Consider the following 115343-nt stretch of genomic DNA (forward strand, 5'->3'; position numbering starts at 1 on the left):
ATTATTGCTGGTGCCAAAAAAGTAATTCTCTCCGCACCATCAGAAGTTGACACCATAAAAACGGTGGTACTCGGTGTAAATGACTTTATACTTGACGGTACGGAAACTATTATTTCAAATGCCAGCTGCACGACGAATAATGCCGCACCAATGATTAAAGTAATCAGTGAACTTTGCGGTATAGAACAAGCGTATATCACCACGATTCACTCTTACACGACGGACCAAAGTTTACATGATCAACCGCACAAAGACTTACGCAGGGCACGCGGTGCAAGTCAGTCCATTGTTCCTACAACCACTGGAGCGGCAAAAGCATTGACGAAAATATTTCCGAAATTTGAAGGAAAAATCGGCGGTTGCGGTATTCGTGTTCCCGTGCCTGATGGATCCTTGACTGATATTACTTTTAATGTGAAACGTGCCGTTACCATAAATGAAATAAACGCGGCTTTTAAATCGGCAGCACAAACTACTTTAAAAGGCATTTTAGATTACACTGAAGACCCTATTGTTTCCGTTGATGTAATTGGCAATAAAAATTCATGTATATTTGATGCACAACTTACTTCTGTTATCGATAAAATGGTAAAAGTGGTGGGATGGTACGACAATGAGATAGGATATTCCTCACGAATAATTGATTTAATTCTTTTGACTAATATGAAAAACAAGTAATAAAAAAATCGGCTACGAATGAAATATTTTTTCGTTTATGTACTTTTTTTAAACACGCTACTGTTCGCTCAACCCAATGAGAAAACAGATAGCACCGCTTATTACAGCAGCTTGAGCAACTCATACGTTCAAGATAATGATTATAAAAATGCTTTACTAAATACGCAGAAGGCAATACTATATTCAGAAAAAAATAAAAACATCAAGGACCAAGCCTATCAAAATTTTTATCTTGGAAAACTTTACATTGATTTAAGAAAATATAACGATGCAGTTGAATCGTTATTAAAAAGCTCTGAATTATATGCCAACTTAGACCCTAGCTCAGATCAAGCTAACATGTATTACCATCTTGGCTTGAGCTTTATGGCAACAGCAAATTTTGACAGAGCCATACTTTACTTCAATAAGGCAAAATCAATTTACACCACATTAAATATTCCCGACACTGCTGAATTATTTACGCTTCAAACGGGACTTATTTACAAATCAAAAAATAAATTAGATTTAGCATTATCTGTTTTTAAGACTATCATTGCAAAACCTGACAGTCCTAATTTATCAAATACTAAAGCAGAAGCCTTGTACCAAACAGGAAGAATTGAAGCGTTTAAAAGCAGGAATAATTTAGCTTTAAATTATCTAAATAAAGCATTAGACCTCAATAGTAAAACTGAGAATCTGGAACAAAAATCTAATATTTTGCTTGCCTTGAGTACTGTATATGAAAAAATGTTAGATAAAAATAATGCCTATTTATACTTGAAACAGCATCTTAATCTAAAGGAACGAATTGCCATTTTAAACAATAAGAGACTTGGTATTGATGACTATACAAATTTTAAAGAATCCGAACGGTTAAAAGAAATTGTACAAACCAATGATGAAAACATAGAGCAGGCAAAAGCAAGTAAGTTTTCTAAACTGATTAGTATTCTGGCTGTAGCGTTGGTTTCAATTTTATCCCTGTTGAGTTTGTCTTTGTATAAAAACAATATCATCCGCAATCAGTCAAATTTATTGCTAAAAGAAAAAAATAAAGAATTAGAAATTGCGAAAGAAAAAGCAGAAAAAGCATCAAAAGCCAGGTCTGAATTTCTTTCGACAGTAAGTCATGAACTTCGTACACCGCTTAATGCCATCAACGGAATTACCCACTTATTATTGAAAGAAAAACCTAAGAAAACTCAAATGGATTATTTATCATCATTAAAGTTCTCAGGTGATTATTTAACAAAATTCATTAATGAAATTTTAGAAATAAACAAAATAGAATCGCACAATGCTGAAATAGAATTTACAAGTTTTAATCTAAAACAACTTTTGACAGACATCCAAAATTCCTTAAAAGAATTGGCTTTAATAAACAACAATAATTTCACACTCAAAATAGACCATGCTATTCCTGACTATTTGATTGGAGACCCTACAAAACTATCGCAGATCGTAATGAATCTGATTAATAATGCCTTGAAATTTACTAAAAATGGGGATGTGAAGGTACTTGCCAAGCTCGCAAATTTAGTAGATAAAAATGCGACATTGTATTTTGAAATAACAGATACCGGAATTGGGATACCCCCAGATAAATTAGTCAGTGTTTTTGACAGCTTTTCTCAAGGTTCTACAGAAGTCAATCGCAAATATGGCGGCACAGGTTTAGGCTTGACGATCGTAAAAAAATTAATTACAATTCTTGGAGGACAAATAAAACTAACAAGTACTGTAGGCCTAGGCTCGACATTTTCATTTGAATTGGCATTTAAAACAAGTGAAAAAACTTTACTTGTGGAAAAAACTTCAAAAATAGATTACGATTCTAAATTGTTAAACAAAAAAATCCTGTTAGTGGAGGACAATAGAATCAATCAAATGATTATCATGAAAATGCTTCTCAATAAACAAATAATTTGTGAAGTAATTGATAATGGTGAAGATGCTATTGAATTAGTACGAAAAAACAAATTTGATCTCGTTCTTATGGACGTTCATTTACCCGGCATCAACGGAACTATTGCTACAGAACTGATTCGAACATTCGATACAACCACCCCTATTATTGCGCTTACCGCAATATCATTAGATGAAAATCGCGAAATGTTATTATCCTTTGGCATGAACGATGTTATTACTAAACCGTTCATACCAGAAGAATTTTACACCGTGATTGCAGGATATATTTAAAACTAATACTTTAAAATCAATTCTCTAATAAGGCTTCGCACTTTTGGTTCGGCTTCTTTAGCAGCTTCTAAAACTTCGTCATGAGAAATGGTTCCAATACTTTCTTCGTTACCCATATCAGTAATTACTGAAATACCAAATGTTTCCAAGTTCATATGACGTGCCACAATTACTTCAGGAACGGTTGACATTCCCACACAATCCGCGCCCAAAATTTTTACCATTCTGTATTCGGCCAAAGTTTCAAAAGTTGGTCCTTGTAGACCCAAATAAATTCCTTCATGAACTTCTATATTAAGCTCCTTTGCTAATTCAGTGACTTTTGCAATCATTTTTCGAGAATATGGTTCACTCATATTTACAAAACGAGGTCCAAAACGTTCGTCATTTTTTCCACGCAAGGGATGTTCAGGGGTCATATTAATATGATCCGTAATCATTACGACAGACCCTACTTTGTAACTTGGATTCACTCCGCCTGATGCATTAGAAACCACCAGTTTTTCAACACCCAAAAACTTCATTACCCGCACGGGGAAAGTAACTTCTGTCATTGAATAACCTTCATAATAATGAAAACGTCCTTGCATGGCAACTACTTTCTTCTCGCCTATTGTTCCAAAAACCAATGCACCTTTGTGCCCTTGCACTGTTGACACCGGAAAATTTGGAATTTCATTGTACGGCAAAGTAAATTTTACCTGCACTTCATCCGTAAAACTTCCTAATCCCGAACCTAAAATCACGCCATATTCTGGCTTAAAATCAATTCTTTCCTTAATATAACTTATTGTTTGTTGTACTTTTTCCCACATAATTTAAAATTGTTTTGTCAAAATTTTCACTTCTTGAAACGAAAGAACTTTGTATTGGTAAATAAAAAAGTTGTTCGTCTGGCAAACTTCCGTTTAAACGCACATAATCTTTTTCGGTAGTGATAATAATGTTGTTTTGAGCTACGTTTTTGATTTCTAAAATGTCTTTTTCTGTAAAATTGTGATGGTCCGGAAAAGACAAACACACATCATTGGTATCTTGTAAATAGGCGAAAAACGGTTCTGGCTTTGCAATTCCTGCCACCAATACTTTAGCAGCAACTTGAATTTCATTTAGATTTATTTTTCGGTTCTCACCATAAATAAATTCTTCGTAAGCTATAAAAGTAAAGTACAATTCTTGATTTGCAGTAACTTTTAACCTCTTTTTAATCTTATTTTGTTCGTCGAGCGGAAGATTAAAAGGACACTTAGTCACAACAATTACATCAGCTCTCTTTGTTCCACTTCGGCTTTCGCGTAAATTTCCGGTTGGCAGCATAAAATCATCCGAATATAAATCGCCGTAGGACGTGAGTAAAATGTAAAGTCCTGCCTTAACTTTCCGATGTTGAAAAGCGTCGTCCAGCAAAATCACTTCTGGCTTTTTAGGAAGAGCTCGTAATTGTTCTATTCCGTTTTTTCTGTCGGCATCAACCGCAACCTGTATTGAAGGAAATTTTTGAAAAAATTGAAAGGGTTCGTCTCCCAGAATTTTTGCATTTGTGCCTGCTTGCGCCAAAACAAAACCTGTAGATTGTCTTTTGTATCCACGGCTTAAAGTGGCGATTTTATATTTATCCGAAAGCAAGCGAATCAAATATTCGATTTGGGGCGTTTTTCCAGTTCCGCCAACGCTAAGATTTCCGACAGCAATAACAGGCAAGTCAAAAGAGTATGATTTTAAAACTCCTGCATCGAAAAGAAAATTGCGCATTCTTGTTATGGTACCATATAACATGGCAAACGGAAACAACAATTTTCGCAGTAAATTCATTTTACGAAAGTAGAATAAATTATCTTTGAAATAAAAATCTAACACATATTTCACCAGTTTTCACAAATTAAAAATAACTATGATTGTTTGTGTAAAATAAAATTTGTGTAAATCTGTAAAATCTGTGTCAAAAACATGAAAATTAAAGAAATAATTTCTGTACTCGAAGAAATGGCGCCACTCGCCTATGCCGAAGATTTTGACAACGTCGGATTATTGGTTGGCGATCAGGAAATAAAAGCTACCGGAATTTTGGTTTGCCATGATGCTTTAGAAAATATAATTGATGAAGCGATTTCAAAAAACTGCAATATGGTAGTTTGTTTTCATCCCATATTATTTTCTGGTTTAAAAAAAATAACGGGAAAAAACTATGTAGAAAAAGCCGTTATCAAAGCCATAAAAAATGACATTGCAATTTATGCCGTTCACACCGCTTTAGACAATCATCAGGAAGGCGTGAATAAAATATTCAGTGACGCACTGGGTTTGGTAAATACCAAAATCCTGATTCCGAAGCAACATTTCATTCGGAAATTAGTGACCTACACCATTGCTGAAAATGCGGAAGAAGTACGGAATGCTTTATTTGATGCTGGCGCAGGCAATATTGGCAACTATGAAAACTGCAGTTTTAATTCAAAAGGAATTGGAACTTACATGGGAAATGAGCATAGCAATCCTCAGGTTGGAGAGCGATTTGAGTTTGTGCAGGGGGATGAAATCAAAATCGAAGTCACTTTCGAAAAACATTTGGAAAATAAAATCCTGAAAGCATTATTTAAAAGTCACGCGTACGAAGAAGTCGCGTATGAAGTATATGCACTGCAAAACCAACATCAAAATATTGGCATGGGAATGATTGGCGAATTGAAAAATCCCATGAATGAAAAAGAGTTTCTGCATTTCGCAAAAGAAAAAATGCAGTGTGGCGGAATTCGACATTCCAGCTTTACTGGCAAAGAAATTAAAAAAGTGGCCGTTCTTGGCGGAGCTGGAAGTTTTGCGATAAAAAATGCAATTCAAGCCGGAGCTGATGCCTATTTAACTGCCGATTTAAAATACCATCAGTTTTATGAAGCCGAAAACAAGTTACTTTTGGCCGATATTGGACATTTTGAGAGCGAACGGTATACAAAAAATTATATTGTAGAGTATCTTCGAAAAAAAATCCTTAATTTTGCAGTTATTTTATCAGAAGAAAATTCAAATCCAGTTAAGTACTTATAGAATATGGCGAATACGAAAGAATTAAGTGTTGAAGACAAGTTAAGAGCAATTTACGATTTACAACTTATTGACTCTAGAATTGACGAAATCAGAAACGTAAGAGGAGAACTTCCTTTAGAGGTAGAAGATTTAGAAGATGAAGTGGCTGGTTTAAGCACACGTTCAGAAAAATTGAAAGGAGAACTTGAAGTTATCGAGGATCTAATCAAATCAAAAAAGAATGCAATTGATGAGCACAAAGAAGCTATCAAAAAATATACTAAGCAACAAGAAACTGTTCGCAACAACAGAGAATTTAATTCGTTGACTAAAGAAATTGAATTTCAAGAATTAGAAATTCAATTATCAGAAAAACAAATTAAAGAAATGAAAGCTTCTATCGAACACAAGAAAGAAGTAATTTCAAGTTCTAAAGAAAGATTAGAAGCAAAATCAAATCACTTAAAGCACAAAAAATCAGAGTTAGACGCTATCATGTCTGAAACTGCTAAAGAAGAAGCATTCTTGTCTGAGAAATCAGCAGAATTTCAAGCTTTAATTGAAGAAAGATTATTGAAGGCTTACACAAGAATCAGAAGTAGTGTTCGTAACGGATTAGCAGTAGTTTCCATCGAAAGAGGGGCATCTGCAGGATCGTTCTTCACTATTCCTCCACAGACACAAGTAGAAATTGCTTCCAGAAAGAAAATCATTACTGATGAGCACTCCGGGAGAATATTAGTCGACAGTTCTTTGGCCGACGAAGAAAAAGAGAAAATGGAACAATTATTTTCTAAATTCTAATTACATTTAAGTCCCGATACACATCGGGACTTTTTTATTATGAAGAAATTGCTTTTTTTTATATTCACTAAATCTATTGGTTTATACATTAACATGTTAAGTTTTGTATTTCCAAAAAAAGCATCGCAACTGGCGTATGGATTTTTTAGTGAACCCCGAGAAGGGAAATTATCAAAGGACAAACTTCCGGAAATTCTGCAAGAAGCACAGTCCGAAATGTTCCAACTTCAAGAAGATTCCTTTCATACCTATACTTGGAAAGGGAATGATACAGTAATTCTTTTGGTGCATGGCTGGGAAAGTAACGCTTCTCGCTGGGAAAATTTACTCCCATATCTCAAAAAATCAGGAAGCACCATCATTGCCATCGACGGACCGGCTCACGGCCTATCCAGCGGAAAAGAATTCAATATTCCTCAATATGCCGAATTTATTCACGTTGCTGTGCAAAAATTCAAACCACAATATCTTATCGGACATTCCATAGGCGGAAAAACCTGTTTGTATTATCAATCCGTTTATCAAAATGATGCTTTAAAAAAAATGGTAATACTAGGAGCTCCAAGTGATTTCAAAATCATCCTCAACAACTATATAACGTTATTAAGCTTGAATAATAAAATTTCAAAGTCTTTAGAAGCGCATTATCTTACTAATTTCAAACTTAGCCTGGAACAGTTTTCCGGTAAAATATTCGCTTCAAAATTAAATATAAAAGGATTAATTGCCCATGACATTGACGACTCTGTAGTTTTATTTGAAGAAGCAAAAAAAATTGCAGGAGCTTGGAAAAACGTCGTTTTTATTGAGACTAAAGGCCTAGGCCATAGCATGCACGATGATGAGCTGTATAAAAAAGTGTCTCGTTTTTTATTTGAAGAAAAATAAACTTCTTAAATTTTTAGACTTCTTAGATGACAGGAACTTGTGATTTAAATCAAAGAATATTTTACATATTCCATTTAAACTAAGCTTTCACACAATCCAAAAATCTAAGAAGTCTAAAATCTAACAAACAAATTCATTACTTTTGCAGTATGGAAGAAAATCTAAAACGCCTCAACAAATTTATAGGAGAAACTGGGTATTGCTCCCGCCGCGAAGCCGATAAAATCGTTGAAGAAGGTCGTGTAACCATCAATGGAATCGTTCCGGAATTAGGTACGAAAGTTTCTTCAGATGATGAAGTGCGTATTGACGGTAAACTAATCCGTGAGAAAAATGAAAAACCCGTTTATCTTGCTTTTTACAAACCTGTCGGAATTGAATGTACCACAAATTTAGATGTTCGCAATAATATTGTAGATTATATCAATTATCCAAAACGTATTTTTCCAATTGGAAGATTGGATAAAGCCAGTGAAGGATTAATTTTCATGACCAATGACGGTGACATTGTTAATAAAATATTACGAGCCAGGAATAATCACGAAAAAGAATATACTGTTACTGTAAACAAACCCATCACTGATCGTTTTATTGAAAGAATGGGAAATGGAATTCCAATTTTGGACACCATTACCCGAAATTGTAAAGTGGAACAAATCAGTAAATTCACTTTCAAAATCATTCTGACACAAGGTCTAAATCGCCAAATCCGTAGAATGACAGAATATTTAGGGTATGATGTTACGGCACTTAAACGCATCCGAATTATCAATATTTCGCTTGACATTCCTGTTGGTCGTTATCGTGATTTAACAGATGCCGAAATTAAAGAATTAAACGAACTGATTGAGCCTTCAAGTAAAACTGAAGAAGCGAGTCTACCAAAAGCAGAACCTGCAAAACGAAAAACTGAATTTATCAAAAGAGATGATCCCAGGTTTAAAGGACGAGGTGATTATTAAAAAATACAAATCCCATTCAGAAACGAATGGGATTTGTGTTTTTATTTACTAGGTAAAAATTTATAATACAAAGTTTTTGATAAAAAGGACCTTGATTGCATTCGAATAATCTCCTTCTCTCTTGAAATTTCAATGTACTGTCCATCTAATTTATTTTGTAAAAAATAGTCTCTACGCACTTCATCATTAAAGTTCAATCCGGATAAAAAGGTAGATTCAACTCCTTTGTTAACTGAAATATTGTATTGAGTAATTATATTTCCCCAATTCACAAAACTGCATAAAAGAATCGTTCCGTAGAAATACCAAATCATTTGATTGAAAAGATAGGCATTGGTTTTTTGATTTATGATTTTTAAAAAAGCAAAAACCAATCCAACAATCGCTAAAATCAAGAAAGCATAAACACCTAACCTTTTATAAGTCAATCCGAAAAACGAAACGTATTCTGAGTTTTTGATAATAGTACTAAGGATTAAAACTCCATTTAGCAGAATCCAAATCTTAGCAAATTTTTTAATATTTTTAGCTTTTTCATCAAAATTAAACCCTCCTTTAAAATAGAATAAAATAACACCAACCGCCATTATGATTGAAAAAATAACGGCAGTTACTCTTTCGTGTGTATCAGAACTTAAGTTAGATTTTTTGACCACTTCAAAAAACTGTTCGTAATTATATGTTGCGATGAAAATTAAAAGCAACGCATTTAAAAGAAACAACGTAATCTCGCCACTTCTTCTTTCAAAATCAATATCCAGAAACGAAAATGAATTTTTATTTTGCATTTTTACTTCTTCTTTAAAATTATTGTCTAGTAAATCATTCTTTTCATAACAAACCATAGGAATCCAATAATTCCAGAAATTGAACGAAATAAAAAATCCTAAAGCGATCAGCACAAATGCTTGCCACGTATCAATATCTAAATAATAACCAGTAAACAAAGACGAAAAATGATCGCTTCCAAAAGAATATACGATTAAAAACAGCCCAAGAAATACGACTGGAATAATAAAATACGCAAGCAGTTTTTTAGCAAAACCGTTATTAACTTTTCGCTTAGGAAAATATTGACTGAATATCAAAATACGACCTAACGAAGCGATTCCGTTGATCAACACCAAAGGCAGAGCCTGTAATAATTTAAGTTTTGGTTCCTGAGTTTTGAATTGTAAAAAGATTACCGACAAAGCCATGGCAAAAAACGACGGAAAATCACCATACCAGGCAAACGCAAAGCAAGACAGTACCGATGTAACCACTAAAATCAAATGTAATCTACGAGTAAATTTCTCATGAAAGAAATAACATATCAAGGCAGTTTGTAGCATCCCAAAAATGGCCCAATTGAGTCCCAAATCCTCGTTGTAAAAAAGCAGTGTAAAAACCAAACTGCTGCCCAAAATAAAATGTAGTTTTTTCATAGTTAAAAATTTAAAAGTACTTTGTATTTCAAAGTACAAAGTTAAAAAAAAGGATTATTTAGATTTGATTAATTTTTCAAGACTATTTAAGTGGGAAACAAAAGCAGCTCTGCCCATGTTGGTAACGCGATACGAAGTTTTTGGTTTTTTACCAACAAACTCTTTTTTAACTTCAATATATCCAGATTTATCCAAAGCCGAAGAATGACTCGCTAAGTTACCATCAGTGATATTCAATAAAGATTTCATTTCGGTAAAATCAATCCAGTCATTTACCATCAAAACAGACATAATGCCTAATCTGACCCGACTTTCGAAATCTTTATTTAATTTGTCAATGATTCCCATTTCTATTTGTATTTTTTGAACACAATTATTCCGTACAGGATGTGTAAAATTCCAAATCCTATTGCCCAAAAAACAAGACCAAAACCAAGATAAAAAAGGGAAATGCATCCTAAAACAATTTCAAATGCACCCAAATATCTAATGTCCGAAAAAGTATATTTCCCAGCATTAATAAGTGCTAAACCATAAAACAATAAAGTAACAGGAGCAATCAGAGCAAATAACTGGTGGTATAAGAGTGCCATACAAAATACACCTCCAACCAACAAAGGAATCGCTAGAATAAGTAACATTTTTTTTGTTGCATTAGTCCAAACCGGTAAATCAAACTTTTTACTTTTTCTCAAAGTAAAAAATATACCGGATCCCAGTGCTAAGATCAAAACTGCGAAAGCAATAAAAACTAATTCGATTATTAAATCATAGCTGTATATCTTTTGTGCACCATCAAAATATTCAATACCATTATTTTTAAATAATTGATAAGTATAAATTGACCCGGCTAATGCAAATAAGCCAGCGAATACTCCTGAAAGGCCACTTAACGAAATAAATCTGGAAGAGCGCTCCATCATGGAACGAATATGCGATAAATCTTCTTGAAGTTTTTGACTCATAAATAAAGTACTTTGAATTACAAAGTTACTACTTATTTCCTAATATCAAAATAAAAACTTATTTAATTTTATAAAATGAAACTCTCTTCTATTTAAAGAAAAAGATTCGTTTTCTCAAATTCTATTTAGAGCCTTATTCCCAACCCCTTTGAATCTCGCCAATAGTAAAAACCCAGTCGTAAATTGTTTGCATGATAAAAAGGGTAGCAAATCCTAAGCAAAGTATTTTTATGTCCCTGTTTGTAATTTTCATTTTTATAATATTTAATTATTTGTTTAAACATATAAATTAATTAAACCCGAAAATGTAAAGTAGAACAAATCAGTAAATTCACTTTCAAAATTATTCTGACACAAGGTCTAAACCGTCAAATCCGTAGAATGACAGAATATTTGAGGTACGATGTTACGGCACTTAAACGCATCCGAATTATCAATATTTCGCTTGACATTCCTGTTGGTCGTTATCGCGATTTAACAGATGCCGAAATCAAAGAATTAAACGAACTCATCGAGCCTTCAAGCAAAACTGAAGAAGCAAGTTTGCCAAAAACGGAAGTATCAAAACGAAAAACTGAATTTATCAAAAAAGATGATCCCAGGTTTAAAGGACGAGGTGATTATTAAGTGGGCATAAAATCAAAAGGCATTATTACTTTAGTTTCTTTTGCGATTTCATAAAAGTTTTTAGCTGTTGTAAATCTGATATTATCGTGTGTTACTTTAAATCCTCCAAATATGTCAGAACCTTTTATATTCAATAGACGTTTTTGAATTCGTTTTCTGTTGAAATATATCATTTTCTCGTGGAATATAATCCTGCAATAATGAAGGTTCGCGGGAACCTACAGATTGAGAATTTTCGTTTTCTACTGAAGGACTTCGGGACGCTGTTGTAAATATTTCATGTGATTTCATATTAATATAATTTAATATTTTTCATCACTTGACAACAAAGAGTAAAACACAAATAAAATTGACGGTATGTACTAAAACTGTATTGAAAAACAATCTGCAGCATTTTTTTACCAAAAATAAATAGAATTGAAATACGTGAAGTTGGGTGTTTACACGGCTTATTTCAATAAAGAAAAGTTACTGAGTACTAATGGAATAAAGCTGTAAAAACTTAACGTATGTACAACAAAGTAATAACAAAATCTTAACAGCAAAACAACTGCTGAAGTGTGACCTTTGCAATGTAATAAACTGGTTATTTATTATTTTGGTTTTGGTTAGTTAAAGAATTGCCTGCATGTAAATGCAGGCTTTTTTTATTTAGCTGTGCTAATAAAGGAAAGGACGGCATCATTAAAAGCATTAGGTTGCTCCACATTTACTACATGTCCACATTTTTCGATTACAAAGAGTTCGGACGATTTATAATGATTCTCTACAACTTTACGAACTGATGGCAAAAACATATAATCTTCTTCGCCCATCACATAAAGAGTAGGAATATTCAATTCAACCTGACGAAACCATTTCAATACCGGATTTATTTCGGCAGTGAGTTTAAACCATTTTATAAATTCCTTTTGATATAATTTTTTGGCCTCGTTAATAAAAAGCAAGCGCGATTGTTTGTGACTTTTTTTGGGCATAATCACAAAAGCAAAAAACTTATACAAAACGAGGTAAGGCAAAACGTATTTAAACATATTTCCCAAACGCATCAATACCTGGGAACGGAAATTCATCTTTAGGATTGCACCTCCCAAAATCATGCTTTGTACCCTTTCTGGGTACATTTCTGCCAACTGTCTGATGAGTATGGTACCCAAAGAAATTCCAACAAAATGTGATTTTTTGATTTTAATAAAGTCTAAAACTTCCAAAATATCATTGGCCAAAGCCGAAAAAGTATATTTCTGTTTGAAAGCTGTTTTTAAAGTAGGTTTTGATTCTCCGTGACCTCGCAAATCTAACAACAATACATTATACTGTTTTTTGAAATCGCGAATTTGCTTGAACCAGATAGAAGAACTTCCTCCGGCACCATGAACAAAAGTTACCCACTGGTCGGTGTTTTTATTTTCGTAAATGGTATAATTAATCACGTGTTTTTTTTGTAAAAATATAACTTTAATTTTAAATCTCAATCTTAACAAAAAATAATGCCAATTTAAAGATTGTATGCCGTAAATTTGCAAAAAATTATACCCATGAAAGGATTACTGATAGAAAAAGATGAAATCGAAAAGTTAAAAAGAGAATACCAAATACTCTCCGAACAAAATTTCAACGTCGAAAAGACTACAGTAAAGTTAATCGTGACAACAGAAAAATTGATTTTAGACGAATGCGAATTATAATTTTTGATGCATTTTTTTAAAATAATCAAAAGCTTTTAGCAATCGGCTTCCATACCAAGAAAACATTTCGCCATCTACAAATACAGTTTTTGCGTGGTGCGTGAAACGACCTATCTCAAAAGCATCTTCTTCCTTAAAAGGATACGGCTCTGACGATAGGAAAACCAAATCAGGATCACCTTGCAAGCGCATTTTTTTGAGTTCAATTTCGGGATAACGTCCCGAAGTCTCGGAATTGTCAGCATAAATGTTTTGAAAGTGGTTTAGTTTTAATAATTCCGTGATAAAATTATCCGAACCTGCGACCATAAAAGGGTTTTTCCAAATGAAGTATGCTACTTTTTGTTCCGGTTTATCTTTGATGAAGTTTTTAAAATCGCTCAAGGCAAAAGCCAATTTGTCGTTCCATTTCTGGGCTTCTGTTCTGCAATTAAAAAGCTGACCAAAGTCGGTTATCATTTGAAAATTATCTTCAATAGTAATGATATTTGTCACCCAAACAGGACAAATTTTTCGCAATTCTTCCACAATTTCAGCGGTGTTTTCCTCTTTATTACAAATGATAATATCCGGTTGCAGCAATCTGATTTTTTCGTAATGTACTTTTTTGGTTCCGCCAACAATTTTCTTCGTTGATATAAAATGATACGGATGCACACAAAATTTTGTAATTCCTATAATTCGGTCTTCTAAACCTAAATCATAAAGCAATTCCGTTTGTGAAGGAACCAGTGAAAGGATGCGTTTTGGCGACGTTTCAAAAGAATGTGTTATTCCGATTTGATCTATTAAAGTTTTCATAGTATTATTTCACAAAGATTGAGACGAACATGCAGATATTCACTGACTTTTTTTGAAAAAAATTTACAAATCTTGATAAATAAATCTGTGTTAACTTATGAAATCTGCGTCTAACTGAATTCGTACCAATTCGTGTTTATTTTTATTGAACTGTGTTTAATATTGCTGCCATTTCCTGTTGCATCTTTAACGCCTCTATTCTTGCTTTTTCGGCAAAATCAATTCCGTTTGAGGCATAAATAATTGCTCGGGAGGAATTGATCAGCAATCCAATATTCTCGTTCATTCCGTATTTACAAACTTCCGAGAGGCTACCTCCTTGCGCGCCAACTCCCGGAACTAACAAGAAACTGTCAGGGACAATTTTGCGGATTTCAGTGAAATATTCCGCTTTGGTAGCGCCTACGACGTACATCAGGTTTTCGCTGTTTTTCCACGTTTTAGAAGTTTCTAATACTTTTTTATACAGTTCTTTTCCACCTGAAGTATCGGAAACGTTTAAAGTCTGAAAATCAAATGCACCTTCATTTGAAGTCAAAGCCAACATAATCGTATGTTTATTTTTGAAAGCTAAAAAGGGTTCAACCGAATCTTTCCCCATGTAAGGCGCAACCGTAACGCTGTCGAAATTCAAATCTTCGAAAAAAGCTTTGGCATACATTGATGACGTATTTCCAATGTCACCTCGTTTCGCATCTGCGATCGTAAAAATACCCGGATAGGTTGAGTTGATGTATTCAATTGTTTTTTGCAACGACATCCATCCTTTAATTCCGTTAGCTTCATAGAAAGCGGTATTGGGTTTGTAGGATATTGTCAAATCATGCGTGGCATCAATTATCGCTCGATTAAACTCGAAAATCGGGTCTTCTAAATCTAATAAATGCCTCGGAATTTTGTTTAAATCAACGTCTAAACCAATGCATAGGAACGATTTTTTCTGTTGAATTTGTTGGATAAGTTGTTGCGTTGTCATTTTTATATAGTTGTGCGGCAAAATTACAAACATAGAATCAAAATCAGTTACAATCCTGTAATAAAATTCGAATTTATATGGTGAAATCAAATTATAGAATTACGGTACTTAAAAAATTGCAATGACAGAAAACAGAGATTAATTTAGATTCAAAAAGAGCGTTATTAACAGAAATTGATAAAAGCAAAAACCGAGTTTAAAATTAAGATGTAACCTGCTAAATAAGTAATAATAACAGGTGAAATTCCGAGGAAATTCAAACAAAAAAACATTTAAAGCGTATACGAACTGTTAAAAAAATTGTAAAATTAACGATTGTTGAGCATTTAAAATTTTATTGAAGTGCCAAATCATAATTTTTTTTTATTTTTAAAATCTTAATAATGAAAACCTAAACCTTACGTAATTAATTAAAACTTGGGTAAAAGTCGCTAATCGCTCCGTTTTAAATTCGAAAAAAAGTTTTTAAGAATGATTCAAAAATGAATTTAAAAGCAAGCTTTTTATATCTTTACTATTAAACAAAAGTCTTTATGAAAGTATATTTAAAATTTGATTATGCTCAACTGACAAAAAAAATTGTTCAGGAAAAATTATCCGAATTGGGGTATAAATTTAATATTATCGGGTTTGGTGAGTTTAATTTTTTAGAAAAAATACCTTCTGGGAAATTGGATGAAATCACAGCTATTTTCAAAGAATATGGAATAGAAATCGTTGAAAATCAAAAAAGAGTATTAGTTCAAAAAATAAAAGACGCTATTGTTGAAATGGTAAATAGCGACAAACCTTTGAACATAAAAAGCTCCGTGTACATTGCGGATAAGTTAAATCTCAGTTACGCGTATTTGTCTAATGTTTTTTCAGAAGTTACGTACACTTCTATTGAAAATTTTATTATTATTCAAAAAATAGAATTATCCAAACAATTAATGATCAGCACACCACTTAATTTAACTGAAATTTCCATTCAGTTGAATTATTCGAGCGTAGCACATTTGAGCACACAATTTAAGCATACGACCGGAATGACGCCTTCCGCTTTTCAACGAATCATTTCGAAAAGAAGGGAATTATCTAACAAAAACAACAGCTAAAACACATTTATATGAATACTGAATTTATAAATATTTGCCTTGCGGACGATGACGAAGATGACAGACTGTTTTTTACAGATGCCTTTGATGAATTAAAAATAAATACAAAAGTGAGTACTTTTAATGATGGTGTCGCGCTGATGAATTATCTAAATAATGAGGATTCTGTTTTGCCCAGCGTATTATTTTTAGATTTAAACATGCCAAAAAAGAATGGCGTAGAATGTTTATTGGAAATCAAAAAAAATGAAAAACTAAGTGATATAGCCATTGCGATTTATTCGACCTCATCATCGGAAGAACATATTGAAGAAACCTTTATAAATGGCGCCAATATTTACATTAAAAAACCAAATGATTTTGAGGATTTAAAAAAAATACTTGCAGAAGTTGTGACCATAAATTGGCAATACCACACATCCGGCTTAAACAAAGACAATTTTTTAATGCGAATGTAAAATGAGATATACTCAACTTCAGAAGTCACCTGTTTTTTTAAAAATTATTTTTGTTATTTCGGTCGCGATTATATTTTTTATTGGAGGCATTACTTTTAAGCACATTACGGTTCTAAAAAAATCGTCCGCTTGGGTGAGCAACAGTCATGAGGTGAATGCTGAACTTGAACGTTTAATTTCCTATATAAAAGATGCCGAAACCGGACAAAGAGGATACATTTTGAGTAGTGATAAAAGCTTTCTGGAACCATATTATAAATCAAAGATTTTAGTAAGAAAATCGTTTAAAAGAGTTTCCAAACTAACGGCAAATAGCAGAACACAACAAAGCAATTTAAAAAAGCTGTTGTTTTTCATTAACAAAAGACAAAATTATCTTTCAAAATCTCTCTATCTAAAGGAACAGGGGATTTACGATCAAGAAATTCTTAAAAACAACTTAATTATCGGTAAACAAACAATGGATTCTATTCGCATCAAAATAGAAGACATGATGATTACCCAACACAGACTTTTAAAAAACAGACAACAGGAGTATGAATCGACTATGAATTATACTCCGCTGCTCATTTATTTAACGCTAATTGTAACCTTGGTTTTAATTACGATTGCTTTCATAAAAATGAACAGGGATTTAGTATTGTTGAAAAATACAATCAATACGTTATCTGTTGCTAATGAAGCCAATAATCTCGCAGAAATAGTTGGTGGTTGTGGAAGTTGGCAGTTAAATTTTGAAACGAATACCTATACTTTCTCTGACAATGAATATCGGTTATTGGGGTGCGAGCCGCAATCTTTTGAAGCGAGTTTAGAGGTGTTTTTAAACTTTATTCATCCTGAGGATTTAGAATTTGTAATCGAAAAGACCAAAAGCATTCATACCCAAAATGATCTTGCTCCTTTCACGTACAGAATTATTAAAAAAGATGACAAAATAAGATATTTCAGAACGGTAGGACGAATTGTCACAATTGCTTCCGGCGACAAAACTTTTATAGGCACCACAAGCGATGTTACGGAAGAAGTGCAGGCGCAAAACCTTATTGAAGAGCGGAACAGGGAATTAGAAAACAATAACAAAGAATTAACTGCTTTCAATTACATTGCGAGTCATGATTTACAAGAACCATTGCGAAAAATTGAAACTTTCCTTTCGCGACTAGTGATTAAAGATTACAGCAATTTATCAAAATCCGGACAGCAATACGTGTCTAGCATTCAATCCTCTGCCAACAGAATGCGGGTTCTTATTCATGATTTATTGCAATTTTCGAGAACTAATAAAGGTGAAAAAGTTTTTAAAGAAGTTGATTTGAATGTTTTACTTGAAAATGCAAAGCAGGAATTAGCTCAAATTATGGAAGATAAAAAAGCAATTGTAGAAAGTAATGAATTACCAACCTTGAACGTAATTCCATTTCAAATTCAGCAGTTGTTTATCAATTTAATAAGCAATTCTTTGAAATACAGCAAAGCCAAAACTGCTCCAATCATCAAAATTAATGCTTCGATAATCACTCACAACGAAGAAGACCTGCTGCCGAATAGCAACTCTAAATATTACAAAATTAGTATTGAAGACAACGGAATTGGTTTTGAGCAGGAATATGCCAAAAAGATTTTCATCCTCTTTAATAGACTTCACAACAAAAACGAGTACGAGGGAACCGGAATTGGTCTCGCTATTTGCAAAAAAATAGTAGAAAACCACAAAGGATTTATTGTTGCGAAAGGAATTCCTGATGAAGGCGCAACGTTTATCATTTATCTGCCGGCGTAATTTAAAAGACAATCTATACTTTATTTTACAATTAATGTTAGTCTCTTTCTGGAGGCACTCGCTTTTACAGTGAGGACTGTTTTTGCAAAAAAATAGTATTGGTTAACCTATTGGTTACAACTACTTAAAATTAAAAGTTCCAAAAAAATTTAAAACAAACGCTTCGATAAATAGAAAATTAAGATTCAAACGGCCCAAATTCTTGAGTCATAAAGCTGTGCTTTACTGTAATAAAGTAAAACTTCTTAAGTGAAATTCATAAAAACTATATTTTATGTGTTATTCAAATTCGCTTCATTTGCAAGGTTATTTAAAAAAAATAGACAAACCGTAACCTTTTTTGACGGTCATTTTTTATCCAAAGTTTTACAAGCCCATATTTAAATTCTGTAATAAAATTCGAAATTGATGTAACGCCCAATCAGCAGAGGCATTGCATCTTTGTAAAACTAAAATAACAATCTAAAAAGTATTCAGAATGAAAAATTTAAAAAAAGTATCAGCGGTTGTTTTATTAACTGCAGCATTAACAAATTTAATTCAAGAACAAAAAAGCAGTCTTCTATAGATTTAAAAGATGGTCTCAACACCTCTAACTTGTATACTAAAGATGTTGATGATGAAAATCTACCGATGGGTTTAATTTAGGATTGTTTGCGGAATCGCCTATAACTTCCAGCTTGGCTTTGCAACCAGAGGCAAGTTTTACGACTAAAGGAACCGAATTACAATACGACAATGCTTTTGCGCAAGGAACAGGGAAATTCAGGCTGAACTATCTTGAAGTTTCTTTGTTATTAAAAGCAAATCTAACAGACAATTTCAACGTTCACTTCGTTCTGTATGCCGCTTTTCTGGTAGATTCCAAAATTACAAATGAATCTTTAAACGGCTCCCACAACACAAAAGACAATATCGATGAAGATGATTTAAATAAGTTTGATCATGGTTTAGCCGCTGGAATTGCATTTGATTTTGACAGTTTTGGAATAGGCGCCAGATACAATTACGGTTTAAACAAGGTGGGAAAACAAAGAACAGTTATTGGACAAACCTTTACTTTTCCAGATTCTAAAAACAGCGTATGGAGTGTGTACGAAGCGATAAAATTTTAATGAAATAAGTACATCATGTCAAATTTAATTAATGCAGTCGCGGTGGTGCTTGTAATTATTTAAACGTTGGGATTTTTCATTTAGAGCGTAGGAAGCATCATTGCTGTTTTTTGGCAATAGCATTAATAGCCATTACACCGCGAATGATAAGTGGATATAAATTCAAATTTTTAAAAAAAAAAATCATGAAAAATAACAATTTAGCATCAGGAATACTTGGCGGTTTAGCAATAGGAACGGTTCTAGGAATACTATTTGCCCCGGCAAAAGGGTGCGAAACCAGAAAAAAAATTACTGATAAAAGCAGTGATGTAGCAAATTCGCTAAAAGATTCTTCCGGAAAATGGACTGAAAAAATCGCCCAAACTATCAATCATCTCAAAAAGGATTCCGAACAATTGCTTGGAAATGCTTCAGACATCTTAAAAGAAGAAATCGCAAATACGGATAATTTAAAAAGTATTAATAAGCACACAATTTAAGTCCAAAGTCGTTTCAAACGAACTTTTTACAACACTGAAAACTTATTTATTTTATTTCAAAAATTGATTTAAACACTGTATTATGAAAAACACATTCAATATTAAAACGGTTATTACCACGTTAGCTATAATTTTAGGAATAGCAACCACTACCGCGCAAGAAGCAAAAAATTACAATCAGGGATTTCGTCTTGGATTTGGAATCAACGGTGGACTTCCACTGGATAATCCATACGATTTCAATTTGGGTGCCGATGCCAGACTTCAATATGATTTGTCCAAAAAATATTCCGTAACATTTACCACAGGATTCAGCAATATGTTTGCATCTGGCGATACTAATGATTTGGGTTACATCCCTGCAAAAGCCGGTTTCAAAGCATTTGTACTCAAAGACCAGTTGTATCTGATGGGAGAAGTAGGTGCGGCTTTTGCAGTGACAAACGGATACAACGACACCTCTTTGTTGTTAAGCCCAGCCATTGGATATGCTACGGATAAAATCGACATCAGTTTGCGATACGAGCATTTCAATGACTTTCCGGTGATTAAAAACAACGTTGTCAAAGAGGGTTTAGGACAAATTTCACTGCGATTGGCATACGGTTTCAAACTATAACTTAAACCCAAAATGAAAAATTCAATACCACTATTAGGATTTTTTTTACTGACGATTTTCTTTACTTCGTGTAAAACTGAAACCGAAAAAAAGGCTGAAATAGTTACCGATAATTACGTTCGTTTTGTTGATTCTGTTACGCACAAAACTACTGCTGATGCGGCAGCGAATTGGTCCAATATTGAAAAGTATTTCGAAAAACAATCCAATGAACTCAATTGTACGATTGACAATTTAGATGATACTTCGGCTTTTGACGCCAAAATTGATTCAGCGACCGCTAAATACGAAACTTTCAGAAATTCGATTCTGCAGCAAAAAGAAGTAATTAAAGCAGTACATATTTCAGCAAAATAAATTTGGTTACTTATTGGTATAAAAAAACCAGCGAAAAATTATTTTTCGCTGGTTTTTTGTATTTAAAAGTATCTTGATTGCTTAGTAAACCTCGCTGGCTTCTTTCAGTTTTTCCATGTTGTTGACTAAAGCCAACTCATCAACAATTTTCTGAATGTCACCATTCATGATATTTCCCAAATCGTACAACGTCAATCCCACACGGTGATCCGTTACACGACCTTGCGCGTAATTATACGTACGTATTTTTGCCGAACGGTCACCAGAACTTACTTGAGACGTACGCGTTGTAGCATCTTCGGCTTGTTTTTTGGCTAATTCCTGTTCGTACAAACGGGAACGCAAAACACCAAATGCCTTGTCTTTATTCTTGTGTTGCGATTTTTGATCCTGACATTGCGCCACTAATCCTGTTGGAATGTGCGTTAAACGAACCGCTGATTTGGTTGTATTTACCGATTGTCCACCTGGTCCTGACGAACAGAAGAAATCCACACGAACATCATTCATATCAATCTGCACGTCAAATTCCTCTGCTTCCGGCAATACCATAACAGTCGCCGCCGAAGTGTGAACACGTCCTTGCGTTTCCGTTTGCGGTACACGCTGCACACGGTGAACACCCGCTTCAAACTTCAAGGTTCCGTAAACATCTTCACCGGTAACTTCAAAAATCACCTCTTTGAAACCACCCGAAGTTCCTTCATTCATATCCACCACAGATGTTCTCCAACCTCTGTTTTCACAGTATTTCGTGTACATACGGAACAAATCCCCGGCAAAAATACTCGCTTCATCCCCACCCGTTCCGGCACGAATTTCTACCATCACATTTTTCGCATCTTCGGGATCTTTTGGAATCAACATAAATTTGATTTCTTCCTCCAGTTCCGGCAATCTATCCTTGGCTTCTTCCAGTTGCATTTTGGCCATTTCGGTCATATCTGCATCACTGTTATCGGCAATTATTTCGTTTGCTTCTTCGATATTTGCCATCAAAATAACATATTCATCGCGCTTTTCAGCCAAAGCTTTTAAACTTTTGTACTCTTGATTCAATTGCACATAACGCTTCTGATCCGAGATTACATCCGGCTGAATAATCAAATCCGAAATCTCATCGAAACGTTGCTTTACTATTTGAAGTCTATCTAACATTTTCTTATTCCTTTATTTAGGCTGCAAAATTACGAAAAAAGTATTCAGTTTGCAAGGTTCACAATTGAGATTGTCATAGCGAATTATGAGGAACGAATTGTGTGACAATTATGAGCTATTTCCCGCTATTCACTTTATCTTTTTCTGGCAAAAAAAGACAGAAAAACGATGCCAGTTCAAACAAAGTTTTTTGAATCCAATTAAAATAAAAGTGAAGTGAAGTACTCAGGGCTATAAATTGTGCTAAAAAATTACGACGGGGGCGGTTTCCCGTAACATTGCTAAAAAAAAGAAGTTACTTTTAAAAAGAGATTTAAACTTGATATATTTTATCAGTATTTTCGGTAGAAATTTATATATTTGAAAATAAATATATTCTGATCACTATCAGATGTATCTCTTTAAGTTTGGGATGACAGGTCTTATTTTATCAGACCTATAAACCAGTTGGCAGTAATTTTACCCAAATGACGGAAAATCAACATATATTTAAATATAAAGAACCTTGAAATATTATGCAAAAATTAGACTTTGTAAAAAACCTTGAAATTATAATCGAAAATTTAAAATCAGTAGAGATACTACATCATTTTGAGACTGGTTTTGATAATCCAAATCAAGCTTATAAATATGACAGCATAATTCCATTATTGTTTTCTTCAAAAAGCAACTATGAGAAAATAAAAAATGAAGATAATATTTTTAAAATTCTAGAAATATTCAACTGTGAAGAAATGTATTCTGACTGGAATTTAACGGCCTTAACAAGAAGTCTAACTCATTCACAAGCAGGAAGTGTCTTTGGACATGCAAATAATTTATCTCTATATAATTTTCATAACACATTAGTAAAAACATATAAATTATCTAAAGAATTATTGCTAAATGATCTATTAAATGAAACATATGAAGAATCGTTAGAAGAAGGTGTAAATATTTTTCAAATTGTAATTGAAGAAGAGTCTTTAGAAACTTTTAAATATATAAAAATATTAACTTGTTTAACAGAACTTATTGAGACAATAAATAAAATAAATAAAGCTGAAAGTCAAAAATCTGAAATTATCTTATTAGATAGTGGTAGCGATACCAACATAGGAATAAAAACAGGAATTGAAACTGCTAAATCATTATTCTTAATTTTCAAAGAAGTTTGGGATTTCGCAACCAATCATAGACAATATAAAAATGAGCAAAATAATAAAGCACTACTTGAGAGCTTATCAATAAGAGCAGAAATACTAAAAAAAGTTGAAGAAGGAATTATTAGTGAATCTGAAGGAACCGAATATGTTCATCTAATAAAAACAAGAACTGATGACTTAATTGGTATGAAAGTTATGCCTAAATTAATAGTAATAGAAAATAATAAGATTGAAAATAAAAAATTGCTTAAAGAAATGCAAGGAATAAGATTATTATCAAACGGAGAATAAAAACTACTGCCAACCGACATTTTGAGCTAGCTGGAATTTAGTGGAATTACCATTTCGCATCAAGTTTGTCGTTAAACCGAAAATTAAGCGGTTACGAACTTCCAGCCATCTCAAAGTGGCAAAACGTTAGACGACATTTAACCTAAAAACCACACAGACAATAGCAAATCAAATTATGCAATATATTAAACTACTATCCTTACATTTCATAGTTCTATTACTTTTGACAAATATTGTTTTTGCTCAAACGAAACAAATAAAACAAATTGACTCTTTAATGAAATGGTCAAATCAGATTGGAATTTTTAACGGAAATGTACTTGTTTCAAAAAATAATAAAATAATATATAACGCATCATTTGGATTTACAGATGCCACTAAAACTAATAAATTAACCACTGACTACAGATTTAATATTGGTTCAATAACAAAGGAATTCAGTGCGGTTGCTTTAATGCAGTTAAAAGAACAAGGTAAACTGCAACTGAATGATAAGGTTTCTAAATTTATTCCCGAATTACCAAAATGGGCAAATGAAGTTGAAATTAAAGATTTATTACAATACACAAGTGGAATACCTAATGTAAATTGGAAAAGTATTAAAAATGACAAAGATCTTTATGATGGTTTAATACTCATTGACACCCTTGATTTTAAGTCTGGTACAGATTACGATTATAATAACAACAATATATTTTTAAGACAATTTATTGTTGAACGATTAACCAAAATGCCTTTTAAAGCATATGCAGAAAAATTCATTTTCAAGCCTTGTAAAATGGATTCGGCTGAATTGACTCCTTTAAAAGGCGAAGAAAATATAGCCAAAGGATTTAATAATAATTTAGTTCCAGACAAAACAGATTTACCAATAACAGGAGGAACTTACTTGACAACTATTGATTTATTAAAATGGACAAATTGTCTTCACAATGATAAAGTAGTTAGTAAAAAATCACTTTATGAAATAGGACAACAATTTAATTTGCCAGAAACTCAATCAGCATTGGGGCAAGCAAAATTTAAAAACGAAAATTTAATAGAGCATTTACACGATGGAAGAGCTGGAAATCATGAAGCTATTTTAGTTTCAGATATTGATGAAAAGTTTACGATTATTCTATTAGATAATAATTATAATGGAAAAGTTTTTGAAATTTCAGATGCGATTATAGCAATTTTGAAAAACCAAAGATATAACATTCCGAACAAAATAATTAAAAAATAACCCGATCGCTCTGATATGCATAATGGTTAGCGCAGTTTTGCAAACTGTGCCCACAACGGAAGCAAATAAAATAATAGACAAACTGCATGGGATTGCTTCGTTCCTCGCAATGACTCAAACAAAGTGCTCGGAAAGAAACCCGATCACTTCGATGTCTAAAATCATTGCCGTATTTTTGCAAACTGTTTACACAACGAGCAGCAAATAAACCCGATCGCTCGGATATCCACAATCATTAGCGCAGTTTTTGCAAACTATGCTCATAACGAGAATCAACTAAAATAATAGTCTAACTTTGTGGCAATGCTTCGTTCCACGCAATTCCTTAATTCAATCGCCCACAAATAAAACCAACTAAAATGAAAAAGATCCTTATTATATTTTCAATATTTACATTATTTATTTCTTGTAAAGAAACAACTAGCAAAAAAGCGGCCGAAGTTAAAAATCAACAAGTTGACAGCACAGCAAATCAAGTGATCGAAGTAGCTGCGTTCAAAGGGCAACAAGTTACTGGAGTCACACTTACTGATGCCGGGCGTATTTTTGTAAACTTTCCGAGATGGAGAAAAGGAGTTGATGATTCCGTCGTGGAAATAACTAATACTACCGTTCAAGAAAGCTATCCGGATGAAAACTGGAATTCTTGGGAGATTGGACAGCCAGTTGTGGCCAATAAATTTGTTGGAGTGCAATCAGTAGTTGCCTTTGAAAACCAATTGTATGTTTTAGACACCAGAAGTCAATTATTCGAAAATGTACTGGATGCGCCTCGTCTTTTTGTTTTTGATCTAACAACTGATAAATTAATTAAAACCTATGTTCTAGATAAAAACAGCTACCACCCTGATTCTTATATCAACGATCTTAGGATAGATAAAAAAACTCAAAAAATCTATCTTACTGATTCTGGAAACTCTGGTATTGTCATTATAGACATTAAATCCGGTCGTTCTAGAAGAGTTTTAGACAATCATAAATCAACAACTGCTGAACAAGGCTTTTTAACATTTGGAGACAAAAAATGGGAAAATACCATTCATTCTGATGGAATAGCACTAGACACTGAAAACGACCGACTTTATTTTCATGCCCTTACAGGATACAGCCTCTATTCAATTGCAACCAATATGCTTAACTCTGAAGATGAAAAAAGCATTGAAGAAAGCGTTCGATTTGAGGCAAAAACCGCCGCACCTGACGGCATGCTATTTGACGACAACGGCAATTTATATTTTGCCGATTTAGAAAATAATAAAATCCAGTATCGAAAACCAGATGGCAGTATTCACACTTTGGTAGAAGGTGATAAAATAAAATGGGCAGATACATTTAGTATCTACAACAACTACTTGTATTTTACTAACTCAAGAATAAATGAGGTTACAGCTGATATTTCAAATTTGACTTTTACTTTAAACAAAATAAAATTAGCCAAATAGTAAAAAAAGTTTCTTAACAAATCCAGCATTTGTACCGAATACAAAGTTTACTGATTTGAAAAAATCGTTTATAGTTTCAATATATGAGATAGAATGGGTTTGATTTTTCGGACCCATTTTTTTTACCCAGATCGCTCGGGTATCCGCAGTAGTTAGCACAGTTTTGCAAACTGTGCCCACAACGAGAAGCAAATAAAATAATAGACAAATTGGATGGGATTGCTTCGTTCAGTACAATGAATTAAACCGATTAATCAACAGCAATTTTTCAATATAGCGGGGTTTGGGTTTAATTTGAAATTGGTTTTGTACTTGCAAAGTCAGTGTTTAATCGAAAGTTTCGGCTCCATCACTCCGCCACATCGCCAAGCTGTGAAACGTTTTAGCCAATTCTAACGACGACACAACAATGACAAACATTTTACATAAATAGTATGACAAAAGTTTTAATTACTGGGGCGACAGGAAATGTTGGGACAGAAGTGATAAAGTCATTGCAAAAAATTGACCATCAGCTTGAAATTTATGCTGGATTTAGAAACTTATATGAAGACAGACTTAAATTATCCAATTACAAGGTAAATTTTTCTCTGTTTGACTTTACCGATGTTGAGACATACAAAACCGCTTTGGACGGCTGTGAAATCCTTTTTTTATTAAGACCGCCACAAATTTCAGAAGTAGAAAAATATTTTAAACCTCTCGTTGACACTTGTAAAAAAAACGGAGTTAAACATATTGTATTCTTATCAGTTCAGGGCGTTGAGAAAAGTAAAATGATACCCCACCACAAAATTGAGAAACTAATTGTTGACAGCAAAATACCATACACGTTCCTACGACCTGCTTATTTTATGCAAAACTTTACTACTACTTTGCATGACGACTTAGTGAATAAAAAAAGAATTTATCTACCTGCTGGTAACGCAAAATTTACGCTAGTTGACGTTCGTGACATTGGTGCAGTTTCTGCAACTATCTTGACAAACATATCGAAGCATATCAATAAATCGTATGAATTAACATGTAAAGTAAAGTTGACGTTTTTGGAAATGGCAAGAATATTAAGTGACATTTTAGGAATTGAAATTCAATATATATCGCCAAACCTCATAAGTTTCTTCCTGACAAAAAGAAAAGAAAAAACACCAACGATGTTTATTCTTGTGATGATTATGCTTCACTATTTCCCAAGATTTCAAAAAGAACCTGAGACTACGAACTGGGTCGAGAAAATCACCAACAGACAACCAACAACATTTGAACAATTTATAAATGACAATAAAAAAGCACTTACCGAATGACAATAAGCTCCCGATCGCTCAGATATCCACAGTCGTTAACGAAGTTTTGCAAACTGTGCCCACAACGAGAAGCAAATAAAATAATAGACCAGCTGAATGGGATGCTTTTGGACTTAAACGTGATATTACCGAAAGCGGAAAAATAGCGTTCGAAGCGCTTCAGGCCGAAATATATGATAGTATTCCAGTGGATTTGCGAATGTCTGTAAAAAGTGGATTTGAAGTTACAAAATATATTGTTAAAACAATAAAATCAAGAATTCTTGTTATTGCCTTAACTGCTGATTTTACTTAAGTGGGTTTGAAAAAATACAAATCAAAAGCAATAAAAAATTGTATTTCAAAACCTGTTGATGAAACACCATTGTATGGCAAGATTATTGGCCTTTTACATAAAGTACAAGTGGTAAAATAAATTTAATTTTTTGGTATCAAAAAATAAATAAGGAAATGTAGTAATTAGTTATTTTAGGAAAACTAAGCTTACAATAATTACCACTATTTAACCCTATTGTAAACTACTCATTTATAGTACATGTTGGTAATTTTTAGTTAGCACAAAATACTATGATATCTAAAAAACTTTCCAAAACGACAATCTTATAACTAAATACTACAATTTCATAACTTATTCTATAGTAATATCTTTACATTTATCGAGTGTCAAATAAGTCACAAAGTAAATAAATAGTTATGAAATTAAAAAACACACTATCTACCCTCGCTATGTTATCGGTAGTATTTTTGACCAGTTGTACTAATGATAATGTTGAGAATTCAACTTCTAATTCCTCTGCTGTTGCAAAATCAGATGGTTCAACTTCTACTATATTTGCGGTAAATGAAACTTATAACATACCAACAAAAATTGGTTCACAGAAACCAGTAAATCTTGGCATTGCAGGAGATTTTGCAATTTTATCAAAAACAGGAATTACAAATGTGTATAAATCAGCTATTACGGGTGATATTGGTTCAAGTCCAATAACTGGTGCTGCAGTATTGGTTAGATGTACAGAAGTAGTAGGAACAATATACACCGTTGATGCTGCCGGTCCGCTTCCGTGTAGTGTACCTAATGCTACAAGATTAACAGTTGCTGTTGGAGATATGCAAACCGCTTATACTGATGCAGCAGGACGAATTAACCCTAATTTTCTGAATTTAGGTGCCGGAAATATTGGCGGAAAGACGCTGACACCTGGCTTGTATAAATGGACAACTGCGCTTACTATTCCAACGGATATAACTCTTTCTGGTAATTCAACTGATGTTTTTATTTTCCAAGTAGCAGGTACTCTGAAATTGAGTTCAGCAGTTAGAATGACATTAACAGGAGGAGTACAAGCCAAAAATATTTTTTGGGTAGTTTCCGATGCCGTAACATGTGGAACAACTAGTCATTTTGAAGGAAATATATTAGGAATGACCGGGATCAATTTACAGACTCATGCAACAATAAATGGAAGATTGTTAGCACAAACTGCAGTAACACTGCAAATGAATGACGTAACTAAGCCATAATAATTGTAAGAAATAAAAATAAAAAAAATAGGCTACCCGATTTCGAAAGCCACTGAAAAATATCGCTTTTTTTTGATTAGCGTCATTTTTCAGACAATAAAAAAACGCTTATAACAGGATTTTAAACATCCTTTATAAGCGTTTTTCTTTTTATAACTATTTTTTATTACAAGTTGTATGAGTCTTTTTTTGACTTCTTTAGGTGCATTTTGCATAATGCGGGTGTAGATTGCATTTCTTACATTAGTTTCAGTATTCTTTTTTAGTTGACTGCGAAAATTGCTATTGCTCCCTGCATTTACATAATGGTGAGACCATACGATCTTGCTCCATCATTACCATGTACATTTTTTAACCCGATCGCTCTGGTATCCACAATTGTTAGCGCAGTTTTACAAACTGTGCCCACAACGAAAAGCAAATAAAATAATAGACGAACTGGATGGAATTGCTTCGTTTTTCGCGATGACTTAATCCAATTGCTCACAAATAAACGCAAAAGCAACAAAAAAATACTAACACATTAAACAAACCAAACCAATGAAATTACTACTTACCACTTTACTTTTAATATTCAACCTGACAGTATTCGCGCAATCGAATGCATTTGCTGGCGATTACAATCGCACCTTTAACAAAGAAGCAGATCATTTAATTGAATACAAATTAACCTTAAATCAAGATGGAACATTCCTATTTCATTCCTATTCTAAAATTAAAAACGGAGTTCCACCTGAAGTAAATAGATATGGAAAAGGAAAATGGACTGCGAAAGACAATGTGATTACTTTTTCTTCGAACAAACAAGAAGACTTTGATGTAAAAAATACGTTGGATTTCAATAAATCCAAGGCGAGATTTGTAACTAAAAATCCCAGAGATAAGAGTGACCGAATCATCAAGACCAGACTTACTTTTGTTGAGTCAGAAATTCCGTGGATACAAAGACTGGATGTTTTCAAAATATAACTACGGATTATAACTTTGGTGTATAATTCCATTTCTTGGCGTTCACCACAAAAATGATAAAGTAAAAGAACTGATAAACTGAATGCGATTACTTCGTTCCTCGAAATAATTTCTCTAGTTTAACGCAAGCTTCCCGCTCATGAAAATAAACGGATTTAAATACATTATTGATTGAAATTCGGTTTAGCGGGACGTTCGCGCGAATCTTTACTAAAAAAATATTTCTTTCGTTATTATAAAAATAAAACGTAGTTGATAGCCCTGATGGAAGCAGCATCTCCCGATTTAGAAAAACAAGGCTTTTTCAGCCGTAGATTTTATTAATCGGGAATACAGCGGACAGCAGGACGGTTCGTTATTGAAAACACCATTCGTTCTGCTCCTAAAAAAATACAACTTACCCGTTCATAACTCCTACCACTTTCTTTTTAATACCAATTTCTAAATTCCTAATTTGCGCTCTTAAATTAGAAAGAGAAAATGAAGGTCTGTATTGCCGAAAAACCGAGTGTAGCGCGCGAAATCGCATCCGTTTTGGGAGCTAATACCAAGCACGACGGGTATTACGAAGGCAATGGCTATCAGGTAACGTATACTTTTGGGCATTTATGTACGTTAAAAGAACCGAACGATTACAAACCCCACTGGAAAAGTTGGGATTTGAATAACCTGCCCATGCTGCCCGACAAATTTGAAACCAAAGTGGTCGAAAATTCGGGAATCCAAAAGCAATTCCGAATCATAAAAAGCCTGTTTGACAAAGCTGAGTTGGTAATCAACTGCGGGGATGCCGGGCAAGAAGGAGAACTCATTCAGCGCTGGGTGATGAACGAAGCCAATTATAAAGGCGAAGTACAACGCTTATGGATTTCATCCCTTACCACCGAGGCTATAAAAGAAGGTTTTGAGAACTTGAAACCATCCGCCAACTACGATAACTTGTACTATGCCGGATTTTCCAGAGCCATTGGCGACTGGTTACTCGGTATGAATGCCACGCGTTTGTACACCGTAAAACACGGCGGATACAAGCAAGTTTTATCTATTGGAAGGGTGCAAACCCCTACTCTTGCCATGGTCGTGGACCGATTCAAAGAAATTGAGAATTTCAAGCCGCAACCCTATTGGGAGTTGCAAACCTTGTATAGAGAGACGCTGTTCAGCTATGAGGAAGGACGTTTTTTGAAAAAAGAAGATGGCGAAATCCTAGCCAACAAAGTCAAGGAAAGCGAGTTCGAAATTGTCTCTGTCGAAAAAAAGAACGGCAATGAATTTGCACCAAAACTCTTTGATTTAACAGGCTTACAAGTGTATTGCAATACGAAATTTGGCTTTACCGCAGATGAAACACTTAAAATTGTACAGACTTTATACGAACAAAAAGTAGTCACGTATCCTAGAGTCGATACCACGTTTTTGCCAAACGATATCTATCCAAAAGTTCCCGGCATACTAAAAAACTTAACCAATTATGCCTCGTTGACGCAACCGCTTTTGGAAAAAAAAATTAAAAAATCAACCAAGGTTTTCAATGATAAAAAAGTTACGGATCACCACGCGATTATTCCAACGGGGATTCAAAGCAATTTGCAATACAATCAGCAACAAGTGTATGACATAATTACCAAGCGTTTTATTGCCGTGTTTTACGACGATTGTTTGGTAGCCAATACCACAGTAATCGGGAAAGCAGCCGATGTAACTTTCAAAACGACGGGAAAAGAAATCCTAAAAAAAGGTTTTCGAATAGTTTTTGAAGACCCAAACGCAAAAGAAAAAGAAGCTGATATATTACCCAGTTTTATTGTAGGCGAAAAAGGTCCACACGAACCCTCGTTTTTAGAAAAGGAAACCAAGCCGCCGAATCAGTTTACGGAAGCTACCTTATTGCGCGCAATGGAAACCGCGGGCAAACAAGTGGATGATGAAGATTTACGCGAACTAATGAAAGAAAACGGTATCGGACGTCCATCCACACGAGCCAATATTATTGAAACGCTGTTTAAACGCCAATACATCATTCGAAACAAAAAACAAGTATTGCCAACACCTACAGGAATTCAATTGATTGATACCATTCAAAATGATTTGGTAAAGTCGCCTGAACTCACGGGTTCTTGGGAAAAGCAATTGAAAGATATTGAAAAAGGAACCTTTACCGCCGGTTCGTTTATCAATAATATGAAACGAATGGTGGAAACTTTGGTGTATGAAGTACGCAGTGAAACCAGACGCGCGAATATTTCGCATGCAGGAAGTATCCAAAAAGAGGTAGGTAAAGTAGAGAAAAAGAAAGCAGTCGGAATTTTGGCGGAAGCCTGTCCAAAATGTAAAAAAGGGACACTAATAAAAGGAAAATCTTCGTATGGATGTTCCGATTATAAAGTAGGTTGCACCTTTTTATTGCCTTATACGTTTGCAGAGAAAAAAATATCCGAGAATCAATATTTGCGGTTGCTTCAAAAAGGTTCTACCGTAAACCTGAAAGACTTTAAAACAGATGCTGGTACTCTGGAAGGTTTGCTTCGTTTTGACGAAAATTTCAAACTCAAATTAGAACCAAAGAAAACTTTGGCTAAAGCCAATCCGGACGAATTAGCCTGTCCGAAATGTAAAAAAGGAACGGTTCTGAAAGGAAAAACTGCTTATGGTTGTAGTCATTATAAATTGGGATGTGATTTTAAAGTCACTTTTGATACGGTGAGAACCCAACTTAAAGATCAAAAACCCACCAAAGAATTGGTATACACTATTTTGAAAAAATGTGTATAATACCGAAATAGGTAAACTTCATTATCATTTACTGTCACGAATTTCAGGAATTATAACGAATTACATTCGTTTTAAAGGCGAATTTGTGAAATTTAAACAGATAATTTTTCGTGCAAATTTGTGTAAGCGTGGCCATGTTTTTTTTAAAGCGTTAGCTGTAATATTCCAGAACCAAAAATAAAATACACCTATTCTATTTTTTCATAATTTAGCTTAATCTAATTAAATACGAAAAATCTAAACTTATGTTTCAAAAAACGACTCTTGCACTGCTTTTGTTAGCCTTTGTTTCCTGTAAAAATTCGGATGCAAATGAAAAAGAAAAAATCAAAGCCGCAAATTGGCTTTTGGGAAATTGGGAAAGTAAATCAGTTGAAGGCAATCTAACCGAAACTTGGGAAAAAGTAAACGACAGTACGTTTCAAGGGCAGTCATACTTCATCAAAGAAAAAGATACCTTGCATTTTGAATCGATAACCTTGCAACAAAAAGGAGATAAGTTAACGTATTCCGCTGCCGTTAAAGGACAAAATAACGACAAAGCGGTTACTTTCAAATTAACAACCGGAACAGAAAAGCAAATGGTTTTTGAAAACCCAAAACACGATTATCCGAAAAAAATCATTTATACCCAAATTACAAAAGACAGTCTAGTGGCTAATATTTCAGGAATTCAACAAGGAAAACCTAGTTCAGAACAGTTTTCGATGAAAAAAATCAAATAAACTACAATAGACATAACGTGACTAAAAACTTTACAGATAAATACGTAGATTTAAGTAGTACTACAAACTGAATTTTAGCACTCTATCTAAAAATACTCTAATGCTATTCATATTTATTCTAAATAATTTTTGTATTATTTAAATGGGTTGTATATTTGCGTCAATTTATTCTTATTTATTCTAAATAAGATGTTACAAAAAAGATCAATCCTAATAATATACGTATGAAAAAGAATCTTTTTATTTCTTTTGTCTTAGCCACTACTTTGTTTATGAATGCGCAACAAAAAAATACACTTTTGGAGCAGTCATTCTGGAAAACACATCCGGATGTAAATACAGTTAAAGCGGAAATAGCAAAAGGAAACAGCCCGTCAGCATCAACCGCCAATGCTTTTGATGTAACAGTTATGGCTATCAACAATGATGCTCCTGTGACTACAATTAAATTCTTACTGGAACAACCCGGGAATGAAGTCAATAAATCAACACACGACAATCGTATTTATTTACACTGGGCAGCAAATAAAGGAAATGCAGCAATCGTAGAATATCTAATAGCCAAAGGTTCCGATATTAACCTAGAAGACAGTCAAGGCTATACACCAATTACATTTGCAGCTACGAATGGTCAAAACAATATTGCTGTTTTTGAAGCATTATTTAAAGCCGGAATAAACCCGAACAAGAAATATAAAGACGGTGTAAACCTATTGCTGTTGGCGATACCGTCGGACAAAAGTCTGACACTTTCTAACTATTTTATTACTAAAGGAATGTCTCTTGCTGCTGTTGATGACGATGGTAATACCACCTTTAATTATGCGGCGAGAACAGGAAATATTACCCTTCTAAAAACACTATTAGAAAAAGGAGTAAAATACAATGATAATGCATTAATTATTGCCGCGCAAGGTTCCCGTAGAGACGCAAATACTCTTGAAACCTATAAATATTTGGTAGAGGAATTAAAAATAAATCCTACAGTAATCTGCAAAACAGGTGAGACAGTACTTCATTTTCTTGCAGGTAAATCCAAACAAAACGAAATCATCAATTACTTTTTAGCCAAAGGAGTAGATCCCAACAAAGCTGATAACGACGGAAATACAGCATTAATGGCTACTGCTGCATCCAGAGAAATCGCTGCAATGGAACTGTTATTACCAATTGTAAAAAACAACAATTTGCAAAATATTAAAGGAGAATCGGCATTAACGATGGCGGTGAAGTCAGGAACCCCTGAAGCAGTGGCACTTCTTTTGAACAAAAGTGCTGCGGTAAATGTTTTAGATAAAGACGAAAACAATTTGGGATACTACTTAATACAATCCTACAGACCAATGAGTCGTGGCCCAGAAGTGGCAAATGGACCACCACAAGATCCTTTTGACGCTAAAATAAAATTGCTGCAAGACCAAGGATTCAACTTAGTCGCTCCTCAAAAAGACGGAAGTACGCTTTACCACTTTGCTATCGCCAAAAACGATTTGGCATTATTAAAGAAAATCACCAATTTGAACATTGATGTAAATGCAAAAAATAAAGATGGTTTAACTGCGTTGCACAAAGCAGCCATGATTGCTAAAGACGATGCTATCTTAAAATACCTAGTGTCTATTGGTGCCAAAAAAGAAATCACCACTGATTTTGACGAAAGCGCCTACGCCTTAGCAAAAGAAAATGAGTCTTTAACAAAAAACAACGTTTCTCTAGAATTTTTAAAACAATAGTATGCAATCAATATTAAAATTAGGTGTAACAGCTTTGCTATTATCCTTATTATCTTTTCAGGCCTCCGCACAAACCAGTAAATACAAATGCATGCTGCAAATGTCAAACTACATGGGAGAAGGCGCTTATATTGTAGTTTCACTTATAAACGCTAAAGGCGATTATGTAAAAACGTTATATGTAATGGGTGATGATAAAAAATGGTACAAAACCCTTAAAGAGTGGCACAAATTTTACGCTAAAAAACCAGAAAACATCAGCGCCAAAACCGGAGCTTCTGTAACTGGTGGTGACCGAAGCATCACAACAATAGAAATTGAAGATGCTAAAATCAATAAAGGATTTAAATTACGATTTGAAACAGCAGTAGAAGATCATAAATATAATACCGCTGATTTAGAAATTCCACTCACAACTGAAGGAATTGCTGCAAAAACTGAAGGTAAAGGTTACATTCGCTACGTAAGATTAAATAAAATCTAAAAAACAGCTATTGTTTGCTAAAGGTAGTTTGGGCGTGACCCTCTCTAAAAAAGGTCGGGTCGGGTCTTCCGTTCCCGCTTTTTTTATAAAGACAAAAAAGCCTTTATAAAAAAGAGCTCCACTTCAACCCCTCACGCAAGCGCAGCGGTAAAGCAACCAAAAATATTTAAACAACATTTTTATCCAGTTTCAACTCCCTCCCTCCGGGGAGGGTTGGGGTGGGGAAACATACAACTTTAAAAATGACTCTTTCTTTTTGGCGTTACTTACATTTGGCTTTGGCTGTATTTTCTGCTGCATTTTTAGTGTTGGCGTCCGCAACTGGTGTCATACTTGCCGTAGATGCCATACAGGAGAAAACACCGCCATACAAAGTAGAAAATTTTGAAAAAATAACACTCGAAGAAACTTTACCAGCACTAAAAAAAGCGTATCCTGAAATAACGGAATTGAATGTTGACCACAATCACTTTGTGACGCTGCAAGGTATTGACTGGAAAGACAATGATGTTAATGCTTACATCGACCCAACAACTGGAAAAATACTAGGAGAACCCATCAAAAAAAGTGAGTTTATCCAATGGACAACAGCGCTCCATCGTTCTTTATTCCTTAAAGAAACCGGCCGTTTTTTTGTTGGTTTTATTGCCTTTTTGTTAGCATTGATTTCCATTTCGGGTTTTGTTTTGATACTCAACCGTCAAAGAAGTCTTCGCAGTTTATTTTCTAAAATTGTAAAGGAAAATTTTGTACAATATTACCATATTTTTTTAGGTCGATTATCACTGATTCCAATTCTGATAATTGCACTTTCGGGTACGTATTTAACCTTGGAAAAGTTTAATTTTTTCCTCGAAAAAACAGATTTAGAAGAAAAAACCGGAATAGCAACAATTACGTCTATTTCAAAAAAAGAAACTACTATTTCAGTTTTTAAAAACACGCTTCTGGCTGATGTTAAAAAAATTGAATTCCCTTTTTCAGATGATCCTGAGGAATATTATAGCATTACATTGCATGACCGAAATATAGAAGTCAACCAAATTACTGGCGCAATAGCGCGTGAAATTCCTTTTCCGTTGCAAACTTTAGTGTCAGACTTGAGTCTTAATTTGCATACCGGTCGCGGCAGCATTTTATGGGCGATAATTTTATCAATAGCGAGTTTAAACATTTTATTTTTTATCTACTCCGGTTTTGCCATGACGCTAAAACGAAGAGCGAGCCGAATTAAAAATAAATACAAAGCTGAAGACAGCACATTCATTTTACTGGTAGGTTCCGAAAATGGAAGTACGTTACTTTTTGCCAATGCCATTCAGAAACAATTGCTTGCCAACGGAAAAAAAGTTTTTCTTACCGAAATAAATAATTATTCAGTCTATCCAAAAGCAGAACATCTTATCGTATTTACTTCAACCCACGGACTGGGCGATGCGCCTTCTAATGCGGGTAAATTTATAGCACTGGTCAATAAAACTGAACAAAATCAAAAAATCAATTTTGCGGTCGTTGGTTTTGGGTCGAAAGCGTATCCTGATTTTTGCGGTTTTGCCCGTGAAATTGATACCGTTTTGGAAAAACAAAATTGGACTGAACGCTTATTAAAATTACAAACCGTAAATGACAAATCAGCGGAAGAATTTGTAAAGTGGATTAAATTATGGAGTGCCAAAACAGGAATTCCACTTTCGGCAACTCCATCTTTATATAGTAAAGTTCCAAAAGATTTGCAAAAGCTGACCGTACTTGATAAAACTGCCATTTCTGATACGGAACATACTTTTTTACTTACATTACGTTCTAATAAGAATGCTAAATTTACTTCTGGGGATTTACTGGCTATTTATCCTTCAAACGACAATCAAGAACGTCTCTACTCTATTGGAAATCATAACGGCAACATACAATTAGTGGTAAAGCTGCATCCTTCTGGTTTGGGTTCAGGCTATTTATATGGCGTTAAAAAGGGATCTGTTTTCAAGGCACGAATTATTAAAAATCTATCATTTCACTTCCCGAAAAAAGCATCTAAAGTAGCACTGATTTCAAATGGAACCGGCATTGCTCCTTTTCTGGGAATGATAGAACAAAATAAGAAAAAAATTGAAATTCATTTGTATTGTGGCTTTCGAAAAGCAACTGAAACTGTAATAGTATATGAAAAATTTGCTGCTGAAATGATTCAAAAACAGCAACTTAAAAGTTTTCATGTGGCGTTATCCCGCGAAGTAAACCATCACTATGTAATGGATCTAATCAAACGAGATGCTGATTTTTTTATGGATTTACTGTCACAGGGAGGCGTTGTAATGATTTGCGGTTCTCTTGCGATGCAAAAGGACGTGGAAGCGGCTCTTGATGCACTCTGTCTTGCGAAAGCAACTTTGAGAATTGCAGATTATAAGGCTAATAGACAAGTGCTGACGGATTGTTATTAAATCCTCTCCCCAGCCTTCTTGAAAGGAAAGGGAGCCGAAACTAAATTGAATTTACAATAACTACTGCCGTTTTTGTAGAATTGCTCCGCGTGAGTGATGGCAGTGAAGCTCTTTTTTTGAGAGGCTTTTTTCAGCCACTCAAAAAAAAGCGGGAACGTACAGCACGACCCGAAGTTTTTACGCAGGGTCACGCCCAAATAATTTTAACATTGAATTTTATGTCTAGAAAATACTTCTTTTTGCTGATTGCGATACTTTTTTTGAGTCAAGGAAGTCATGCACAAATCGGACGAAAAAGAACCACCTTACTTATGGGCGGTCGATTTGACATTACCATTGTAGCGAAGGATTCATTGTCAGCAGAACAAAACATAGATGCTGTTATTGCAGAAATTACACGAATCGAAAATTTGATTTCCGACTGGAAACCGGACTCGCAGGTAGCAGAAGTGAACCAAAATGCGGGTATTCGGCCGGTGAAAGTGGACAGGGAAGTTTTTGAATTGACGCAAAGAGCGATTCGGTTTTCTGAAGTGACTAATGGCGGTTTTGACATCAGCTTTGCGGCAATGGATAAAATCTGGAAGTTCGACGGCTCCATGACTGAGATGCCTTCGGCGGAAGCCATTCAAAAATCGGTTGAAAAAGTAGGCTACAAAAATATAATTTTGGATAGCGTCCAATCCACCATTTTTCTAAAACTAAAAGGGATGAAAATTGGATTTGGCGCATTAGGAGAAGGATATGCTACCGATAAATGCCGGGATATGATGCTTGCAAAAGGCATTCAAGCCGGAATTATAAACGGATCAGGAGATATGAGCACTTGGGGAAAACAGCCTAATGGAAAAGCTTGGAATATCGGTATTACGAATCCTTTTCATCCTGAAACAATTTTAGCTGTTGTACCATTAGAACAAGATGCCGTAACGACATCAGGCAGCTACGAAAAATTTGTTGTTTTTGACGGAAGACGCTATTCACATATCATCAATCCAGCAACGGGATATCCCGCTACAGGCTTATGCAGTGTGACGGTTTTTGGTCCAAATGCTGAAATGGCAAACGGTTTAAGCACTTCATTGATGGTTTTAGGGAAAACAACAGGACTGCTTTTGCTCAACAAATACCCTAATTATAGGTGCGTCATGATTACAGATAATGGAAAAGTAGTGAAATCAAAAAACTTCCGAATCAAGAAATTTAAGACCAAGTTCTTAGAAATTAAATAGTGTACTACAAAGCATAAGTACCACATCCAATTGTGTATGAAAAATAATTTTTACTCATAAACCATTCCTGATTATTTACCCAGACTATTTAAATTCAAAAAATAATTCTCTAAAAAATCGATTCTTTTGTCGCTTTATTTTTGATCATTTTCATTTTAAGCTTTACTATTTAAATAACCTAAACTCTTTATTAGTTTAGCTTTTATGTTACTTATTGGATTTGTTCCTCGGCACTACTTATCGTTCGAATTTGTCTTAACATAAATTAACATAAGACATTTGCAGCTCTTTCAGACACAATTAACCGCAGGCACAACCGTCAAATATTACTTTTAAGGTTTAAAAAATGAATTTTATTAAGAATTATTTAATTTTTTAAAAATATAAATACCTACAAAACAACACCTTAAAATTAAATATAAATATTATTCATATTTAATCTAAATAAGTTTTGCAAAACCACACTTGGGTTTTATATTTGCATTATTATTTTTAATTATTCCAAATAAACAATCATGAAATATATTTTCCTTCCCACATTAACCCTTTTATTTAGTCTATCGTGTTTTGCGCAAGAATCAGTAAATGCATCTGAAGATAAAAATTTTGATGACCCTTTCGAATCAATAACGGATACGATAAAAAACAAAAAAGGTGGAATTCTTAAAGAAGTTATTGTTACGGCCAACAAAGAGAAAAAGGTAGTTTCAGCATTAAGATCAGGATTAAAACCAATGGACACTCCGCAAAGTGTTCAGGTTATTGGAGCTGAAATAATCGAGCAACAGCAAGCCATTCGTCTAAGTGAAGTTATCAAAAATGCTAATGGTATTTATGTAGGTTCCGCACGTGGTGGCGCTCAGGAATCGTTTTTCTCAAGAGGGTATGATATGTCAGCCAACAATATGTTTAAAAATGGTTTCCGTTATAATGCAGGTTCTATTCCGGAAGTTTCAGGTTTAGAGAAAGTGGAGTTTCTTAAAGGTGGTTCTGCCTTATTGTACGGAAACGTTGCTCCGGGTGGAATTTTAAATTTGGTAACAAAAACGCCTTCTTTCAAAAGTGGTGGAGAAATTACAATGCAAGCAGGGAGTTATTCCTACTATAAACCATCGATTGATTTCTACGGACCTTTAAATAAACATATCGCTTATCGATTTAATGCGTCGTACGAAAACTCAGGAAGCTTTAGAGATTATGTCAAAAATGAGCGTATTTATATAAATCCTTCATTTCTTTTTAAAGTAAGCGATAAAACTCAAATTACGTTACAAGGTGACTATCTAAGTGCCGATTGGACACCTGATTTTGGGACTGGAATAATTGGTAAAACAATTTTAGATTTGCCCCGAAACACGTATTATGGAGCGCTTTGGTCAACAGGTAAAACAAAATCATCCAGTGCTTCAGTATTGGTCAATCATGATTTCAACAACAACTGGAAATTAAGTTTTAATTCTTCTTTTCAGTCTTACAACAGAACTCAAAAATCGACTGCACAGTTAAACTCGATTGACGCCAATGGAAATTGGAAACGTGGCTTGACACAAGCTGATGCTTCTGAAAAAATATTTGGAGATCAATTGAATTTACAAGGAACCTTCAACACTGGAAGCATCAAACACCAAATATTTACAGGAGTTGATTATGAAAATTCTATGGCACCAAGTTATACTTTTGGCTTCTATGCCAATCCAAATGGTACGAAGGCTTTAACCACTGAAGCAACTGCCATAAATCTATTCAATTACGATTATAGCACACAAAGCCTCACCTCGCCATATTCAACTAGAAGAACCCAACTGGCTACTACAGATACACAACGTTTTGGAGTATATGCGCAAGATTTAATTTCGATCACTGATTATGTTAAGGTTTTGGCCGGACTGCGTTGGTCATGGCAAGAAAGTGAGGTCGCAACCTCCAAAGAAGTGATAGGGAAAGTGAATGGAGTTGACACCATTACAGCAACTCTTGAAAATGCAACCGCTACAACTGGAACTAAAAACTTAAACAGAGCCTATTCCCCAAAAGCGGGACTGGTAATTCAACCAAATAAAGATTTGTCTTTGTTCGCCAGTTACTCGAACTCATTTACTCCTAACAGCGGAACAACGGTAGATTTGCAACCGTTAAATCCTTCTATAATAGATCAATTCGAGGTGGGTATCAAAAAAGATTTTTGGAAAGGTATTTTAAGCACCAATGTAACAGCATATCAAATCTCAAACAATAATTTAGCTCAAACTGTTTTGTTTGCGGCTGACGGTGTAACACCTAATGTAAATACGAACTTAAAAGAACTGGTAGGGGGAACAAAAGGAAAAGGAATTGAAATAGATGTTACTGCAAAACCAACACTAGGTTTGAACATCATTGCCGGATATAGCTTTAACGAAACCAAAATTTCTAAATCTTCAGGGACAAGCGGAAGTCTTGTAATAGGGGATATTTTAGCAAGAACACCAAAACATACAGCCAATTTGAGTTTTTTCTACAAATTGCCTGGTGGGCCACTGAAAGGGCTTACTTTTGGAGCCATCGGGAACTATATTGGTGACCGAACAGGAGGTTGGAATGACCGTTATGTATGGACAGAAAACAAACCAGTAACTGCTCCAAAAACATATACTGTGACTATTGAAGACCGTGACATTCCATTAAAAGGGTATACAACAATTGATGTTTCTGCAGGTTATGAATGGAAGAAATTCTCCATCTTGTGCAAACTATCTAATGTGACAAATGAGTTGAATTACACCTTACACGAAAATTACAGTGTAAATCCAATCGCTCCACGTCAAGTATTGACAAGCTTGAAATATAAATTCTAAAACCTTACTTAGGTTGTATTTTATCCAAAGTTTTTCTGTCCCTTTCATTTTTTTGATAAGCAGAAAAAGTTTTGAATTTTTTAATAAAAAAATCCCATCTCCTTTTGACCGGAAATGGGATTCTATATTTTAGAAGAATTTGAAGTTATTTCAAACCCGCCAAACTGTGTTCGATAGTTTCAATTTTTGCCAAAGCGTCGGCTTCTTTTTGTCTTTCGTTTGCCAATACTTTCTCTGGCGCACCAGCCACAAATTTCTCATTTGCCAGTTTGTTTTGAACCGATTTCAAGAAACCTTGCGTGTACTCCAACTCTGTCGTAAGTTTAGCAATCTCAGCTTTTATATCAATGTTTCCGGTTATTGGAATGAAATATTCATTTGATTTTACACGGAAAGATAATGCTCCGTCCACTTTATCTGAAACATATTCTAATGAAGTAATATTCCCTAATTTGGTTACTACCGAATCAAAATAAGTGGAAGCTTTGTCATTATTTACTACTTTCAGTTCGATTGTATCTTTGAAAGGAATATTTTTATCTTTACGAATTGTTCTGATCCCAGAAATCACTTCAATTGTATTCTCAAAATCAGCAATTAAACTGGCGTTGAACGGTTTCATTTCCGGCCAAGTTGAAACGATTAATGCTTCTTCTATAGTTCTTTGATCAAGAATTTGCCATATTTCCTCTGTCAAGAACGGCATAAACGGATGCAATAATTTCAAGTTATTTTCCAGCATTGCTATGGCTTTCGCCAAAGTTACGCTGTCAATTGGCTGTTGGTAAGCTGGTTTTATCATTTCAAGAAACCATGAACAGAAATCGTCCCAAACCAATTTATAAATTGCCATCAACGCATCGGAAATTCTATATTTTTCAAAATTATCTTCGATTTCCAAAAGCGTTTGTTGCGATTTGGCTTCATACCATTCAATCGCAACTTTTGATGATTCTGGTTGCGGTATGGCATCCGAAACTTCCCAACCTTTTATTAGTTTAAACGCATTCCAGATTTTATTGGTAAACGCCTTTCCTTGATTGCACAATTCTTCATCAAACATAATATCGTTTCCTGCGGAAGCGCTCAAAAGCAATCCTACTCGAACTCCATCAGCTCCAAATTTTTCGATTAAATCCAACGGATCAGGAGAATTCCCTAATGATTTGGACATTTTACGTCTTTGTTTGTCACGAACCAAACCAGTCAAATATACATTTGTAAATGGTTTTTTGCCTGTGTATTCATAACCTGCGATGATCATTCTCGCTACCCAAAAAAACAAAATATCCGGACCGGTAACTAAATCATTCGTTGGATAATAGTATTTAAAATCTTCACTTTCCGGATCCATGATTCCGCCAAAAACAGACATTGGCCACAGCCAAGAGGAAAACCAAGTATCCAAAGCATCAACGTCTTGTCTTAAATCTTTTGTTTCAAGTTTCAAGTTTAAAGTTTTGGCTTTTGCCAATTCTAAAGCATCTTCTATATTCTCGGCAACCACAAAATCTTCTTTTCCATCACCATAGAAATACGCAGGTATTTGTTGTCCCCACCACAATTGACGCGAGATATTCCAATCGCGAATGTTGTTCAACCAGTGTGCGTACGTATTATTAAAACGAGCAGGATGCAATTTGATTTCACCATCTTCTAATACCGATTTAATAGCAGGTTTTACCAAATCTTCCATTTTCAAGAACCATTGGTCTGACAAACGAGGCTCGATAACCGCCTTGGTTCTTTCCGAAGTTCCTACTTTATTCAAGTGAATTTCTGTTTTTGCTAAAGCACCAATTGTTTCTAATTCTTTGGAAATTTCCTCACGAACCACAAAACGGTCTTTTCCTTGGTAATGCAATCCAAAACTATTCAAAGTAGCATCTTCATTGAAAATATCAATAATCTCCAAATTATGCTTTTCTCCCAATACCTTGTCATTCATATCGTGCGCCGGAGTTACTTTCAAACAGCCTGTTCCAAATTCGATATCGACATATTCATCTTCAATAATTGGAATTACCCTTCCGCAAATGGGTACAATCGCTTTTTTGCCTTTCAAATGAGCAAATCGTTCGTCATTTGGATTAATACAAATTGCAGTATCTCCAAAAATAGTTTCCGGACGTGTGGTTGCAATCGTCAGGAAATCTTCACTTCCTTCGATTTTATATTTTAAGAAATATAATTTTCCTTGTTGTTCTTCATAAATTACTTCTTCATCAGACAAAGTCGTTTTGGCTTCGGGATCCCAGTTTACCATTCGGTACCCTCTATAAATCAGTCCTTTGTTGTATAAATCTACAAAAGAACGAATCACCGACGCTGACATATCAGGATCCATCGTAAACTTGGTTCGTTCCCAGTCACAAGAAGCTCCCAGCTTTTTTAATTGATCCAAAATTACACCACCATATTTATCCGTCCATTCCCAGGCATGCGCCAAGAATTCTTCGCGAGTCAAATCATTTTTATTAATTCCTTCCGCTTTTAATTTGGCAACCACTTTTGCTTCAGTTGCAATTGAGGCGTGATCCGTTCCCGGAACCCAGCATGCGTTGAAACCTTTAAGACGCGCTCTTCTAATTAACACATCTTGAATCGTATTGTTTAACATGTGCCCCATGTGCAAAACTCCAGTCACATTTGGTGGCGGAATCACAATGGTATATGGTTTTCTGTGATCTGGCTCCGAATGAAAATAATTATTTTTCATCCAGTAGTCGTACCACTTATTTTCAATAGTTTTAGCGTCAAATTGTGCAGGAATTGTCATTTTATCGTGGATTCGTTTACTCGTTAAATTCAAGTGTTTGTTGCCTATGTTAAACTGATAACAAAAGCAACAGGTACATTTTATATTTTGGTCTAATATTTGTAATTAAATTGCGGAACAAAAGTAAATAATTAAGTAGATTATAAAAAGAGAAATAAAAATTTGTGCATTAATTAAAAGAAACTAATTTTACTAAATGATTTTAAATAAATGAAAATGAAAAAAACTTTAATTTTATTCGCATTCGCATTGATCAGCAGCATCGGTTTTGCTCAAAATGGCCCTAAAATTGAGTTTGCCGCGAAAGACAACACGATTGATTACGGAAAAGTTACCAAGAATGAAAATGGCTCTCGTGATTTTATTTTTACAAATACAGGTAATGCTCCATTAATTATTACTAATGTACTGTCTACTTGTGGTTGCACGGTTCCTACAAAACCTGATGAACCAATTATGCCTGGAAAAACAGGGAAAATAACTGTAAAATACAACATGGCTCCTGGACCCATCAGAAAAACAATAACAGTTGAGTCAAATGCAGTGAATTACGAAGCTGGTAGAGTTGCTCTGAAAATAAAAGGAGAAGTGATTTCCAATTAATTTTAGACTTAATAATAAATTAAAAACGCTTTTGGATAATTTTTCCAAAAGCGTTTTATAGTCATAAGATATCGTCCAGCTTAAACCGAAACTTTAAAATTTGGCTTTCCCGTTCAATCTCAATATCAATCCACTTATCCTCTACCGACTTAAAAAGAAAATTGATTTCTTGCAAAGAATATTGATAAGGAATGTTGTTATTAATTTTTATAATAATATCTCCTTTTTGCAATCCTACTTTTGCCGCGGGCGAATTCTTCCTAACGTTAGCTATTTCATAAATAGGTTTCAATTGAAATTTATATTTAAAATCAGTAGTTACACTAACCCCGCCGGATTCATTATATCTCGTACTTAACGGAACTGTTCCCATGCGCACAGTTTCCTGAACCCACTGCAAACCATTGTGCTGTATTTCAACACCACTTTTATTATAACTAAAAGGAGCTTGATAATCACTGTTTTTTTTGAAATAAAGTTGCTGTTCCCTATAATCAAATATGACCGTAAACCGTCTCATGATTTCGCCACCTACTGACCCCATTCTGTCTGGCACCATAGAAACGTTTCTAATTGAAATGGAGTCTGGAAAAGCCACAACCGGATTATTGAAGATAAAATCCCCCATCTGAAATTTCTCAATTCGGGCTCTTTTGCCTTCAACATCGCCACTAAAACCCCTGCCCAAAAAATCATCAAAATTTTTCTCTGGAACTTTAATCCATTTTGAGCAATCTTGAAACAACCAAATTGCATCGCTGTTACCAATATCAACCAATAATTTAACTGTTACGTCGCGATTACTCTGATAAACGCTGCTTTTTAAATATGGTTTCGAATTTTCGATAGAAATAGGAAGGGAGCTAAATTTTTTAGCCATTTTAACTCTATTTTTAGCCGTGTCTTTGTAAACGACAACTCTTCTTTTTCGGTAATCAATTTTGACTAAATTATTTCTAAAAAACTGGTATCCAATAATACCGTTTACGGGAATACCAATGTGAGATGATAAATTAAAATCAGGGTCTAAAACAATATAAAGCATGTGATTTCTATTCTTTAGACTGCTAAATTCTAAAATATTATTTGTCGATTTCAATCCTTCAACAGCCTCTTGGTTTCCTAATCCTTTTAACAGTATTTTTTCAATATTAAAAAAACGGACTTCTTTTTTATCTTCTAAACTGAACAATATAGTTTCAACTACACCAGTGTCCAGCAAAAAATTTAATTCTATCCCATTCACTTTAATAGGTACAAAAACCAAATTGTTGATTAATTTGAAGGGAACACTTATCTTATTTGCTTCTTTTTCAAACTGGAATCCTTGTTGCGAATAAGCTGAACAAACACAGCAGTATATAAGTAATAAAAAGAGCAGTTTTTTCATTATTTTTTCTTTTCCATAAAATTAATAAATAAATAATATCAAAATGCAGATTTAACAATATATACACCTTTTGATTAGAATAAATTCGGAAAAAAAATTGCAAATTTGCAATTCAATAATTTAAAACTATGCCAACAATATCAAACAAAGGCAAACAAATGCCAGAATCGCCAATACGAAAATTGGTTCCGTATTCAGAAATTGCCAAGAAAAAAGGAAATAAAGTATATCATTTAAACATAGGTCAACCGGATATAAAAACGCCAGAAGTTGCCATGAATGCTGTAAAAAATATTGATTTAACTATTTTAGAATACAGTCATTCTGCCGGAAACGAAAGTTATAGAAAAAAATTATCGGCATATTATATCAATCAAGGTATTTCGGTAAACCTCGAGGACATTATAATTACGACCGGTGGATCAGAGGCACTTATGTTTGCCATGGGAAGCACTATGGATCACGGCGATGAAATCATTATCCCCGAGCCTTTTTATGCAAATTATAACGGATTTTCAACGGCTTCAGGAGTTACTGTTGTCCCTGTAATTTCGACAATAGAAACTGGTTTTGCTCTTCCGGCTGTAGAAGATTTTGAAAAACTGATTACTCCAAAAACAAAAGCGATTCTTATTTGCAATCCAGGAAATCCAACTGGATATTTATATTCCAAAGAAGAAATCATGAAACTGGCAGCATTGGTGAAAAAACATGACTTATTCTTAATCTCTGATGAAGTATATCGTGAATTCACTTATGATGGAGATGTACATTATTCTGTAATGAATGTTCCCGGACTTGAAGAACACGCCATTATGATTGATTCTGTTTCTAAAAGATACAGTATGTGTGGCGCAAGAATAGGATGTATTGTTTCTAAAAACAAGGAAGTCATGGCTGCTGCAATGAAATTTGCACAAGCAAGATTAAGCCCGCCAACCATTGAACAAATTGCAAGCGAAGCCGCTCTGGACACACCGCAAAGTTATTTTGACGAAGTAATTTCAGAATATAGAGACCGAAGAGACACTCTGATTGAAGAGTTAAATAAAATAGACGGTGTTATTGTAAGCAAACCAAAAGGAGCTTTTTATTGTATCGCGCAATTACCGGTGGACAACGCTGATGCATTTGCAAAGTGGCTTTTAGAAAGTTATGACCTAGATGGTGAAACCGTAATGGTAGCACCCGCAGCTGGGTTTTACTCGACACCTGGAGTGGGATTAAATCAGGTTCGTATTGCTTATGTTTTGAAAAAAGAAGACTTAATAAGTGCCGTACGCATACTAAAAGCAGCAATTCCTGTTTACAATGCGGCCCAAACAAAAGCGTAATTAAATTATACTTCAGTTTTACTCATTGAGTAAACGGAAGGATTTTATAAAAAGGCAATGACACACCCGTTATTGCCTTTCTTTTTAGGTCCAAAAAACAAAAAAAATCTCCTGATTAATCGACAAAGTAGTCTTAAATAATAAGAGCGATAGAAATTCTTTACTTTTTATTATTTATCTTTACCCCTTAAATATTTATACCCACTATAATAGTTGCTTTTAATGATAAAAAACGAAGAATTGCAAGACGAATTAGGAGACAATCATGTTAGTTTATCCGCGAATAATCCAGTACGAGACGATGCTTTTGACCTTACTGATGATGAAAAAATTGAAAAAATAAAAAAAGACGTCGAGAGTATTCTGATTACACTTGGAATGGACTTGACCGATGATAGTTTAAAAGGCACACCCAATCGTGTTGCTAAAATGTTTGTCAAGGAAATTTTTGGAGGTTTGGATCCTGCAAAAAAGCCAAAAGCTTCCACATTTGACAACAATTACAAATACGGTGAAATGTTAGTTGAAAAAAACATCATCGTGTATTCTACCTGTGAACATCATTTATTACCCATTATAGGAAGAGCGCATGTGGCTTATATTTCTAACGGAAGAGTTATTGGTTTATCTAAAATGAATCGTATTGTGCAATATTATGCCAAAAGACCTCAGGTTCAAGAGCGTTTGACGATGCAAATTGTTCAGGAATTACAAATTGCTTTAGGCACCGAAAATGTAGCTTGCGTGATTGATGCCAAACACCTTTGCGTAAATTCAAGAGGAATTAGTGATATAGAAAGTAGCACTGTGACATCTGAATTTGGCGGAAAATTTAAAGATAGTGTAACTCGTAGAGAGTTTCTGGACTATATTAAATTAGAAACAAAGTTCTAAGTAACCCGATTTATTTAGTACCCATAAATTCCTAGCCCTGATGGAAGCGGCATCCTTTTTATGGCTTCTTTAGCCATGAAAAGATACAGCAAACAGCAGGAAATGGCTCAAAAAAATAAAAAAATGCCTTTATACAATACGCAAACGCTTAAAATATACAATTCTCTTTCGGGAGAAAAAGAAACATTTACACCCATTCACGAAGGAAATGTTGGGATGTATGTTTGTGGGCCAACGGTTTACAGCAATGTGCATCTTGGAAACGTGCGTACTTTTATGTCTTTTGATGTGATTTTCAGGTATTTTCTACATTTGGATTACAAAGTGCGCTATGTTAGGAACATTACTGATGTGGGCCATATTGTGGATGATGTGGATGAAGGCGAGGATAAAATTGCCAAAAAAGCGCGTCTGGAACAACTGGAACCGATGGAAGTTGTACAGCGTTATACCGTAGATTTTCACGACATTTTGAATGAATTTAACTTTTTGCCACCAAGTATTGAACCAACGGCAACGGGTCACATTATTGAACAAATCGAAATTATAAAGACTATCATTGAAAAAGGAATTGGTTATGAAGCCAATGGATCCGTTTATTTTGATGTGGTAAAATTTAATCAAACCAATCATTACGGACGATTAAGCGGACGGAATATTGAGGATATGCTTGCCAATACCCGTGATCTTGACGGACAAAGTGACAAGAGAAATCCACAGGATTTTGCGCTTTGGAAAAAAGCGGAAACCCAACATATCATGCGTTGGCCTTCGCCTTGGAGCGATGGATTTCCAGGATGGCACTTAGAATGTACCGCAATGAGCACTAAATATTTAGGCAATCATTTTGACATTCATGGTGGCGGAATGGATTTAAAATTCCCGCATCATGAGTGCGAAATCGCACAAAACGAAGCCTGTACCGGTCAAACTCCAGTTAATTATTGGCTACATGCCAATATGCTCACCTTGAACGGTAAAAAAATGGCTAAATCTACGGGCAATAATATTTTACCAAGAGAAATATTGACGGGAGCAAACACGATTTTGAGTAAAGCTTTCTCAGCATCGGTTGCGCGATTTTTTATGTTACAGGCGCATTACCGAAGTATTCTTGATTTCTCTGATGACGCCATTGTTGCTGCCGAAAAAGGATACAAACGATTAATGGAAGCGATGAATTCATTAAAAGAGATCACTGCTGGCACAAAAAGCACGGTTAATATTGCTGCTTGGAAACAGTCCTGTTATGACGCGATGAATGACGACTTTAATACGCCAATTTTGATCGCGCAGTTGTTTGAAGGCGTTCGATTTGTCAATTTATTAAAGGATGAAAAAGAAACTTTGAATGCCGATGACTTAAATTATTTTGCAAAAACAATGCATGCATTTGTTTTTGACGTTCTAGGTTTAGAAGATGAAAAAGTTTCGGACAGCAGTAACGATAAGTTAGAAGGGACAGTGAATATACTTATCGAAATGAGAAAACAGGCCAGAGACAACAAGAATTTTGCTTTGTCCGATCAAATTAGAGACCAATTAATTGCTTTAGGAATTCAGTTAAAAGACGGAAAAGAAGGAACAACATTTAGCATTTAGTCTTCAGTTATCCATTTATAATGATTAGTGCAGAATTTTAAATTGAAACTAATAAAATATGATTTCAAAAATCCTCATATTTCCTTTTATACTATTAGTTCGATTTTATCAAGTTGCTATTTCTCCGTTTACACCTTCCGCTTGCCGATTTGAACCGACTTGCTCATCCTACATGATCCAAGCCTTACAAATTCACGGTTTGTTTTACGGAGGATTTTTAGGAGTAAAACGCATTTTGAGTTGTCATCCTTGGGGGAAAACGGGCTATGATCCTGTTCCAAAAAAAACATGCAATCACAATCATTATCCTTTTTGAGCATAAATGTACTTAAAAACTCTATTTTTACGACTAATAAATAAATTTAACACTAAATGACACACGCTTTAAACATCGTTTGGAATCCATCAGAAGGAATCGATTTAGGCTTTTTTATCATTCGATATTACAGCTTAATGTTTGTAATTGCTTTTGGATTAGGCTGGTACATCATGAAACACATCTTTGAACGAGAAGGTGAATCTATAGAGAAATTGGATTCTTTGTTTATCTGGACTGTGTTGGCAACCTTAATTGGTGCTCGTTTGGGACACGTTTTCTTTTACGATTGGGAATATTACCGCAATCATTTATTAGAAATTATTTTACCTTTTCGATTTAGTCCGAATTTTGAATTTACAGGATATCAAGGTTTAGCAAGTCATGGCGCTGCTATTTCTATAATAATTGCCATGTATTTTTATAGCAAAAATATATTGAAAAGACCACAGTTATGGATTTTAGACCGTGTTGTTATTCCTGTAGCGAGTGGCGCCATTTTCGTCAGATTAGGCAACTTTTTTAATTCGGAAATTATTGGTCATGAAACCACATCTTCCTTTGGAATAAAATTCATTAAAGATCATTTTAGTCCGATGGATGCCGTCAATGCTACTCAAATAGCGAATCCTAAAGACGCCTATAGAGCCATTGCAACAGAGCCTAAATTCGCAACTTTACTGGAACAGGTTCCTGCGAGACATCCTACACAGTTATACGAAGCATTTTGTTATATTTTTGTTTTTGCAATATTGTTTTTTATGTATTGGAAAACCGAAAAAAGAAAATATACTGGATTTATTTTTGGAATGTTCCTCGTTCTTTTATTTACCGTTCGTTTCATAGTGGAATCCGTCAAAGAAAGTCAGGGTGGTTTCGAAAGCGCTTTAGGCTTGTTTTCAACAGGACAATGGCTCAGTATTCCATTTATACTTATAGGACTGTATTTCATTTTTACAGCTCAAAAAGAATTAACGAATTAAAAAATCATTTCGTTTCGAAAAAAAAGCGTTAGCGACATCAAAGTAGCTAACGCTTTTTTTATAGGGAAAATAAAAATCCAAAATCAATGTTTTTTGTATTATACCCGGAATTTTTTTTCTGTAGACCAGCGTTAGAAATGTGACGAATATTTGGCCGTATGTCGAATGTAATTCTGTTAACTTTGCAAGTGAATCCTATGGCTAAGACATCTGCGAAGGCAAAACCTTTAGACAAGCGCTCCGTTTCCGTATCTGTAATCATTGGTCCTACACTTCCTAATAGATAAATAGAGGCCGATTTAAAGACTGGTTTCCTTGCCAGAAAGCCAATATTAAAAACATATTCTTTTACATCTTTTAGCTTTGTATACATCTCGCGTTTAGCTTCATAATCCGGTTCGTCAGGTGCTACGAAATACAAATTTAAGAGTTGGTGTTTTGCAAAATTAAGCTCTGGTTGCAGTACTAATTCATATTTAAAGCGCTTTGTATCCTTTATTTTGTAATATAATTGCAACTTGAAATATTGGTTCGTATAAGTATAATTTCTATTTTTAAATTCATTTCCTGATCCGTAAGCAAAGCCGAATTCAATTCTATTGCCTTTATCTTGCGCATAAAATGGGATTGAACTGCAAATAACAATTACAATAAGAAGTGCTTTTTTATTCATAGAATTTAGATTTAAAACTCTTCCGCTCTTTACATTCAACTGTTAAATTACGAATTAAAAATCACACTTTGGTTTACAACAAAAAAAAGAGATTCAACTTTCGCTGAATCTCTTTTTATAAAGTATAGAAAAAAATTTTAGTCTTCTAAATGTGCTCTTTCAACCTTGTTTTTATCTTCTTTTGAAATTGTATCCACCAACACCGGTGTTGCGATAAACAATGAAGAATATGTTCCCACTACAATACCTACTAACATAGCAAATATAAATCCTCTGATTGAATCCCCACCGAAAATAAACATGATTAACAAAACAACAATCATTGTTAATGAAGTATTGATTGTTCTGGACATCGTTGTATTAATTGACTGATTTACAATGTCCGAGAACGTACCTTTAGTTTTACCGGCTAAAAACTCTCTAACCCTGTCAAATACAATAACAGTATCGTTCATAGAATATCCAATAACAGTTAGAATCGCAGCGATAAAATGTTGATCGATTTCCATCCCAAAAGGCATGAATTTATAGCATAATGAATAAATTCCCAATACAAAAATAACATCATGCGCAATAGCTGCAATAGCTCCTAAACTGTATTGCCACTTTCTGTAACTAATCATTAAGTATAAAAACACTATTGCCATTGCTCCAAGTACTGCCCAATATGCATTAGTTTTAATATCCTGCGCTACAGTCGGACCAACTTTAGAAGCTAGTAAAACTCCTACCTTTTTTCCGTCGTATGCATTTATAAATTTATCATAAGTCATATCTGCTGAAAAATGCTTTTTTAAAGCAGTAAACAACAATTTATTCACTTCTTCATCGGCTTTGATTCCTGGTTCTTGAACTTTGTATTTTGTTGTGATTTTTAATTGATTATCACCTCCAAAAACTTTTACTTCAGCATTACCATCAAAAACTTTTGCTAATTCTGCTTTTACAGTTTCTGTTTCAATTGGTTTTTCAAAACGAACTTGGAATGTTCTTCCTCCTACAAAATCAACTCCCTCATCCAAACCGTTTGTCCCTAATGAAATAACACTAATAATAACAACGATACTAGAGAATAAATAAGTCCATTTTTTCATTCCTAAGAAATCAAAATGAAAGTTGTTGAACATGTTCTTAGAAAAATTAGTAACAAACGTCAAATTATTCTTTTTGCTTATGTTCCAATCAATGAAGATTCTTGCAATAAATATTGAAGTAAATAAAGATGTTATAATACCAATTAATAATGTCGTTGCAAAACCTTTAATTGGTCCTGAACCAAAAATAAATAACACAGCTCCAGTTAAAATATGAGTTACATTCGCATCGGTAATGGATGACATCGCACCTCTCCAGCTGTATGAAGTTTTAACCGCTTCTTCCAGAGTTTTACCAGCACGTAATTCTTCTTTCGCTCTTTCGTAAATAATGATATTTGCATCCACTGCAGTACCCATCGTAAGAACGATACCAGCAATACCCGGTAATGTTAATACTGCTCCAAGACTTGCTAAAATTCCGAATAAGAATAATAAGTTAACCGCTAGTGCAACATTTGCATACCATCCGGCTTTACCATAATAGATCATCATCCAAAGCGATACTAAAAGTAATCCTATCAAAGCGGAGTTAGTACCATTGTCAATTGCTTCCTGACCTAAGGATGGACCTACAACTTCTGACTGAACAATATCTGCAGCTGCAGGAAGTTTACCCGCTCTTAAAACATTTGCTAAATCTTTAGTTTCTGTTACATCAAAAGCCCCTGAAATTTCAGATCTACCACCTGAGATTGGGCCTGTAGAAACTCCAGGTGCGGAATAAACGATATCATCAAGAACAATAGCGATATTGCTTTTTTGAGTATATGCTCTACCAGTTAGTTCTTCCCAAGCTTTTGCACCTTGACCGTTCATTTGCATAGAAACAGCTGGTTTACCACTTTGATCAAATGTATCACTTGCATCAGTAATTACGCCACCACTCATTGCAGGCACATTATCTCTATTACCTTTTAAAGCGTATAATTCTACAGCATCAATATCTTTTGCTTTAGCATCTTTAATTATCATTGGTTTACCCCAAACAAATTTTGCATATCGTTGGTCACCTGCTAATAAAATTCTAACATTAGCTCTTTTCAAATATCCGTTTACAACGGCAGTATCTTTTGGAGAGAAAAGTCCTAAAACCGGACCTCCGCCTTGACCAATAATTTTATCAAATAAAGGATTTTCTCCTTTTTTAGTAGCAGTTGAATCTTTAGCATCAGTAAGTAACGCACTTAAAGAATCTTTGACAACTGGTTTTACTTCAGTCGTGTTGATTTCAGTTTTTTTCAATGACTCATTAGCAGCCATTAAAAAGTTACCTATTTCTTCAATTTTGTATGTTTCCCAAAACTGTAATTGAGCTGTGCTTGATAATAATTTTTTAGCACGATCTACATCTTTTGCACCTGGAAGTTCAACAAGAATTTGACCTGAATTTCCTAGTTTTTGAATATTAGGCTGCGTTACACCAAACTGGTCAATACGTTTTCTTAAAACTCCAAAAGCACTTTCTACAGACTCATCTACTTTTCTGGAGATAACCTTTTTTACTTGTGCATCCGTCATTTGAAAATCTACTCCACCTTCACCTTGTAAACTTCTGTTTGCGAAAATATCAGGAGAAGCTAATTTTACAGTTCCTTGTGAATTGGCATCAAAAGCATCAAAAAACTTATCTAAATACGATTTATTCCCTTGTGAATCTGCAGTCGCATCAGCCAAAGACTTATTGAAAACTGGATTTTTAGAATTATTAGATAATCCTTTTAAAATATCTTTAACAGATATTTGAAGTATAACATTTATACCACCTTCTAAGTCAAGACCTTTATTGATCTGCTTATCACTTACTTCATTAAAAGTAAAATTAGTAAACCCAAGATTAAATACTTCTTCTTTACCAATAGAATCTAAATATTTTACTTCTTTGTCAGCATTTCCATTAGCAAAAGATTTTGCATCGTTTTTTACTTTGCTTGCGACAAAAGTGAAAGAAAGTTGGTAAATACTTACCAATGCAAATAGAATTGCGAAAAATTTAATAAGTCCTTTATTCTGCATTATTACTAAAAATTAATTATTTTTTATTTATTTATTTTTGCTTTAAACCTTGTAAAACAACATTTTACATCCATTTTTAAATTTAAAAAAGAATCTCAATAGTTACTTCATTTTTTTTAAACCGAGCAAATATATAATTAACGTTAAGATTAACCAATTTATTTATAGATTAATCTCAAGAAAAAGACTGCAATGATGCAGTCTTATCTTTTTTCTATGTAAATTTTATACCAAAATCGATTTTAAAGCGTCATTCATTTGTCTAACGGCATCAGCACTTTTAGCAAATAAGGTTTTTTCAGCATCATTTAGTTTAATGTCAAGAATTTCTTCCACTCCATTTTTACCAATAATACATGGAACACCAATACAGATATCATTTTGACCATATTCTCCTTCAACGAAAACAGAACAAGCAATCATTTTCTTTTGGTCATTCAAAATACTATCCACCAAAAAAGCAACTGAAGCTCCCGGAGCATACCAAGCCGATGTTCCAAGAAGTCCCGTAAGTGTAGCTCCACCTACCATAGTGTCCGCAGCTACTTTTTGCAATTGTTCTTCCGAAAGAAATTGTGAAACTGGGATTCCGTTGTAAGAAGCTAATCTTGTCAAAGGAATCATAGTAGTATCACCGTGCCCACCAATAACCATTGCTGAAATATCATTAGCAGGTTTGTCTAAAGCCAAAGATAAATATGTTCTGAAACGAGAACTGTCTAAAGCTCCACCCATCCCAATAATTCTATTTTTTGGCAATCCAGTAGATTTCAATGCCAAATATGTCATGGTATCCATAGGATTTGAAACTACTACAATAATAGTATCCGGTGAATGCTTTAATACATTTTCAGCAACTGTCTTCACAATTCCTGCATTAATTCCTATTAATTCTTCACGAGTCATTCCTGGTTTTCTTGGAATTCCTGATGTAATTACCACTACATCACTTCCTGCTGTTTTAGAATAATCATTGGTAACACCTGATACTTTGGTATTAAAACCTGTATTAGTGGCACATTGCATGATATCTAATGCTTTACCTTCAGCAAAACCTTCTCTAATATCCAATAACACTACTTCGCTGGCGATTCCTCTATAAGAAATCACGTCCGCACATGTTGCTCCTACATTTCCTGCTCCTACAATGGTAACTTTCATATTTTAAAGTTTATTCGGTTATTTGTTAATTTGGTTACTTGTTTTTGTGTTAATCTGTTCAAATAAAAACGAACGATTACATTACTTTACGCATCGATATTTGCGTAAACTGCATTTTTCTCAATAAATTCTCTTCTTGGCGGCACCTCATCACCCATTAACATAGAGAAAACTCTATCGGCTTCCGCCAAACTGTCAATAGTTACCTGACGCAACGTTCTAAAACTTGGATCCATTGTGGTTTCCCATAATTGCTCTGCATTCATCTCTCCAAGACCTTTATAGCGTTGAATTCCTGCGCTTCCGCCCATTCTTTCATTTGCTTGATCACGTTGTAAATCATTCCAAGCGTATTCTTTCTTGTTTCCTTTTTTGACTAAATATAAAGGTGGTGCTGCAATATATACGTGCCCTTCTTCGATTAATTCTTTCATAAATCTAAAGAAGAACGTTAAGATTAAAGTAGAAATGTGACTACCATCGACATCGGCATCACACATAATGATTACTTTATGGTAGCGTAACTTTTCAATATTTAATGCTTTACTATCCTCAGCAGTTCCTATTGTAACGCCCAGTGCTGTAAATATATTTCGAATCTCTTCATTTTCAAAAACTTTGTGATGCATTGCTTTTTCTACGTTCAAAATTTTACCACGTAACGGTAAAATAGCTTGAAAAGCACGATCACGACCTTGTTTTGCGGTTCCTCCCGCCGAATCTCCCTCGACAAGGTATACTTCGCATTTTGCAGGATCTTGCTCTGAGCAGTCTGATAATTTTCCTGGTAATCCACCGCCACCCATTACGGTTTTGCGTTGTACCATTTCACGCGCTTTTTTGGCTGCGTGACGCGCTTGTGCTGCAAGAATTACTTTTTGAACAATAATACGGGCGTCATTTGGATTTTCTTCCAAATAATTTTCAATCATTTCACTGACCGCTTGACTTACCGGAGAAACAACTTCTCTGTTTCCAAGTTTGGTTTTAGTCTGTCCCTCAAATTGTGGTTCAGCAACTTTTACCGAAATAATAGCCGTTAATCCCTCTCGGAAGTCATCGCCGGAAATATCAAATTTCAATTTGTCTAACATTCCAGAAGCATCTGCATATTTTTTTAGTGATCTGGTTAAACCAGTTCTAAAACCTTGCAAGTGTGTTCCTCCCTCGTGCGTATTAATATTGTTTACATAAGAAAAAATATTTTCCGTGTAACTGGTGTTGTAAATTAAAGCCACTTCAACTGGAATTTCTCCTTTGTCATTATCCATGGAAATAACATGCGCTATGATTGGCTCACGATTTCCATCTAAATAGCGGATATATTCTTTAAGACCTTCAGTTGAATGAAAAATTTCTGAAACAAAATTTCCATCTTTATCTAATTCTCTTTTGTCTGTGAAGGTAATTGTAATTCCTTTATTTAAATAAGACAACTCGCGCATACGCGCTGACAAAGTATCGTATGAAAACTCGGTCGTTTGCGTAAAAATAGTTTCATCCGGATAGAAAGTTACAATAGTTCCTCTCTTAGTAGTTTCCCCAATTTGCTTAACTGGATACAACGCCTTTCCTTTTTCATATTCTTGCTCATATACTTTTCCATCACTACTGTGAACAGTAGCTCTCAGATGATTCGATAAAGCGTTTACAACAGAAACCCCAACACCGTGAAGTCCTCCGGAAACTTTATAAGAATCTTTATCAAATTTTCCTCCAGCACCAATTTTGGTCATTACAACCTCCAATGCCGACACACCTTCTTTTTTGTGAATCCCTACCGGAATACCGCGTCCATTATCTTCAACAGAAACGGATCCATCTTCATTAATATCAACTATTATGGTATCACAATGGCCTCCCATTGCCTCATCGATAGAGTTATCTACAACCTCATATACTAAATGATGTAGTCCTCGAACACCGACATCTCCGATATACATCGAAGGACGCATTCTTACGTGCTCCATTCCTTCTAATGCCTGAATACTATCTGCTGAATAACTGTCCTTCTTGATTTCTTCGCTCATATATATTTTATTCTAAAAAATGTAATTTTTGTATAACACGCAAATATATAAAAACGCAAATTATATAACCGTTAAAATCCCTTTTTAAGCCCTTAAGTTATTAACATTTGTTCATATAATTATAAAAAAAATGCTCTCAAAATTGAGAGCGTTCTTCATTTACAAATATTGAAATTATTGTTTCAAACCGTAATTCCTGTTTTAGCAATTTCGGTATCGGCTTTAACGTGCGCTGCATTGGCTCTTCCGCTTGGATCTAGGTTTTCTTGCCATTTTGGAATCCATTTCCTAACCGTTTGTGCGGCACTTACTTGTGGGTAATATTTATTAAATATCGACCTGTATAAATAGGCTTCTTTAGTTGTAGGAGAATTGTATGTAAATTCAGTCGCTGCGCCCGATAATTGCTCATCCGTAACTTGTGTCGCACAATAATCAATCAATTCATCAATCCACCGGTAACCCACACCATCTGAAAATTGTTCTTTTTGTCTCCACAAAACTTCTTCCGGGAGATACGGGTTTTCAGGAGTATCAAATGCTTTTCTTAAAATATATTTTTCTTTTCCATCGTACGTTTTAGGCATCTTTTCTTCTGTTTTGATGCGAACAGCGATTTCCAAAAACTTTTTGTCTAAAAACGGAACTCTAGTCTCTAATCCATGAGCCATCGTTGATTTATCGGCTCGTAATAAATCGGCAGTAAATAATTTCTGTACTCTTTCAATGGTTTCCTTTTGAAAATCTTCAGTTGAAGGTGCATTTCTAAAATACAAATACCCTCCAAAAATCTCATCGGCTCCTTCTCCTGAAAGCACCACTTTTATTCCCAAATCCGTAATCGCTTTTGATAAAAAATACATGGGCGTACTTGCTCTTATTGATGTCACATCATACGTTTCAAGATGCCAGATTAATTTATCCAGAATTTTAATTCCTTCTTCGACAGTGAAATGAACTTCATGATGTTCCGTTTCTAAAAATTCCGCCACTTTTCTTGCAGCGGCCGCATCCGGAGCATCCGCATTTAAACCTATTGAGAAGGAATGCAATTTTTTACCGGTTTCAGCCAATAATCTGGAGGCAATTGCTGATGTCAAAGAAGAATCCAATCCTCCTGAAAGCAACACTCCAATTGGCACATCGCTCATTAACCGTTTACGAGTCGCTTCGGTCAACGTCTCTCTAATTAATTTTAAATCTAACTCTTGGTCGGCTTTTAAATAATCTTCGTATTCTGGTTTGTAATACTTAACAAAACCCGTTTTTTGAGTGTAATAATGTCCCGGAGGAAAAGTAGAAAAGTTTTTACACTGATCCGCAATAGGTTTCATTTCAGAGGAGAAATAAATTCTTCCTCTTTCGTCTAGTCCATAATACAATGGTTTCACTCCCAGCGGGTCCCTGCTGGCAATAAAATCATCTCCATCAACAACTACAAAAGCCCAGTCTCCATCTAAACGATTGCAAAAATCGTAGCCAAACTCCTCGTACAAATGCACAATAACCTCTGAATCTGATTTGGTTCTAAAAGTATGCCCGTTCAAAACACCATCTCTTAATTCCTGATGATTGTATATTTCGCCATTATGTACCATGTAGGCCGTTTTTGTGCCTTGTATCGGTTGTTTTCCGGAATGTAAATCGATTATAGACAGCCTTTCATGACTTAAAATATGTCCTTTTTCAGTCACATGTACGTCACTTTCATCCGGACCACGATGGGTCATTCTTTTTGAAAGTTCCCCAAAAAATTGTTCATCTTTTCCTCTTCCGATAATGGCTAATATTCCGCACATAACATTAAATTTTTATTTTTTTCACCAATTCAACTTGACAAATATGCGATAGCAGTTACAAATACAAAACATAATTCGTATATTTAGTTGCTATTTAAAACAAAAAGATGCGTTTTATCTTAAAAATGTAATTCAAACAACACTAAATCAAAACAGCCTGTGACAATTGTAAATCATTGGATTTATTCAAATCTACTATTTGACTTTCTGACCTTTTAAATACGTGTTCGTTGGTTTCATTTTCACTATTTTATTTTCTTCCACTTTCATTAAATCCTGGTCAAACATTACAAAATCAGCCCATTTCCCAACTTCCAAACTTCCTTTTTCTTTTTCTTCGAAATTAGAAAAAGCGGCCCAAATGGTCATTCCTCTTAAAGTTTCGGCTCTGGTCAAAGCATTTTCCATTTGAAAACCATCTTTTGGATACTCCTTACTGTCTTTTCTGGCTACGGCAGCATGAAAAGTTAGCATCGGATTCACTTCTTCTACAGGAAAATCCGTTCCTAAAGCTATCATTCCCGCTTTTTGAAGTAATTTTTTATAAGCATATGCATTTTTCAATCTTTCTTTCCCCAATCTGTCTTCAGCCCAATACATATCTGATGTGGCATGTGTGGGTTGAACCGAAGGAATAATTCCGAATCTAAAATAGTCAAAATCAGCTTCACGCAGAACTTGCGCATGCTCAATTTTCCATCTTCTGTCTTTTGTGCCTGTCAAAACTTCTTTGTATATTTTCAAAATCACCGTATTTGCTGAATCGCCAATGGCATGTGTATTTAACTGAAACTTTGAAGCCGCAATTTGTCTCGCTACTTCTTTTAATTCTGGAACTGGTGCCAGCAAAGCACCATATTGGTCGGGCTTATCAGAATACGGTTTGTGCATGCAAGCGCCACGCGAACCCAAAGCACCATCGCCATACATTTTAAAGGAACGCACATTTAGATTATCCGTTTTATAAATTCCTTTATTTAAATATAAATCGATATTTTTTTGATTTGCTGTCACCATAGCATATACATTTAGCTTCATCAATTTTGCTTTCTGCAAACTATCCATCAAATGAATAATATCCGGATCCAATCCTGCATCATTCACGGTTGTCAATCCGTAATCAAACATCACTTTTTCGGCATCCAATAAGGCGGCAATTTGTATCTTACGAGTTGGTTTTGGAATTATCTTAAACACTAATTCCATTGGATTATCTACTAAAATTCCTGTTGGTTCCCCGTTTGCAATTTCAATCTGACCGCCAAAAGCTTTCGTATCTTTCGTGATTCCGGCTAATTTTAACGCTTTACTGTTGACGATTATTGCATGCCCGTCTACTCTATTCAAGACTACAGGAATATCAGGAAATGCAGCATCTAAATCTGCTTTTGTTGGATACTTTTTAACTTTCCAATCGTTTTGATCCCAACCATTCCCAACAATAAATGTTGGATTTTTATCTTTTTGAAAAGCTTTTAAACGGGTTATTATTTCGTCCATACTTTTAGTTCCACGCAAATCAGCTTCTTGTAGACTTAATCCATAGCTGTAAAAATGGCAATGCGCATCAATTAAGCCAGGATAAATGAATTTTCCCTCCGCTTGTATCGTATTTTTAGATTCGTATTGTTTTGTAATTTCACGATTAGTACCAATAGCCACAATTTTGCCCTTATCTATTGCCATAGCCGAAGCGGTCTCAAAAGAGTTATTGACCGAGTAAATCGTTGCATCGGTAATAATGGTATCAACAGAAACTTTACTTTTTTGATCACAAGAAATCAATAAGAATAAGCCAAAGAATAGTGTAATAAATTTCATAATAAACATTTTAGTTGCGCTAATATAAAAAAACTCGCCTAATTATTTTGGACAATGCGTAATTATAACGTTTTTTCAAATTATATATTTCTACGTAAATTTAGTTTCCATAAAAAAACGCTCTCGAAATGGAGAGCGTTCTGTGAATTTAAAAAATCTTAATTATCTTATATTTATACTTTTACATACGCATCATCATGTACACTCGCTACTGCTCTTCCGGACGGATCGTTCATGTTCTTGAAAGCCTCGTCCCATTCCAATGCAATTTTTGTACTGCACGCAACGCTTGCTTCTTGCGGAACACACAAAGCAGCTGCATCACTCGGAAAATGCTCGTGAAAAATAGAACGATAGTAATATTCTTCTTTAGAAGTTGGCGTTTGTAAAGGGAACTTATATTTTGCATTTGCTAATTGCTCATCGGTAATTTCAACAGCTACAACTTCTTTTAAAGTATCAATCCAACCGTATCCTACACCGTCACTAAATTGTTCTTTTTGTCTCCAAGCTACACTTGGCGGTAACATCTCTTCAAAAGCTTTACGAACCACCCATTTTTCCATCGGATGTTCTGCATTAATCATTTTATCTTGTGGATTGATTCTCATCGCCACATCCATAAATTCTTTATCTAAAAATGGCACACGTCCTTCAATTCCCCATGCTGCTAAACTTTTGTTCGCTCGTAAACAGTCATACATATGAAGTTTTCCTAATTTACGAACATTTTCTTCGTGGAATTCTCTCGCGTTTGGCGCTTTATGAAAATACAAATATCCTCCAAAAAGCTCATCTGCTCCTTCACCTGACAATACCATCTTGATACCCATAGATTTAATAACTCTCGCCATCAACCACATTGGTGTCGACGCCCTAATTGTAGTCACATCATACGTTTCCAAGTTATAAATTACATCTTTAATTGCATCTAACCCCTCTTGAATTGTGAATTTAATTTCGTGGTGAATGGTTCCAATATGATCCGCAACTATTTGCGCAGCCGCTAGATCTGGAGAACCATTTAATCCTACCGAGAACGAATGTAATTGGGGATACCAGGCATCGGCTACATCTCCGGATTCAATACGTTTTTGTGCATATTTTTTGGCTACAGCCGAAGTAATTGAAGAATCTAATCCTCCCGAAAGTAAAACTCCATAAGGCACATCGCTCATCAATTGTCTGTGAACCGCTGCTTCTAAAGCGACTTTAATATCGTCAATGCTGGTTACGTTGTCTTTTACAGCATCATAATCAACCCATTCTCTCTGGTACCATTGTACAAATTCGCCATCTTTACTTGACATATAATGACCCGGAGGAAACAATTGGATTTTAGTACAATACCCCTCCAACGCTTTCAATTCAGAAGCCACGTAAAAAGTTCCGTGTTCATCCCAACCTATGTATAATGGAATAATTCCCATGTGATCCCGAGCAACAAAGTACTCATCTTTTTCGACATCATAAATGGCAAATCCAAAAATCCCGTTCATTTCATCTATAAAATGCGGCCCTTTTTCTTTGTAAAGTGCTAAAATTACTTCGCAGTCACTTTCGGTTTGAAAGTTGTATTTACCTTCAAATTGTTTACGCAATGCTCTGTGGTTATAAATTTCACCATTTGCCGCTAAAACAAGTTGCTTGTCTTCACTGAACAACGGTTGCTTTCCTGAAGCCGGATCAACAATCGCCAAACGTTCGTGAGACAAAATCGCTTTTTCATTACTAAAAACTCCACTCCAGTCTGGTCCACGATGACGGATAATTTTAGACATTTCTAATACTTGCGGTCTTAAAACTTCTGCTTTTTGTTTTAAATCAAAGGCACATACTATTCCACACATAACTATATATTTTTATTGTTCTGTTTATTTTGATAGGGCAAAGATGGAATTATAGTTCTAATTGAAAAACACAAATACCATTTTTAGTTATAAATAATAACTAAAAAAGAATATTTGTGTTTAAAATGTAATTAAAAGATAATAAAAACAGAATTGAAGTTGTGGATTGTAAAAAGAAACGTAGGTGAGATGAGTTTTATTCGATATTCTCCACCAAATACTTCGTCCCATTAATCTCAAAAGTAAAACCTTCTTGATTTCCCATCAGTTTATTTCCCAAAGGTGATTGTGGAGATAATGCGATAATATTGATTCCTTCGACATTGATTTTTGGAAGTGCCACACTCAGGTATAAATAGATTCCATTTGCTTTAACCAAGCTCCCCACAATAATAGTTTCGGCCGTTACAGTAACATCAATTTTATCCAAAACTGTTTTTTGATTTAGAACTTCTCTCAATTTACGATTAAGTTTTTCCTGCTCAATGTGCATCATAGACAAAGCCGTTTCGTGTTTGTCTCCGGCAGAACCTTTAGCGTCATTTTTAGAATCTTCGGTAAGTGCCACAATCATGTCTTTGAAAACGTCGATTCGATCCTGAACTAATTGCAGGTAATGAATATGTATTTTTTGTTTGAAGGTCATAGGTTTTTTTGGAGTGCGGATATTTACCATCCGGTGGTTATTCTAGAATTATTTTTAGTTTGTTTTTAAAATGAAAATTTAAGGGACATAATTCATTGGTAACATATCTCCCAATTTTCTCGTCGCTAAATCTCCCCCAAACTCAATCTTATCAGCATCTGAATTGTTTCCATACTCATCTACATAAAAAACATTTGTTAAGAAAATCACTTTTGATTGTTTCGTTTTCTTGTAAAGAAAATTAAAATCGGCATAAAATCTAGGTTTAGAGCCAGCTAAAAGGCCTTCATATTTAATATTCGAAGCAATACTGATCTTCTTTAACTTTCCTTCATTGGAAATTGTAAAATAATTTTCTGGAATATCCTGAAAACCTCCTTTGAACAATAAAAAAAGATCTTTACCCCAACGATTTTCCGAAAGATTTTTAAAGAGATGCATCGAAGAGCCATTGTATACATTATCCCTGATTTTTTTTATTTTAGATTCTTTATTTATCTCATTAAATAATGTTGTTCCCAAAAATAAGTTTTTAGTTACGTCTTCATTTTTTATACTCTTTTTACGAAATTTAACATAAAATTCATACAAATCGAATTCAATTTGATAACCTAAATATGGATTATCAATTTTTAATGGCTTATCTGATTTCGCAAATAAAGTATTTGTTTTATAATCATATTCAAATTCAATATCCTCTTCATTATTAATTTTACATGATTTTCCAGCCTTTGTAGTTCCTAAAAACTGATCTCTAAATAATTGCATTTTTTGGCTCCTTGTAAAATAATCTTTTCTTATGACAACCTCATCAAGTTCGACTTGCTTCGCGACTAAATAAATTTTTCTGTTATTATTTTCAAAAGGGTTGGCAATACCTACTGTTTCATAACCCATAGACCGGATAATCAATGAGGTATTAATTTTACTCTTCACACTCAAAAAATATTTCCCATTTTCATTGGTCAAAGTAGCTATTGTGGTTCCATCCAAATAAACCGACGCTCCTACCATTGGCATTTTGTTTTCGTCAAAAACGGTTCCTTCTATGGTTTGACAAAAGGTATTTAATGAAAACAAAAAAATAAAAATTAATAATATTCTTTTCATATTACAAAAAATTAAATCAATATTCTTCACCAAAAAATCACCGAAAGGTACTCATAGAAACTACGATGTTCTCCAAGTTTTTTTTATTACGGTTTCTGTGATTTTGTGTCTACTTCGTAGTTAAGTAAAAAATTAAAAATCAAATTTATAGTTCACGCCTAAAATCACTTGAAAACCTTGAACTGGATAATTTAACAATTTTTGGTAGGCATTATTAGTGATATTATTGGCTCTTGCAAAAGCAGTCAATCGGTCACTGTATTTGAAACCAACATTTGCATTTACATCAAAATACGATTTTAAAGTAAAAGGACCCGGCTGAACTACATATACAAAATCAGTATTTATCTGAAAATCTTTTCGCTCGCCAACGTAAAACACATTTGCACCAGCAAACCATTTTTCAGTTATATTAAAATCAAGATTTGAATTTATTTTAATCGCCGGCAAGTTCCAGGCTTCTTGCTGAAAATCATTCGTAAAACTACGGAAAGTTCCGTTGATTCCAAAAGACACATTTTTAGAAAAATCGGCTTTTAGTTCTCCGTAAAAACTCAATGTTTTCATATCGTCATACACCACTTGAAAGGAATTTCCAAACGCATAATCTTCATTACCCGCATTTTCATTATAATCATTGCTTCTAAATAATGCTTTATTTCTTTCGTTGACGTACGAAGCTTTAACATTATAACTTACATTATTGGTCAATTTCCCTTTTAATCCGGCAAAAACATCATACTGCTGATCTGTTGGTGTCATACTCAATGTAGGGGATAAAAAAGGATTTTCGTCTACAAAATCCTGATATGAATTTTGTTTTAAGTTCCCTTCGGCGCCAGCATAAAAAATCATCAAATCTCCAACTACTTTATACGAAGCATTGAATTTTGGATAAATATAAAAGGAATTACTGCTGTTTTGATTGTCCATGCTATATATAAATGCAGCACCAATATTTAGCGTCCAGTCGTTCTCTTGCATCACAAAGCTTGGTGAGATTCCGAAATTTGTAAAGCCGTATTTCATGGCTTCCGTATTAGTATTTAAATAATTTTTCTTGAAATTACCTCCTACATAATCTACAATTAAATCCGTTTTCACAGCACTTTCCATTACGTCAAATTCAATTGTAGGCTTTGCATAAAATCGATTTTCAGAAGATCCGGAAGCATCCGAAAAATGGTTGTATTTAAGACTTGTTTTGTTTAAAATACTTTCGTTAAAAGCTACATTTCCGCCTAACGATATGGTTCTGTATGTTTGCTGCGGATCAATTGCATTAATCATCATCACTTGCTCCTGAGCTGATAAAGTACTCCCAAATTCTGAAGGCAGTCCATACCAGTTATAAATTTGGTTTTGGTACCCTAAATCCAAATTCCAAGATACGTCTTTTTGATTTGAACCGTACATCAAGTTCAGAGCGGTATCATAAAAACGATCTTCTAACGCTACATTTTTGATTCCGCCTTCTGACGAATGATGACGAAACATACCGCCAACATAATCCGTAGTATTAAGATCATGATTTACGAATAATTCGCCAATAAAAGTTCCGTAATTCCCAACACCAAAAGTGGCATAATTTTTAAATAAATGCGCTTGTTTTTCTTTCTCTACTCCTTCTGCTTTTCCTTTTGATGGGGTAAACGTTGAAGCTACCGGAAAAGAAAAAATGGAATACTTTATAATTTCTTTTTTGGCATTTCCTTCCTCATCCAGTTCTGGAATTTCTTTAACTTTGAAAGCATCCGAAATTTTTGGCGTATACGGTTTTACAACATTTACTGTTTCGGTGCCTATTTGCTCTTTCTTTTGTGCAAACGAAAATTGAGAAAGTAAAAGAAACAAAATCCCAACCGCAACTCTCACCGAAGGGCAGGTTGCCATGAATGTTTCTATCTTATTAATAAATGATGTTATTTTTTTATCTTTAAATGTCATGTTTTATTTTTTTACTTCTTAATTTGTAATTCGTCCTTTCTAATCTTCAATTTATACCTCCCATTCGCCTTTTGCAATGAATTGCGTTTTGCCACCAATTTTTATCTCAAAATGATTATTCGTCAATTTCCCATCAAAATAAATCTGGGACGGTCTTCTTATAAAATCACCCTGATGATTGATAATTTGGATTTCCGGCTCATTATATTTTAAAAGAAAAGCCTGTAAACAAGTGCTTGCACTTCCCGTTGCCGCATCTTCAATAAGTTGATTATTTTCAATACACAGCATTCTGCTACTGAGTTTTGCATCTTCTAAACAATAAAAATACAACGCTCTGTGATTGGTTTTGCAGTGTGCATCCAACCAGTCGTTCATTTTATCCTTATCCAAAATCAAATTCTCCAATGCTTTTATATTTTTGACAGGAACAATTACAAAAGCGCTTCCTGTAGTCACCTCCTGAATGGGAAATTTAGCATCGAGGTCACTATTGCTTAAATTGCTAAACGATTCAAAATCATCTGCTGAAAAAATATCCAAAAATTCCGGTTGTGCAGCCTGCAGCCAAACCAAATCTTCCGATTGATACACTGGAATTTCACCAATTGGAACCGATAAAATAATCTTTTCCGGTTGCTGCTCAAATATCTTATTCATCAAAACCCATGAAGTTCCAATAATTGGGTGACCGGCGAACTTCATTTCGTGCTCTGGAGTAAAAATTTTGATGGTTGCCGAATTGTTTTCAGCATCAAGCTCGGTTATAAAAGTGCTTTCCGCAAAGTTTATTTCTCGCGCAATTTCCTGCATCTGTTTGTCAGTTAACAAATCGGCACCTGAAAAAACTGCGAGTTGGTTCCCCGCATATTTTTTTTCTGCAAAAACATCAACGATATAAAAAGATAGACTCATTCAATTTGTTTTTTTGGCTTTCGATTATTTAAAAATTTACGCTTGATTTAAGTTGTTTTCCAACTTCTAAACCTTGATTTCTTACTTTGTAATCGATGAATTTGTTTTAGATTCTTCCGCCTTTATAGCGTTCAATTCTCTTTGTGCATCTGAAACGACATCTGGAAAATCAGTAAAATTTTGAATTACATTTTCTAAAATATAGGTTGCCTGATAACTGTCTTTCAGTCCGTAAAAGTTTTTCGCCATCAATACTAATCCTTTGGCTCCAAAATATTTATAACTGGAATAATTCTTCGCTAATTTTTGAACTGCAGTATTGGAAGCTTCAAATTTTTCGTCTTTATTTTTAAAATAAGCATCATAATACAATGCTTCAGCTGCTAATTCTCCTTTGGCAATCGTCATTAGTTTTGCATAAGCAACTTTCGCCTTCGCTTCATCACCCGTTTCAATTGCCGCACGTGCAATGATAATTTGTGCATCACTTTTTACATTATCATCTGTTTTTGAATTCATCAAAACCTTCTCGGCATAAATAACTGAATTCGGATAATCTTTTTTATCATAATACAATTTCATCAAGTTCGATTGTGCAAATGTTTTGTTCTGAGAAGTATCTGCTTCATTTTCTAAACGAGTCAAAATCAGAATTGCTTTTTGATCCTCTTTGTTTTTAAGGAATATTTGAGCCAATCTTGACAACGATTGTTCAGTAAATTCACTTCTGGATTGTGCAACTACATATTCATAATTAGGTGTCGATTTGCTTTCTGACCCGTCAGCATAATACAATTGCGCGAGGTAATAATTAGCTTTCAAAGTATGAATCCCGCGAGGAAATTGGCTTACATAACCGCTAAATCCTGCAATTGCCTGTTTAACATTATTTTGTTGAAATTGTTTTTCAGCGGCTTCATAAGTGTCATTGTCCAATTCTGCATCCGTTACCGCAACAAAATCCAATGTTCGAACCCAAGTTGCATATTCATCTACTCTACCATTGTCGACATAAATTAATCTAGCAGTCGCAACCGCTTCCAAAGCTTCCGGAGTTCTAGGAAAATCAGCCGCAACTTTTTTAAATTTCAACAATGCCTGCTCGTCTTTATCAGTGTTATAATAAACCAATCCCTGACGCAAAATAGATCTGGAAGTGAAAGATCCTTTTTTAAATTCCGTATTTAATCGGTCGTATGTTTTTACAGCAAGTTCATTTTTATTCTCAGCAACATAGGTATTTGCCAATTCAAAAAGCGCGTCGTCTCTGTATTCTGATTTTGGATACAATTGTAAGAAAGCATTTATCTCATCAATTTTCTTATCGTTTTTAGCCATAAATCCATAGGAAATTGCTTTTTGAAAATACGCATAATCCGCATCTAAACTTTTAGATTCGATTACTTTAGTATACGCCTCCATTGCGGGACCGTATTTTGAAGTCACAAAACGGCAATCCGCTAAACGCAAATACGAATCATTTAAACGTACTTTATCACCAGGCGCTTTTTCTATTTGTTTTTGGAAATAATCACCTGCTTGATCGTATTCTTTCAATTTGAAATACGTGTACGCAATATTGTAATTACTGTTTTTAAATTCGGGTGTTGTTGCTGCTTGGTTTGAACCAATGAACTGCTTGAAACTTAATAAAGCGTCTTTAAAGTCATTCAAGACATATTCCGTTTCGCCTTGCCAGAAAGTAGCACGAGCCGTAAAAACAGGATCTTTTTGTTCGCTTACAGATTTTGTGAACATCTTCAATGCTTCCGGATAATTTCCATCAGTGTATAATTCTAAACCTCGATAAAAAAGCACTTTTTGATACGCTAATTTATTTTCTGGCAATTTATTTTTTTCTAATAAAACTAAAGCTTCTTTATAGTTTTTAGAGGAAATATAAGAATCTATCAATAATTTCTCCACCTCAGAACGGCTTTCATTCTCGGGATATTTTTTCAAAAAAGCCTGCAAAACCGAAGGAACACTTTGATACGAATTCCCTAAATCATAACTTAATTTGGCATAATTCAAGCTGGCGTCTTCTTGAATGGCTGCATCAAAATCCATTTCAGAAGCATTTTTGAATGCGTTTAAGGCCTGTTGCTTTTTATCAGTATTCAGGTAACTTTCTCCCAAGTGATAATAAGCATTTTGTGCTACTAAATCTTTCCCTCCAATGATTTTATTGAACTGCGAAATCGCATTTTCGAAATCTTTTTGCTTGTAATACGCATAACCCAATTGATAAAAATCAGTATTATTCCATTTCCCTTTTTTTCCTTTATAATCTACTAAATATGGAATTGAAGTATCGTATTTTTTTAAATTAAAATAACTTTCACCAATGATTTTATTAAGTTCTGATTTTTCCAAAGGAGTTGATTTAGCCATTGCTTTCTGCCCCAAATCAATTGCTTTTTGGAAATTCCCCAGCTTAAAATTCATATCTGCCTGATAATAGGAAAGCTTTTCTTTGTACTTCTCCTCGCCCGAAACTTCGTCAAAATACTTCGTTGCCTGCTTGTAATCATCTCCTTCATAGGCCATAAATCCCAAATAATATTTGGCTTGAGAACCATATTCGGCAGAATTAACGACCTTATTCAAATATACTGTAGCTTCCTTTTTCTTTTTGGCATTAAAAAAACTATAACCTTTCTGGAAATTGAATTTATCTTGGTCTTTTCTGCTTAAACTGCTTTCGTCTACTTTATCAAACCATTGTAACGCTTGCGGATAATTTCCTTGGTTAAAATGATAATGTGCCACCTCAATATACGCCTGATTTTGCTTTACGCTCGTAGGATAATCTGAAACAAATTGCTCCATCAATTCATCCGCATTGGACTGATTGGTTCGAATGGCGCAATTAGCGGCATAATAGGCACAATCTGATTTCAATTCTTCAGTAGCTGCAGTTTCCTTTACCTTATTAAAAATAAGTTGCGCCGAGGCATATTGCTCATCTTTGAATAAAGAAACCGCTTTATTAAAATCTTTAGAATCGTGCGTATAAATAGTTGATTTTTGTGCCGAAATACTGGCCGTTATAATAAAAAAGGATAAAAAATAGCCCCAGGAAAGTTTTTGCATTGCGATTTTATTTTAATAATTCAAATGTATTGTATTCTGAACTCTATAACGAATCCGTTTTGGCTTTTATTATGATTTTTTTTCACAGTTTGCAATTAAAGCGACATTGCGTATGATTAATCAAATCAAGCCGCGCCAGTTTTTCGTAATGTTTGTAATTTTTTAAATTCTACCTAATAGAATAGAATTTATTTTGAATGGAAGCGTTATCTTCTTACTTTTACCCAATAAACAAATGCAAATTATGTCACAATCCGTACTGTCTTTAAAAAATGTAACTATTTATCAAGAAGAAAAAACTATTTTAACAGAGGTAAACTTGGAGGTAAAACATGGTGAATTCCTGTACATCATTGGAAAAACAGGCTCCGGAAAAAGTAGCTTAATGAAAACTTTATATGGTGATTTACCTTTAACTGACGGAGAAGGTCACATAGTAGATTTTGATTTAGCCACCTTAAAGGAAGATGACATTCCGTTTTTAAGAAGAAAGATTGGAATCGTTTTTCAGGATTTCAAATTACTTCCGGACCGTACGGTAAACGACAATATGTTGTTTGTTCTAAAAGCAACTGGCTGGACAGACAACGTAGAAATGCAAAATAAGATCGACGAAGTTTTGAATAAAGTGGGAATGAAAGATTTTGGCAAAAAAATGCCTCATCAACTTTCTGGAGGAGAACAACAACGTGTAGCCATCGCTCGCGCTTTGCTGAACGATCCTGAATTAATCCTTGCGGATGAACCAACAGGAAACTTAGATCCACAAACAAGTGCCGAAGTATTGGAAGTCTTGAAAAAAATCAATGCCAATGGAAAAACCATTATTATGGCAACACACGATTATGCACTGTTAATGAAATTCCCTTCAAAAACATTAAAATGTGAAGACTCCAAAATTTTTGAAGTGATTCAGCAGCGAACAGCGTAATGCTTTCGATACTAATTCCGGTTTATAATTACAATGTTTATCCGCTGGTTTCGGAGTTATACAAACAATGTTTAGATTGCGGAATAACGTTTGAAATTTTGTGCCAAGACGACGCTTCACAATCAAGTTTGAATGCATTTAATGAGCATGTAAATGCATTACCAAATTGCAGTTTTGTCTCCTTAAAAGAAAATCTAGCACATCGTAAAAACAGAAACTCCCTCGCTGAGCACGCAAAATTTGATTATTTGCTTTTTATCGACGGGGACTCTATAATTATTCATGACAATTACATAAAAAAATATATTGACAATCTCCAAGATTTTGATGTTGTTTATGGCGGCAGGTTGCATCCTGAAAAATGTCCCTCCGATAACCAAAAACTACGTTGGAAATACGGAAGATTTATTGAGCACAAATCTTCTGAAAACCGGAAGAAAAAACCGTATCAATCGGTGCTTTTTAATAATACCGTCATTAAAAAAGACTGTTTCAACAAAGTAAAATTTGATAAAGACACAAAAAAATACGGTCATGATGACACCCTACTTTCTTATCAATTGAGTTTATTACAAGTGAAGATAAATCATATTGAAAATCCAGTTGAACATGGCGATATTGATACTAATTTAGTTTATCTGAATAAAACCAAAGAGTCTTTAGAAAATTTGATTTTGTTATATAAAGAGAATAAAATCACTATTGAGTTTGTGCGATTATTACAATTGTATCACTTTTTAAAAAAAACAAAATCCGCTTTTATCATTTCAAAAATTCATACCCTTTTTGAAAAATATTTAGTACAAAATTTGACTGGACACAATCCTAATTTGGTTCTTTTTAATTGGTTTCGAGTGGGTTATCTGTGCTCAATAAATCAGAAAAATTAATTTTTTTTGATTCCAATAAATAATTGGTTCCAAGTTTCCATAATACCATCGATATGATATTTTTCACTGCCTAATTTTGCATTTTTTCCCATTTCTCTTCTTAATGTCGCATTTTCTATTAACGTCTCAATCGCTTTAACATAGTCTGACTCATTACCATTTTCTATCAAAAAGCCGTCTTTGTTTTGAGAAATTATTCCTCTTGGTCCGCACGGACAATCGTAGGCTATACAGGGCAATCCAGAAGCCATCGCCTCAATTAAGACCATTCCAAAACCTTCAAATCGAGACGTCATTAAATAAAATGAAGCGTCTAAATATTTTTCATTAATATTCTGAACCGGTTCATAAAAAACAACATTATTTAAAATATTTAAATCCTCAGCCAACAATCTTAAATTGTCGTTTTTAGTTGATTTTCCATAAATTTCAAGTGTCCAATCGGAATGTTTTTGAATCACTTTTTGCCAAATTTGTAACATTCTGTCCAATCCTTTTTCATAAGAATGACGTCCAACAGCAATTACTTTCTTAGATTTTAAATCTGAAGAAGTAATTGGTTCAAACCATAATGGATTAGGAATTACAATACCATTTTTCACATTCCATTCTTCCAAACTCTCCTTTGACAAGGCAACAAACTTGGTAAACCTTTTAGCAGCTAATTCTTTAAAAAGTATTTTAATTTTTGTTGAAACAAAATATTTTGTTGGTTCTTTTTCTTCAATATATTTAGAACTGTGGCACTCAAAAATAATCGGCGTATTCGTGTTTAAAATAACAGGAACTAAATAGGCTTTTAAACCGTTATCGCAAACAATGATAACATCCGGTCGAATGGTTTTAATTTTACTTTTTAACCCTTTTGAAAAAGAATTAAAAAACTGAAAAAAGCTACCATTTAATAGCAAATCGTGATAAAAAATAGTAGAATTAAAAGAATAAAACAAAGGAGAAAAGCCTTCATTTTGAGTTAAAATATGTACTTCATACCCAAATTTTTCTATTAGATAATTCGTTTTCACCGAAAGTACTCTGGCAACTCCGCCTTCGTTATTTATATTGGGAACAATGTAGAGAAGCTTCATTTTTTTGACTCCAAAAATGTATCAAAATCCCGAATGTAGTCGGCTTCTTCAAAGATATCCGATGCCAATACTAAACAAACGGCTCCCGACGAAAAATTTTGTAATTCTCTCCAAATCCCCGTTGGGATCAGTAATCCAACATTTGGCTTATTCAATACAAATGACTTTTTTACATCACCATCCTGAAGAACAACCTCAAAACTTCCACTCAAAGCAATTAAAAGTTCTTGCTGAAGGATATGTGAATGTCCGCCTCTGTAAGCGCTGCTTGGCACATCAAAAAGATAATACACACGCTTGAACTCAAATGGCAAAAAATCCTTTTGAATGAACGCTAAATTTCCTCGCGTATCTTCTACAACGGGTATTTTTAGGAGCTGTATGGCGTCAAGAGTTGTTTTCATTTAGTAATTTGTTGATAATCTTCTTTTCCTTTTCTTGCACTTTTCAATGCAGCGAAAACTTGATCTATTTTTATTCTATTCTGTTTCAAATCAAAAAAAAGTTTCAAGAAAATCCAATTTAGATAATTATTCTTTGAAACTCGTGTAAAAAAAGCACCTTGAATATAATATCGATGTTGAACATTTAATTTATCATCTGTTGAAACCGCCGAATGGATTGCAATGACCTTTGGTACAATGATTATATTCTGTTTTTTCTTTTTCAAATCGGATAAAAAAATAGTTTCTTCTCCCATCATAAAGGAACTTCCGAGCCCAAAGTTAGTGTCAAAATTATTGTTGAATGAATTAAAAATCGTTCTTTTTAAAGTTATTTCAATCGATAAAATACTAAAAACATCCAGATTATTTAGTTGCATTTTTATCTTAGAAGGATATTTTTTAAACAACAAACCATTTGAATCTTCAATTGCAAAACAGATGCTGACGGCCTCAGGATAATTGTTGTGCGCTTCCAGAATAGTGTTTTCAAAATTCTCCTTGAAAACCTCATCGTCATCGGCCAATAAAACAAGTTTTCCATGCGCATTTTGCAAACCCAAATTCCTGCTTTTTGACAACCCTTTTTCAAATGAATTCACAATTCTGACGGAAGGAAATTCTGAAACCAAAAGCGTATTTTCTGAGGTTTGATTGATAATTAAAATTGGAAATTCCGAAAAATGACTGAAAGGAAACATAGGAATCAAAAAATCCAAAGAAGCCCTATTCATTGTAGCCAATACTATTTCCAGATCTCCTTTTTTAAATTCTTTTATCAATTTGTTACTATATTTACACAAATATAAATAATTCAGCTTTGTAAATGAAAATACTTTTGATTGGCGAATACAGTCGATTGCATAATTCTTTAAAAGAAGGATTGGTAGTGTTGGGGCATGAAGTAATTTTATTGTCATCAGGAGACCATTTTAAAAAATACGATTCTGATTATTCGTTTCATTCCTCCTTTTTATCCGGTTATTGGCTGCATCGAAAGATCAAAAATGTCATTTATAAACTCATTGGAATCGATTCAGAAAAATTCGAAAGAGGTCTCCGTTTTTATCTACTATTGCCTCAATTAAACAACTTCGATCACGTACAGCTGATTAATTCAGATGCTATTGAAACATTCCCTTTTTTGTCTCGATTTCTTTATAAAAAAATATTCAAAAAAATTAAAAATCGGAGCCTGTTAATTTGTGGTGATGAAACCCCGGTTATCGATTATTTGCTAAAAAAAGAATCCGATTACAGCATTCTGACTCCTTATTTTAAAGATAATTCATTAAAAAAACATTTTGAATATCCATTAAAGTACACCACCAAAAATTATCGAAAAACCTTTGATTGGTTATGCGAAAACTGCCAAAACCTAATTGCTTCCGACTTAGATTATAAAATTCCGGTGGAAAAAATGGGCTATTCTGTTCATTTCATTCCAAATCCCGTGAACATAAGAAAGATTGAATTTCAAGAACAAAAAATGAATCATAAAATCGTTATTTTTCTTGGTATAAATCGCGCCAGTTACATTAAAAAAGGAATTTCTTATTTTGAAAAAGCGTTGAAAATTATTCAGGAAAAATATGCTGAAAAAGTAGCTGTAATTATCACCGAAAACCTTCCTTACTCCGAATATATAAATTTATACAATTCCGCACAAATCGTTTTGGATCAAATTTATGCTGATGATCAGGGCTACAACGCATTGGAAGCTATGGCAAAAGGAAAAGTAGTTTTTACAGGTGGTGGAAAAAAATTCATGGAACATTATAATCTAAAGGAACGGATTAATATAAATGCGCTGCCAGATGTTGATTCTTTAATAAACGAGCTTTCCTTTTTAATTGAAAACCCCGAATCCATTGTCGTTATTGGAAAACGTGCCAGAGCTTTTATTGAGAAAGAGCATGAATATATTAGTATTGCAAGTCAGTATTTGGAAGCTTGGGATTTAAAAACAGTTTCCTAAACATCCATAAAATTAAAATAAACAGAATTAAATTCGCACAAAAATAAGCCTGCAAAGCTCCTTCAATAGAAAAAAGTGGCACTAAATAAAAAGACAATAAAAGATACGATACATTAAAAACTATTTCAAGAATAAAATATTTTTTAACAAGTGCTTTAACAACGATTTGATAGCCAAAAGCCAATGTCATTATCCTTAAAAAATCACCTAAAAGCTGCCAAATCAAAACCTCATTTACTTTTGAAAACGCAGCAGTGAAAGCGAGATCCAATATAATTCCTTTCAACAAAAAAACAGCTACCAATACAATCAAAAACAGCGGAACAAAAATTTTAAAATAGGATTTCAATTCCATTATAAAATCTTCATCGGTAGTCAAAGAAGCTAATTTAGGCATGTAATACAGTGATAATCCAGAACTAAAAACCAACATATAAAAACTGGAAAATTTATTGGTTGCATCCCAAATTCCAGCATCTTGAATGGAATGCGTTTCAATGATAAAATTCCGGATAAGCATTAATGTTGCAGGAGCAATTACAGCACTTAACAATGCCATCGACGAAAATTTCTTAATGACATTTAAGTATTTCTTTTTTAAAATTTTTTGAAAACTAAATTTGAAATAACTGCTTTTATCTTTTAAAACAAATATAAATGTCACTAATACCATGAGTAATTCGCCTAAAACTACTGCCAGTAATCCTCCATTTACAGCTTTGTTCACTATTAAAAAAGTGGTAAAACCAAAAATCAGCACATTCGAAAAAATCTGGAGGATAACAATTTTTTTATACTTTTCTAAAGCGTTATAAATTGCCATCCAAAATGTATTGATAACGATTAAAGGCAGCAGCAATCCAAAAAAACGAATGTGGTAAGCAAACGATTTGGTGAAGAATAAAAATTCGGAAATACTATTAGCAAATGCTAAAATAAATAAAGCCAAAAGTGCAGAAACGATGAGGAAAAACCATAAAAAAGTAGCATAAATAACGCCTAATTCTTTCTTATCGTCTTTATTTTCAACGAATAATTTTATGAAGGAATTGTTGATGCCTAATGTAGCAACGGACTTCATCATCGCTGTGAAATTTCTAAAACTCCCTAATAATGCCATTCCGGAAGTTCCTAAATATACTGACACGATCTTGGTGGATATAATTCCCAAAACAAAACTCACCGCTACCGAAACAGAATTAAAAGATACTACTTTTAAAAGTGCGTTTTGTTTTATAAATTTCAACATTATAAATCTCTTATTACTTTTGCTGGATTTCCCGCGGCGATAACATTTTTGGGAATATTTTTAGTCACTACAGAACCATTTCCTATTACCGAATTATCCCCTATTTCAACTCCTTTTAAAATAGTAACATTTGATCCAATGAAAACATTTTCACCAATAAAAACTGGAAAAGAATTTGGATTTTCTTGATTTCTTTTATTAATGTTCGAATCATGTCCATCATTGTCTATAATAGAACAGTTTCCTCCGATCAAAACATTGTCTTTGATGGTAACTTTAGAAAAACAAACAATCGAAAAAGCATTATTAATAGCAACGTTGTTTCCAATATTGATCTCGCTAAATCCATTTCTAGCTTCAATATAGGTGTAGCCAGAAAAGTAGTAAGGGGAAGAAATTACTCCAATTTGAACATTGTTCCCAAAATGAATTTTCCCGTTTCCTTTCAAAAGCAATGGATAGAAAAGGTTTGGTTTCCCCGAAACTCTTTTGCAATCCGAAAGGAATTCATACTTTTTGATTCGCAAAGTAACAAAGCAAAATTGTTTTATTCTACTGATTATTCCCATTTAATATTGATTTAAAATTGCAACAATATGACTCACTTCACCCATTGTCAAAACTGGGCTTATGGGCAAACTCAATACTTCATCATGGATTTTTTGGGAAACAGGAAAAGTCAAATGATTCCACGCTGATAACGCTTTTTGATTGTGCGGCGGAATGGGATAATGTATGACCGTTTGAATACTATTCTGATGTAAATATTCTTGTAAATTTATTCTGTTTTGTGTTCGAATGACAAACAAATGAAAAACATGGTTTTTAGATAAATTCCAAAAAGGTAAAATTATTTTATCATTTTTAATTTCAGATAAGTAACGTTTAGCAATTATTCTCCGCTTTTCATTTTCAATATCTAAAAACGGCAATTTCACATTTAAGAAAGCCTCTTGCAGTTCATCTAACCTTGAATTTATACCAACATAATCATTGTAATATTTGGTTTCCGAACCATAATTTCTCAGTGACTGAATGGTTTTGGCTAATTCGGAATCATTTGTTGTAACCGCGCCACCATCGCCTAATGCGCCCAAATTTTTCCCTGGATAAAAACTATACGCTACGCTTGATTTTTGATTTTTGATTACTTCGTCAGTCCGACCTGCGGTCTGGGGTGCTGATTCTTGATTTCTGATTGCGCCGTGAGCCTGAGCCGCATCTTCAACAACCAGCAAATCATTTGCAAAAGCAATTTCATGTATTGCATCCATTTCTGCCAATTGTCCATACAGATGAACGACCAGAATCGCCTTGGTTTTTGAGGTAATCTTTTCAGCAATTAAATTGGGATTGATGTTGTAGGTTTCCAACTTTGGCTCGACCAAAACAGGAATTAAATCAGCTTGTAAAATAGCTAGAATACTCGCAATATAAGTGTTCGCAGGAACTATAACTTCATCGCCTTTTTGCAATTTTCCCAATTGAATATATCCTTTGAAAATCAAAACTAAAGCATCAAAACCATTTCCCACACCTACACAGTACTTTGTGCCGCAATAGTTAGCAAAATTGATTTCAAATTCCTTGACTTCATTCCCCAAAATATACCAACCATTATTTAAAACTGCTTTCAATTTTTCCTGAAAAGCGGCTTCATACGGTTCATTTATTTTTTTTAAGTCAAGAAATGGTATCATATTAGATTCATTTTATAAAAATCCTGACTATAAACCGAGCAACCCAATTCTTCCTTTTGTTTTAAAAGTCCGGCATGATACCCTTTTTCATTGTCTTCATTTACGATTCCCATATCAAAAAAAAGTTTGCCTTCGCTCTTGTATTTTTGGATCAAATTAATGAATAAAAAATCCAACGCGCGCAATTCCTCCCCTTTTTTAGTGGTGGCTCCATATTGCGATTTCACAACGGTTTCCGTCTCTAAAATTGTTACACCGGCAATAATAACGTCTTCAAAATACACTGAAAACTGTTTGATATTTTTCGGGAATTTTTCTTTCAGTGCTGTAATTTCTTTTAGTGTATGTACTGGTTTTGCGTCATATTTTTCCAACAACCTTGGCTCTAACACCAATTTCCAAAATAATTCCAATTGCTGTTCTTCCACCAGTTCTAAATCGAGTTCTTCAATTTTTCTAAAATGCTTCAATTTACTTTTCGAAATTGTCAAAGGCAAGGACAAATTGATGCCCAAATTCATTTCTTTTTTATCCAAAAAAGCTCCTTTTTTTAGCATAAAAAAATCCATTTCAGCATTGCCTTTTAATGTATAAAATAAAGGAATTGGTTTAAAACAGAACGATTGCACGTCATTTTCTTTAAAAAAAGACACAAGAGAATTCAAAATATTTTCTACTTTTTCTCCGTTTAATTTCGTGGAATAAGCCAGACCGCCATACGTCAAGCCTTGATGGGAATAAACAATGTCTCCAACTCTGTTTGCAGGCAAAACAGCAATTAGTTTTTCGTTGTTAAAAATCATCAACGAAAAATCCTTAAATCGATCTTTGTGGTATTCCATAAAATCTCGGTGAAATAAAAAAGTAGCATTTTTGGCCTGACCAATAAAGGCATTCCAGTTTGCATAATCACTTTCCCGATATGGTCTGACAGAATAATTTTTCACTGTTAAATTTTAGACTTTGTGAAAGTAATCAATTTTTATTTATGTTCTAAAGTGGGCAAATACCATTTGAATTTTACGGCCATAAAACGAACCGAAATAATAACAATTGAAGTCGTTAAGTATAAAATATCATTATCTAAATTCAATTTTCGAAGCAGAAAAAAAACAATCCCGCCCAAAATACAAATCGTGGCATAAATTTCTCTTCTGAAAATAACCGGAATTTCGGTGCACAAAATATCACGAATCACACCCCCAAAACAGGCCGTCATGGTCCCTAGGGCAATACAAACAACTGGATGAAGCCCAATATTAATTCCTTTTTCAAGACCAATTAAAGTAAAAACACCTAATCCAATCGTGTCAAATAAAAACAAAGAAGTTCGTAATTTGTCGAATTTTTTTCTGAAAAGTATTGCCAAAACAAACCCAATAATGATTACATAAACATATTTTAAGTCAAGCATCCATCCTACTGGCGTTCTGCCAATCATAATGTCTCGGAGGGTTCCGCCCCCAACCGCAGTTACAAATGCGATAATAAAAACCCCAAAAGGATCCAGTTTTTTATTCATGGCGGTCAATGCGCCTGACATGGCAAAAGCCATCGTACCGATGATGTCAAGTAAGTGAAACATTAGAATTGCAATTTTGACAAAAATAACGAAAATACTCGTGAAAAGAGCTAGAAATACCTTCTATTAATCAATATGTTGCTCCCAGAAAAATATTCGAATCGGATTAGAAAACTGGATTTTCTCTATGTATCTTTGTAGCTATTAATTAAATAGTTGAACGTCTTGAAACAAATCACTTCGATACAAAATCCATACATAAAATCCTTAGTGCAATTGCAGGAAAAATCAAAAGCACGCAAACAATCCGGTACTTTTTTAATGGAAGGAAAACGCGAAATTTCGATTGCTGTAAAAGGTGGCTACGAAATGGAAACGCTATTGTTTCTGCCTGAAATTTGTTCGGAAACTGACGCTAAAGAATTATCAGAAAATGCAGAATTAATTGAAATCAACAAAGAAGTCTATCAAAAGCTGGCTTACAGAGATACTACCGAAGGAATTTTGGCTGTAGCCAAAACCAAATCGATGCAATTATCCGATTTGAAATTATCCGAAAACCCTCTAATTCTTATTGCTGAAGCACCTGAAAAACCAGGGAATATTGGCGCTTTATTGCGAACTGCAGATGCTGCTAATCTTGATGCGGTGATTATTGCCAATCCAAAAAGTGATTTATACAATCCAAATATTGTGCGTTCCAGCGTGGGCTGTTTGTTCACCAATCAAATTGCTACTGGAACAACATCTGAAATTATTGCTTTTTTGAAAGAAAGAAACATTAATTTTTATTGTGCGACTTTACAAAATTCGACTTCGTATCATACGCAGGATTACACGACTCCAACGGCATTAGTCGTGGGAACGGAAGCTACTGGATTGACTGAAGAATGGCGAAAAGAAGCGACCCAAAACATTATTATCCCAATGCAAGGCCAAATTGATTCTATGAATCTTTCGGTGGCCGCGGCCATTTTGATTTTTGAAGCCAAAAGACAAAGAGGGTTCTAATTATTTGATTGTAGATTAACGATTTTAGATTGCAGATTTCAAACAAAAAATATTAAAAATTTACCATTTTATTAAATACCATAGATAATATGAAAAATAAATTATTCGTTGCAATAGCATTGATTTCAAGCACTCTTTCATTCGCACAAATCAATTCGACTCAAGTGGATGAACTAGTTAACCGTACTTTAAAAACATTTAATGTTCCCGGAATTGCAGTGGCAATAGTCAAAGACGGAAAGATTATTCACGCCAAAGGATACGGTGTAAAATCAATTTTAACGAATGAAAAAGTGGATGCAAATACGCTTTTTGGAATTGCATCCAATAGTAAAGCCTTTACAAGCGCCGCTTTGGCAATGTTAGTAGATGAAGGAAAAGTAAAATGGGACGACAAAGTCATCAAATACCTTCCTAATTTCAAGATGTATAATGAGTATGTAACTAATGAGTTTACGATTCGGGATTTATTGACACATCGCAGTGGACTCGGACTTGGCGCTGGAGATTTGATGATTTGGCCTGACGGAAGTAACTTTACGGTACAAGATATCATCCAGAATTTACAGTATTTAAAACCGGTTTCGGCATTTAGAACACAATATGATTATGACAATTTACTGTATATAGTTGCCGGAGAAGTCATTCGCGCAGCGAGCGGTTTGAGTTGGTGTGATTTTGTAGAAGAACGCATGATGAAACCCTTGAAAATGGAGCATAGTGTGGCTTCTTTTTTACGTTTAAAAGACACAACAAACATCATTGCACCTCACGTTCCTATTGACGGTAAACTAAAAGTAATCAAACGCTACCAAAACCAACTTTTTGATGCGGCCGCCGGCATTTACTCCAGTGTAAATGATTTGAGTAAATGGACCATTATGCAAATGAACAACGGGAAATATGGTGCTGATAACAAGCAATTATTTTCTAAAAAAGAACATGCCGAAATGTGGCAATTGCAAACCATAATTCCTGCAGTCACAAGACCTCCTTACAATACTCATTTCAGTGGGTATGGACTGGGCTGGTTCCTGAGTGATGTAAAAGGATACAAACAAGTAACGCACACTGGCGGTTTAGAAGGAATCGTTACTCAAGTCACGCTTTTACCGGAACTGAATCTGGGAATTATTGTATTGACCAATCAGCAATCAGGTGCCGCCTTCAGAGCAATTACCAATACTATAAAAGACAGTTATTTAGGAATTCAATCCGAGGATTATGTGACTAATTACAGTACTAGTCTAAAAGAAAACGAAGACTCTGCTGACAAAGTAACTGGTGAAGTTTGGGCAACCGTAGCCAAGAATAAAAAAGACAAAATCAAAATTGATTTTAAAAGCTATACAGGAACATACCAAGACAATTGGTTTGGTGAAGTAGTACTTTCAGAGAGAAAAGGACGATTGTATTTTGCTTCGAAACGGTCTCCACAGCTTGCTGGCGAAGTTTTTTTGTATAAGGACACTAATTATGTTGTCAAATGGGACAATGCGTATTTCCATGCGGATGCTCATTTGTTTTTTGAATGTGATGCCACTGGAAAAGCAGTAAGATTAACCATGAAACCCATTTCTGAGCTAACTGATTTCAGTTATGATTTTCAAGACTTAGATTTTAGTAAAGTGCAATAATCATGTTGAATGTCAATTTTGTTATTTACACACCGAAGCCCTTTTTTACTTGCACATCTCCCAATTAATTTCTATTTTTAGGAATTGAACCATGCCGTTATGATAGAAATTGATATAGAAAAAGAAAATAAAGCAATTGCTCAAGAATACAAAGAATTACTTCGTATAAGCTACCAAACATTAAGTGATGATGATAAAAAACTCATCCGAAAAGCATTTGATGTTTCTGTGGAAGCACACAAAGAACAACGACGAAAATCCGGTGAAGCTTATATTTTCCATCCGATTGCTGTGGCAAAAATTGTCGCTTCTGAAATAGGTTTGGGTGCTACATCCATTGCTGCTGCTTTACTGCACGATGTTGTAGAGGATACGCCAACTACAGTTCAGGATATCGAACGTTTGTTTAATCCCAAAGTGGCTCAAATCGTTGAAGGATTAACAAAAATATCGATGGTGCAAAGAGATTTGAATGTGTCCATGCAAGCGGAGAATTTTCGTAAAATGATATTGACCCTGAATGATGATGTTCGCGTTATCCTCATTAAACTCGCCGATCGGTTGCACAACATGCAAACTATGGATTCAATGCAGGAAGAAAAGCAGACGAAAATTGCATCGGAAACCTTGTACATTTACGCTCCATTGGCGCATCGACTGGGCTTGTACAACATTAAAACCAAACTGGAAGACTTAGGTTTAAAATATACGGAACCTGCAGTATACAATGAAATTGTCAGCAAAATAAAAGAAACTAAAGAGGAACAGGATGCCTACATAAAAGACATTTCGGATGTATTGAAAAGCTCATTAGACGCTGAAGGAGTTGATTACATTATAAAAGGACGCCCAAAATCGATCTATTCTATTCGCAGAAAGATGCAAGCGCAAAACGTGAGTTTTGATGAAGTATACGATAAATTTGCGTTGCGTATTGTATACAAATCAAATCCACATGAAGAAAAATTTGTTGCGTGGAAAATATATTCAATTGTTACGGATCATTACAGACCAAGTCCAAGCCGATTGCGCGACTGGATTTCATCACCAAAATCAACCGGTTACGAAGCCTTGCACATTACCGTTATGGGACCAAAAGGTCGATGGGTTGAAGTACAGGTTCGAAGCGAACGTATGGATGAAATTGCTGAGAAAGGATATGCCGCACATTACAAATACAAAAACGGAGGTACCGAAGAAAGTGGTTTGGATGTTTGGTTAAATTTATTAAAAGAAGCTCTAGAAAATTCTGAAACAAATGCGGTAGATTTTGTAGAAGATTTCAAAATGAATTTATATTCCAAAGAAATCTTTGTTTTTACGCCAAAAGGAGAAATAAAATCATTGCCAAAAGGCGCCACTTCGCTAGATTTTGCGTTTAGCATTCACTCCGAAATAGGAATTCGAACTAGAGGAACGCGTGTCAATGGAAAATTAGTTCCTTTGAATTTCGTGTTAAAAAGTGGCGATCAAATAGAAATTATTACTTCTCAACATCAAAAACCCACCGTCAACTGGCTGGATTACGTAACGACTTCGAGAGCGAAAACGAAGATAAAAAACGTTCTAAACGAAAATACCAAAAAAATTGGTGAAGAAGGAAAAGAACTGTTGACTCGAAAATTAAAGCATCTAAAAATAACGTTGAGTGAACAAGTGATCAACGAATTAGTCAACTTTTTCAAATTAAAAACAAGCTTAGATTTATTTTACAGAGTGGGAATTGGCGCTATCGAAAACCAGCAACTCAAAGATTACGCTGCTCAAAAGAGCAATACTTTCATTAATTTTTTTAAAAATAAAATGAAACGCTCGCCAAGTACCACTTCTGATGATGACATTCACAAACCAATTATAAGCAGCAGTTATGATATGCTTGTTTTTGGTAAAGAACATGACAAACTCGATTATAAACTATCGCCGTGCTGCAACCCAATTCCGGGTGATGACGTTTTTGGTTTTGTAACTATTAATGAAGGTATAAAAGTGCACAAGAAAGATTGTCCAAACGCCATTGGCATGCAGTCAAATTACGCGTATCGAATCATGTCAGCAAAATGGATTGATTCTTCTCAGGAAGAGTTCAAAGCCATCATAAACATTACCGGTATGGATGTTTTAGGGCTTACCAACCAATTGACAAAAGTGATTTCGAATAACATGCATGTAAATATTCAAAGTATTTCTTTGAGTACCGATGCAGGAATTTTTCATGGTCAGGTAGCCGTGATTGTTCAAAACAATACCATTTTGAAAAAAATGATCAATAACATCAAAAAAATTGACGGAATCGATAAGGTTACCAGAGTTTATAAAACTTAGAAAAGTTTCAAGTTTCTCTTTTTGAAATAGGTTCTCCAACTTGAATCCGAATAAACTTGAAACTAAACAAACCGGAAACTTTAAACTTTAAACTAAAAAATTTATCTTTGCCAGATATGACACTCATTTCCACCGATAACACCAAAAACCAAGAAATTGTAAAAAATGTTTTTACAATGTATCTTGAAAAAAAAGGACATAGAAAGACTCCTGAACGCTATGCTATCCTTCAGGAAATTTACGACAGCGAAGAACATTTTGATGTAGAGAATCTTTATATTAAAATGAAAAACAAAAACTATCGTGTGAGTAGAGCAACTCTTTACAATACTATTGAATTATTATTGGACTGTGCTTTGGTGCGCAAACACCAATTTGGACAAAATCAGGCTCATTACGAAAAATCATATTTTGACAAGCAGCACGATCATATAATAATGACTGATACTGGTGAAGTAATTGAGTTTTGTGATCCTAGAATTCAAAGTATCAAAAAAACAATCGAAGAAATATTCGATATAGAAATCACCAACCACTCGTTGTATCTCTATGGAATCAAAAAACAAAAAAACAACTTGGACGAAAAAGATCGTCTGTAAACATAAAAACTAACTACAAATAACATTCAGAATGACGGTAGATTTATTACTAGGATTACAATGGGGAGATGAAGGAAAAGGAAAAATTGTTGATGTTCTAACTTCAAATTATGATATTATTGCTCGTTTTCAAGGAGGTCCAAACGCAGGACATACTTTAGAATTTGATGGAATAAAACATGTTCTTAGAACTATTCCTTCCGGTATTTTTCATAAAACTGCTATAAACATCATTGGAAACGGAGTTGTAATTGATCCTGTAGTTTTTCAAAAAGAAATCGAAGGTCTTGAGAAATTTAATTTAGACATCAAGAACAAATTAATCATTTCCAGAAAAGCGCATTTAATTTTACCAACACATCGTTTATTAGATGCCGCTTCTGAGGCTTCAAAAGGGAAAGCAAAAATTGGTTCTACTTTAAAAGGAATTGGTCCAACATACATGGACAAAACCGGAAGAAACGGAATTCGTGTGGGTGATATTGAATTAGAAGATTTTGCAGATCGTTACAGAGCTTTGGCTGATAAACATGAAGCAATGATCAAATTTTACGATGTTGCTATCCAATATAATTTGGAGGAATTAGAAAAAGAATTTTTTGAAGCTATCGAAGAACTAAAAAAATTAGATTTTATCGACAGCGAAGAATATTTACACCAAGCTCAAAAAGCTGGTAAATCAATATTATGTGAAGGCGCTCAAGGTTCATTATTGGACGTTGATTTTGGAACTTATCCATTTGTAACATCCTCTAACACCACTGCTGCTGGTGCTTGTACCGGTTTAGGAATTGCTCCAAATAAAATCAAGGAAGTATACGGAATTTTTAAAGCATATGTAACACGAGTAGGAAGTGGCCCGTTCCCAACAGAACTTTTTGACGAAGATGGCGCTACAATGGCAAGTGTAGGAAACGAATTTGGATCAGTAACCGGAAGACAAAGACGTTGTGGTTGGTTAGACTTAGTAGCGCTTAAATATGCTGTTCAAGTCAATGGTGTAACGCAATTAATGATGATGAAAGGCGATGTTCTTTCTGGATTTGAAACGTTGAAAGTATGCACCGAATATAATTACAAAGGGGAGAATATTTCTCATTTTCCTTACAACATCGAGCCAGAAAATGTAACTCCAGTTTATCAGGATTTCAAAGGATGGAAACAAGATTTGACAGGCATGACAACTTATGATGAATTGCCTATAGAGTTGAAAGATTATATTGCATTTATTGAAAAAGAAGTGGAAGTTCCAATCAAAATAGTTTCTGTAGGTCCAGACAGAAAGCAAACTATTCTTAAATAAGATTACGACGAAACGCTCTGAAAATTCAGAGCGTTTTTTTTAGTTTAAAACCCAATTCTAGCGAATGAAAAATCCAGCTATCAAAATACAAAAAACCGAATTGCTCTCCGACAATTGGTACATCTTAAACAAAGTTACTTTTGATTATCAAAAAAAAGATGACTCTTGGATTACACAAAAAAGAGAAGTCTATGACAGAGGAAATGGCGCTGCTATTTTGCTTTATAACACAAAACAAAAGACAGTTATTCTAACGAGACAGTTTCGCTTACCAACGTACCTTAACGGAAACGACACCGGAATGATGATTGAGGTTTGTGCCGGACTTCTGGACCAGGACAATCCCGAGCAATGCATCATTCGGGAAACAGAAGAAGAAACAGGATACCGCATTTCTAAAGTCAAAAAAGTAATGGAAACTTACATGTCTCCCGGTGCCGTTACTGAAATCTTGTATTTATTTGTGGGCGAATACGACGAATCCATGAAAGTGAGTGACGGTGGTGGAGTAGCACATGAAGAAGAAAATATAGATGTGATGGAAATGGCATTTTACAAAGCCTATTCTATGATTGAATCTGGTCAAATGCAGGATGCAAAGACGATTATGTTATTACAATATGCAAAAATTCATAATTTGGTTTAATGAACAATACAACGAAAGGAGTTTTATTTGCCTTATTCGCGACCATGCTTTGGTCAGTAAATATGGTAATTGCCAGTGGCTTAAAAGGTCATATTCCTCCTGTTGGATTGGCTTTTTGGAGATGGACACTTGCTTATATTGTTTTAGCTCCATTTGCCATAAAAAGTACTATTAAAAGTTTCAAAATTGTAAAAAAACATATTCGGTATCTTTGTATTACCGCTGTTTTAGGCATTACAATTTTCAATACGCTAATTTACTTTGCAGGAAAAACAACAAGCGCAGTCAATTTATCATTAATCGCAATTTCAATTCCGTTATTTATTGTGGTACTCTCCAGAATTATTTTTAAAGAGAAAGTGTCCAATATAAAAATAGTGGGAATTGCAACCATAATCACTGGGGTTCTAGTACTGATTTCCAAAGGTTCGTTGCAAGCAATACTCCACATCAACTTCACCATTGGGGATTTATTGATGCTTGTGGCTTGCTTTTTTTTTGCCTACTACACGATATTAGTCCGACAAAAACCAGAGGAATTAACGACTAAAGTATTTTTGTTTAGTGTATTTTTTATTGGTACGATTGTACTGCTCCCTTTTTATATGTATGAACACATCTATTATCAAAAAGTAATTTTTGACACTAAAACTGTATTGGTAACTGCTTATGTAGGTATCTGCGCTTCACTAATTTCTTACTATTTATGGAACGAAGCCATTCGATTAATTGGAACATCAAAAACAGCTTTAATTTACTATTTGATTCCGGTATTTAGCGGGATCTTGGCATATTTTTTTTTAAATCAAGCGATTTTACCGACGCAAATTATCAGCATGGCAATCATTATTTCAGGGTTATTTATTTCCAATAAGAACTAACAATTCAGTCTATTTTATTACTGAACTAATTTCTGATTTCAACAATGTCATTTGCACTTTAAGAATATTACAAAATTGAAAATTTAATTTTTTAAAATTATTAGTCATTACTTATTTAGCAAATCAAAAGTAATTCCAACAGTGAGATTAATTTCTGAAAAGAATTGTAGAAGAAGTTATTGATTCCATTAAAAAACTGCACTGTTTTACTTTAGTTGCTACTTGTTCCTAAATGCATAAAAAAAGCAGAATGAAAAATAAATTCATTCTGCTTTTCTATTCATAAAGTGTTCTAAGAATTTACTATTTATTAGGTTGTGGTGTCATTCTTAAATAAGGTTTTATCCTCTCGTAGCCTTTTGGAAATTTAGCGGCAATATCTTCATCTTTTACCGAGGTCGAGATCACTACCGCATCTCCATCTTTCCAGTTCGCGGGTGTGGCTACGCTGTATTTAGCTGTCAATTGCAAACTGTCAATTACACGCAATAGTTCGTCAAAATTTCTACCGGTTGATGCAGGATACGTCAATGTTAATTTTATTTTTTTATCTGGTGCAACAATAAAAACAGAACGAACGGTGAGACTCTCATTTGCATTAGGATGAATCATATCATACAATTCAGCGATATGCTTGTCTTCATCAGCAATTATCGGGAAATTTACAGTTGTATTTTGAGTTTCATTGATGTCTTTTATCCACTCCATGTGGGAAGCTACACCATCAACGCTCAAAGCGATTACTTTTACATTTCTTTTTTCAAATTCAGGATAATAATTCGCAACAGTTCCTAACTCAGTAGTACAAACTGGTGTAAAATCAGCCGGATGGGAGAATAGAATTCCCCAAGAATCTCCTAACCATTCATGAAAATTTATTTTTCCTTGTGACGTTTCTGCTTCAAAATCAGGAGCAATATCGCCTAATCGTAATGTTGCCATAGTAATTTATTTTATTAATTAGTAACACCGTAAGTTATTGAAATTAAAGCAATAAAGGAGAAAAATAATCTTAAAATTGTATTAATTTTTTTTGAAAACCAGAAAGTGATACTTCCAAAATAATACTATTAGCAGACCAAACGCCATAGCCCTGATCGCAGCGGCATCCTTTTGTTTTTTTCTTTAAAAAACAAAAGATACAGTGCAGAGCAGGAGAAAGCTCCTGAAAAGAAGTCTTATTTTTTCTTTAAATTAGGTAGAAAGAGCGCTATAATCCCTATCAAAGGCAGATAGGCGCAAAGATAATACACGTAAGTTATGCTGGTATGATCCGCAAGATTTCCCAATAAAGCGGAACCCAAACCGCCCATTCCAAAAGCAAAACCATAGAAAAGACCAGAAACCATTCCGAGTTTTTTAGGCAATAATTCTTGTGCATAAACCAAGATTGCCGGAAAAGCAGAGGAGATTATGATTCCAATTAAGATCGATAAAACGCCTGTCCAAAACAGATCAACATAGGGCAACAATAAAGTAAAAGGTGCGGCTCCCAAAACCGAAAACCAAATCACATATTTCCTTCCGAATTTATCGCCTATTGGCCCTCCGATCAAAGTTCCAATGGCACAAGACGCCAAGAATAAAACCAAATGAAATTGCGCTTCCTGTACCGATAATCCAAATTTTTCAATTAAGTAAAACGTAAAATAACTGGACATACTTGCCATGTAAAAGAATTTTGAAAATATCAAAACCAACAAAATTGTTACTGAAATAATAATGGTTTTTTGGGACAAATTAGGCAGATCGATTACGGCTTTTTTTGCACTTCTTAAACTCAAATGATTTTGATACCAGAGTGCAATTCTACTCAAAACAATCAATCCAATAATGGCTACCACCACAAACCAAATGATATAATATTGTGAATTTGGTACAACAATCAAGGCTACTAACAAAGGTCCGATTGCAGTTCCGGCATTCCCTCCCAGCTGGAAAATGGATTGTGCCAAACCACGCTTTCCACCAGATGCCAAAAAGGAGATTCGGGACGCTTCAGGATGAAAAATGGAAGAACCTATCCCAACTAAAATAACCGAAACTATGATCATTGAAAAACTGGAAGCATACGATAAACATACGATTCCGGATAAAGTAAAGAGCATTCCGAAAATTTGAGAAAAAGGCTTTGGTCTTTTATCTGTATACAAACCTACTAAAGGCTGCAATATAGAAGCTGCTAACTGATACGCCAGGGTAATTAATCCGATTTGTGTAAAAGTTAAATTGAAATTTTCTTTTAAAATAGGATACGCAGCCGGTATAACCGACTGTAATAAATCATTTAATAAATGGGCGAATGCAATGGAAAATAATATAGAGTAAACAGTTTGCTGAGCAATCGGACTTGTATCATTTTTTGATACAGTATTAAGAGATGAATTCATATTTCTAAAAAACTATATTACTAATTATTGGTTCAAATTGTTTCTAAACAGTTTAAATATGTTGAACAACAAAATACCAAAATAATAAGGTGATAAACGATAATGGGATTCCAAAACCAATCATCATACTGCATAAACGGGGCTTTAAACCGTGAGTAGAAGCTAAAATACAAGCAGTAATCATGGGTGCCATCGCTGACTCCAATATGGCAACTTGAATGATTTTAGAATGTTGTTGCAAAATTACGACATACAACACGTAAATGAGAGCTGGAGTCAATATTAATTTATACAAAAGTCCCAATCCTAAAAACTTCCAATGCTGACTTTTCCGGTCAAAACGCAGTTGCAAACCAACAGATAGCAATGCCAAAGGTGTCACGCCACTTCCCAGTTTTTGCAATAAAAGCTGAACATATTCATGGAAATCGAAATTGAAAACATTCATCAAACAGGCAATCAAAAAAGTTATAAATGGAGGGAATAACAGAATCTTCTTGGCAATCTGAAAACCATTTGGATTGCCACTGGAATATAAAGTTGCTACTAGTATTCCTAATGTGGAAAGTACCACAAAAGAACCCGGTTGATCGACTAAAATAGCCGTTTTCAAACCTTCTTCTCCGTACAATGCTTCAATTATTGGAAAACCTAAAAAGGAAGTATTACCCAAACCTGCTGTTAAAATTAAACAACCAATAAGTTTTTTAGACCATCCAAATTTGCTGCCTAAGAAACTAAAAAATATATAGGATACTGCAAATCCAATCCAAGCAACTCCAATTGGATATAACAATTCAGTAGTCCATTTTATTTTTGGAATATAATACAGGGCGAGAGCAGGAAGACAGATGTAAATAACAATCTTGTTTAACAACTTATAAATACTTACAGGAAACCCTTTTATATTTTGGAATACAATTCCAAGGAATAGGAAAACAAAGATTAAGATGAAGTTGGTCATAATACAACAAAGATATTGACTAATAAGAAATAAAATGAATTCAAAAAAATAAAATTTGTGATATATCCTCCGCAAAAGAGGAGCCATCAAAATGAAGTGACATTTTAAGAGAATGACCGTCTATTCAAGATAGTTTTTATTATTTTTACTATTCTAAAAAATTATTTTGCCAAATAAAAAACAAAATCCAAGCGCCTTAAACGAAAAACCCGGAATTTCTGCTCCAGAAATTATCAGCGCTGTTGCTGTTGGGCATATTCAGCAATTTAGAAAAATACAACCTTCGGCAAAAGAACTTTTTAAAGGAATTTTAGCCGAAAATATTACTGCGCTTAGCCGTGCGATTACTTTAGTTGAAAGTACAAATGTCAATCATTTGGCTAAAGCCAATGAAGTAATAAATGCCTGTTTGCCTTATGCTAAAAAATCTGTCAGGATAGGAATTACAGGTGTCCCAGGCGTTGGAAAAAGTACCTTTATAGAAGCTTTTGGAAAATACTTGACTAGTTTAGGAAAAAAAGTAGCCGTACTTGCCGTTGATCCTAGCAGCACGATTTCACATGGAAGTATTTTGGGTGACAAAACCCGAATGGAAGAATTGGTTAAAGACAAGAATGCTTTTATACGACCATCTGCTTCGGGGGAAACATTAGGTGGTGTTGCTCGAAAAACCCGTGAAACCATTACGCTTTGTGAGGCCGCCGGTTTTGACACCATCATCATAGAAACCGTTGGTGTGGGCCAAAGTGAAACCGCAGTTCACAGCATGGTTGATTTTTTTCTTTTATTAAAAATTTCTGGTGCAGGCGATGAATTGCAAGGCATTAAACGCGGCATTATGGAAATGGCTGATGCTATTGTCATCAACAAAGCGGATGGTGACAATATCAAAAGAGCGCATCTTGCCAAACTGGAATTTAATAGAGCTCTGCATCTTTTTCCTGCTAAAAAATCAGGTTGGACTCCTACAACTGCTGCCTGTAGCGCCATAACTCATGAAGGAATACCTGAAGTTTGGGAAACCATTCAAAAATTTCTGGAACTGACAAAAGGCAATAATTATTTCTTTGAAAAGCGAAAAGAACAAAATCAATATTGGATGTTGGAGACCATTAACGAGCAATTGAAAACCAATTTTTACAATAACCCGGAAATTCAAAAATCATTGGATTCAACTAAAAAAGCGGTACAAAATGATGAAATTTCACCCTTTGTAGCCGCTCAAAAATTATTAGAAAAGTATTTTAAAAAAGACTAATATATTATTTTACGATCTTCCTTTTTAAATAGGTTTTGTAATTATATTTTATCATCCCATTAAAAAGGGCAATACAAGAAATCAACTATTCTTCGTAAAGTTTGATTTCTCGGTCATAAAACTTATTGGCAAGAACGATTAATCCTTCCATTTCTGCATTTAATTCTGCTTCGTCAAGATCCTCAGCTTCTTCCATAAACTCTACCTCATCATCCTTGAGATTAATTATAAATCTAGGGTAATCAAGGTGTATGATGAAAATATCTTCGGGAAAATCAGTGTTATCGCCCAGTAAAAATTTTGGTAATTCCATTTTAGTATTGTTTTATTGATTTGATATTGAGTTATTTTAATATTGAAAAAAAACTATTTGTCCGAAAGAATTATGGGTGTGTTTCGGCTGCCATTCATAAAAATAATCTTGGTATTAGTTGACGCTGCAAGTTCTTTCTGCGCTTTTATTTGCTCATACTGTAATTGCTTATCTGTTAATCCTGTTGAAATGATACGTTGATAATCAGCAATACCTTGCGCTTCTACTCGCTTACGCTCTGCTTCTTGTTTTTCTTTTTGAAGCACAAATGTCATTTTTTGGGCATCTTGCTCGGCATTAATTTTACTTTCGATAGAAGCTTTTACCGATGCTGGAAGGTTTATATTGCGTATCAATAATTGCTCTAAAATCAAACCTCTTGATTTAAAATCGGCTTCAATTGTTTTAAATATACGCTGCTGAAATTCATTCCTTTTGGTAGAATATAAAGCTACGGCATCATAATAAACAGCATTGTCACGAATACGAGTTCGGGTAACAGGACGAACAATTTTATCACTGTAGTTCACGCCAATTTCTTTTAGAATTTTTGGAGTAGCTTCTGGCGATACTCTAAACAAAACGGTCAGATCGATAACGACTTCAAGTCCATCATTTGACAACACACGAATGGCATCATCACCAGATTGAGCGCCTTCGTTATGAACCGCAGACATGGTGTAATTTTGGGTTTGAATATCAAATTCTGTCACATCCATAAGCGGATTTATCAAACTCAATCCACTTTGTAAAATGTCGGTTTGAACGCTACCATAAAGGGACTTTACTCCTACTTTTCCAGCGTCAATTTGTTTGAACATAGATGAGAAAATTCCTAAAACAACCACAAGTACTCCAATGATTTTAAGACTGCCTGAGAACTTAGAGAAAGAATTTAGATTGCTTTTTAAGATGAAACTTAAAATTAAAAATAGTATTCCTAGAATAATTAATAGTAACATTTTTTTATTGGTTTGGTTAATATTCTTGTTATACGAAAATTCGAATGAGAAGTTACAGCGTACGAAAAATTTTATGCTTTATGATTTTGTATAACTAACTTTTTAGTAAGTCTCGCAAAGCGAATATACAAAAATAAAGCGGCGGCGGTTAGCCCTGCCAGAAGGCCTATCCAGATTCCAACGGCTTTGAGTTCCGTATATTTTCCTAAATAATAGGAAATAGGAAAACCTATTACCCAATACGCAACGAAGGTTATGTACATGGGAATTTTTACGTCTTGTAAACCCCGTAACGCTCCCAAAACTACGACTTGAATTCCATCCGATATTTGGAAGATAGCCGCAATCAATAGCAATTTTGACGTGATTATGATGATTTCTTCATTATCCAGCATTTGAGCTGAATCATTCATATTTAAGAATAAATGCGGTAAAAAATTATGAAACACCACAAATATTATCGCAAAGAAAGTTTCAAGTATAATCGCCAATAGAAAAATAGATCTTGCCACAACAATCAAATTTTTATAATCGTTCATTCCTTTGGTATGACTCACTCGGATCATTGCAGTAACACTTAATCCCATAGCTACCATAAAGGTGGAGGAAGCTAAAATAAGTGCAATCTGATTGGCAGCCTGGCTATTTTTACCCAAAGAACCGGAAAGCCAAATCGCAGCGGTAAATAACGTTACTTCAAATAACATTTGCATTGCTGACGGCAAACCAAGATTAATGATTTTTTTCAAAATTGATTTTCGGATTTCTTTGAAGCTAAAGTTTTTAAAATATTTTTTCAAAGCTGAGTTTCGTTTCATCAGGTAATGCATAAAAACTACCATCATTATTCTGGACAAAACAGTTCCTAATGCTGCCCCCAGAATTCCTAATTTTGGAAAAATCCAAATCCCATAAATCAGTACGTAATTAAAGAAGATATGTACCACGTTTGCCATCAAAATAGCATACATCGAATATTTTGTTTTGGTTAAACCATCTGCAAATTGTTTATATCCCTGATAGATAATCACCGGAATCAAAGAAAACGCAACCCAATCAATATATGGAGCGGCCATTTCAGCGACTTCTTTGGGTTGGTGCATCAAATACATAATCTGTTTTGAAAGCACCGTCAAAATAAACAATGCCACGCCTAAAACCGTACATAAAAGCAGTCCGTGATGAAAAGTGGTACGGATTTTTTGATCGTTTTTTTCAGCATCAGCCTCAGCAACTAACGGAGTAATTGCGGTAGAAAACCCTATCCCTAAGGACAAAGCAATAAAAATGAAGCTATTACCAAGTGAAACGGCCGCCAACTCCGTAGACCCCAATTTTCCTACCATGAAATTATCAACAATACCTATTAACGTATGCCCTAACATTCCCAAAATTACAGGATAAGCCAATGTTATATTATAAGAAAACTCTTTGAAGTATTTAGATAAATTCACTTTTTGTCTTTTTTTGGACAAAGATAATTAGAAGCTTTGAATTGTGTTGATACAATTGCATTTTAAACAGCTGTTTTTTTAATTTTCAGTCAATATAACAAGGAATTCTATAACAAATCGACATAATTATATAACTTTTTAAAAACTACTAAACTTATTTTTGCACTGTTGTTTTACGCCAAACAAAACCCATTAAAACAACTAAAATATTAAAAAATACAATTATGAAAATCGCAGGAAAAATTAAATTCGCATTAGCACTTACTATCTCAATAATGTTTGCTAACAATGTGGAAGCTCAGGAAACAAACAAAGCAACAAATTACGATCAAGGATTCCGTTTAGGATTTGGTGCAAATGCAGGATATTCAGTTAATGATCCTTACAAATTGGCACTAGGAGCTGATGTTAGAGGTCAATATGATTTATCAGAAAGATACTCTTTAACGTTGACTACAGGTTACACTAATTTATTTGTAAGCAAAGCTGATGGGTTTCCTGGCCAAACAGAAGGAAAAGATTTAGGTATCATCCCAGCCAAAGCGGGTTTTAAAGCTTTTATTTGGGAAGACCAATTTTACGTTATGGGAGAAGCTGGTGCAGCATTTGCAGCAAGTAATGTAGACAATACCAGAGACAAAACTTCTTTATTATTATCTCCAAGTATAGGTTATGCTTCTAAATACATAGATATTTCTTTGAACTATACACATTATAATCATTTTGATCGTTTAAACAGTAACGGTTCTCTTGGTAGAGGAGTTGGACAAGTAGGTGTTCGTTTAGCTTATGGTTTCAAACTATAAACGCACAAATAATGTTGTAAAAAAATGCGCTGAAATTCAGCGCATTTTTTTTGGTCTATTCTTTTTTCAACAGGTCTTTATACATTTCAAAATTAGCTTTTACCTTTTCGTCTAATTTCGGTTCTTTGATGTCAGTATATTTTTGCATTTCTTCCCAGATAATTTTGGCCACAACATAACGCGCCATTTCCTTATCGTCTGCAGGAATAATATACCATGGCGCATTTTCGGTAGCCGTTTTATTAATCGTTTCCTCATAATACTGCATGTATTCATCCCAATGTTCGCGTTCTTTCAAATCTCCGGGTGAAAATTTCCAATGGTGCTCCACTTCTTCCAATCTTCGCAGCAAGCGTTTGCGTTGCTCTTCTTTACTCAAATGAAAATAAAATTTCAAAACAATAGTTCCGTTTTGCGTGATGTGCTTTTCAAAATTATTGATCTGCTCTAAACGGTTTTGCCAAAACTGTGGCGTAATGTCTTGTACCTTTTCAATTCCTGGCAAATTTTCATTCAAAATATATTCCGGATGCACACGGGTGTACAAAACATTCTCATAATGCGTTCTGTTAAATACTGCAAATTTTCCTTTTTCTGGCAAAGCCAAATAATGTCGCCACAAATAATCGTGTTCCAATTCCGTTGAATTGGGAGTTTTAAAACTGTGCACCTCTACACCGCGCGGATTAAATTCCTTAAAAACTTCCCGAATCAGACTATCCTTACCCGAGGTATCCATCCCTTGCAAACAAATTAAAACGCCGTATCGATTGTGCGCGTACATCACATCCTGCAACTCGCTTAATTTCGCCTGAACTTTATCCAGTTTTTCCTCTTTCGCATCATCACTGGCTCCATTGAACAAATTAGTAGGGATTTTGGCTAATTCAATTTTGCCAATTACTTTAAAATCATTGGGATTTATAGACTTCATAACAAATAATTTATCTTTGTAAACTCAAATATAACAAATTATAAAGATTAATCCTGATGAATTTCAGGAGCATTTTCCAGCTATTCGTTGCAATCTTTCTAGTCCTGAACTTGTTTCAGGATCCTGAAACAAGTTCAGGACTAGAAAGGATTTCCACTATTATCTGGGCTAGGCAATGCTTTTCAAAACACATATTATGGAAAAATTCACACTCGAATTACTGTTTCAAATCATCGGCATTGGTTCCGCATCCGGACTAATTTACAAAAACAATTCGCTACTAATTATAGGTGACAACAGCGGTTTTCTTTACGAATACCAAATGGATTCCCATGATTTAAAACGCCATCCGTTACTTAAAAATCCCATTGAAAACACCCCAAAAAAAGACAAAGCTGATTTTGAAGCCCTAACCGATTTTGGAGATAGTCTTTATGTTTTTGGTTCTGGTTCTACCCAAAAAAGAAACAAAATGATACAAGTCAACTCCAGCACTAAAAAGGTGATTGCCACAAATGACATCGCCGATTTGTATGCCGTAATGCAAAATTTTGGAGAAATTAAACCTGAAGATTTCAACATCGAAGGCGCCATCTACAATGGCGAAAGGTGGTTTTTATTGAATCGCGGCAACGGCACTTCCAATAAAAATGTCCTTTTCACCATCAGAGGAAAAAACCTCGCCAACGATTTCACTATTATTTCGAACACCTATATACTTCCTAAAATAAAAGGAGTACGCAGTAGTTTTACCGACGGAATTTTAGTCGATGACAGTATTTATTTTTTGGCGACAGCCGAAGATACCGAATCTACGTATGATGATGGCGAAGTTCTAGGAAGTCTGATTGGGAGCATTAACCTGAAAACCATGAAAATCGATTTCACTAAAAAAATTAGCAGCACCCATAAATTCGAAGGATTGACTTTGTACGCCAATTCAAAAGAGAAAATCGAGTTCTTGCTTTGTGAAGACAAAGATTCCGAGGTTTTAGAAACGGATATTTACAAACTGACTTTGGACAAAAAATGATGTTTCTTTCGACCTAAATAACATAACGTTAAATTTAGATTAAATAGAAAACCAAAATAGATTTAAAATGTAAAACGTATTACTTTTACAGTAAACTCAGCCTTGTAAAGGCATTAAATAATTAAAAAAATGACAGACTTAAAAAATAAAAATGCCCTAATTACCGGCGCTGGAAAAGGAATTGGAAAAGCGATTGCTTTGGCATTAGCCAAAGAAGGCGTAAATGTAATTTTGATTGCCAGAACACAGGAAGAAATAGACAGTGTTGCGGCAAAAGCACGTTCGTTGAGAGTAAAAGCACTGGCACTAACCGCTGATGTTGCTGATATCATCTCGGTTAATACCGCCGTTGAAAAAGCATTGGCTGAATTTGGAACCATTGATATTTTAATCAACAACGCTGGAATAGCTGCTTTTGGAAAATTCCTAGAATTAGAACCCACAGATTGGGAACGTATTATACAGGTAAACTTAATGGGAACTTATTATGTGACTCGCGCTGTTTTGCCCAATATGATTGAAAGACAAACTGGTGACATCATCAATATTTCTTCAACATCAGGATTAAGCGGAAATGCATTAACGAGCGCTTACAGTGCTTCTAAATTTGCAGTTTTAGGATTAACCGATTCTTTGATGCAGGAAGTGCGTAAGCATAATATTCGGGTAACGGCATTAACGCCAAGCACGGTTGCCACTGATATGGCCAAAGAATTAAAATTGACTGATGGAAATCCTGATACAGTTATGCAAGCTGAAGATATGGCCGAATTAATCATCGCGCAACTCAAATTAAACCGACGCGTATTTGTCAAAAATAGCAGTATTTGGTCTACGAATCCATAATGCCATTTAAATAAAGAAAATGACAAAACAAATTGTCTAAAAAAAATCTGCAAAAATCTACAAAATCTGCGTGCTGAAAATTTTTCACGCAGATTTTGCACATTCAGCAGATTTTATACCTCATAATGCCTATTTCGAATTCTTTGAGCAAGCATTTGAAAAGAGTTAAATACAGTTTGTATTAATTCCTTTTAATTAAAAAAGAAAAAATTATTGACTAAATTCGTATTAAAACCCATTCTTTGTGGTGAAAAAAAATAACCTTTTTAAACCCCAATATTCACGAACTCCATTCGTACGCTTCCGTCTTCATCAATTTTTGTTAATTTAATGTCGTGCAACGTATTGACTAATTCTGGATTCCAAGGCGTTTTTACTTTGACATAGTTTTCGGTAAACCCGTGAATGTAGCCTTCTTTATTTTCACTTTCGAATAAAACAGTTCTATTACTACCCAATTGGCTTTCGTAAAAAGCGCGACGTTTTTTTACTGATAGTCCGCGTAACATCTTGCTGCGTTTAGCGCGAACATTTCCTGAAACAACACCTTCCATAGTGGCAGCTTCCGTATTATCACGTTCGGAATACGTGAATACGTGTAAATACGAAATATTCATGTCATTCAAGAAATGGTAGGTTTCCAGGAAATGTTCATCTGTTTCGCCAGGAAAACCAACAATTACATCCACACCAATACAAGCGTGTGGCATTACTTCCCGAATCTTATTTACTCTTTCAGTATATATTTCGCGTTGGTAACGGCGTTTCATTAATTTCAAAATATCATTGCTTCCAGATTGCAACGGAATATGAAAATGCGGTACAAAAGTCCTGCTTTTCGATACAAATTCTATCGTTTCATTTTTCAATAAATTTGGTTCAATAGATGAAATTCGCAATCTTTCAATACCTTCTATTTTGTCTAATTCCTGAACTAATTCCAGAAAAGTATGTTCGTGTTTTTTATTTCCGAATTCCCCTTTTCCGTAATCGCCTATATTTACTCCGGTAAGCACAATTTCCTTGATATTTTGTTTCGAAATTTCTGAGGCGTTTTTCAATACATTTTCCAGTTCATCACTTCTAGAAATCCCTCTTGCTAAAGGAATTGTACAATAGGTGCATTTGTAATCACAACCATCCTGAACTTTCAAAAAAGCGCGGGTTCTGTCCCCTATCGAATAACTTCCAACGTAAAAATCCGCTTCAGCAATTTCGCAGGAATGTACTTCACCAAAATCATTTTTAGACAAATCATTGATATAATCTGCCAATTTAAATTTTTCAGTTGCACCAAGAACTAAATCTACTCCATCTACACTCGCTAATTCCTCTGGCTTCAATTGCGCATAACAACCAACTGCCGCAACAAATGCTTTGTCATTCAATTTCATTGCTTTTCGCACCACTTGCTTGAACTGCTTGTCTGCATTTTCAGTAACGGAACACGTATTAATCACATACATATCAGCTACTTCCTCAAAATCTACTCGATCAAAACCCTCTTCTTGAAGATTGCGCGCAATGGTAGAGGTTTCCGAAAAATTCAGTTTACAACCCAGCGTATAAAAAGCAACTTTTTTTCTATTTTCCATAAAATAACTCAATTAATGAAATCGTTGTCAAAAAACTGAGAACGCAAATTTACGTACAATATTCTGGAAAATGAAATCAATAATTTCTATATCTTAGCATCTTCTAGACCAATAATTTATACTGTCAAAATGAAAAAAACAATTTCAATTATATTCCTTTTTATTGCGGTTCAAATAAATGCTCAGAACAACATTGAATGGGATGGAAAATATCAAATCCAACTTTCCGATTTTAAATCAAAAGCAACTCAAATTGGCAATGTGAGTAGTAATAGCATACAAACTGCTTCTGGACTAAATTTTAGCATACAAATGAGTAACGTTGAATTCGTGTTTACAAAAAACTTCAATTCCAAAGTAAGTTCTACATTCAAACAAGAATCGGCTTCCATAATAGCAACTGATACTATTACTGCTGAACGTATGGTGAAATTTGCTCAATATGAATTTGATTTATCAGAACTTTATGCTCGAAAACTTAGAAAAGACTTATACGTTAACAAAGGCACTTTTTCAGATATTAGTTTTCTTCAACCGCTTTATGATGCTATCCAAAAAGAATATGTAGAAGAACACGGAGAAGCCTCTAAAAAAACTAATCTGGGACAAAAAAAGGATATATTAATAAAACTTAACGATGATGTTTTAATAAGAATTCAAGAACTTTCTGATTTCTGTAAAACTTGTAAATCACCTAAGAAGAAATCTTAATTCAAAATAAATCGTCTCACAACCTCGGCCACACCATGATCATTATTTGATGCAACAACAACATCGCCTTTATCTCTCAATTCAGGATCAACATTGTCTACCCAAACGCCCAATCCGGCATATTCAATCATGGTTAAATCATTTCCTGCGTTTCCAACGGCGATAATTTCACATTGAAGGATATTTAGTTTTTCCGCCAAAAATTTAATACTAGCTCCTTTATCAATTCCGTTTTGTGCTACTTCAAGAAAAAAAGGCTTTGACATGCTAACACTAAGATGTGGCATCGTCGCTTTCAAATCTTTTTCTACTTCTTTTAAATAACTTGGCTCTTCTAATAAGATACATTTTACAGCTGAAGATTGAACCTCCTCTTTAAAACTTACCACTTTATTATGCGCTAAACCGGTGATGTTTTTTTCGATTTCGATATATTCAGAATCTGTTTCACTTACAATTTTACCATCAACATAAGTAATAATGTGGGTATTACTTTTTAAACTGTAATCGTACAATGCATGGATTTGCTCTTGGGATAATGTTTGTTCAAAAATAACTTTATCTTCCTTCAAATCTGTAATCACAGCACCATTGTACGATATCATGAACGAATTATCCAATTGCAGTTCTTTGGCATATGCTGTCATCGCTGGGGTTGGTCTACCAGATGCCAGAACAATATGAACACCTAATTCTTTTGCCTTAAACAACATTTCTTTATTCTCGTTTGAAATGGTATGGTCATCAGTCAACAAAGTGTCGTCCATGTCCAAAACCAACATTTTATATTTCATTTTAATTTTTGTTGCGAATGTTTTAAATACTCATTCTAAATTCTTCGATAACTGGATTTACTTTTGAAAACTCAGTTTCCTGAACGAACAATTCAACCGCTAAATCCGAATTCCCAAAACCTCCCAATCGAGCTGATTGTATATTGTTTTTCACAACAACATTTACACCAATCGCTTCGATTTTTTCCTGTAAAGCCATTGCTAAAATTTCACTTCCCGAAAACACTTTCATTAATCCCATCTTTTCCTTATTTAATTATTTTTTACTGTTTTCTTCATCAGCTTCTTCTTCCTCAAAATCATCGCCTGCTTCCTCGTCTTCATCTTCGTCTTCATCTCCATCAAAATCGAATTCAAAAGGTTCCTCTAACATTTTTTCTGCAAGGACTTCTATTCGTTCCGTAAATTGTTCAGAGAAAATTATACGTTGGGTTCTGACAATACTATTCGAAATACGCATAATTTTTGTTTCATGACGCAATTTTAAAATTGGGTCTGCATCATCCAAAATAAACATTTTCAATCGGTTTACATTAAATCCAGCTGTGGTAAACATTTCACTCAACTTATTTGGAGTTCCAATCAATACGTCAATTCCGCTGGAAATATAATTTTTATCATATTCCGTATCTCCTTTATCATGAACACCATAGACTTCTAAATTAGAATTCTTTCCGTATTTTTCAAAAAGTGACTCCATTTCCAACACTTTGATTTTGTCTTCAACAATAATTAAAGCCCTAGGTGACTCTTCGGTTGCGCCTGCCAACCTCTGAATTACATTCATAACAATGGTTGTTGATTTCCCGCTTCCTTTTGGTGCAATAATAATACAGTCCGAACCACTTTTCAGTGTCGAAAATGTTTCTTTTTGCATCGCATTAGCCTCGGTCAAACCGTTTTCAATCAGGGCTTGCTGTAAATCTTCGTTTATTTTTTTTAGTTTCATTTCTTATGATTGAAAGATTAAAAATTGAAAAATAAAAAGATTAAAACTAATGCCAAATCTTTAAATCATTAAATTTTCAAATCATTAAATTAATTTTATTTTGATGCAAAGAGCTTCACATCATTCTCGGAAATTTCGCTTCCACCAAGGATAATCAGTCGCTCCACTACATTTCGTAGTTCACGGATGTTTCCTGTCCAATCATATTCCTTCAATAAATTAATCGCTGCTGTGGAGAATTTTTTCACTGCGTTCCCTTGCTCTGAGGCAATTTTATCAGAAAAATGCGAAATCAGCATCGGAATATCATCGCGTCTTTCATTCAAAGCAGGAACTTTTATTAAAATAACGGCCAAACGATGGTATAAATCCTCACGGAAACGACCTTCGGCAATTTCTACCTTCAGATCTTTATTCGTTGCCGCTACGACACGAACATCTACTTTAATATCCTTATCCGCTCCCACTCTGGTAATCATACTTTCTTGTAAAGCGCGCAATACTTTGGCTTGCGCCGAAAGACTCATATCGCCAATTTCATCCAAGAAAATAGTTCCTTTATCAGCGGCTTCAAATTTTCCTGCGCGGTCTCTCACTGCCGATGTAAACGCTCCTTTTACGTGACCGAATAATTCGCTTTCTATTAATTCTGATGGAATAGCAGCGCAATTCACTTCGATTAAAGGAAAATTAGCTCGTTCACTTTTTTCGTGTAATTGATGCGCTACGAGCTCTTTTCCAGTTCCGTTTGGTCCCGTAATTAAAACTCTGGCTTCGGTTTGTGCTACTTTTTCTATCATTACTTTGATATGATTAATAGCTTCGCTTTCGCCAATCATTTCGTAGTTCTTGCTGACTTTTTTCTTTAAAATTTTATTCTCCACTACGAGCTGTTTTTTATCCAAAGCGTTGCGAACCGTATTCAACAATCGGTTTAAATCAGGTGGTTTCGAGATGTAATCAAATGCACCCAACCGCATTGTATTGATGGCTGTTTCCATATCGCCATGACCGGAAATCATCACCATAGGAATTTCAGGTTTGATTTTTTTGACCGCTTCCAAAACTTCAACACCATCCATTTTAGGCATTTTGATATCACACAAAACGAGATCGTAGTCGTTATTTTTTATTTTTTCATAACCTATCGCACCATCTTCGGCTTCTTCAACTTGATAAGTATCGTTCTCTTCAGAAAGTATTTTTGTGAGTACTCTTCGAATTGCAGCTTCGTCTTCTATGATTAGTATTTTTGACATATTTGTATTTTTGTTTTGCCACGAAGGCACAAAATTTCATTTCTAATTAACAGACAACGTTTTTGAAAACTGATGCCCTAGCCCCGATTGAAGTGGAAATCCTTTTTATTTTTTCTTTAAAAATAAAAAGATTACAACGTAAAGCGGGAAATAGCTCCATAAATTAATTAAGTTTTAACAAAGCTGAATTAACCTTTTTTTAGTATTTCAACCAGCGGTACATTTCACTCCAAGTTGGTTTTTTGCCATACATCAGTATTCCGATTCGGTATATTTTTGCGGCAAACCAAACTACAAAAAAGAAGCTTCCGAATAATAACGTTACTGATATTATGATTTGCCACAAAGGTACGCCAAACGGAATTCGCATCAGCATAACGATTGGCGAGGTGAGCGGAATCATTGAAAAAACAACTGCAATTGTCCCGTGCGGATCATTTATTACGGTAAAAAATCCGACATAAACGCTTAACATTAACGGCATGATGATAGGTAGCAAAAATTGCTGTGAATCCGTTTGATTATCAACTGCAGCGCCAATTGCCGCATAAAATGAGCTGTACAGAAAATAACCGCCAATGAAATAAACCACAAAGCCACCTAAAATACTTGCAATGGGTAAATTCCATAATTCTTTAATATACATTTGGGCAGTTCCAGTCATTTCCTGCTGCGCGGTTTGCATCATTTCCGGAGAAATTCTGGATGTTGGTCCAACATTTACTCCAAAAAAAACAGAAGCCGCAAACAGTAATGACATTCCGATTATTGCCCAAATAAAGAATTGCAGCAATCCTGCTAATGAAGTTCCTATTATTTTTCCCATCATCAATTGAAATGGTTTAACCGATGAGATTATAATTTCTACTATTCGGCTGGTTTTTTCCTCGATGACGCTCCTCATCACCATGTTTCCGTAGATGATTATGAACATCATAATAAGATATCCAAATGCGCCGCCAATCCCGATTTTGATTTCATTAAGTCCTTTGACGCTTTCTTCACCAGATGCTTTTGTCAAGCTGATATTCACTTTAGATTGCGCATTTTTAATGGCCAGTGTATCTAAATGCGCTTTTTCTAAATTGTTTTTGGTCAGCTTATTTGCAATTACATCCTGAACATTTTCAATGAATGAAATACTAGGACTGCTGTTTGAAATAAACTGGATTTTACTTTCGAAATCCTTGGCATTACTCGTTTTTGGGATATATAACAATCCTTCATAGCTTTCATTAGTAATACTGTCTTTAAGAAATTTTAAATCTATTACAGTCAGATCAAGGTATTTGTACGCTTTGTTTTTATTGTTTTGCGAAGTAAATTCCTTTACAAACATACCCGATTCATCATGAATAGCGATTCGTTTGGTATCGGCTTTCATGGAACTTAAATAGGCCACAAAAACGGCTATTCCCACAAATAATAACGGACTTAAAAAAGTCATAACAATAAAAGATTTATTCCGCACTTTGGCAATAAACTCTCTTTTTATAATTAATGATATGATGCTCATTTTTTAGACTGCTTAAATTTTTCGATTAGTTAGATTTTTTTAGAACGATTAGATTAGAAGACTTTAAAAAGTCTTCTAATTAAAGAAGTCTAACCAGCTATTGTGTTACTGTTTGAATGAAAATATCATTGACACTTGGAATTTTTTCGACAAAATGCGTTACCTGACCGCGTTGTGTAAGAATATTTAATAATTCATTTGGCGTCGAATTTCCGAGTTGGATTTCCAGTTTTAATTCGTTGTTCAATGATTTAAAATTAGCTGGACCAACAGTGAATTTTTGTGTAATAGCGTACATCAAACCTTCTACATTCTCAGATAAAATACCAACTTCAAAACTATTAGTTTTAAATTGTCTTTTTACATCATCCAGTTTTCCTTCAATCAGTTTATTGGATTTGTGAATCAACGCAATATGATCACATAATTCTTCTACGCTTTCCATCCGGTGAGTCGAGAAAATTATGGTTGCTCCTTCTTCTCGCAACGCTAGAATTTCATCTTTAATAATATTAGCATTTACGGGATCAAAACCAGAAAAAGGTTCATCAAAAATCAACAGTTTTGGCTTGTGCAAAACGCAAACCACAAACTGAATTTTCTGCGCCATTCCTTTAGAAAGTTCTTGGATTTTCTTGTCCCACCAACCTTGAATTTCTAATCTTTCAAACCAATATTCCAATTGTTTTTTGGCTTCAGCCTTAGAAAGTCCTTTCATTTGAGCCAAATACAAGCATTGTTCTCCCACTTTCATAGTGTTGTACAATCCCCTTTCTTCCGGCAAATATCCTATATATTGAATGTGTTTGGGTTGCAGTTTTTCACCATCCAAAATAATTTCGCCACGATCCGGCAATGTAATTTGATTTATAATTCGGATAAGTGATGTTTTACCGGCCCCATTTGGACCTAAAAGTCCGTAGATACTCCCTTTTGGAACCGTTAATGAAACCTCGTTAAGCGCAACATAATCACCGTATTGCTTGACAACTTTATTCACTTCAAGAATGTTACTCATGCTAATTTTTTAATTGGTGTAAAAGTAAATAATTAGTACCGAAATACTTAGAATAGTTTCAGATATGTAGCATTTAATTTTTAGCGATCGCATATGATATTGCCTTATATTTATTGGTATTTGTTTGCAACTAACAAATTATTATTGGCGATTTCATAAAAAACCCATCCCTATTTTAACAAGGATGGGGTATATACTTTTAACAGCATCGATAAATTATATCGCTACTTTTTATTATGAAAACATATCTTTTACTTTCTCAAAAAATGATTTATCTGATTTTTCAGGATTTGGAATAAAATTTTCGTCGGTAAGATTTTTTTCGAAAAACTGTTTTTGATCTTTATTCAATGTTTTTGGAGTCCAAACATTTACATGCACCAATAAATCTCCGTTTCCGTAACCATTGATGCTCGGAATTCCTTTTCCTTTTAATCTTAAGATTTTACCAGATTGAATTCCTTCTTCCAGTTTGATTCTGACTTTTCCGTTTATAGCTTCAATATCTTTAGAAATTCCAAGAACAGCTTCAGCAAAACTGATGTATAAATCATAATGCAAATTCTCCCCTTCGCGTTTCAAGAACTCATGCTCCAATTCCTCAATAGCAACAATTAAATCTCCCGGAATACTATTTCCTGGAGCATCATTTCCTTTATTAGAAACTTTCAATTGCATTCCGTCCACCACTCCCGCGGGTATTTTTATTGAAACAGTTTCATCTTCAAGAATCATTCCTTGTGAATCTGCTTCTGTTGGTTTTTTATCTAAAATTTGACCCGAACCACTACATGTCGGACATGTTGAAGCCGATTGCATTCGACCCAAAATTGTATTCGTAACGCGCATCACTTGTCCCTGACCATTACATGTAGAACACGTTTTGTAACTAACGCCAGGAGCTTGAACTTTACGTTTAACTTTTACTTTTTTCTCTACACCATTGGCAATTTCTTCCAATGTTAATTTTACTTTGATACGTAGGTTACTCCCTTTAGCACGACGAACTCCGCCGCCTCCGCCTCCGCCGAAACCACCAAAACCGCCTCCGAAAATATCACCAAACTGGCTGAAAATGTCATCCATATTCATTCCACCTTGACCACCTCCGCCAAAACCTCCAGAACCGTCAAAAGCTTGATGACCGTATTGATCGTACTTTGATTTTTTCTGAGGATCGCTTAATACTTCGTAAGCTTCAGCAGCTAATTTAAACTTATCCTCTGCTGATTTATCTCCAGGATTTTTGTCAGGATGAAATTGTAGTGCGCTTTTTCGGTATGCTTTTTTAATTTCTGCAGCATCAGCATTTTTTGAAATGCCTAATATTTCGTAAAAATCTTTTTTCATTTTTATTTTTTCTTTTGTTGAGTCGCACTAATGTGCATAGCTGCGCATAATGTAAAGACTTGATAAATTTTGGCTCTACTACTGCCCTAATACAACTTTTGGAAAACGAATAATTTTGTCACCTAACTTGTATCCTTTTTCAAGAACGTCAACAATTTTACCTTTCATTTCGTCTGATGGTGCAGGTATTTGAGTAATTGCTTCAGCAAAATCAGCATCAAAAGCGTCTCCTGGGTTTACCTCAACTTGCTCTAATCCTTTAGCAACTAAAGTATTTTTTAATTTTTCATGAATAAGTTCCACTCCTTTTAAAAGCAATTCATCTTCTGATTTACTTATTTCAACAATGGCTCTGTCAAAATCATCCAATACTGGTAACATCGCTAATAAAACCTCTTGGTTAGCTGTTTTGAACAACTCAATACGCTCTTTTGTAGTTCTGCGTTTGTAATTTTCGAATTCAGCAAATAATCGTAAATATTTATCTTTCTCTTTGGCTAAGTCTTGCGTCAATTGCTCTTCTACACTTAATTCCTCAATAATCATTTGCTCCCCATTCGCATTATTTTCTAATGTCGTCTCATCTAATTCTTGATCGATTTCTGTATTTTCAGTAGTCATAGTACTAGTATTTTTAAAAATATTCTTAAACTTCATTTTATTCTTTTTTTTGGATTGCAAAAGTACTGCCAATTGTTTTAAAATGTCAAATTGTCATCTTTTTATTGAATTTATAAATCATATTCCATTCTACACTCTTTACAACAATTTTTACTCACTTGAAATTTTAATACAATTTTAAGACTATCTAGAAGTAGTTTACATAAATTTGCTTTAATAATTTACAGTTATTTTTCTGTAACGAAAAATTAGAGATTCCTTTAAAATTATTAATTCACCATTATTTTATATCAAGAAAAGCTTCGTTTAGTAGACGAAGCTTTTTTTATGCACGCAAAATAAAATTACAATAATGCGTTTTTCAAACCTTTAAAATCCACAGAAGACTGTTCGCCATTCGCTAAATTTTTAAGCAAAAAGGAATTAGAAGCCATTTCTTGTTCTCCCGCTGTTACGGCAAAAGGAATTCCTCTTTTATCTGCGTGCTGAAACTGCTTCGCTACTTTCGCATTATCCGGATACATTTCAACTTTTATGCCTGAATTTCTTAAGTCTTTAATCGCTTTCATCGCATAAAAAGCTTCACTTTCACCATAATTGATAAACAATGCTTTTGAAGTTTCCGCTACAGTTTCCGGAAATAAATTCAATTCTTCGACTACCAAATAAATTCGGTCTAATCCAAAAGAAATACCCACTCCGCTCATATTTTTCAATCCAAAAATTCCCGTCAAATCATCATATCTTCCACCACCACCGATGGAACCCATTGAAACAGATTTTGGCGGAGCCACTTCAAAAATAGCTCCTGTGTAATAATTCAACCCTCTTGCTAAGGTTACATCCAAGTCCAGAATTGCGGTTGACAAACCAAGTTGTGTTACATTATCACAAATAAAACGCAATTCCTCTACCCCTTTCATTCCTTCGTTAGACTCAGCGAGCAAAACCGAAAGTTGGTTTATTTTCTCCGAAATGGTTCCCGTGAAATGGAATAACGGTTGTACTTTCAGAATCGCTTCCTCCGAAATTCCTTTCTCCATCATTTCTTTCTTCACGCCGTCCTCGCCTATTTTGTCGAGTTTGTCCAACGCTACCGTGAAATCGATTAATTTATCCGATGCACCAATTACTTCAGCAATTCCGGATAATATTTTTCGGTTATTGATTTTGATAATTACTCCCTCCAAACCCAAAGCTGAAAAAACAGAATCATAAAGCTGTACTAATTCTACTTCTTGCCACAATGATTTAGAACCTACCACATCCGCGTCACATTGAAAAAATTCTCTGAAACGTCCTTTTTGCGGGCGATCAGCTCTCCAAACCGGTTGAATCTGGTATCTTTTGAACGGAAATTCAATATCGTTTTGGTGTTGTACCACATAACGGGCAAACGGAACGGTTAAGTCATATCGCAAGGCTTTTTCGGAAATACTTGACGTTAATTTAGTACTGTCTCTGTTTTCTAAATGAGTTTCGTTGGCTTTCGCCAAATAATCTCCAGAATTTAATATCTTAAAAATCAAACGATCGCCTTCTTCTCCGTACTTTCCCATTAGGGTTTCGGAGTTCTCGAATGAAGGTGTTTCTATGGGTTGAAATCCGAATTTCTCGAAGTTGCTTTTTATGATTTGGATGATATAGTGCCGTTTTGCCACCTCAGTTGGTGAAAAATCTCTGGTTCCTTTTGGGATGCTCGGTTTAGATGCCATGGTGTAAATATTGGATATTAAATTTAAGATTTCGGAAGTGTTGAAAAAATTCCAAATTCTAATTCTGTGCAAATATCTTATTTTTAAAATTATTCTGTTTACAAATTTTGGCATTTTATTACCCAATGCCTAGCCCAGATTAAAGTGGAAATACGGCAGCAAAAAATACTATTGTTTTCTTGCCTGAAAGAGCGACCGCAGAAAGCTCCTTTTGGGCAATTGAAAACAAATTATTTTTTGTTGCAGGATTATAACGAAAAGCTGGAAAAAGCTTCAAAAACATAGCGGTCAAATAAAATTAGTTTTTAGCCTAAGAAGATTTGTAACAAAATTTGTATTTTCGTGTCAAACTTACATGATGTTAAAATTATTTAAAGAAAATATTCGGATTGCATTCGGTTCTATCAGAACGCAATTGTTACGAACGGTTCTTACGGTGATGATTATCGCTATTGGAATCACGGCATTAGTTAGTATTCTTACGGTTGTTTCAGCGCTGGAAAACACAATTTCCGCCGATTTTGCATCGATGGGAGCCAATACCTTCAACCTAAAACAGTATGAAAACACTACAAGAAGACAGGGAAGAGACGAACGAGAAATAATCAATCCTATCATTTCGTATCCTGAAGCTGTGGCTTTCAAGAATAAATACAGTTATCCATTTACGGAAACTTCTCTTTCTTTTACGGCAACATCAGCTGCGGAAGTAAAATTCGAATCTTCAAAAACAGATCCAGAAAACTCAATCGTGGGTGTCGACGAATTTTTCATGACCAACTCCGGACTGGAAACGAGTGCCGGCCGTAATTTTACAGGATTTGACATTGATAACAATGCGTATGTGTGTGTTGTAGGTTCGGATTTTGAGAAAGGACTGCTAAAAGACGTGAATCCTATTGATAAGATAATTTCAATTAGAGGCGCTAAGTTTAGGGTTATTGGAGTATTAAAAGAGAAAGGATCAACTTTTGGAAACAGTCAGGATTTACGAGTTTTGATTCCAATTCAATTAGCCCGTTCCATATTTACAGCTCCAAATATCAACTATACGGTGAGCGTCATGGTTAGCAAAAAAGAATTACTGGACCAAGCCATTGACAATGCAAACAGCACGATGCGCAGAGTTCGCAAACTAAGTCCCGTGGAAGACAATAATTTTGGGATAGTCCGTAGCGATGACTTGATTAATAGAATTTTGGGAATTACACAATATCTCGGATTAGCATCGTGGCTGATAGGAATTATCACCGTTCTGGGGTCTTCTATTGCTTTGATGAATATTATGATTGTTTCGGTTACGGAACGCACCAGAGAAATTGGGGTCAGAAAAGCATTAGGAGCCAAAAAAACGACCATTGCGATTCAGTTTTTTATAGAAACAATGCTGATTGGTCAATTTGGTGGATTAGTGGGAATCATTTTTGGTATTTTAATTGGATATGGTATTGCCACTGCAATGGATTTTGCATTCGTAATTCCGTGGGGCGCTATCATGGCAGCATTCATCACCAGTTTCATTGTAGCCATCGCTTCAGGATTGTATCCCGCTATCAAAGCCGCTGTACTGGATCCTATTGAAGCGTTGCGATACGAATAGTAATTAGCGGTAAAATTCATTGTAAGGTACGAAACAGTTACAAGCACTATTTTCCTAAAAAGAATTTGGGCGTGACCCTATTAAAAAAAGGGGCTGACTAATCACATAGGTTAATTGCCCCTTTTCTTAATACGGTCGGGTCATCCGCGTTACAAGGTAACTTGCTCCTACCCCTCACGCAGACCACGTAAAAACAAAACCTCTGCATAAAACAACCATTATTAAATGCGATTTCGTTCCTAGAAATTACAACTGATCATTCGGTCATTTCCGTAAATATCTTTTCGTAATTCGATGTTTTTGAAGTTCATTCCTTCAAGTAAATCAATCATTTCCTTGCCTAAATACTGATTGATTTCAAAGTACAGCGTACCATTTTCGGATAGGTTTTTCTGAGCCAATTTGGCTATTTTTTTATAAAAAATCAACGCGTCATTGTCTTCTACAAAAAGTGCCAAATGCGGTTCATTATCCAAAACATTTTTATTGATTTCCTCCTTTTCTAAATTACGAACATAAGGCGGATTAGAGACGATAATATCAAACTGTTGCTGTAAATCTTCTGTTTTGAGAATATTTTGATTGAAAAAAGTAACATTAACAGAATTATTTTCTGCGTTTTTATTGGCTGTAGCCAGCGCTTTTTCAGAAACATCGATGGCAAAAACTTGAGCATTTAAAATATTTTTGGCCAATGAAATAGCGATGCAACCACTTCCCGTTCCAATATCTAAGATACTGATCTTTTGACGTTCGTCTTTTGGTTTTTGACTTTCAACAAT

99 protein-coding genes and 2 pseudogenes (2 of these 101 cut by a window edge) are annotated in these 115343 nt (G+C 34.4%); 50 read left to right on the forward strand and 51 right to left on the reverse strand.

Translation table 11 applies throughout. From position 1 onward, the window contains the following. Both gap and ACP7AT_RS10490 read left to right on the forward strand, forming a co-directional pair. On the forward strand, window positions 1-678 hold the 3' portion of the coding sequence (gene gap, locus ACP7AT_RS10485) for a type I glyceraldehyde-3-phosphate dehydrogenase (RefSeq protein ID WP_426064273.1). 324 nt of this gene lie to the left of the window's left edge; 678 of the gene's 1002 nt are visible here — the last part of the coding sequence; the start codon falls outside the window, past its left edge; the stop codon is at window positions 676-678. Between the two features lie 18 nt (window positions 679-696). Next, on the forward strand, window positions 697-2862 hold the full coding sequence (locus tag ACP7AT_RS10490) for an ATP-binding protein (protein ID WP_426064274.1): 2166 nt from the start codon (window positions 697-699) through the stop codon (window positions 2860-2862). Window positions 2863-2864: 2 nt separating this feature from the next. On the opposite strand, the gene ACP7AT_RS10495 is transcribed toward ACP7AT_RS10490, so the two are convergent. After that, window positions 2865-3677 (reverse strand): purine-nucleoside phosphorylase, encoded by an 813-nt coding sequence (locus tag ACP7AT_RS10495; RefSeq protein ID WP_426064275.1) that lies wholly within the window; start codon window positions 3675-3677, stop codon window positions 2865-2867. Next, a complete protein-coding gene (lpxK, locus tag ACP7AT_RS10500; RefSeq protein ID WP_426064276.1) occupies window positions 3640-4674 on the reverse strand; it encodes a tetraacyldisaccharide 4'-kinase in 1035 nt (344 codons plus the stop codon). The genes ACP7AT_RS10495 and lpxK overlap by 38 nt, the downstream gene beginning before the upstream one ends. A 135-nt stretch (window positions 4675-4809) precedes the next feature. On the opposite strand from lpxK, the gene ACP7AT_RS10505 reads away from it, so the two are divergent. The 4 genes from ACP7AT_RS10505 to rluF all read left to right on the forward strand — a co-directional run bounded on the left by ACP7AT_RS10505 (window position 4810) and on the right by rluF (window position 8537). Next, on the forward strand, window positions 4810-5904 hold the full coding sequence (locus tag ACP7AT_RS10505; protein ID WP_426064277.1) for a Nif3-like dinuclear metal center hexameric protein: 1095 nt from the start codon (window positions 4810-4812) through the stop codon (window positions 5902-5904). A 3-nt stretch (window positions 5905-5907) separates the two neighbouring features. After that, on the forward strand, window positions 5908-6687 hold the full coding sequence (locus ACP7AT_RS10510; RefSeq protein WP_426064278.1) for a zinc ribbon domain-containing protein: 780 nt from the start codon (window positions 5908-5910) through the stop codon (window positions 6685-6687). Between the two features lie 93 nt (window positions 6688-6780). Then, window positions 6781-7575, forward strand: a complete 795-nt coding sequence (locus ACP7AT_RS10515; RefSeq protein WP_426064279.1) for an alpha/beta fold hydrolase — start codon at window positions 6781-6783, stop codon at window positions 7573-7575. Window positions 7576-7724: 149 nt separating this feature from the next. After that, the gene (rluF, locus tag ACP7AT_RS10520; RefSeq protein ID WP_426064280.1) at window positions 7725-8537 is read left to right on the forward strand and encodes a 23S rRNA pseudouridine(2604) synthase RluF; all 813 of its coding nucleotides are present in this window, start codon (window positions 7725-7727) and stop codon (window positions 8535-8537) included. A 41-nt stretch (window positions 8538-8578) separates the two neighbouring features. On the opposite strand, the gene ACP7AT_RS10525 is transcribed toward rluF, so the two are convergent. The 3 genes from ACP7AT_RS10525 to ACP7AT_RS10535 are packed head-to-tail and all read right to left on the reverse strand — an operon-like array spanning window position 8579 to window position 10929. Continuing rightward, window positions 8579-9964 carry a DUF4173 domain-containing protein gene (locus ACP7AT_RS10525; protein WP_426064281.1) on the reverse strand — a complete coding sequence of 462 codons (1386 nt, stop codon included), beginning with the start codon at window positions 9962-9964 and terminating at the stop codon, window positions 8579-8581. 54 nt (window positions 9965-10018) lie between these two features. Next, the gene (locus tag ACP7AT_RS10530) at window positions 10019-10312 is read right to left on the reverse strand and encodes a winged helix-turn-helix domain-containing protein (RefSeq protein WP_196828192.1); all 294 of its coding nucleotides are present in this window, start codon (window positions 10310-10312) and stop codon (window positions 10019-10021) included. Between the two features lie 2 nt (window positions 10313-10314). Beyond that, entirely contained in the window at window positions 10315-10929 is a 615-nt protein-coding gene (locus tag ACP7AT_RS10535) for a hypothetical protein (protein ID WP_426064282.1), read from the reverse strand. A gap of 297 nt (window positions 10930-11226) precedes the next feature. On the opposite strand from ACP7AT_RS10535, the pseudogene ACP7AT_RS10540 reads away from it, so the two are divergent. Beyond that, a pseudogene (locus ACP7AT_RS10540) lies at window positions 11227-11556 on the forward strand (23S rRNA pseudouridine synthase F); the annotation flags it as partial. On the opposite strand, the gene ACP7AT_RS10545 reads toward ACP7AT_RS10540, so the two are convergent. From ACP7AT_RS10545 to ACP7AT_RS10555, 3 genes are all read right to left on the reverse strand, one after another. Continuing rightward, the gene (locus ACP7AT_RS10545) at window positions 11553-11729 is read right to left on the reverse strand and encodes a catalase (RefSeq protein ID WP_426064283.1); all 177 of its coding nucleotides are present in this window, start codon (window positions 11727-11729) and stop codon (window positions 11553-11555) included. The pseudogene ACP7AT_RS10540 and the gene ACP7AT_RS10545 overlap by 4 nt on opposite strands. Continuing rightward, window positions 11671-11847: a hypothetical protein gene (locus ACP7AT_RS10550; protein ID WP_426064407.1), complete on the reverse strand. Its 177-nt coding sequence runs from the start codon at window positions 11845-11847 to the stop codon at window positions 11671-11673. The genes ACP7AT_RS10545 and ACP7AT_RS10550 overlap by 59 nt, the downstream gene beginning before the upstream one ends. 356 nt (window positions 11848-12203) lie before the next feature. Further along, a complete protein-coding gene (locus tag ACP7AT_RS10555) occupies window positions 12204-12989 on the reverse strand; it encodes an alpha/beta fold hydrolase (protein WP_426064284.1) in 786 nt (261 codons plus the stop codon). Window positions 12990-13094: 105 nt separating this feature from the next. Here ACP7AT_RS10555 and ACP7AT_RS10560 point away from each other — a divergent pair, with 105 nt between their 5' ends. Next, complete coding sequence (locus ACP7AT_RS10560; protein ID WP_426064285.1) at window positions 13095-13244, forward strand: hypothetical protein; 150 nt, start codon at window positions 13095-13097, stop codon at window positions 13242-13244. Here the strand turns inward: ACP7AT_RS10560 and ACP7AT_RS10565 are convergent. Next, on the reverse strand, window positions 13239-14045 hold the full coding sequence (locus ACP7AT_RS10565) for an ABC transporter substrate-binding protein (RefSeq protein WP_426064286.1): 807 nt from the start codon (window positions 14043-14045) through the stop codon (window positions 13239-13241). The genes ACP7AT_RS10560 and ACP7AT_RS10565 overlap by 6 nt on opposite strands. Before the next feature lie 142 nt (window positions 14046-14187). After that, window positions 14188-15021, reverse strand: coding sequence for an orotidine-5'-phosphate decarboxylase (gene pyrF, locus ACP7AT_RS10570; protein WP_426064287.1), 834 nt, complete (start codon window positions 15019-15021; stop codon window positions 14188-14190). Between the two features lie 533 nt (window positions 15022-15554). Between pyrF and ACP7AT_RS10575 the strand changes: the two genes are divergently transcribed. The 7 genes and pseudogenes from ACP7AT_RS10575 to ACP7AT_RS10605 all read left to right on the forward strand — a co-directional run bounded on the left by ACP7AT_RS10575 (window position 15555) and on the right by ACP7AT_RS10605 (window position 20932). Continuing rightward, window positions 15555-16118 carry a helix-turn-helix domain-containing protein gene (locus ACP7AT_RS10575; protein ID WP_426064288.1) on the forward strand — a complete coding sequence of 188 codons (564 nt, stop codon included), beginning with the start codon at window positions 15555-15557 and terminating at the stop codon, window positions 16116-16118. Between the two features lie 11 nt (window positions 16119-16129). After that, a complete protein-coding gene (locus ACP7AT_RS10580; RefSeq protein WP_426064289.1) occupies window positions 16130-16576 on the forward strand; it encodes a response regulator in 447 nt (148 codons plus the stop codon). Between the two features lies 1 nt (window position 16577). Continuing rightward, window positions 16578-18359 (forward strand): sensor histidine kinase, encoded by a 1782-nt coding sequence (locus ACP7AT_RS10585; RefSeq protein WP_426064290.1) that lies wholly within the window; start codon window positions 16578-16580, stop codon window positions 18357-18359. Between the two features lie 647 nt (window positions 18360-19006). Next, window positions 19007-19474 (forward strand): annotated as a pseudogene (locus ACP7AT_RS10590) (porin family protein); the annotation flags it as partial. Window positions 19475-19659: 185 nt separating this feature from the next. Next, window positions 19660-19956 (forward strand): YtxH domain-containing protein, encoded by a 297-nt coding sequence (locus ACP7AT_RS10595; protein WP_426064291.1) that lies wholly within the window; start codon window positions 19660-19662, stop codon window positions 19954-19956. 82 nt (window positions 19957-20038) lie between these two features. Further along, complete coding sequence (locus ACP7AT_RS10600; RefSeq protein WP_426064292.1) at window positions 20039-20575, forward strand: hypothetical protein; 537 nt, start codon at window positions 20039-20041, stop codon at window positions 20573-20575. 12 nt (window positions 20576-20587) lie between these two features. Next, window positions 20588-20932 carry a hypothetical protein gene (locus tag ACP7AT_RS10605; RefSeq protein WP_426064293.1) on the forward strand — a complete coding sequence of 115 codons (345 nt, stop codon included), beginning with the start codon at window positions 20588-20590 and terminating at the stop codon, window positions 20930-20932. A gap of 81 nt (window positions 20933-21013) precedes the next feature. On the opposite strand, the gene prfA is transcribed toward ACP7AT_RS10605, so the two are convergent. After that, the gene (gene prfA / locus ACP7AT_RS10610) at window positions 21014-22090 is read right to left on the reverse strand and encodes a peptide chain release factor 1 (protein ID WP_091203850.1); all 1077 of its coding nucleotides are present in this window, start codon (window positions 22088-22090) and stop codon (window positions 21014-21016) included. Window positions 22091-22605: 515 nt separating this feature from the next. Here prfA and ACP7AT_RS10615 point away from each other — a divergent pair. The 13 genes from ACP7AT_RS10615 to ACP7AT_RS10675 all read left to right on the forward strand — a co-directional run bounded on the left by ACP7AT_RS10615 (window position 22606) and on the right by ACP7AT_RS10675 (window position 42214). After that, a complete protein-coding gene (locus ACP7AT_RS10615; protein ID WP_426064294.1) occupies window positions 22606-23526 on the forward strand; it encodes a hypothetical protein in 921 nt (306 codons plus the stop codon). A 175-nt stretch (window positions 23527-23701) separates the two neighbouring features. Continuing rightward, a complete protein-coding gene (locus ACP7AT_RS10620) occupies window positions 23702-24754 on the forward strand; it encodes a serine hydrolase domain-containing protein (protein WP_426064295.1) in 1053 nt (350 codons plus the stop codon). A 359-nt stretch (window positions 24755-25113) separates the two neighbouring features. Then, window positions 25114-26196 carry an L-dopachrome tautomerase-related protein gene (locus ACP7AT_RS10625; RefSeq protein ID WP_426064296.1) on the forward strand — a complete coding sequence of 361 codons (1083 nt, stop codon included), beginning with the start codon at window positions 25114-25116 and terminating at the stop codon, window positions 26194-26196. A 434-nt stretch (window positions 26197-26630) separates the two neighbouring features. Beyond that, window positions 26631-27500, forward strand: a complete 870-nt coding sequence (locus tag ACP7AT_RS10630; protein WP_426064297.1) for an NmrA family NAD(P)-binding protein — start codon at window positions 26631-26633, stop codon at window positions 27498-27500. A 693-nt stretch (window positions 27501-28193) separates the two neighbouring features. After that, window positions 28194-29024 carry an ice-binding protein gene (locus ACP7AT_RS10635; protein ID WP_426064298.1) on the forward strand — a complete coding sequence of 277 codons (831 nt, stop codon included), beginning with the start codon at window positions 28194-28196 and terminating at the stop codon, window positions 29022-29024. A gap of 540 nt (window positions 29025-29564) precedes the next feature. Then, window positions 29565-29993 carry a copper resistance protein NlpE N-terminal domain-containing protein gene (locus ACP7AT_RS10640; RefSeq protein WP_426064299.1) on the forward strand — a complete coding sequence of 143 codons (429 nt, stop codon included), beginning with the start codon at window positions 29565-29567 and terminating at the stop codon, window positions 29991-29993. Window positions 29994-30473: 480 nt separating this feature from the next. Next, window positions 30474-32765, forward strand: a complete 2292-nt coding sequence (locus tag ACP7AT_RS10645; RefSeq protein ID WP_426064300.1) for a DNA topoisomerase 3 — start codon at window positions 30474-30476, stop codon at window positions 32763-32765. A gap of 245 nt (window positions 32766-33010) precedes the next feature. Beyond that, complete coding sequence (locus tag ACP7AT_RS10650) at window positions 33011-33490, forward strand: DUF6265 family protein (protein ID WP_426064301.1); 480 nt, start codon at window positions 33011-33013, stop codon at window positions 33488-33490. Between the two features lie 224 nt (window positions 33491-33714). After that, window positions 33715-35223, forward strand: coding sequence for an ankyrin repeat domain-containing protein (locus ACP7AT_RS10655; RefSeq protein ID WP_426064302.1), 1509 nt, complete (start codon window positions 33715-33717; stop codon window positions 35221-35223). A 1-nt stretch (window position 35224) separates the two neighbouring features. Further along, on the forward strand, window positions 35225-35707 hold the full coding sequence (locus ACP7AT_RS10660; RefSeq protein ID WP_426064303.1) for a DUF2271 domain-containing protein: 483 nt from the start codon (window positions 35225-35227) through the stop codon (window positions 35705-35707). A 242-nt stretch (window positions 35708-35949) separates the two neighbouring features. Beyond that, window positions 35950-38148, forward strand: a complete 2199-nt coding sequence (locus tag ACP7AT_RS10665; RefSeq protein WP_426064304.1) for a PepSY domain-containing protein — start codon at window positions 35950-35952, stop codon at window positions 38146-38148. 218 nt (window positions 38149-38366) lie between these two features. Then, window positions 38367-39380 carry an FAD:protein FMN transferase gene (locus tag ACP7AT_RS10670; RefSeq protein WP_426064305.1) on the forward strand — a complete coding sequence of 338 codons (1014 nt, stop codon included), beginning with the start codon at window positions 38367-38369 and terminating at the stop codon, window positions 39378-39380. Window positions 39381-39895: 515 nt separating this feature from the next. Beyond that, a complete protein-coding gene (locus ACP7AT_RS10675) occupies window positions 39896-42214 on the forward strand; it encodes a TonB-dependent siderophore receptor (RefSeq protein ID WP_426064306.1) in 2319 nt (772 codons plus the stop codon). Window positions 42215-42359: 145 nt separating this feature from the next. Here ACP7AT_RS10675 and ACP7AT_RS10680 read toward each other — a convergent pair whose 3' ends face one another. Further along, entirely contained in the window at window positions 42360-44993 is a 2634-nt protein-coding gene (locus tag ACP7AT_RS10680; protein WP_426064307.1) for a valine--tRNA ligase, read from the reverse strand. Between the two features lie 216 nt (window positions 44994-45209). Here ACP7AT_RS10680 and ACP7AT_RS10685 point away from each other — a divergent pair, with 216 nt between their 5' ends. Next, window positions 45210-45596, forward strand: a complete 387-nt coding sequence (locus ACP7AT_RS10685; RefSeq protein ID WP_426064308.1) for a DUF1573 domain-containing protein — start codon at window positions 45210-45212, stop codon at window positions 45594-45596. Between the two features lie 61 nt (window positions 45597-45657). Here the strand turns inward: ACP7AT_RS10685 and ACP7AT_RS10690 are convergent, their stop codons facing one another. Beyond that, on the reverse strand, window positions 45658-46986 hold the full coding sequence (locus ACP7AT_RS10690) for a PDZ domain-containing protein (protein ID WP_426064309.1): 1329 nt from the start codon (window positions 46984-46986) through the stop codon (window positions 45658-45660). A gap of 128 nt (window positions 46987-47114) precedes the next feature. Here ACP7AT_RS10690 and ACP7AT_RS10695 point away from each other — a divergent pair, with 128 nt between their 5' ends. The 5 genes from ACP7AT_RS10695 (at window position 47115) to lgt (ending at window position 52115) form a co-directional block, all read left to right on the forward strand. Continuing rightward, window positions 47115-48320, forward strand: a complete 1206-nt coding sequence (locus ACP7AT_RS10695; protein ID WP_426064310.1) for a pyridoxal phosphate-dependent aminotransferase — start codon at window positions 47115-47117, stop codon at window positions 48318-48320. A gap of 222 nt (window positions 48321-48542) precedes the next feature. Beyond that, on the forward strand, window positions 48543-49214 hold the full coding sequence (gene folE, locus ACP7AT_RS10700) for a GTP cyclohydrolase I FolE (protein WP_426064311.1): 672 nt from the start codon (window positions 48543-48545) through the stop codon (window positions 49212-49214). A gap of 123 nt (window positions 49215-49337) precedes the next feature. Continuing rightward, entirely contained in the window at window positions 49338-50816 is a 1479-nt protein-coding gene (gene cysS / locus ACP7AT_RS10705; protein ID WP_426064403.1) for a cysteine--tRNA ligase, read from the forward strand. Between the two features lie 58 nt (window positions 50817-50874). Then, a complete protein-coding gene (yidD, locus tag ACP7AT_RS10710; RefSeq protein WP_426064312.1) occupies window positions 50875-51132 on the forward strand; it encodes a membrane protein insertion efficiency factor YidD in 258 nt (85 codons plus the stop codon). Between the two features lie 56 nt (window positions 51133-51188). Then, on the forward strand, window positions 51189-52115 hold the full coding sequence (gene lgt / locus ACP7AT_RS10715) for a prolipoprotein diacylglyceryl transferase (protein ID WP_426064313.1): 927 nt from the start codon (window positions 51189-51191) through the stop codon (window positions 52113-52115). A gap of 58 nt (window positions 52116-52173) precedes the next feature. On the opposite strand, the gene ACP7AT_RS10720 is transcribed toward lgt, so the two are convergent. The 12 genes from ACP7AT_RS10720 to ACP7AT_RS10775 all read right to left on the reverse strand — a co-directional run bounded on the left by ACP7AT_RS10720 (window position 52174) and on the right by ACP7AT_RS10775 (window position 72273). Continuing rightward, window positions 52174-52788: an acyloxyacyl hydrolase gene (locus ACP7AT_RS10720; RefSeq protein ID WP_426064314.1), complete on the reverse strand. Its 615-nt coding sequence runs from the start codon at window positions 52786-52788 to the stop codon at window positions 52174-52176. Window positions 52789-52925: 137 nt separating this feature from the next. Then, window positions 52926-55898 (reverse strand): protein translocase subunit SecDF, encoded by a 2973-nt coding sequence (gene secDF / locus ACP7AT_RS10725; protein WP_426064315.1) that lies wholly within the window; start codon window positions 55896-55898, stop codon window positions 52926-52928. 225 nt (window positions 55899-56123) lie between these two features. Beyond that, complete coding sequence (mdh, locus tag ACP7AT_RS10730) at window positions 56124-57059, reverse strand: malate dehydrogenase (RefSeq protein WP_091203887.1); 936 nt, start codon at window positions 57057-57059, stop codon at window positions 56124-56126. A gap of 86 nt (window positions 57060-57145) precedes the next feature. Beyond that, entirely contained in the window at window positions 57146-59089 is a 1944-nt protein-coding gene (gene gyrB, locus ACP7AT_RS10735; RefSeq protein WP_426064316.1) for a DNA topoisomerase (ATP-hydrolyzing) subunit B, read from the reverse strand. Between the two features lie 182 nt (window positions 59090-59271). Further along, complete coding sequence (gene asnB / locus ACP7AT_RS10740) at window positions 59272-60888, reverse strand: asparagine synthase B (protein ID WP_426064317.1); 1617 nt, start codon at window positions 60886-60888, stop codon at window positions 59272-59274. Between the two features lie 195 nt (window positions 60889-61083). Further along, window positions 61084-62709: an amidohydrolase gene (locus ACP7AT_RS10745; protein ID WP_426064318.1), complete on the reverse strand. Its 1626-nt coding sequence runs from the start codon at window positions 62707-62709 to the stop codon at window positions 61084-61086. A 173-nt stretch (window positions 62710-62882) separates the two neighbouring features. Further along, entirely contained in the window at window positions 62883-64559 is a 1677-nt protein-coding gene (asnB, locus tag ACP7AT_RS10750; protein ID WP_426064319.1) for an asparagine synthase B, read from the reverse strand. Window positions 64560-64755: 196 nt separating this feature from the next. Beyond that, window positions 64756-65205, reverse strand: coding sequence for a hypothetical protein (locus ACP7AT_RS10755; protein ID WP_426064404.1), 450 nt, complete (start codon window positions 65203-65205; stop codon window positions 64756-64758). Between the two features lie 78 nt (window positions 65206-65283). Beyond that, the gene (locus ACP7AT_RS10760; RefSeq protein WP_426064320.1) at window positions 65284-66315 is read right to left on the reverse strand and encodes a carboxypeptidase-like regulatory domain-containing protein; all 1032 of its coding nucleotides are present in this window, start codon (window positions 66313-66315) and stop codon (window positions 65284-65286) included. 132 nt (window positions 66316-66447) lie between these two features. Further along, the gene (locus tag ACP7AT_RS10765) at window positions 66448-68208 is read right to left on the reverse strand and encodes a TonB-dependent receptor (protein ID WP_426064405.1); all 1761 of its coding nucleotides are present in this window, start codon (window positions 68206-68208) and stop codon (window positions 66448-66450) included. A gap of 105 nt (window positions 68209-68313) precedes the next feature. After that, a complete protein-coding gene (locus ACP7AT_RS10770; protein ID WP_426064321.1) occupies window positions 68314-69177 on the reverse strand; it encodes a PhzF family phenazine biosynthesis protein in 864 nt (287 codons plus the stop codon). An 81-nt stretch (window positions 69178-69258) separates the two neighbouring features. Continuing rightward, window positions 69259-72273, reverse strand: coding sequence for a tetratricopeptide repeat protein (locus ACP7AT_RS10775; RefSeq protein ID WP_426064322.1), 3015 nt, complete (start codon window positions 72271-72273; stop codon window positions 69259-69261). Window positions 72274-72517: 244 nt separating this feature from the next. Between ACP7AT_RS10775 and ACP7AT_RS10780 the strand changes: the two genes are divergently transcribed. Together ACP7AT_RS10780 and ACP7AT_RS10785 are read left to right on the forward strand one after the other, a co-directional pair. After that, window positions 72518-73204 (forward strand): cell division ATP-binding protein FtsE, encoded by a 687-nt coding sequence (locus ACP7AT_RS10780; protein ID WP_426064323.1) that lies wholly within the window; start codon window positions 72518-72520, stop codon window positions 73202-73204. Beyond that, complete coding sequence (locus ACP7AT_RS10785; protein ID WP_426064324.1) at window positions 73204-74094, forward strand: glycosyltransferase family 2 protein; 891 nt, start codon at window positions 73204-73206, stop codon at window positions 74092-74094. The genes ACP7AT_RS10780 and ACP7AT_RS10785 overlap by 1 nt, the downstream gene beginning before the upstream one ends. Here ACP7AT_RS10785 and ACP7AT_RS10790 read toward each other — a convergent pair. From ACP7AT_RS10790 to ACP7AT_RS10800, 3 genes are read right to left on the reverse strand one after another with little or no spacing between them, the layout of a single operon-like run. Beyond that, a complete protein-coding gene (locus tag ACP7AT_RS10790; RefSeq protein WP_426064325.1) occupies window positions 74091-75182 on the reverse strand; it encodes a glycosyltransferase family 4 protein in 1092 nt (363 codons plus the stop codon). The two genes, ACP7AT_RS10785 and ACP7AT_RS10790, sit on opposite strands and share 4 nt — an antisense overlap. Then, entirely contained in the window at window positions 75179-75586 is a 408-nt protein-coding gene (locus ACP7AT_RS10795; RefSeq protein WP_426064326.1) for a sugar 3,4-ketoisomerase, read from the reverse strand. Before ACP7AT_RS10795 ends, ACP7AT_RS10790 begins: the two co-directional genes overlap by 4 nt. Continuing rightward, on the reverse strand, window positions 75583-76407 hold the full coding sequence (locus tag ACP7AT_RS10800; protein ID WP_426064327.1) for a glycosyltransferase family 2 protein: 825 nt from the start codon (window positions 76405-76407) through the stop codon (window positions 75583-75585). Before ACP7AT_RS10800 ends, ACP7AT_RS10795 begins: the two co-directional genes overlap by 4 nt. Before the next feature lie 44 nt (window positions 76408-76451). Between ACP7AT_RS10800 and ACP7AT_RS10805 the strand changes: the two genes are divergently transcribed. Next, window positions 76452-77603: a glycosyltransferase family protein gene (locus ACP7AT_RS10805; RefSeq protein ID WP_426064328.1), complete on the forward strand. Its 1152-nt coding sequence runs from the start codon at window positions 76452-76454 to the stop codon at window positions 77601-77603. On the opposite strand, the gene ACP7AT_RS10810 is transcribed toward ACP7AT_RS10805, so the two are convergent. Genes ACP7AT_RS10810 through ACP7AT_RS10830 form a run of 5 tightly spaced genes read right to left on the reverse strand, consistent with a single transcriptional unit; the run spans window position 77551 to window position 82137 of the window. Then, on the reverse strand, window positions 77551-78852 hold the full coding sequence (locus tag ACP7AT_RS10810; RefSeq protein WP_426064329.1) for an O-antigen translocase: 1302 nt from the start codon (window positions 78850-78852) through the stop codon (window positions 77551-77553). The two genes, ACP7AT_RS10805 and ACP7AT_RS10810, sit on opposite strands and share 53 nt — an antisense overlap. Then, window positions 78852-79421: an acyltransferase gene (locus ACP7AT_RS10815; RefSeq protein ID WP_426064330.1), complete on the reverse strand. Its 570-nt coding sequence runs from the start codon at window positions 79419-79421 to the stop codon at window positions 78852-78854. The genes ACP7AT_RS10810 and ACP7AT_RS10815 overlap by 1 nt, the downstream gene beginning before the upstream one ends. Further along, a complete protein-coding gene (locus tag ACP7AT_RS10820) occupies window positions 79422-80552 on the reverse strand; it encodes a DegT/DnrJ/EryC1/StrS family aminotransferase (protein ID WP_426064331.1) in 1131 nt (376 codons plus the stop codon). Continuing rightward, the gene (locus tag ACP7AT_RS10825; RefSeq protein ID WP_426064332.1) at window positions 80549-81499 is read right to left on the reverse strand and encodes a FemAB family protein; all 951 of its coding nucleotides are present in this window, start codon (window positions 81497-81499) and stop codon (window positions 80549-80551) included. Before ACP7AT_RS10825 ends, ACP7AT_RS10820 begins: the two co-directional genes overlap by 4 nt. A 35-nt stretch (window positions 81500-81534) precedes the next feature. Next, window positions 81535-82137, reverse strand: coding sequence for a trimeric intracellular cation channel family protein (locus ACP7AT_RS10830; RefSeq protein WP_426064333.1), 603 nt, complete (start codon window positions 82135-82137; stop codon window positions 81535-81537). Between the two features lie 162 nt (window positions 82138-82299). Between ACP7AT_RS10830 and ACP7AT_RS10835 the strand changes: the two genes are divergently transcribed. From ACP7AT_RS10835 to ACP7AT_RS10865, 7 genes are all read left to right on the forward strand, one after another. Then, entirely contained in the window at window positions 82300-83085 is a 786-nt protein-coding gene (locus ACP7AT_RS10835; RefSeq protein ID WP_426064334.1) for a TrmH family RNA methyltransferase, read from the forward strand. Between the two features lie 89 nt (window positions 83086-83174). Next, window positions 83175-84722 (forward strand): serine hydrolase, encoded by a 1548-nt coding sequence (locus tag ACP7AT_RS10840; RefSeq protein ID WP_426064335.1) that lies wholly within the window; start codon window positions 83175-83177, stop codon window positions 84720-84722. 99 nt (window positions 84723-84821) lie between these two features. Further along, the gene (locus tag ACP7AT_RS10845) at window positions 84822-87044 is read left to right on the forward strand and encodes a RelA/SpoT family protein (protein ID WP_426064336.1); all 2223 of its coding nucleotides are present in this window, start codon (window positions 84822-84824) and stop codon (window positions 87042-87044) included. Between the two features lie 116 nt (window positions 87045-87160). Then, complete coding sequence (locus ACP7AT_RS10850; protein ID WP_426064337.1) at window positions 87161-87643, forward strand: Fur family transcriptional regulator; 483 nt, start codon at window positions 87161-87163, stop codon at window positions 87641-87643. A gap of 31 nt (window positions 87644-87674) precedes the next feature. Next, on the forward strand, window positions 87675-88946 hold the full coding sequence (locus tag ACP7AT_RS10855; protein ID WP_426064338.1) for an adenylosuccinate synthase: 1272 nt from the start codon (window positions 87675-87677) through the stop codon (window positions 88944-88946). A 64-nt stretch (window positions 88947-89010) separates the two neighbouring features. After that, on the forward strand, window positions 89011-89592 hold the full coding sequence (gene nudK / locus ACP7AT_RS10860) for a GDP-mannose pyrophosphatase NudK (protein WP_426064339.1): 582 nt from the start codon (window positions 89011-89013) through the stop codon (window positions 89590-89592). Then, window positions 89592-90473, forward strand: a complete 882-nt coding sequence (locus tag ACP7AT_RS10865) for a DMT family transporter (protein WP_426064340.1) — start codon at window positions 89592-89594, stop codon at window positions 90471-90473. Before nudK ends, ACP7AT_RS10865 begins: the two co-directional genes overlap by 1 nt. 303 nt (window positions 90474-90776) lie before the next feature. Here the strand turns inward: ACP7AT_RS10865 and ACP7AT_RS10870 are convergent, their stop codons facing one another. The 3 genes from ACP7AT_RS10870 to ACP7AT_RS10880 all read right to left on the reverse strand — a co-directional run bounded on the left by ACP7AT_RS10870 (window position 90777) and on the right by ACP7AT_RS10880 (window position 93827). Further along, window positions 90777-91415, reverse strand: a complete 639-nt coding sequence (locus tag ACP7AT_RS10870; RefSeq protein ID WP_426064341.1) for a peroxiredoxin — start codon at window positions 91413-91415, stop codon at window positions 90777-90779. A 236-nt stretch (window positions 91416-91651) separates the two neighbouring features. Then, the gene (locus tag ACP7AT_RS10875; protein ID WP_426064342.1) at window positions 91652-92863 is read right to left on the reverse strand and encodes an MFS transporter; all 1212 of its coding nucleotides are present in this window, start codon (window positions 92861-92863) and stop codon (window positions 91652-91654) included. Between the two features lie 52 nt (window positions 92864-92915). After that, window positions 92916-93827: an AEC family transporter gene (locus ACP7AT_RS10880; protein ID WP_426064343.1), complete on the reverse strand. Its 912-nt coding sequence runs from the start codon at window positions 93825-93827 to the stop codon at window positions 92916-92918. A 166-nt stretch (window positions 93828-93993) separates the two neighbouring features. On the opposite strand from ACP7AT_RS10880, the gene meaB reads away from it, so the two are divergent. After that, window positions 93994-95085, forward strand: coding sequence for a methylmalonyl Co-A mutase-associated GTPase MeaB (gene meaB, locus ACP7AT_RS10885; RefSeq protein ID WP_426064344.1), 1092 nt, complete (start codon window positions 93994-93996; stop codon window positions 95083-95085). 85 nt (window positions 95086-95170) lie between these two features. On the opposite strand, the gene ACP7AT_RS10890 is transcribed toward meaB, so the two are convergent. The 3 genes from ACP7AT_RS10890 to ACP7AT_RS10900 form a co-directional block, all read right to left on the reverse strand. Then, window positions 95171-95398 (reverse strand): hypothetical protein, encoded by a 228-nt coding sequence (locus tag ACP7AT_RS10890; protein ID WP_426064345.1) that lies wholly within the window; start codon window positions 95396-95398, stop codon window positions 95171-95173. Between the two features lie 53 nt (window positions 95399-95451). Next, on the reverse strand, window positions 95452-96360 hold the full coding sequence (locus ACP7AT_RS10895) for a prohibitin family protein (protein ID WP_426064346.1): 909 nt from the start codon (window positions 96358-96360) through the stop codon (window positions 95452-95454). Between the two features lie 71 nt (window positions 96361-96431). Further along, entirely contained in the window at window positions 96432-97814 is a 1383-nt protein-coding gene (locus tag ACP7AT_RS10900; RefSeq protein WP_426064347.1) for an MATE family efflux transporter, read from the reverse strand. Between the two features lie 224 nt (window positions 97815-98038). Here ACP7AT_RS10900 and ACP7AT_RS10905 point away from each other — a divergent pair, with 224 nt between their 5' ends. Then, entirely contained in the window at window positions 98039-98620 is a 582-nt protein-coding gene (locus ACP7AT_RS10905) for a hypothetical protein (RefSeq protein ID WP_426064348.1), read from the forward strand. A gap of 55 nt (window positions 98621-98675) precedes the next feature. Here the strand turns inward: ACP7AT_RS10905 and ACP7AT_RS10910 are convergent, their stop codons facing one another. Then, a complete protein-coding gene (locus ACP7AT_RS10910) occupies window positions 98676-99554 on the reverse strand; it encodes a PPK2 family polyphosphate kinase (protein ID WP_426064349.1) in 879 nt (292 codons plus the stop codon). Between the two features lie 196 nt (window positions 99555-99750). On the opposite strand from ACP7AT_RS10910, the gene ACP7AT_RS10915 reads away from it, so the two are divergent. After that, entirely contained in the window at window positions 99751-100587 is an 837-nt protein-coding gene (locus ACP7AT_RS10915) for a DUF6929 family protein (RefSeq protein WP_426064350.1), read from the forward strand. Window positions 100588-100716: 129 nt separating this feature from the next. Further along, a complete protein-coding gene (locus ACP7AT_RS10920) occupies window positions 100717-101433 on the forward strand; it encodes a 3-ketoacyl-ACP reductase (protein ID WP_426064351.1) in 717 nt (238 codons plus the stop codon). Between the two features lie 266 nt (window positions 101434-101699). On the opposite strand, the gene mtaB is transcribed toward ACP7AT_RS10920, so the two are convergent. Next, entirely contained in the window at window positions 101700-103028 is a 1329-nt protein-coding gene (mtaB, locus tag ACP7AT_RS10925) for a tRNA (N(6)-L-threonylcarbamoyladenosine(37)-C(2))-methylthiotransferase MtaB (RefSeq protein ID WP_426064352.1), read from the reverse strand. 129 nt (window positions 103029-103157) lie between these two features. Here mtaB and ACP7AT_RS10930 point away from each other — a divergent pair, with 129 nt between their 5' ends. Then, entirely contained in the window at window positions 103158-103739 is a 582-nt protein-coding gene (locus ACP7AT_RS10930; RefSeq protein ID WP_426064353.1) for a hypothetical protein, read from the forward strand. Here ACP7AT_RS10930 and ACP7AT_RS10935 read toward each other — a convergent pair. The 9 genes from ACP7AT_RS10935 to hisS form a co-directional block, all read right to left on the reverse strand. After that, window positions 103736-104533, reverse strand: a complete 798-nt coding sequence (locus ACP7AT_RS10935; protein ID WP_426064354.1) for a Cof-type HAD-IIB family hydrolase — start codon at window positions 104531-104533, stop codon at window positions 103736-103738. The two genes, ACP7AT_RS10930 and ACP7AT_RS10935, sit on opposite strands and share 4 nt — an antisense overlap. Before the next feature lie 22 nt (window positions 104534-104555). Further along, complete coding sequence (locus ACP7AT_RS10940) at window positions 104556-104774, reverse strand: DUF2007 domain-containing protein (RefSeq protein WP_426064355.1); 219 nt, start codon at window positions 104772-104774, stop codon at window positions 104556-104558. Between the two features lie 15 nt (window positions 104775-104789). Then, entirely contained in the window at window positions 104790-105482 is a 693-nt protein-coding gene (locus ACP7AT_RS10945) for a DEAD/DEAH box helicase (RefSeq protein WP_426064356.1), read from the reverse strand. Between the two features lie 95 nt (window positions 105483-105577). After that, window positions 105578-106741, reverse strand: coding sequence for a sigma-54-dependent transcriptional regulator (locus tag ACP7AT_RS10950; RefSeq protein ID WP_426064357.1), 1164 nt, complete (start codon window positions 106739-106741; stop codon window positions 105578-105580). Between the two features lie 199 nt (window positions 106742-106940). After that, window positions 106941-108257, reverse strand: coding sequence for an ABC transporter permease (locus ACP7AT_RS10955; RefSeq protein WP_426064358.1), 1317 nt, complete (start codon window positions 108255-108257; stop codon window positions 106941-106943). 97 nt (window positions 108258-108354) lie between these two features. Beyond that, window positions 108355-109275 carry an ABC transporter ATP-binding protein gene (locus tag ACP7AT_RS10960; protein ID WP_426064359.1) on the reverse strand — a complete coding sequence of 307 codons (921 nt, stop codon included), beginning with the start codon at window positions 109273-109275 and terminating at the stop codon, window positions 108355-108357. Window positions 109276-109509: 234 nt separating this feature from the next. Next, entirely contained in the window at window positions 109510-110625 is a 1116-nt protein-coding gene (gene dnaJ / locus ACP7AT_RS10965) for a molecular chaperone DnaJ (RefSeq protein ID WP_426064360.1), read from the reverse strand. 78 nt (window positions 110626-110703) lie between these two features. Next, window positions 110704-111282 carry a nucleotide exchange factor GrpE gene (locus ACP7AT_RS10970; RefSeq protein WP_426064361.1) on the reverse strand — a complete coding sequence of 193 codons (579 nt, stop codon included), beginning with the start codon at window positions 111280-111282 and terminating at the stop codon, window positions 110704-110706. 308 nt (window positions 111283-111590) lie between these two features. Beyond that, complete coding sequence (hisS, locus tag ACP7AT_RS10975) at window positions 111591-112961, reverse strand: histidine--tRNA ligase (RefSeq protein WP_426064362.1); 1371 nt, start codon at window positions 112959-112961, stop codon at window positions 111591-111593. Between the two features lie 355 nt (window positions 112962-113316). Between hisS and ACP7AT_RS10980 the strand changes: the two genes are divergently transcribed. Then, entirely contained in the window at window positions 113317-114561 is a 1245-nt protein-coding gene (locus ACP7AT_RS10980; RefSeq protein WP_167547430.1) for an ABC transporter permease, read from the forward strand. Between the two features lie 239 nt (window positions 114562-114800). On the opposite strand, the gene prmC is transcribed toward ACP7AT_RS10980, so the two are convergent. Continuing rightward, on the reverse strand, window positions 114801-115343 hold the 3' portion of the coding sequence (prmC, locus tag ACP7AT_RS10985) for a peptide chain release factor N(5)-glutamine methyltransferase (protein WP_426064363.1). Its footprint extends 312 nt past the window's final position; only the last 543 of its 855 coding nucleotides appear in the window; its start codon lies off the right edge, out of view; its stop codon occupies window positions 114801-114803.

The organism is Flavobacterium sp. DSP2-3-1, from assembly GCF_049896865.1.
In the GTDB taxonomy this organism is placed as follows: Bacteria; Bacteroidota; Bacteroidia; order Flavobacteriales; family Flavobacteriaceae; genus Flavobacterium.

Excerpts from the sequence above, each read along its gene's own strand:
- ACP7AT_RS10490 (WP_426064274.1), top strand. The coding sequence starts at position 697 with ATGAAATATTTTTTCGTTTATGTACTTTTTTTAAACACGCTACTGTTC.
- ACP7AT_RS10495 (WP_426064275.1), bottom strand. The coding sequence starts at position 3,677 with ATGTGGGAAAAAGTACAACAAACAATAAGTTATATTAAGGAAAGAATT.
- lpxK (WP_426064276.1), bottom strand. The coding sequence starts at position 4,674 with ATGAATTTACTGCGAAAATTGTTGTTTCCGTTTGCCATGTTATATGGT.
- ACP7AT_RS10505 (WP_426064277.1), top strand. The coding sequence starts at position 4,810 with ATGAAAATTAAAGAAATAATTTCTGTACTCGAAGAAATGGCGCCACTC.
- ACP7AT_RS10510 (WP_426064278.1), top strand. The coding sequence starts at position 5,908 with ATGGCGAATACGAAAGAATTAAGTGTTGAAGACAAGTTAAGAGCAATT.
- ACP7AT_RS10515 (WP_426064279.1), top strand. The coding sequence starts at position 6,781 with ATGTTAAGTTTTGTATTTCCAAAAAAAGCATCGCAACTGGCGTATGGA.
- rluF (WP_426064280.1), top strand. The coding sequence starts at position 7,725 with ATGGAAGAAAATCTAAAACGCCTCAACAAATTTATAGGAGAAACTGGG.
- ACP7AT_RS10525 (WP_426064281.1), bottom strand. The coding sequence starts at position 9,964 with ATGAAAAAACTACATTTTATTTTGGGCAGCAGTTTGGTTTTTACACTG.
- ACP7AT_RS10530 (WP_196828192.1), bottom strand. The coding sequence starts at position 10,312 with ATGGGAATCATTGACAAATTAAATAAAGATTTCGAAAGTCGGGTCAGA.
- ACP7AT_RS10535 (WP_426064282.1), bottom strand. The coding sequence starts at position 10,929 with ATGAGTCAAAAACTTCAAGAAGATTTATCGCATATTCGTTCCATGATG.
- ACP7AT_RS10545 (WP_426064283.1), bottom strand. The coding sequence starts at position 11,729 with ATGATATATTTCAACAGAAAACGAATTCAAAAACGTCTATTGAATATA.
- ACP7AT_RS10550 (WP_426064407.1), bottom strand. The coding sequence starts at position 11,847 with ATGAAATCACATGAAATATTTACAACAGCGTCCCGAAGTCCTTCAGTA.
- ACP7AT_RS10560 (WP_426064285.1), top strand. The coding sequence starts at position 13,095 with ATGAAAGGATTACTGATAGAAAAAGATGAAATCGAAAAGTTAAAAAGA.
- ACP7AT_RS10565 (WP_426064286.1), bottom strand. The coding sequence starts at position 14,045 with ATGAAAACTTTAATAGATCAAATCGGAATAACACATTCTTTTGAAACG.
- pyrF (WP_426064287.1), bottom strand. The coding sequence starts at position 15,021 with ATGACAACGCAACAACTTATCCAACAAATTCAACAGAAAAAATCGTTC.
- ACP7AT_RS10575 (WP_426064288.1), top strand. The coding sequence starts at position 15,555 with ATGAAAGTATATTTAAAATTTGATTATGCTCAACTGACAAAAAAAATT.
- ACP7AT_RS10580 (WP_426064289.1), top strand. The coding sequence starts at position 16,130 with ATGAATACTGAATTTATAAATATTTGCCTTGCGGACGATGACGAAGAT.
- ACP7AT_RS10585 (WP_426064290.1), top strand. The coding sequence starts at position 16,578 with ATGAGATATACTCAACTTCAGAAGTCACCTGTTTTTTTAAAAATTATT.
- ACP7AT_RS10595 (WP_426064291.1), top strand. The coding sequence starts at position 19,660 with ATGAAAAATAACAATTTAGCATCAGGAATACTTGGCGGTTTAGCAATA.
- ACP7AT_RS10600 (WP_426064292.1), top strand. The coding sequence starts at position 20,039 with ATGAAAAACACATTCAATATTAAAACGGTTATTACCACGTTAGCTATA.
- ACP7AT_RS10605 (WP_426064293.1), top strand. The coding sequence starts at position 20,588 with ATGAAAAATTCAATACCACTATTAGGATTTTTTTTACTGACGATTTTC.
- prfA (WP_091203850.1), bottom strand. The coding sequence starts at position 22,090 with ATGTTAGATAGACTTCAAATAGTAAAGCAACGTTTCGATGAGATTTCG.
- ACP7AT_RS10615 (WP_426064294.1), top strand. The coding sequence starts at position 22,606 with ATGCAAAAATTAGACTTTGTAAAAAACCTTGAAATTATAATCGAAAAT.
- ACP7AT_RS10620 (WP_426064295.1), top strand. The coding sequence starts at position 23,702 with ATGCAATATATTAAACTACTATCCTTACATTTCATAGTTCTATTACTT.
- ACP7AT_RS10625 (WP_426064296.1), top strand. The coding sequence starts at position 25,114 with ATGAAAAAGATCCTTATTATATTTTCAATATTTACATTATTTATTTCT.
- ACP7AT_RS10630 (WP_426064297.1), top strand. The coding sequence starts at position 26,631 with ATGACAAAAGTTTTAATTACTGGGGCGACAGGAAATGTTGGGACAGAA.
- ACP7AT_RS10635 (WP_426064298.1), top strand. The coding sequence starts at position 28,194 with ATGAAATTAAAAAACACACTATCTACCCTCGCTATGTTATCGGTAGTA.
- ACP7AT_RS10640 (WP_426064299.1), top strand. The coding sequence starts at position 29,565 with ATGAAATTACTACTTACCACTTTACTTTTAATATTCAACCTGACAGTA.
- ACP7AT_RS10645 (WP_426064300.1), top strand. The coding sequence starts at position 30,474 with ATGAAGGTCTGTATTGCCGAAAAACCGAGTGTAGCGCGCGAAATCGCA.
- ACP7AT_RS10650 (WP_426064301.1), top strand. The coding sequence starts at position 33,011 with ATGTTTCAAAAAACGACTCTTGCACTGCTTTTGTTAGCCTTTGTTTCC.
- ACP7AT_RS10655 (WP_426064302.1), top strand. The coding sequence starts at position 33,715 with ATGAAAAAGAATCTTTTTATTTCTTTTGTCTTAGCCACTACTTTGTTT.
- ACP7AT_RS10660 (WP_426064303.1), top strand. The coding sequence starts at position 35,225 with ATGCAATCAATATTAAAATTAGGTGTAACAGCTTTGCTATTATCCTTA.
- ACP7AT_RS10665 (WP_426064304.1), top strand. The coding sequence starts at position 35,950 with ATGACTCTTTCTTTTTGGCGTTACTTACATTTGGCTTTGGCTGTATTT.
- ACP7AT_RS10670 (WP_426064305.1), top strand. The coding sequence starts at position 38,367 with ATGTCTAGAAAATACTTCTTTTTGCTGATTGCGATACTTTTTTTGAGT.
- ACP7AT_RS10675 (WP_426064306.1), top strand. The coding sequence starts at position 39,896 with ATGAAATATATTTTCCTTCCCACATTAACCCTTTTATTTAGTCTATCG.
- ACP7AT_RS10680 (WP_426064307.1), bottom strand. The coding sequence starts at position 44,993 with ATGACAATTCCTGCACAATTTGACGCTAAAACTATTGAAAATAAGTGG.
- ACP7AT_RS10685 (WP_426064308.1), top strand. The coding sequence starts at position 45,210 with ATGAAAAAAACTTTAATTTTATTCGCATTCGCATTGATCAGCAGCATC.
- ACP7AT_RS10690 (WP_426064309.1), bottom strand. The coding sequence starts at position 46,986 with ATGAAAAAACTGCTCTTTTTATTACTTATATACTGCTGTGTTTGTTCA.
- ACP7AT_RS10695 (WP_426064310.1), top strand. The coding sequence starts at position 47,115 with ATGCCAACAATATCAAACAAAGGCAAACAAATGCCAGAATCGCCAATA.
- folE (WP_426064311.1), top strand. The coding sequence starts at position 48,543 with ATGATAAAAAACGAAGAATTGCAAGACGAATTAGGAGACAATCATGTT.
- cysS (WP_426064403.1), top strand. The coding sequence starts at position 49,338 with ATGCCTTTATACAATACGCAAACGCTTAAAATATACAATTCTCTTTCG.
- yidD (WP_426064312.1), top strand. The coding sequence starts at position 50,875 with ATGATTTCAAAAATCCTCATATTTCCTTTTATACTATTAGTTCGATTT.
- lgt (WP_426064313.1), top strand. The coding sequence starts at position 51,189 with ATGACACACGCTTTAAACATCGTTTGGAATCCATCAGAAGGAATCGAT.
- ACP7AT_RS10720 (WP_426064314.1), bottom strand. The coding sequence starts at position 52,788 with ATGAATAAAAAAGCACTTCTTATTGTAATTGTTATTTGCAGTTCAATC.
- secDF (WP_426064315.1), bottom strand. The coding sequence starts at position 55,898 with ATGCAGAATAAAGGACTTATTAAATTTTTCGCAATTCTATTTGCATTG.
- mdh (WP_091203887.1), bottom strand. The coding sequence starts at position 57,059 with ATGAAAGTTACCATTGTAGGAGCAGGAAATGTAGGAGCAACATGTGCG.
- gyrB (WP_426064316.1), bottom strand. The coding sequence starts at position 59,089 with ATGAGCGAAGAAATCAAGAAGGACAGTTATTCAGCAGATAGTATTCAG.
- asnB (WP_426064317.1), bottom strand. The coding sequence starts at position 60,888 with ATGTGCGGAATATTAGCCATTATCGGAAGAGGAAAAGATGAACAATTT.
- ACP7AT_RS10745 (WP_426064318.1), bottom strand. The coding sequence starts at position 62,709 with ATGAAATTTATTACACTATTCTTTGGCTTATTCTTATTGATTTCTTGT.
- asnB (WP_426064319.1), bottom strand. The coding sequence starts at position 64,559 with ATGTGTGGAATAGTATGTGCCTTTGATTTAAAACAAAAAGCAGAAGTT.
- ACP7AT_RS10755 (WP_426064404.1), bottom strand. The coding sequence starts at position 65,205 with ATGACCTTCAAACAAAAAATACATATTCATTACCTGCAATTAGTTCAG.
- ACP7AT_RS10760 (WP_426064320.1), bottom strand. The coding sequence starts at position 66,315 with ATGAAAAGAATATTATTAATTTTTATTTTTTTGTTTTCATTAAATACC.
- ACP7AT_RS10765 (WP_426064405.1), bottom strand. The coding sequence starts at position 68,208 with ATGGCAACCTGCCCTTCGGTGAGAGTTGCGGTTGGGATTTTGTTTCTT.
- ACP7AT_RS10770 (WP_426064321.1), bottom strand. The coding sequence starts at position 69,177 with ATGAGTCTATCTTTTTATATCGTTGATGTTTTTGCAGAAAAAAAATAT.
- ACP7AT_RS10775 (WP_426064322.1), bottom strand. The coding sequence starts at position 72,273 with ATGCAAAAACTTTCCTGGGGCTATTTTTTATCCTTTTTTATTATAACG.
- ACP7AT_RS10780 (WP_426064323.1), top strand. The coding sequence starts at position 72,518 with ATGTCACAATCCGTACTGTCTTTAAAAAATGTAACTATTTATCAAGAA.
- ACP7AT_RS10785 (WP_426064324.1), top strand. The coding sequence starts at position 73,204 with ATGCTTTCGATACTAATTCCGGTTTATAATTACAATGTTTATCCGCTG.
- ACP7AT_RS10790 (WP_426064325.1), bottom strand. The coding sequence starts at position 75,182 with ATGAAGCTTCTCTACATTGTTCCCAATATAAATAACGAAGGCGGAGTT.
- ACP7AT_RS10795 (WP_426064326.1), bottom strand. The coding sequence starts at position 75,586 with ATGAAAACAACTCTTGACGCCATACAGCTCCTAAAAATACCCGTTGTA.
- ACP7AT_RS10805 (WP_426064328.1), top strand. The coding sequence starts at position 76,452 with ATGAAAATACTTTTGATTGGCGAATACAGTCGATTGCATAATTCTTTA.
- ACP7AT_RS10810 (WP_426064329.1), bottom strand. The coding sequence starts at position 78,852 with ATGTTGAAATTTATAAAACAAAACGCACTTTTAAAAGTAGTATCTTTT.
- ACP7AT_RS10815 (WP_426064330.1), bottom strand. The coding sequence starts at position 79,421 with ATGGGAATAATCAGTAGAATAAAACAATTTTGCTTTGTTACTTTGCGA.
- ACP7AT_RS10820 (WP_426064331.1), bottom strand. The coding sequence starts at position 80,552 with ATGATACCATTTCTTGACTTAAAAAAAATAAATGAACCGTATGAAGCC.
- ACP7AT_RS10830 (WP_426064333.1), bottom strand. The coding sequence starts at position 82,137 with ATGTTTCACTTACTTGACATCATCGGTACGATGGCTTTTGCCATGTCA.
- ACP7AT_RS10840 (WP_426064335.1), top strand. The coding sequence starts at position 83,175 with ATGAAAAATAAATTATTCGTTGCAATAGCATTGATTTCAAGCACTCTT.
- ACP7AT_RS10845 (WP_426064336.1), top strand. The coding sequence starts at position 84,822 with ATGATAGAAATTGATATAGAAAAAGAAAATAAAGCAATTGCTCAAGAA.
- ACP7AT_RS10850 (WP_426064337.1), top strand. The coding sequence starts at position 87,161 with ATGACACTCATTTCCACCGATAACACCAAAAACCAAGAAATTGTAAAA.
- ACP7AT_RS10855 (WP_426064338.1), top strand. The coding sequence starts at position 87,675 with ATGACGGTAGATTTATTACTAGGATTACAATGGGGAGATGAAGGAAAA.
- nudK (WP_426064339.1), top strand. The coding sequence starts at position 89,011 with ATGAAAAATCCAGCTATCAAAATACAAAAAACCGAATTGCTCTCCGAC.
- ACP7AT_RS10865 (WP_426064340.1), top strand. The coding sequence starts at position 89,592 with ATGAACAATACAACGAAAGGAGTTTTATTTGCCTTATTCGCGACCATG.
- ACP7AT_RS10870 (WP_426064341.1), bottom strand. The coding sequence starts at position 91,415 with ATGGCAACATTACGATTAGGCGATATTGCTCCTGATTTTGAAGCAGAA.
- ACP7AT_RS10875 (WP_426064342.1), bottom strand. The coding sequence starts at position 92,863 with ATGAATTCATCTCTTAATACTGTATCAAAAAATGATACAAGTCCGATT.
- ACP7AT_RS10880 (WP_426064343.1), bottom strand. The coding sequence starts at position 93,827 with ATGACCAACTTCATCTTAATCTTTGTTTTCCTATTCCTTGGAATTGTA.
- ACP7AT_RS10890 (WP_426064345.1), bottom strand. The coding sequence starts at position 95,398 with ATGGAATTACCAAAATTTTTACTGGGCGATAACACTGATTTTCCCGAA.
- ACP7AT_RS10895 (WP_426064346.1), bottom strand. The coding sequence starts at position 96,360 with ATGTTACTATTAATTATTCTAGGAATACTATTTTTAATTTTAAGTTTC.
- ACP7AT_RS10905 (WP_426064348.1), top strand. The coding sequence starts at position 98,039 with ATGAAAATCGCAGGAAAAATTAAATTCGCATTAGCACTTACTATCTCA.
- ACP7AT_RS10910 (WP_426064349.1), bottom strand. The coding sequence starts at position 99,554 with ATGAAGTCTATAAATCCCAATGATTTTAAAGTAATTGGCAAAATTGAA.
- ACP7AT_RS10915 (WP_426064350.1), top strand. The coding sequence starts at position 99,751 with ATGGAAAAATTCACACTCGAATTACTGTTTCAAATCATCGGCATTGGT.
- ACP7AT_RS10920 (WP_426064351.1), top strand. The coding sequence starts at position 100,717 with ATGACAGACTTAAAAAATAAAAATGCCCTAATTACCGGCGCTGGAAAA.
- mtaB (WP_426064352.1), bottom strand. The coding sequence starts at position 103,028 with ATGGAAAATAGAAAAAAAGTTGCTTTTTATACGCTGGGTTGTAAACTG.
- ACP7AT_RS10930 (WP_426064353.1), top strand. The coding sequence starts at position 103,158 with ATGAAAAAAACAATTTCAATTATATTCCTTTTTATTGCGGTTCAAATA.
- ACP7AT_RS10935 (WP_426064354.1), bottom strand. The coding sequence starts at position 104,533 with ATGAAATATAAAATGTTGGTTTTGGACATGGACGACACTTTGTTGACT.
- ACP7AT_RS10940 (WP_426064355.1), bottom strand. The coding sequence starts at position 104,774 with ATGGGATTAATGAAAGTGTTTTCGGGAAGTGAAATTTTAGCAATGGCT.
- ACP7AT_RS10945 (WP_426064356.1), bottom strand. The coding sequence starts at position 105,482 with ATGAAACTAAAAAAAATAAACGAAGATTTACAGCAAGCCCTGATTGAA.
- ACP7AT_RS10950 (WP_426064357.1), bottom strand. The coding sequence starts at position 106,741 with ATGTCAAAAATACTAATCATAGAAGACGAAGCTGCAATTCGAAGAGTA.
- ACP7AT_RS10955 (WP_426064358.1), bottom strand. The coding sequence starts at position 108,257 with ATGAGCATCATATCATTAATTATAAAAAGAGAGTTTATTGCCAAAGTG.
- ACP7AT_RS10960 (WP_426064359.1), bottom strand. The coding sequence starts at position 109,275 with ATGAGTAACATTCTTGAAGTGAATAAAGTTGTCAAGCAATACGGTGAT.
- dnaJ (WP_426064360.1), bottom strand. The coding sequence starts at position 110,625 with ATGAAAAAAGATTTTTACGAAATATTAGGCATTTCAAAAAATGCTGAT.
- ACP7AT_RS10970 (WP_426064361.1), bottom strand. The coding sequence starts at position 111,282 with ATGAAGTTTAAGAATATTTTTAAAAATACTAGTACTATGACTACTGAA.
- hisS (WP_426064362.1), bottom strand. The coding sequence starts at position 112,961 with ATGGCATCTAAACCGAGCATCCCAAAAGGAACCAGAGATTTTTCACCA.
- ACP7AT_RS10980 (WP_167547430.1), top strand. The coding sequence starts at position 113,317 with ATGATGTTAAAATTATTTAAAGAAAATATTCGGATTGCATTCGGTTCT.